This window comes from Streptomyces sp. NPDC058145 (genome assembly GCF_042884245.1).
Classification (GTDB): domain Bacteria; phylum Actinomycetota; class Actinomycetes; order Streptomycetales; family Streptomycetaceae; genus Streptomyces.
The window spans coordinates 90,797-204,768 of record NZ_JBHVUH010000004.1; the positions used below are offsets into that span (position 1 = coordinate 90,797).

Genomic DNA, 113,972 nt, shown 5'->3' on the forward strand with positions numbered 1-113,972 from the left:
GGGGGGGGGGGGGGGCCCCCAGGGCCCGGGGGGGTTTGCGGCCGGGGGCCCAACCCCCCCCCTGCCCCCGGGGGGGCCCGGCCCCGCGGGGCGCCGCACCGCCCCCCACCGCTGTGTCGCCGTCCACTCGGAGAGATGAACGTGCGGATGCGAGGGCACCCCGCCGCGCACGGCCGCCAACCGGTTAGGTCCGATCGCGGGCTGGAGTCCTCCTCTACCAGGCGGGTTAAATCTGCTCTTGCCGCAGTAGACTTTTGCGTGTACCTTGGGTATGGTTCTTATCGTAGACACGGTCGAAGGAGGCCCGCCAGACACGAACTGGCGGGTGGTTGAAGACGAAAGACGCAGGTCAGTGCGGCTCTCGAGCCTCGAAGCCAAAGCGTTCCCAGAACGGTGACGGGACTGGGAGCCGCGCTGGGCGGCTCGCAGTCGAGGAGCTGCCGAACAGCGGTACCGGTTCATCCAGCGGTTGACCCGAGAGGAACGGAGGAGGAGCAGACGCCATCAGGATCACCCGGCCCGAGAGGCACTCGGCCCGGGTGCCGCAAGACCCCGGATTGGATGGTGGTCCCCGGTTACGCAGCTGCGATCCCCGCTCCGCCCTGTCGGGCCGGGTAGCGGAAACAGAAGGTCGGCACAGCAGTAGGGCCGACAGATGGTGTTGAATTTCCTTCGGGGCCCTGGTGCCGTACGGCACCAGGGCCCCTCGACGCGTTTGCACAGCGAGGTGACATGACATCGGACAACCCACTGAACGATCGTCTGGACGACGACGACTACCCCGCGTACACGATGGGCCGGGCAGCCGAGATGATCGGCGCCACCCCGGCCTTCCTCCGAGCCATCGGCGAGGCTCGCCTGATCACTCCGCTCCGTTCGGAGGGAGGACATCGCCGGTACTCCCGCTACCAACTGCGGATCGCCGCGCGCGCCCGCGAACTGGTCGACAAGGGGACCCCGATCGACGCGGCGTGCCGCATCGTCATCCTCGAGGACCAGCTCGAGGAAGCGCAGCGCATCAACGCCGAGTATCGCCGTGTCGCCGGTGAAAGGGCGGGCAGTCGCGGCTTCGGCGCCGGCTGAACAGGCGGGTGGGCCGGGGGTCTCATCCGCAGCCGCGTCCGGCTGACGGAGGAATCAGAGCCGTCAGCGGCCCGGTTACGGCGCCGTCGACGCGTCCGGGCGCGGAAAACTGTCATGACGAGGGCACATCTCCATGCCTGTCACCGCCAGGGTTGCTGTGCGAGGCAGAGGAGTGCCGGGTCCGCGGCGCGGGTGCCGCGCACGCCCGGGTTTCCCGCCGCACCCCCGAGACGAAGGTGCCATGCCCGCCGATGAAGCCCCCGCCGCCGGCAACCTCGACGACGACGACCATCCCGCCTGCACCACGGGGCGGGCCGCCGACGCCCTCGGGACAACGCCCGCCGGCGAAGCCGGGCTCATCACCCCCCTGCGCTCGGGAGGGGGCCACCGCCGTTACTCCCGCCGCCAGTCGCGCGTCGCCGCCCGGGCCCGCGAACTGGTCGGTCAGGGCACTCCCGTCGAGACCGCCTGCCGCATCGTCTCCCTCGAGGACCAGCTCGACGACGCCCTCCGCCCGACCCGGTACATGCGCCGAAAGCTGGACTGGCGCGGCATGATTATCTGATCCCGCTGACACAGAATTATGAGACGCGGCCGGACGAGAAGTGCCCGACGCTCCGGAAAATGCTCAGGTGCTGTGACCGGGACCTGTGTTAGCTTGGCTACCGGTTGCAGTTTTGGTTGCCAGAGATTTTTTCTTTGCACAGCTTTCCGGATCTTTCCGGAGGGGTGATCATCGCGGCCACTCGGGTCCGTAAGGTGCGGATCCGGCACTGCCCCTCAAGGGAGATCAATATGGCATCTGGCACCGTGAAGTGGTTCAACGCGGAAAAGGGCTTCGGCTTCATCGAGCAGGACGGCGGCGGCGCTGACGTGTTCGCCCACTACTCGAACATCGCCACCACCGGCTTCCGCGAGCTTCAGGAAGGCCAGAAGGTGACCTTCGACGTCACGCAGGGCCAGAAGGGCCCGCAGGCGGAGAACATCGTTCCCGCCTGACGCTGACGCGAATCGTCGCGAGCCGATGGCTCGCGCACCATGTGGCCGGGGCCCGCACCCTTGAGGTGCGGGCCCCGGCTCATTTGCGTGTCAGCAGTTCAGGGCGTCGTCCATGGTCGACTGCCAGTACGAGACCCGGATCGAGTCGTCGACGTACACGCCCTTCGCGGGCAGCGACGGGTGGGCGGCGACGTTCGCGCCCGCGTCGAAGTAGACCTCGAGGGACTTGGCCGTGTAGCCGTTCGAGCCGCTGCCGTCCCCGGCCGAGAGACGGACGCTCGCATAGCCCGACTCGCCAGGGGCCAGCGTGACCACCGCCTGCGGCTTGGAGTCCTCGTAGGCCGCCGGGACGGACTGGGCCTCGCCGAACCGGACCGCCGGGTAGTAGAGAAGGTCGCAGTTCTTCGAGCCGGTGTTGGTGACGGTGAGGAGAAGGTGGTTCAGGGGGCGGGAGACCTCCGTGGCGGTCGTCCGGGTGGAGGTGACGGAGCAGCGGGTGGAGGTGGCCCCCGAGTCCTTCGAGCCCGAGGAACCCCTGGACCCGGACGAACCCTTGGACCCGGACGACCCGTTGGCACCCTTCCAGCCCGTGGACCCGGACGAACCCTTGGAGCCCGACGAGCCCGCGGAACCCGTGGTCTCGCTCGAACCGGCCGCACCGCCGGCCGAGCCGCCGGAGGTCCCCCCGCTCGCCTTGGACGAGGGCGTGGTGGCGGCCGTGGGCGCCGACGTGGACGCGGATCCCGCCGACGCCCCCTCGTCGCGGACGTCCTGTCCGTCGTCGCATGCGGTCAGCGTCAGCGCGGCGGCGGCGAGCGCGGAGGCGAACAGCAGACGGGTGCGGCGGGTGCGAGTGGACATGGGATCCCCCTTGTGCGGTACGGGTGTTGACGTGGGCCGCTCGTCCGGGATCCGGGGAGCGGCGTGCTTGGATGGCCCAAGCTTGTGCGGTGATCCGTCCCGGTCGCCAGGACTGCCGGGACATCCGGGACGCTGGAACGCTTGCAGTAGCTCTGACCTGCTGAAATGACCTCCCCCTGGAATGGGGGTACGGGACGCCTGGAGGGGACGGAACGGTGACGGGGGACGATTTCCCGGAGCTGTTGGGCCGGTTGAAGGAACGGTCCGGGCTCAGTTACGGGGTGCTCGGGAAGCGGCTGCACACGAGTGCGTCCACGCTTCACCGGTACGTCAACGGGGACGCCGTACCGACGGACTACGCGCCCGTGGAACGGTTCGCCCGGTTGTGCAGGGCAACGCCCGAGGAGCTGGTGGAACTCCATCGGCGGTGGGTTCTCGCGGACGCCCGTCGCAAGCAGAGGGCGAGTGGGGCAGCGGAGGCCGGGACCGGGGCGGCGGTGGCCGGAGCGCCGTCCGCGTCCGGGGCGGCGGGCTCGGAAGCGCCGTCCGCGGCCGGGACGACGGAGGCCGAGGCACCGGACACAGCCGGGACGACGGAGGCCGAGGAGGCTGCGGCGGCCGGGACGACGGAGGCCGAGGAGGCCGGGGCCCGGGCGGAGGGCGAGCCGCGGCGTTCGGTGGAGACTCCCGTGGTCCGGCGGCGTGCCGTCCTACTCGCCGGGGTCGGCGTGGCCGCCGCCGTGGTGTCGGCCACGCTCGTGGCGAACCTCCTGTCCGGCGGGGGCGAGGCCCACTGGGCCGGCGATCCGTCCACGGGAACGGTGGCCTCACAGCCCCTCCCCGAGAGCGCCGGCGCCTCGCAGCCGGCCGGCGCGAAGGGCGGTTCGCCCTCGCCGTCCGCCTCGCGCGGCGCAAGTCCCCCGGCTTCCGCCTCCGACTCCGCCCCCCGTGGCGGTGCGGCCGGCGCGGCGCGGGGCGGCGGTATCGAGGACGGGGCCACCGCGCCCGCCGTCGCCGTCAATCCGTACAAGTGGGAGGACCCGTGCAGCCAGCACTACCTGGTCGACCGGCAGCCCGAGCAGGTGCCTCCGCCGCCGGGTGAGCCGGACGCGCGCGGGTGGGTCACCGCGCTGGGCGGGGTCGCCGGCGGACAGCAGATGCTCGCGCTGACCGTGCAGGGGACCGGCAGGGCCACCGTCGTCCTGGAGGACCTGCATGTGCGGGTGGTGGAGAAGAGCGCGCCGCTCGCCTGGAACGACTTCGAGATGGGCGTCGGGTGCGGTGGTGGCGTAGGGACGGCGGCATTCGGGGCGGACCTCGATGCCGGGCGGCCCACGCTCACCCCGAAGGCCGGTCAGCGTGACTTCCCGTACAAGGTGAGCGAGTCCGACCCCGAGGTCTTCTACGTCTTCGCGGACGCGCGGGCGCACAACGTGAGCTGGTACCTGGAGCTGGACTGGTCCAGCGGCGACCGGCACGGCACCGTACGCGTCGACGACAACGGCAGGCCCTTCCGCACCAGCGGAAACGTGGGACGCCCGGCGTACAGCCATCCGCTCGGCTCCTCCGAATGGGGGCCCTCTCAGCCGGGGTGACGGCGGGCCGACGACGAGTCGTCGGATCGCCCTTTCGGGGTATGCGCGCTCTTTCGCCGTCGGGACCAATCCGCCGCCTCTCCGGGACCGGATTACGTCCGGAGATGTCGCAACCGCGGAGGCCCCTTGTGAGAGAAGCCGTGTACATCGGCGCGAATCCCTCGTCGGAACCTGATCTGCAGGAGCTGATGGGCCGCGTCGCCCTCGGTGACGAGGACGCGTTCGCCTCCGTCTACGACACCGTGGCCGGTCCCGTCCTCGGGGTCGTGCAGGCCGTGCTGCGTGATCAGGCTCAGTCGGAGGAAGTGGCGCAGGAGGTGCTGGTGGAGGTGTGGCGGACCGCACCCCGCTACCGGCCCGAGATCGGGACGGCCCGGAACTGGGTCCTCACGCTCGCGCACCGCCGCGCGGTGGACCGGGTGCGCTCGGCGGAGGCCGCGGCGGTCAGGGACCACAAGGCCGCCCTGCTGGCGCGGACGCCCGAGTTCGACGAGGTGACCGAACAGGTCGAGGCCAGGCTGGAGCGGGAACAGGTGCGACGGTGCCTGCGCACACTGACCGAGATCCAGCGGCAGGCCGTCACCCTCGCCTACTACCGCGGGCTGACCTACCGCCAGGTCGCGGAGGCGCTCACCCTTCCCCTCGGCACGGCCAAGACCCGGCTGCGGGACGGCCTCATCCGGCTGCGTGACTGCCTGGGGGTGACCGCGTGACCACGACGGCCGACCTGCACCGGATGACCGGCGCCTACGCCCTGCATGCCCTGTCCGACGAGGAACGCGCCGCGTTCGAGCGTCACCTGGCGGACTGCGAGTCGTGTGCGCAGGAGACCGCCGAGCTGTCCGCCACCGCGGCCCGTCTGGGACTCGCCGCCACCGTGACGCCTTCGACGGCCCTGCGCGGGCAGGTCCTGCGTCGGATCTCCTCCGTCCGGCAGGTGCCGCCCGGCACATGGACCGGGGTCCGCGCGGGCCGGGCCGGAAAGCGGGCGCGGCTGTTGTCCCGATGGGCGCTGACCGCCTGTCTCGCGGCGGCCGCCACACTCGGTGGTACGACGGTGTGGCAGCACCAGCGGGCCGAGGACGCCCTGCGCCAGGCGCACAGCGCCCGGCAGGGCACCGCCGAGATCGCCGCCGTGCTGGCGGCACCGGACGCGCGGACCCGGACCGCCCCCCTGGGCGACGGCGCCACCGGCAGCGTCGTCGTCTCCCGGGAACGGGACAAGGCCGTGTTCGTCGCCTCCGGGATGGCCCGGCCTGCGGGAGGCAAGGTCTACCAGCTGTGGTTCGACGACGACGGCACGATGCGGTCGGCCGGCCTCATGGATCCCGGCCGCACCGATCAGGCCGTGCTGCTGCGCGGCGGTGTGGACGGCGCCTCGGGCATGGGGGTCACCGTGGAGCCGGCGGGCGGCTCCACGGCGCCGACCTCCGCGCCGGTCGCCCTGCTGGGCCTTCCCGCCTGAGGGCTGATCCGGGCCGGTGCGAGGGCGGGCGCTCGGGCATCGAGGTGCCGAGTCCCGCCCCGGTCGGACCAGGCCCGTCACCGTCACGGTCACCCGTGCCGCCGGGCGGCCCGGCGACGGCGCGGTCAGGTGCGCCTGTACGGCGGTGCGGACGGCGCGGGCCACGTCCACCGCTCGGTTCCGGCGGGATGCCACCGCCTGGACGTCGACGTGCCGGCCGCCGGGGCCGGGCGTCAGACGGACTCCGCCGGCCGACGGGCGGTGCAGGGTCCGGGTCCGGGACTGAACCACGCCGAGCGGAGCCGGGCGGTCAGGCCCGGCTTTGAGGAAGGCCACACCCGGCACGCCCTCCACGACCCGGTCGACGTCCTCGACGAGTGTGTCGTGCGCGCTGTGCGCGGTCATGCGGTTCGCCCTTCCTGGTCGTCGACCGGGCGTCGACGAGGCGACCGGCAGGGCCCACGGAGGACCGGGCACTCGATTTCTTTTCTTTGTCCGTAGCGGAGTGGCATGCGGATTGGTGCGAAAAAAGATTCACTCGATCGAGATGACGGCCAATCCGGAACCCCTGCGGGACCGGATTCCCCACGTGACCGACGACGAGAAGAAACCGCGCGGGCCCTCGGGGCCGCTCCGCGTGACGGCGGGCGCGCTCGCCGGTGCCGTGGCGGGCTTCGCCTCGCTCGCCCTGGCCGAGCTGGTGTCTGCGGCGGTCCGTCCGCAGGCGGGGCCCGTCGTCGTGGTGGGAGGAGCGGCGATCGACCGCACACCCGCCGCCGTGAAGGACTGGGCCGTCCGGAATTTCGGAACCGACGACAAGCTGGTTCTGCGACTCGGGATTCTGGCGGTGCTGACGCTTTTCGCCTTCGCCCTTGGCATTGCCGCGCTGCGCTTCCGGCGGGCCGGCGCGGCGGGAGTCGTGCTGTTCGGCGTGGTCGGCGCGCTGGCGGCGATCGGCCGGCCCGACTCGCGCGGCCTGTCCGACACCCTGCCGTCGCTCGTGGGCGCGGGCGCCGGAGCGGCTGTCCTCCTCTTCCTCGCGGGCCGGCTCGCGTGGCGGGAGCCGGGTGCCGCCGAGGAGCCGGGTTCCGGCAAGGACCCGGGTTCCGGCAAAGATCCGGGTTCCGGCAAAGATCCGGGTTCCGGCAAGGACCCGGGTTCCGGCGAGGGATCCGGTCCGGGTTCCGGCGACGACTGGGACCGGCGTGGGTTCGTGATCGCCGCCACGGCCGCCGCCGTCGCCTCCGCCGGGGCCGGAGCGCTGGGCCGGTCGCTGAACGGTGCGAGCGGCAGGGACGCGGTCGTTTCCCGCGACCGGCTGGTGCTGCCGGCGCCCGGCTCGCCCGCGGACGCCGTTCCACGGGGTGCCGGTCTGCGGATCCCCGGCGTGAGCCCCTTCATCACCCCCAGCGCTTCCTTCTACCGGGTCGACACCGCGCTGGTGGTCCCGAAGGTGGACGCCACGACCTGGCGGCTGCGCGTCCACGGCAAGGGCGTGTCCCGGCCGGTCGTGCTCTCCTTCGACGATCTCCTCCGCCGCGACCTGGTCGAACGCGACATCACCCTCACCTGTGTGTCCAACGAGGTCGGCGGCCCCTACGTGGGCACCGCGCGCTGGACCGGCGCCCGGCTGGCCGACCTGCTGGCCGAGTGCGGGGTGAGGCCGCCGTCGCGCGGCGGCCCGGCCGACCAGCTGGTGGCCCGCTCGGTGGACGGCATGACCATCGGCAGCCCGGTCGAGGACGTCATGGACGGCCGGGACGCGCTGCTCGCCGTCGGCATGAACGGGGAACCGCTGCCGTTCGACCACGGCTTCCCCGTACGGATGGTCGTGCCGGGGCTCTACGGGTTCGTCTCCGCCTGCAAGTGGATCACGGACATCGAGCTGACCACCTTCGACGCCTACGACCCCTACTGGGTGAAGCGCGGCTGGGCCCGCAAGGCACCCGTCAAGACGCAGTCCCGGATCGACACCCCCAAGCCCTTCGCACGGCCCGGGGCCGGCCCGGTCATGGTCGCCGGGGTCGCCTGGGCGCAGCACCGCGGCATCGACAAGGTCGAGGTCCGGGTCGACGACGGCCCCTGGCAGGAGGCCCGGCTGGCCGCCGAGGACAGCCGTGACACCTGGCGCCAGTGGTCCTTCCCCTGGCGGGCCACCAAGGGCGGCCACACGCTCACCGTGCGCGCCACCGACCGCTCCGGCCGGGTGCAGACCGAGAGACGCACCCGGACCGTCCCCGACGGTGCCAGTGGATGGCACTCCGTCGTGGTCACCGTCGAGTGACCCTCCGAGCCACCTCTTTTCCCTCGAGACAGGCAGCTCGGGCTGCCGCTACCACCAGGAGAAATCTGATGAACACCCGTATCCGCCGTACCGTCGTGACCCTGGCCGCCGCGGCCGTCCTGCCGCTCGCGCTCAGCGCCTGTTCCGACGGCGGCAGCGACTCCTCCAAGTCCGACTCCGCCCCGAAGGCTTCGGCGCCGGCCGGCGCCTCGGACGACGGTATGGGCAGCAGCTCCGCCTCGGCCATGGACGAGCCGTTCGGGCCCGCCTGCTCGGCGGTGCCCGAGAACGGTGCCGGCTCCTTCGACGGCATGGCCAAGGACCCGGTGGCCACCGCCGCCTCCAACAACCCGGCCCTGTCCACCCTGGTCTCCGCCGTGAAGAAGGCCGGTCTGGTCGACACGCTCAACAACGCCCAGAACATCACCGTGTTCGCGCCGACCAACGACGCCTTCAAGAAGATCCCCAAGGCCACCCTGGACAAGGTCCTGGCCGACAAGGCCCAGCTGACGAAGATCCTGACCTACCACGTCGTCGGCCAGAAGCTCGCGCCCAAGGACCTGGAGAACGGCTCCTTCCCCACCTTGGAGAAGTCGAAGCTCACCACGTCCGGCTCCGGTGAGTCCTACACCGTCAACGACTCCTCCAAGGTCGTCTGCGGCAACGTCAAGACCGCCAACGCCAACGTGTACATCGTCGACACGGTGCTGATGCCGTCCTCCTGACGGTGCGCCCGACGGGGGCCGGGACCACACGGGCCCGGCCCCCGTCCGCGTTCCGCCGGATCCTTCCGGGAGTCCGCGCCACAAAGGCGGCTGGGGCGGGTCCGGAGACATACAGGCACCAGCAGGCCGGAGGACGGATGGGCCGCGGTCGGTTCACCGCCCGGGCCGGGGGCCGCCTACGCCCGGGCGGTGAACCGACGGCGCACCAGGATGAGAGCGATCCAGCCGGTCAGCATCACGGCGCCGCCCAGCGGGGGCCACTGGCCGCCCGCCAGGACGCCGAAGGCCGCCAGACCGGCGCCGGACAGGACGACGGCGGCCACCGCCGACTCGGCGCGGAGCCGACGGACCGGGCCCGTGCTCGCCGAGGGTCTGAAGAGTTGGCGGCCGAGGAAGGCCTGCGCGGCGTTGATCACGGCCAGGAGGGCCGCCAGGGCACCGAGGGAACCGAAGGCTATGGACACGGCGTGAAGCTACACCGGCCGGGTGGCGCGCCAGGCCAGAAGGGTGCCCGCAAGGACGGCCGGCTGCTGTGCATCGCCCCCGGCCACGAGGACGAGGTCCTGCCCTACTTCGCCGAGCAGGCGCACGCCGCCACCGACGGCGGCCGGGTCGCCGTCGGCCGCCCGCGGCCCGGCCCCGGCGGGGTGCTCCAGTCGTACGAAGAGGCTCTGAACGCCCTGGAGATGGCCGAGCGTCTCGGTCTCGACGCCCCCGTGCTGTACGCGGCCGACCTGCTCGTCTATCCGGTCCTCGCCCGTGACCGCCAGGCCCTGACCGACCTGGTCCTGGGCGCGCTCGGACCACTCACGGCCGCCCGCGGCGGTGCCCAGCCCCTCCTGGACACCCTCACGGCCTACTTCGACTCCGGCTGCGTCGCCGCCGAGGCGGCCCGCCGGCTGTCGCTGAGCGTGCGGGCCATGACCTACCGCCTGGACCGCATCCGCAGGCTCACCGGCGCCGACCTCTCGGACCCGGCCCACCGCTACATGCTGCAGACCGCCACGATCGGCGCCCGCCTGCTGGACTGGCCGGCGAACGAGCTGTGACGAACGGCGGCCGGCGGCAGGCCCGGGCGCCCTCACCGTGAGGACGCCCGGGCCGCGGTGCGGTCAGACGACCGCCTCGACCGCCTCGACCGGCTGGTCCGGCTGGGCCGCCTGCCGTACGACGCGGCGGCGCCGGCTCGGGACGCCGAGCGTCGGGTTGGCGACGCCCCAGGCCGCGCCCTTGCAGACCAGTTCCTTGTAGAAGGCCGCGAGCCGTCCGGTCAGGGCCGCCCGGACGGCCCGGTCGTCGGCGGTGACGTACTGGATCAGACCCTCCCCGCGGCCCAGTGAGACACACTGGTTGAAGTAGCGCAGCGGCACGTTCGGCAGTTTGCCGCCGGTCAGACGGGCCGCGATGGCGTCGGCGGCCTGCCAGGCGGCGGGCACGCCCGAGGCGCAGGACATCCGCAGCGGCTTGTCGCCGGAGCCCGTCGCCATGGCCGCGTCGCCGATGGCGTACACGTCCGGGTGGGACACCGAGCGCATGGTGCCGTCGACCACGATCCGGCCGGTGTCGGTGACCTCCAGGGTGGTGGCCCGCGCGATCGGGTGGACGGCGAAGCCGGTGGTCCACACGGTGACCGCGGCCGGGATGGACCCACCGTCGGCGGTCACGACCCGGTCGGCCTCGACGGCGGTGACGGCGGCGTGCTCGTGCGCGGTGATGCCGAGCCGGCCGAAGACCTTCCGCAGGTGCCCGCGGCCCTTGGGCGAGAGCCAGTCGCCGAGGCCACCGCGGGCGGCGAGGGCGACGTCGAGGTCGGGGCGGGCCTCGGCGATCTCGGTCGCGGCCTCCACACCGGTGAGGCCGCCCCCGACCACGACCACGGCCTGGCCGGCGTCCAGCCGGGCCAGCCGCTCGCGCAGCCGGAGCGCGCCGGCCCGGCCGGCGATCTCGTGGGCGTGCTCGGTGGTCCCGGGGACGCCCTGGTCGTTCCAGCCGCTGCCGAGGGCGTACACGAGGGTGTCGTACGCCAGTTCCTCGGCGCCGTCCGCGGTTTCGACGGCCACCGTCCCGCGGTCGGCGTCGACGCCGGTGACCTTCGCGAGGCGCAGTTCCACGCCGGTGCCCGCGAACATCGCGCCGAGGGGCCGGGGCCGCAGGTCCTGGCCGGCCGCGAGCTGGTGCATCCGGACGCGCTCGACGAAGTCGGGCTCGGCGTTGACGAGGGTGATGGCGACGTCTTCGGGGCGCAGCCGCCTGGCGAGGCGTCCGGCGGCGATGGCCCCGGCGTATCCGGCTCCGAGGACGACGATGCGGTGCTGCATGTCCCTGCTCCTGTCTTCAGCGGATTCGCCCCTTGAACCGGGCGGCCCGCCGTTTCCTGACAGGTCTCCGGTGTGAAGCAGGTCACATCGGATTCAGAAGATGTTGAACAGGGGTTTTCCGTGGTCGGTGGCCGCCCAGCGCTCGGTCGCGCGTTCGAGCTTGTCGGGGTTGGCCTGGCTGCGGAACGCGGCGATGCCGTCGGCGGTGACCTCAAGGCACAGGACGCCGATGACCCGGCCGTCGAGGACCACCACGACGGCGGGGCCGCCGTTGGCCGTCGCGGCGTGGATCTCGGGCGAGCCGCCGACCAGGTCCCGCTTGGCCTTGCCGGGCTTGAACAGACCGCGCATGAACTTCGCGACCGCGAGGGCGCCCTCGAACGCCTTGGTGCGGGCCGGGACCTTACCGCCGCCGTCGCCGATCGCGACGGCGTCCTGGGTGAGCAGCCGCACCAGGGGCTCGGTCCGGCCGCTGGTGGCGGCCGCGAGGAACTCCTCCACGATCCGCCGGGCGGCGGACTCGTCGATCTCGGTGCGGGCCCTGCCCTCCGCGACGTGCTTCCTGGCGCGGTGGTGGATCTGCTGGCTGGCGGCCTCGGTGAGATCGAGGATCTCGGCGATCTCCCGATGCGGGTAGGCGAACGCCTCCCGCAGCACGTACACCGCGCGCTCGTTGGGGGACAGCCGCTCCAGCAGTGTGAGGACCGCGTACGAGACCGACTCGCGCTGCTCGGCGGTGTCGGCGGGGCCGAGCATCGGGTCCCCGGCGAGCAGCGGCTCGGGGAGCCACTGGCCCACGTACGTCTCGCGCCGCGCGCGGGCCGAGGCGAGCTGGTTGAGGCACAGGTTGGTGAGCACCTTCGTCAGCCAGGCCTCGGGCACCTCGATACGGCCGACGTCGGCGGCCTGCCAGCGCAGGAACGTCTCCTGCACGGCGTCCTCCGCCTCACCCGCCGAACCGAGCAGGCGGTAGGCGATGGCCTCGAGGCGGGGCCTGGACGCCTCGAACCGGTCCACGTCGTGCACGGTCAGCGCCATGGTCCCGGATCCTAGCCCGCGCGGGGCGGGAGCGCCGATGGCGATCCGATCCTGTACGGGTCCGACGGGGCCCGCGACACGCCTACGGCACCGCGGCCCTCGCCGTGCGGCGGCACAACCTCGCCGCGGGGGACGCGGCCTGGGTCAGGACGGCACCCCGCTGGACGCTGTCCCCGTGACGGACGGCGGGTGAGGCGGGGTCAGGTGCCCGTCGGCGGCGGCAGGCGCCGGGGGACCGCCCAACGGGTGATTCCGGCCGCGCGGCGCGGGACGGCCGGGGCCGCGACGGGAAGCCCCTTGGGCGTAACCGATCACCGAAGTGCAGGGAGCGTCATGCCGAAGTTCCTCATCCAGGCCACCTACACCGCCGAGGGCACGAAGGGTCTGCTCGACGAGGGCGGGAGCGGTCGCCGCGCCGCCGTCGAGCAGGTCGTCACCGGCCTCGGCGGAAGCGTCGAGGCCATGTACTTCGCCTTCGGGGCGGACGACATCGTGCTCGTCGTCGACTTCCCCGACCCGGTGTCCATGGCCGCCGTCAGCCTCACCGTCAAGGCCAGCGGCGCCCTGTACACCCGGGCCACCCCGCTGCTCACCCTCGAGGAGATCGACGAGGCCGCCCGCCGGCAGGTGACCTTCCGCGCTCCCGGCAGATGAGCCGGACCGGCCCTCAGTGCCCTACGCCGCCGGTTTGATCTCCACCAGCTTCTGACCGGCGATCAGGTCCGGGACGGTCTTGTCCGTCACGTACTGCCGCCCGAGTCCCGGCTGGCCGAACCAGGGCCTGATGGGGCCGGCCTGGACCGTGAAGTCCTCGAGGACCCGGTAGAGGTGGTAGTTGAACGGCGGGCCGGCCGTGTCGTACTCGTCCAGGTTGGTCGGCGGGATGGCCCGCTTGGCGTACGGCGTGCCGGCCGGCGCCAGGAAGTTGCCGCGTCCACTGCCGAAGAGGTCGACGAGCTGCCCCTTCCGGAGCGTCTCCGTCCGCTGCACCGGACGGCCGTCGCGCAGCACGAACCCGTTGTTGTCCGGGTACCACCAGCCGGAAACGTTCTGCTGGTTGGTCTGCCAGTAGCAGCCAAGGAACCAGTACGAGGACGTGCTGTCCTGCGGTTTCCAGCCCTTGAGCATCTTCGCGACGGGGCCGGTGCTGGGGAGGTGACTGGGGCCCAGCCGCCAGTCGTCGCGGTAGTAGTTCTCCAGCCCCGTGGGCGGCGCCTTGGTCAGGTTCGCCGTCCGGTGGGTGACCGGGCAGGCGCGGCTGTCGTGGCGTAGGTGTGCTTCGGCGGCCTGGGCGGGGGCCGGCGCGGCCCCGAACAGCAGGAGCGTCGAGGCGAGCGCGCTCCACAGGAAACGGCGCAGTACGCGCATCCGAGTCCCTTCTCCTCCGGTGCCCGCGGGGGCACCGGGTACGCGGGCATGGTCGTGGACGCGCGAAGGGACGGCACGGAGCGGATGCCCCTCGCGCGGCACGGTGCATTCAATGCGCGGCGCGGGGGCGGAGCGCTGAACTGCGGCGGGAGGGGCACCGGAACGGCGTAACAGAACACCCCGGGCAGCCGAGAGCCGGTCCGCCCGGCGGTGGAGGTCTCAGCCCTGGCGCGGGTTCGGCCGCAGGACGGCGAACACGGACTGGTCGGGGGCGCTCAGCCAGGCGATGGTGCCGACCTCCGGGACGTCCACCGCGGGCATGAGCACCGTCGCGCCGTTGTCCCGCCCCGCGGCGACGACGGCCTCCGGGTCGGACACGGCGAAGTACGGAACCCAGCGCGGGTCCCCCTGGCCGCCCTGCAGCGGGGCCACACCGCCGAAGGCGCCCTCCTGCTGGTCGCCGGCCGCGATGCTGAGCACCTGGTACGTCATGCCGGGTGCCGTCATCTCCGCCGAGCGCCAGCCGAACACCCCGGCGTAGAACCGGATCGCCGACGCCGGGTCGGTGGTGTGCAGTTCGACCCACACCAGCGCGTTGTCCTCGGACGTCCGCTGCAGCCCCATGGGGGACTGCAGCACCGCGAACCGGGCGCCCTGGGGGTCGGTGAACTGGGCCATCGACCCCTCGCCCACGCTCATCGGCTCGACACGCACCGTCCCCCCGCCCGCGACCACGTCACGAGCGGTGGCCTGGATGTCGTCGCTGTGGAAGTACGTCGTCCAGGCCGGGGCGGCGCCCGGTTCGGTGAGGTGTCCGAGGGCGGCGACGGTCTTGCCGTCCTTCAGGAAGAACCCGTAGCCGCCCGCCTCCGGGCCGGCGGAGGCGAACTGCCAGCCGAATACGGCTCCGTAGAAGGCGGCGGTCGCGTCGGTGTCCGGGCTTCCGAGGTCGAGCCAGACGGGCGATCCGGTGCGGAAGTCGGTGCCGAGCATGCGTTTCCTCCTGGGTCCGGTGCCAAGCCGCCCGCCACTATGCCGTAAACCGGGTGAAGAATTGACAGACCGATATGAAAGTGGTGATAGGAAAATAAGCGGTGATTCATCGCTTTACTGACATAGTGCGGCCATGAAATTCACGAGGGCCGGCAGCCGTGCCCACACCGCACGCCCGCGCGGCCGCCGTACGGCCCTCGTGCTCGCCGGCACCGCCCTCCTGGCCGGCGCCCTCTCCTGCCAGGGCGGCCACAGCGCCCCCCACCCGGGCCGCCTGGCCCCCGGCTCCGGTGCGGGCGCCTCCGGCGCGGCCCCCTCCCCCGGCGCCCGGGGCATCGGCGACCCACTGCTGCCGCTCGACGGCAACGGCGGCTACACGGTGCGCCGTTACGACCTCGACTTCGACTGGCGGGCGCCGGGCACGCCGTTCGAGGCCGGCGCCACCATCACGGCCACCGCCACCCAGGCCCTGTCCCGCTTCGACCTGGACTTCGCGGGCAACACGCTGCGCACGGTCACCGTCGACGGCCGGACCGCGCGGGCGGAGCGCGACGGCGACGAACTCGTCGTCACCCCGGCGCGGCCGGTGCCGGACGGCGCCGCCTTCACCGTGCGGGTCACCTACACCGCCGACCCCGCCCAGCGCCGCCACCGCCGCGACGCGATCGGCGAGTACGGCTGGGTGCCCACCCCCGACGGCACCGTGCTGTACCCGCAGCCCGACGGCGCCAAGATGATCTTCCCGGCCGACGACCACCCCAGTCTGCGGGCTCCGTTCACCTTCCGCATCACCACCCCGGCGGACCGCCAGGCGGTGGCCAACGGCCGGCTCGTCGAGCGGGCGCGGCAACCCGGCGGACGCGTCCGGTGGACGTACCACTCCGAGGAGCCGATCGCGGCCCAGCTGGTCCAGGTGGCGATCGGAAGGTTCGAGTTCGCCGACGGCACCGGACCGCACGGGCTGCCGGTGCGGGACGTGGTGCCGGCGGACCTCGTCGCGGACACCGGGGAGTACCGCTCCCTCACCCCGGAGCACCTGGCCTGGCTGGAAGAGCGGCTCGGCCCCTACCCGTTCCGCCGCTACGGCGTGCTGGTCGCCGACACCGACCTGCCGGTCGCGCTGGAGACCCAGTCGCTGTCCGTCCTGCCGAGGGACAGCCTGCTGGGCGACCGGGTGCACGCCGAGCGCGACCTGGTGCACGAGCTGACCCATCAGTGGACGGGCGACAGCGTCGCCCTACGGCGGTGGTCGGACCTGTGGCTGAGCGAGGGTCACGCCCGTTTCTACGAACGCCTCTACTCCGATTCGCACGGCGGGGTGTCCCTCGAGGACGCGATGCGGGACGCGTACGAACAGCACGACCAGTGGCGGCACGACGACGGGGCGCCCGCCGAACCCACCGAGCCGGCCCTCTTCCGGAACATCCGCTACGACGGCTCCGCGCTGGTGCTCTACGCGCTGCGGGAGGAGGTCGGTGAGGAGGCCTTCGAGCGGATCGAGCGGTCGTGGGTGACCCGGTACCGGGGCCGGGCCGCCGGCACCGCGGACTTCGTCACGCTCGCCTCCGAGGTCGCGGGCCGGGACCTGAAACCGTTCCTGACGCCGTGGCTGTACGGGCCGCACACCCCGCCGATGCCCGGGCACCCCGACTGGCAGGTGGACCCGGTCGCGGACTGAGCGATTACGCCGCCGACCGGGTGGCCCGGGCGGGGTCACTGGTCCACGCCAGTGACCCTTGGCGCGACGTGGCGCGGTGGGCACGGCAGCGTACAAGGGGTGGCGGTGGAGCACTCGCTCCCCCTGGGCAGCACGAGCGCGGTCGGAGGCCCTTGCGTATGTGGAGTCGTGTCATGTCCCGTGTCCCCGGCGCCGTACGCGGACGCAACGGGCTGATCTGCGCCACCGCCTCGGCGGCGCTCCTGCTGCCGCTGCTGGCGTGGCCGCCGTCCGACGACGGCGAGGTGGAGGACCGGCAGCTCCAGGACGACTTCGCGACCGCCGCGCAGGCCTACCACGTACCGGTGAGCGTCCTGATGGGCGTGTCCTATCTGCAGTCGCGCTGGGACTCCCATCCGGGCGTCCCGAGCACCGGCGGCGGCTACGGGCCGATGCACCTGGTGGACGCCGGCGTCACGGGGGCGGCGGGTCCCTCGCCCCGGCCCGCGGCCCGGCCCGCGCGCGGCCGTCCGGAACAGCAGGCGGCGGACCTGCGCCGGGCCGCCCGCCTGACCGGAGAGGCGACGGACCGGCTGCGGCTGGACGCCGCCGCCAACGTGCGCGGCGGCGCCGCCCTCCTGGCGGCGACCCAGAAGGCACTCGGCAAGCCGCTGAGCACGAACCCGGCGGACTGGTGGGACGCGGTGACCCGCTTCTCCGGCTCCAGCGACAAGGCGGAGGCGGCGACGTACGCGCACGACGTCTTCGAGGTGATCCGGCAGGGCGCGCACCGCACCACCGACGTGGGTCAGCGGGTCAGCCTGACCGCCCGCCCCGAGGTGCGCTGGAACCCCGCCGGCCGGTCGGGCCCGCAGCGGGCGCAGGACCCCGAGTGCCCGCCGGAGCTGTCCTGTTCCTGGCTGAGCGCGTCCTACGACGTGACCGACGACAACGGCGGATACGGCAACCACGACCTGGCCGACCGGCCCCGGGACCAGAAGATCGACTACATCGTCATCCACGACACCGAGGCGATCCTGCCGAACATGTTCAAGACCGTGCAGGACCCGACGGAGGCCTCCTGGCACTACTCGATCAGCTCCCGTGACGGGCATGTCACCCAGCACATCAAGACCAAGGACGAGGCCTGGCACTCGGGCAGCCAGTTCGTCAACGCCCGCTCGATCGGCATCGAGCACGAGGGCTTCCTCACCCAGCCCGACGCCTGGTTCTCCGAGACGATGTACCGGACCTCGGCCCGCCTGGTGCGCTACCTGGCGCGGAAGTACGGCGTCCCGCTGGACCGGCAGCACATCTTCGGCCACGACAACGTGCCCGCCCCGACCGCCGGCTCCATCCCCGACATGCACGACGACCCCGGCCCGTTCTGGGACTGGCGGCACTACTTCGACCTGCTCGGCGCCCCGCTGAAGGCGACGGCCGGAGCGGACAGTCCGATGGTGACCGTGCTGCCCGACTACGCCACCCACAAGCCGCGGTTCACCGGGTGCACGGGGAAGGGCGACCCGTGCGCGCCGCACGGCTCCAGCGCCGTCCGCCTGCACACCGAGCCGTCCGACGACGCGCCGCTGATCCAGGACATGGGCCGGCACCCGGACGGCGACGACTCCACTGAGGACGTCAATGACCTCGGCTCGCGGGTCTCGGCCGGCCAGACGTTCGCGGTCGCCGGGCGCAGCGGCGACTGGACGGCGATCTGGTTCCAGGGCAACAAGGCCTGGTTCGAGAACCCGAAGAAGCACCCCGTGGCCGTCGGCGCGGCCGGCCGGATGGTGACGCCCAAGGAGGGCCTGAGCGAGATCCCGGTGTACGGGCGCGCGCTGCCGGACGAGGACGCCTACCCGGACGGTGTGGAGGAACAGCCCGAGTCGCCGCTGCCGTACGACCTCCGCGCGGGCCAGCGGTACGTGACCCGGTCCAGCGTCCTCGGTTCCTGGGCCGGCAAGTCCTTCGGCGACGTCCCCAACCCGGTGGTGAAGGGCCGGGAGCGCTACTACGAGATCCAGTTCGGGCACCGGCTCGCCTATGTCCGGGAGCAGGACGTGGACCTGGTGAAGGCGCCGTCCACGAAGACCCCGAAACCCGCGGCGGCCGGTCCCCGGAACTGACGCACCCCTCCCCGGCGGGCCCGCCGGGGCACTAGGGTCCGCGCATGGCCAGCGTGGGGAAGCGGACGTGGATCACCTGCGCGGCGATCGGGGCGGTGTGCTGCGCGCTCGCCGTGTCCACCGCGCTCGCGGCGGCCCGGCAGCGGCAGGACGCCCGGCGGATCGACGCCGCGCCCCGGCGGGTCACCGGTGTCGTCGAGCACGCGGTGCCCGAGCCCAAGGGCGGCGTGCGGATGGAGATCGCCTACACGGTGGGCGCCCGCCGCTACTCCACCGACCGGGAACTGAACGATCTGCCCTACGGCACGAAGCCCGGGGCGGGCGTCCGGGTGTGCCTGGAGGTGGCCGGCTCCAGGCCCGCCACCAACCGCCTGTGCGGCCAGCGCTATCCGGCGGGCGACGACTGGGTATCGGCCTACGGCCTCATGACGGTCGCGGGCACGATCGGCGTGCTCTGCTGTGCCGGCACCGTCCTCGTCGCCCGCCGGGCACGTCCCGCCCCGGCCGCTGGTGACGAGGTCCTTACGGACCCGTGACGCGCCGTCCGCCGGACGCGGCCCGGGGCCGGACCCGGGCCTAGCGTGGGCGTATGCGCGTACTGGTCACCGGCGGTGCCGGGTTCATCGGGTCCCATGTCGTCGACGCCCTGCGGGCGCGCGGGCACGAGCCGGTGGTGTACGACGTCCGGACCGATCCCGGAGCCGACGTGCGCGACCCGGCGGCGGTCGCCCGCGCGCTCGCCGGGGTGGACGCGGTCTGCCACCAGGCGGCCATGGTGGGCCTCGGCGACGGCGTCGCGGACGCGGCGGAGTACGTCTCCCACAACGACCTGGGCACCGCCGTCCTGCTTGCCGCGATGGCCGGGGCGGGCGTGCGGCGGCTGGTGCTGGCGGGCTCGATGGTGGTGTACGGGGAGGGCCGCTACACGTGCCCGGCGCACGGCGTCGTACGGCCCGGCCCGCGCGCCGAAGCCGGACTGGCGGCCGGCCGCTTCGAACCGGACTGCCCCTCCTGCGGCGCCGAGCTGGCCCCGGGACTGGTCGCCGAGGACGCCCCGGCCGACCCGCGCAACGTCTACGCCACCACCAAGCTCGCCCAGGAGCACCTGTCCGCCGCCTGGGCGCGCTGCACCGGCGGTACGGCCGTCTCGCTGCGCTACCACAACGTGTACGGCCCCCGGATGCCCCGCGACACCCCGTACGCCGGCGTCGCCTCCTTCTTCCGCTCGGCCCTCGAACACGGCGAGCCGCCGCGGGTGTTCGAGGACGGTCGGCAGCGCCGGGACTTCGTCCACGTGCGTGACGTGGCCGCCGCCAACGTGACCGCACTGGAGGCCGGGGGGCGCCCCGGAACGCTCACCGCGTACAACACCGGCAGCGGTGAGCCGCACACGGTCGGCGACCTGGCCCGCGCCCTGGCCGCCGCCCACGGCGGCCCCGAGCCGCTGGTCACCGGCGAGTACCGGCTGGGCGACGTCCGCCACATCACGGCCGACTCCTCCCGCCTGCGCGCGGAACTCGGCTGGAAGCCGGAGACCGGCTTCGCCGAGGGGATGCGGGAGTTCGCGCGGACACGCTGAGCCGTCGCGGAAGCTGCCTGCGCGAACTCCCGCCGCGGTCACAGGAATTGTTCCGGTTCCCATACAACCCTTGTCTCTCGCGGGCGGTCTCCTCATCGCGCCCAAGGGGCGCCCGGCATCCGCCTCGACTCCGGGAGACACCATCCGTAAGCGCCTCTGCCTGCTGTCCGCCGGGCTCCTGGCCTCCGTCCTGACCCCGCCGGTCCTGGCCACGCCGGCGACCGCGGCCGTCGCGAAGTACGTGGACGACTTCAACGGCGACGGCCACCGCGACCTCGCGTTCGGCGACCGCACCGCGACCGTGTCCGGGAAGAAGCAGGCGGGGGCAGTCGTGGTCGTATGGGGCTCGGCCCACGGCCCCGACCCCGCCAAGCGCTCGCTGATCACACAGAACAGCCCGGGCATCGCGGGCGGGGCGGAGACGAACGACTTCTTCGGCGCCAAGGTCACCGCCGCGGACATGAACAAGGACGGTTACGGCGACCTGGTCGTCACCGCTCCCGGCGAGGACGTCGGCGCCTACCACGGCACCTTCACCATCCTGTGGGGCTCCCGCGCGGGCCTGACCGAGGGGACGTCGTTCAAGAGCCCGGCCTGCAAGGACTGCGGCTTCGCCAAGGACGTGGCGGTGGGCGACTTCACCGCGGACGGCAGGCAGGACGTGGTCTCGATCACCGACGACTACGTCTACGTCGTGCGTGGGCCGTTCACCAGGTCCGGTTCCCGCGGCACGGCCACCAACCTCGACCCGGTCGACGGCGAGGACATCAAGCCGGACCTCGTGGTCTCCGGCAAGGTGACCAAGGACGGAACCGCCGACTTCGCCGTCCTCGGTTACGACTCGGACACCTGGACCAACCGCGCCTGGTTCTACCGCGGCGGTTCCGGGGGCCCCGCCAAGCCGGCCCGCAAGGTCCGGGTGCCGGGCGACTCGGGCCTGGTCGGCGCGAGCGCCACGATCGCCGACTTCGACAAGGACGGCTACGGCGACCTCGTGGTGGGCACGGCCCGGGCCGGCAAGGGCGGTTCCGTGAGCGTGTTCAAGGGCACCTCCCAGGGCCCCGCCACCTCGGCCACCACGTTCACCCAGGCCACCGCCGGAGTACCCGGCACCCCGGAGTCGGTCGACTACTTCGGCTACGACGTGTCCGCCGCCGACACCAACGGCGACGGCTACCCCGACCTCGCGGTCGGCATCCCCGGCGAGGTGATCGGCGGCAACCTCTTCCGCGCCGGCGCGGTCACCGTCCTGCGCGGCGGCCGGGGCGGACTCACCGGCACCGGCTCCCGCCAGTACGACACCGGCACGCCGGGAGTCGCGGGCGACCCCGCCGAGGAGGACGACGCCTGGCTCGGCTCCTCGGTCCTGCTGCGCGACTTCGACCACGACGGCCGCGCCGAACTGGTCGCCACCGCGAACGAGATCGGCCGGCTGCACCTCCTGCCGGGAACCTCCTCCGGCCCCACCGGCGCCGGCTCCGTCCTGCTCACCACCGAATCCCTGGGCCTGGGCTCCCGCTCGTACTTCGGCGCGGCCCTGACCGACTGACCCTGTTCCTCCTCGGCGCGCCGGGTGAGACCTTCGGGGACGAGTCCCACTACCTTTCCTCCGCCGGGGCGATCACCCTGCTCCGCGGCTCGGCCTCCGGCCTCTCCGCCGCTCGCCCGGTCCTGCTCACCCAGGACAGTCCCGGCGTGCCGGGCAGCCTGGAGCCGGGCGACGGATTCGGCTCGTCCCTCCTCGCCTCAGACGTGAACCGCGACGGCCACGCCGACCTCACGGCCGTCGCCGACAACGAGAACGACCCCGAGGGCGCGGTCTGGTTCCTGCCGGGCGCCTCGTCCACCCTCTACTCGACCAGTGCGTCGACGAGCTTCGGCCCGACGAGGGTGGGGCTTCCGGCCGGGGAGTACTCCGCTTTCGGGGCCGACCTGGCGGGCCAGTAGTGCTTGGTCAGGTTCTTTCGCCGGTGGCGTGACCGGGAGGGTTCACCGGCTCGGCGGACCCTCCCGGGCACAGGTCGGACGCGCCCACAGACCCGGCCTATGCCCGGGCTATGCCCCGGCCGCCGGGAGGGTCACCTCGAAGCGGCAGCCGCCCGGGATGTTGCGTACCGAGGTCTGACCCTGATGCGCCTCCACGATCCCCCGTACGATCGCCAGGCCCAGCCCCGCCCCCGCCGGGGGCGTCCGGGCGTCCGTGCCGCGCCAGCCGGTGTCGAAGACGCGGGGCAGGTCCTCCTCGGGGATGCCGCCGCAGCCGTCCGTCACCGACAGCACCACGCCCCCGGGCGCGCGCTCGGCGGCGACGGCGACCGTGCCGTCGGCGGGGGTGCGGCGGATGGCGTTCACCAGCAGGTTGGCCAGCACCCGGCTCATCTCCTTGCCGTCGACCTCCACCGGCACCGGTTCCACCCCGTCCCCGACCAGCCGTACACCGTGCTCGCGGGCGAGCGGTCCGACGCCCGCGAGGGCGTCGCCGACCAGGTCGTACAGGGAGACGCGGGCCGGGCTGAGGGGGAGCGTGCCGGCGTGGATGCGGGAGAGCTCGAAGAGGTCGCCGACCATCTCGTTGAGGCGTTCCACCTCGGTGCGGATCTGCTTGAGGTAGCGGTCCGGATCGGTGGCCACCCCGTCCTCCAGCGCCTCCGACATGGCACGCAGCCCGGCGAGCGGGGTGCGCAGATCGTGCGAGATCCAGGCGACCAGCTCGCGCCGGGAGGTCTCCAGCGCCCGTTCGCGGTCCCGGGAGGCGGTCAGCCGGGCGCTGGTGGCGGCCAACTCGCGGCTCAGCGCGTCCAGTTCGGCCGTGCCCGGGACGGTGGGCGCGGCGAAGGCGCCGCCGTCGCCGAAGTGCCGTGTGGCGTCGGTGAGTTCCCGGCTGCGGGCGACGACCCAGCGGCCCAGCAGCAGCGCGGTGGCCAGGGAGACGACGGCCGCCATCGCGACGACGGCGGTGACGACCCGCAGATCGTGGGCGGACAGGAACATCGCCCGGGCCACGGCCATGGTCCCGGCGAGCATGGCCACCACCCCGACGGCGGCCACCACGGCGAGCGAGGCGGTGAGGGAGCGTCTGCGGATCAGGCGCAGCACGGCCGCCCCCGCGAGGCCGGTGGCGGCGGCGCCGAGGAAGGCGTAGAGGGCGATGAGGAGGTTGTCGCGCACGTCAGACCGCCTCCTTCCCCGTGGCGTCGAAGCGGTAGCCGACGCCCCACACGGTCTGGATGAGGCGGGGCCGGGCCGGGTCGTCCTCGACCTTGCCGCGCAGCCGCCGGACGTGGACGGTGACGGTCGACAGGTCGCCGAAGTCCCAGCCCCACACCTCCCGCATCAGCTCCTCCCGGCCGAACGCCCGGCCCGGGTGCCGCAGGAAGAAGGCGAGCAGGTCGAACTCCCGCAGGGTGAGCAGCAGTTCTTCGCCGTTCTTGGTGGCGCGGCGGGCCTGCGGGTCCACGGTCAGACCGGCCGCGCCGAGCCGGCCGCGCGGTACGGCGGGCCGGGCGCGGCGCAGCACCGACTCCACCCGCAGCACCAGTTCGCGCGGGCTGAACGGCTTGGTGACGTAGTCGTCGGCGCCGACCTCCAGGCCGAGGATGCGGTCGTCCTCGTCGCCGCGCGCGGTGAGCATGACGACCGGCACCGAGCCCCGCTCGCGCAGCCGGCGGCACACCTCGAGGCCGTCCATGCCGGGCAGCATCAGATCGAGCACCACCAGGTCCGGCCGGTGCTCGGCGGCCCGCTCGAGGGCGGCCGGACCGTCGCCGGCACGGTCCACGGCGAACCCGGCACGGTCCAGATAGCCCGCGACGACCTCGGCGACGGTCGGGTCGTCGTCCACGACGAGGATCCGGCCCCGGGTGTCCGTCCGCCGTCCGGTGTCCGGTGATGCGTATGGCTGCTGCATGCCTCCCACCCTGGCACCACGCCGCCGCCGCGGCCCGGTCCCGGCTCCGACGTCCGGGTTTCGTAAGGAGCGGGTGTCCGGTTCGTCACGGTTCGGCTTCGTAGGGTGAACGCCGTGACCACCTCACCGTTCCCCGCCGGCGTGGACGTCGTCCTGCCCTGTCTGAACGAGGCCGAGGCCCTGCCCTGGGTGCTGGAGCGCATTCCGCCCGGCTGGCGCGCCCTCGTCGTCGACAACGGGTCGACCGACGGCTCCGCCGGTCTCGCCCGCGCCCTCGGCGCCACCGTCGTCCCCGAGGAGCGGCGGGGCTTCGGCGCCGCCTGCCACGCGGGGCTGCTGGCCGCCACCGCCGACGTGGTGTGCTTCTGCGACTGCGACGCCTCCCTCGACCCCGCGCACCTGGTCCCGTTCGTCCGCGAGATCCGGGACGGCGGAGCCGATCTGGTCCTCGGCCGGCGCCGCCCGCAGGCCCGGGGCGCCTGGCCGGCCCACGCCCGGGCCGGCAACCTGGCGCTGGCCCGGCTGCTGCGCCGCCGCACCGGGCTGCGCCTGCACGACCTCGGCCCACTGCGCGCCGCCCGCCGGGAGGCCCTGCTCTCCCTCGGCCTCACCGACCGGCGCAGCGGCTATCCCCTGCAGATGGTGGTGCGCGGCGCCGACGCCGGCTGGCGCATCACCGAGCACGACGTCCCCTACCTCCCGCGCACCGGCACCTCCAAGGTCACCGGCACCTGGCGCGGCACGTGGCACGCCGTGCGGGACATGAGCACGGTCCTGAAAGAGCCACCCGTTGTCCGTCCCCGGCCGCGGGCCGACGGTGGCTGATCGCGCGGTTCCCCGCGCCCGTCAGGAGTCGCACCATCCCGCGCCGCACAAGGAGTCCGAACCATGATCACCCTCCTGGTCATCGCCAAAGAGCCCCGCCCCGGCAGGGTCAAGACCCGCCTCACCCCACCCTTCACCCCCGCCCAGGCCGCCACCCTCGCCGAAGCCTCCCTCACCGACACCCTGCGCGCCGTGGCCGAAACCCCCGCCACCCGCAGACTCCTCGTCCTGGACGGCCGGCCCGGCCCCTGGCTCCCACCCGGCTTCGACGTCGTCCCCCAGTGCGCCGGCGGCCTCGACGACCGCCTCGCCGACGCCTTCGCCCACTGCCCCGGCCCCGCCCTGCTGATCGGCATGGACACCCCGCAGGTCACCCCCGCCCTGCTCACCGTGGACTTCGCGGACTGCGACGCGTACTTCGGCCCGGCCGAGGACGGCGGCTTCTGGGCGCTGGGCCTGGCCCGCCCCGAGCCCGCGCTGCTGCGCGGTGTGCCCATGTCGACGCCGGTGACCGGGGCCGTGCAGCGGGAGCGGCTGGTGGCCGCCGGGCTGCGGGTGCGGGACCTGCCCGGTCTGCGGGACGTCGACACCGCCGCCGACGCCCGCGCCGTCGCCGCCCTGGCCCCGCACGGCGCCTTCGCCGCGCGGCTCGCCGACTGCACGGCCGGCCGATGAGCACGGCCGGCGCCCCGCCCGCCTGGGCGGCCTGCGATCCGTACGCCGCGGCCCTGCGCAGCGGCCGGGGTCCGCTGTTCCTGCGCCATACCGACGGCCGGCTGCTCCCCTTGGAGGTGGAGCGCTGGTGCGCAGGCGCGGACGCCGTGGACCGGGCGGTGCTGGCCCGCTGCGAGGGCGCCGTCCTGGACGTCGGCTGCGGACCCGGCCGGCTGGTCGCGGAACTCGCCGGCCAGGGCCGCACCGTGCTCGGTGTCGACGTCTCCGAGGCCGCCGTCACCCGCACCATCACCGTGGGCGGCCAGGCGCTGCGCCGCTCCGTCTTCGGCCCGCTGCCCGGCGAGGGCCGCTGGGGGACCGTCCTGCTCATGGACGGCAACATCGGCATCGGTGGCGACCCGGGCGCCCTGCTGCATCGGATGGGCCGACTGCTGTGCCCAGGCGGCTTGCTGATGACCGAGACCGACCCGGCGGACCTCGACGAGCGCGCCGAGGTGCGGGTCGTGCGCCACGGCCGGGAAACCGTCGGCGAACCGTTCCCGTGGGCCCGGATCGGCACCCCGGCCCTGCTCCGGATCGCGGACCGGGCCGGGTGGCGGACGGCCGCTCAGTGGACGGCCGGTGCGCGCCGCTTCGTCGCCCTGCGCACGCCGAGCCCCCGCAGCACCAGCAGCAGCGCCGAGCCGCCGAAGAGCACGGCCGTGATCAGCAGCCAGCGGCCGAGGTAGACATCGGCGGACATGCCGGTGGCCGCGCGGTAGCGCCGGTCCACCAGGTTGAGGATCAGCGGGAACCACACGAGCAGCAGCAGTCCCGACAGCACGGCCGGCACCCGCACGTACAGCGTCCACTCACGGTGTCCGGCCGCGCCGAGCCCGCGGACGACCGCCCGGTCCGCCGCCGCGTACAACGGCAGCAGCACCAGGTCGTGCAGCAGGGCGGCCCCCACGATCCACAGCGCGATCCCGCGCCAGTCACCGGCGAGCAGCCGTACCCCCGCGTACCCGGCGAGCGCGAACGAGCACGCCAACAACAGCAGTTGGAACGGACTTCCGACCGGAAAGCGACGCCGCATCACAGGTCTCCGAAGGTCAGCCGGGCCACCCACTTGGTGTTGAGCACACCGGGCGCTGCGGGCACGATGATCCGCGCCGGGTGGCCGTGGTCCATGGACAGGTCCTCGCCGTTGACGGACAGGGCGAGCAGGGAGCGGCCGTCGGCCACCTGGTTGGCGCGCAGGGCCGCGCGGCGGAAGGCTCCGTGCCGCTGCAGGGACTCCACGAACACGTCCGGCGCCTCGCCGTCGTGCCCGACGAGCGCCGCGAGATCGCGCAGCCGCACCCCGCGCCACCACTGGTCGGCGGTCGACCAGCCCTCCACGCAGGCGATGGGCAGCGACGAGCTGTGCTGGGGCAGTCGCAGCAGCTCGGCGCGGCTGAGACGCACCGTGCCGGTCCGTCCGGTGACGACGAGCCGCCACGCCTCCGCGCCGGTCTCCGCCGCGTCGATCCCGGCGTACGCGGCCGTCTTGTTGATCTGGAAGCCGTTCGGGCCGCCGCCCGGGTCGGCCCCGCCGTGCGGCGCGAGCAGCGCGGTGCGGCGGAACGGGCCGCCCAGGCTCTGCCCCACCGTGGTCAGGAACAGCAGCAGCGAGCCGCCGCCGACCAGCCACAGCGCCCCGCGCCGGGAGACGGTGGGCGGGTCGGGGCTCGGGGCGACCAGGTCGCTCTCCGGTTCCGCGCGCAGCCGCCGCCGTACGGTGCGCACGGCCGCCGGCGCCTTCAGCACGGCGTGCGCCACGAACGCGGCGAAGAACACCCAGGCGCCGTAGAAGTGCAGCGGGTAGAAGGAGCCCGGGAAGACGTAGGCGAGCTGGACGTTGAGCACCCCGGTGGTGAACTCGAACAGCCCGCCGCCGACGAGCAGCAGCAGGGAGAGCCGCTCCAGCGCGTGCGCGAGGGAACGGGCCGGCGGCAGGGTGAACAGCCGGGGCACCACCGACCACAGCTTGGCCAGCAGGACCGGGACGAGGGTGATGCCGAGGGTGACGTGGACGCCCTGGGTGAGCCGGTACAGCCACACCGGGCCGACCGGCCAGGCGAAGAGGTAGAAACCGAGGACGCCCTTGTCCGGGGTGGTGTCGTTCACCGGGGACAGGTCCGGGTTGTAGGCGGCGTACGACACCAGGCCGGTCACGAACAGCACGGTGATGCCGGCGAGCAGCACGAGGCCGAGCACCGAGGTGAACCAGGGCCCGCGCAGGGGGCTGCGCCAGAAACCGGGGGCGGTGGGAAGCCGGGGATGGTCGCGCATGTGCAGACGGTAGGCCGCGGGGCGCCCGGAAAAGGGCCCACGACCGATGACGAAACGCTGACGTCCGCCTCGTGTGACGGCTCCGGCGCGGCCGTGCGGCCTAACGTGCCGACGTGACCCCCTCCCTCCGCCGTGACACCGGCCGCGACCCCCGCCGTGCCGGCCGTGACGCCCGTCGCGACCTCCGCCGTGACCTGTACGCCGCCGGGGCCGCCGCCCTGCTGGTGACGGCCGCCGTGCTGACCGGACGCCACATCCAGTCCACCCGCCACACCCTGTTCGTGCACTGGCCGCCCCTGCTGGCCGAGTGGGACCCGCATCCGGGCCCCGGGACCCCGGCCGCCGTGCTCCTCGCCGCGGCCGGGGTGGCGTACGGGCCGCCGCTCGCCGCCCGCCTGCCCTGGCGGGCCCTGCTCGCGGCGGCCTGGGCGACGGCGACGGCCTGGATCCTCTCCCTGGCCCTGGTCGACGGCTGGCACCGGGGCGTCGCGGGCCGTCTCACCACCCGCGAGGAGTACCTCCGGGTCATCGGCCGCTTCCACGACATCCCGGCCGCCCTGCGCGACTTCACCCATCACATCGTGGCCGGCACCCCCGACCCCTGGCCGGCCCATGTCGCCGGCCACCCGCCCGGCGCCACGCTCACCTTCGTCCTCCTCGACCGGGCCGGGCTGCGCGGGGGCGGCTGGGCCGGGCTGTGGTGCGTGCTCACCGGCGCCACGGCCTGCGTGGCCGTCCTGGTCGCCGTACGCGCCCTGGCCGGCGAGACGCTCGCCCGCCGCGCCGCGCCCTTCCTGGTGCTGGCCCCGGCCGCGGTCTGGACCGGCACCTCGGCCGACGGCTGGTTCGCGGCGGTCGCGGCCTGGGCGGTGGCCCTGCTGGCCCTCGCGGTCACCCGGCGCTCCCTGCCGTGGGCGGCCGCCTCCGGCCTGCTGTTCGGCCTGACCTGCTACCTGTCGTACGGTCTCACGCTCATCGCCCTGCCCGGCGCGGCGGCGGTGTGGGTGGCCCGGGACGGGGTCCGCCGGCGTCCCGTCCTGCTCGTGGCCCTGCTCGCCGGACTGGCCGTCGTACCCCTGGCGTTCACGCTCGCCGGGTTCGACTGGTGGACGGCGTACCGCCTGCTGGTGACCCGTTACCACCAGGGCGTCGGCGGCACCCGGCCCTACGGCTACTGGGTGTGGGCCAACCTGGCCTGCACCGTGCTGATCACCGGTCTGGCGACGGCGGCGGGCCTGCGCCGGACCGCCACGGCCCTCACCCACCGCGCTTCCCCCGCCGCCGTCCGCCTGGCGGTCCTCGTCTGCGCAGCCCTCCTCGCCCTGCTCGTCGCCGACCTGTCCGGCATGAGCAAGGCCGAGACCGAGCGGATCTGGCTGCCGTTCGCGATGTGGCTGCTCCCGGCGTGCGCGTACCTTCCGTGCCCCCGGGCCTGGCTCACGGCCCAGACGGCGCTGGCCCTGCTCCTGAACCACCTGTTGCTGACCGGGTGGTGAGGGGCGGGATCGGTCCACAGCCTGTGGACGGCCGTCGATGCTAGTAGTCCTCCTCCTCCACGGGGCGCGTTCGGCCCGGCTCGGGCAGTTCGCCCAGCTGGGAACGGACCACCAGCACATCGCCGATGAACAGGTCGTAGACCAGGATGCCGATCACGGCGCCGATCAGCGGCCCGATGATCGGGATCCACCAGTACGCGCTGAACGAGCCGGCCACACTGCCCGGGAAGGCCAGGCTGTCCCAGCCCGCCGCCCAGGTGAACAGCCGCGGCCCGAAGTCGCGGGCCGGGTTGATGGCGTAGCCCGCGTTCGCGCCGTAGGACATGCCGATCGCGGCGACGACGAAGCCCACGATCAGCGGTGCGAGGTTGGCCTTCACGGCCTGGTTGCGCAGGTCGAGGATGGCGGCGATCAGCATCAGCAGGAAGGCCGTGCCGACGATCTGGTCGATCAACGGCCCCCAGATCCCGCCGTGGAAGTACGGAGCCGGGAAGGTCGCGAAGATCGAGAACGTGGCATTGGTATGCCCGTTCACCTTCGGTCCCGGCACAGCCGCGTCGAAGGCGTTGATCGCCTGGTGGTAGACGAGGTAGACCAGCGCCGCTCCCGTGAACGCGCCCACGATCTGCGCGAACCAGTACGGCACCACCTTGACCCAGGGGAACCCGCGGCGCACGGCCATGGCCAGGGTCACCGCCGGGTTGATGTGGGCGCCGCTGACGCCGCCGGCGACGTAGACGCCGAAGACGACGGCAAAGGCCCAGCCCCAGGTGATCAGCAGCCAGTCACCGGCTGCCAGGAAGATCGTCGTGGGGGTGGCGGCACGGCCCGATCCGGGCAGTGCGGCGACCGCCGTCGCGACCACACCGCAACCGAAGGAGATGAGGACGAAGGTCCCCAGGAACTCCGCCAGACACTCGCCCAGCAGCCCTCCCCGGCTTCTGAGCCGGGACGGCTTGATGAGCGAAGGGATTTCCACAGCCATTGAGGCCCCCTCGAAGAGAGCTATGCGGCCAACATCACCATATTCGCTCACAAATGCTCTTCACGCAGGGCAGCACCCGGGACCCCGGCCCGCCCGCGGTCTCAGCCGTCGAGGTCGTCGGCGTAGTGCCGAAATCCGCGCCGGTCGCGGTGCATGGCCCACAGGGTGTCCGCCAGCACGGCCGGGTCCTTGCGCCCGTGCCCGGGTGTGATCGACCCCGGGATGATCAGCTGGGCGACGTGGATGCCCTCGTCGGCCAGCCGGTCGTGCAGCAGATGCCCGTACGCGCTCTCCGCGGCGAACGCGATCGAGGTACCGGCCCGCTCGGGATGGGGCACGGCGGCCGTACCGCCGTTGACGAAGAGGATGGTCCCTCGGCCCAGCTCCCGCATGCCCGGCAGCACCTGCTGCACCGCCGCGACCGGCCCGTAAACCGAGAACTCGATCGGCCCGAGCAGATCCCGGTGCCGGGTCTCCAGCACCGGCCGCATGAAGTCCCGGTGCGGCACCGGGCTGTACTGCAGCACCTCCACGGTCCCGAGGGCGCTGCCCGCGTCCTTCAGCGCGGCCGCCAGCTCCTCCGGCCGGCGCACGTCGGCGGCGAAACCGCGCGCGGTGACTTTGTCGGCGGCCAGCTCACGGACCAGGTCGTCCAGCCGCCGCGGGTCCCGCGCGATGAGGGCGACGTCGTAGCCCTCCCGCCCGAACCGGCGAGCGACGGCGGCCCCGAGCCCGGGACCGGCCCCCACGATGGCGATGACACTCACGGAAGAAATCCTCCCCGTCCCACGACCACCTCACCACCCGCACGGCGACGAGGCCGCCGCACGGGCCGCACGCGGGTTCCCCGTCACCCGCCGACGACGCCCACGGACTCCTCCGCCACGCCCCGCCCCTGAACCTGCCGGATCCGCTCCACCTGCGCGGCGGTGACCGCCCGCACGGCGAACGCCCCGGCCACGGCCGCCCCGACCACGGCGGCGTCTGCCATGAGCAGCGGCCACACCTCCTCGTAGGCCCGCGCGATGATCTCGTCCGTCGAGTCGCGCGACACCAGCCCGACCCCACCGAACATGCCGATCAGCCAGAGCACCCACCACACGTTGACGGAGACGGGCAGCTTCCGCTCCGGGGCGGTGGCCCGGAAGGCGTCCGCGACGATCCCGCGCGGGAACCAGAGGTTCACGACGGGCACGACCCACCCGAGGTACACCCAGATCCCGAGGTACTTCGGCGTCCGCCCCGACAGCACCCGCGCGTTGTCCCGCACCCGCCACAGCCAGGCCAGGAACAGCAGCGCGCACACGAACGCGACGCCACCGCCCAGCGAGGTCACGACGTGGTACGAGTCCTCGAGCCCGTTGAGCGGACGGTGCACGCCGTCCCCCTGGTCCGGCGGCCCCGAAGCGGGCTCCCCCGCCACGGCCAGCCTGATCTCCCAGACCCCCCGCACCAGCCAGGCGGCCCCGGCCACCAGCAACGCCCCTCCGGCCAACCACCCGGCCGTCCGAACGGACCGCATCCCGAGCCGCCCGCGAGCGGCTCCCTCCCCCATGAGTTCATCCACGAGCCCATCCTGACGCACGCCACCCCCGAACCCGACAGGGGCACACCAAAACAGAGCCGGCCCGGACACCGTCGTGCGGTGTCCGGGCCGGGTACGGCTCAGGGGCTGGTCAGGTTCTGACGGTGAGGTGGAGCCAGGAGCTCCAGGTGGTCAGGTTGGTGGTGTCCGTCCTGCTGTGCTCGTACTCGGAGCGGACGCGGAAGCGGTGGCCCGTGGCGTTGGTGAGGGCCAGCTTCGTCACCGCGGTGCTGTTCGCGTCGAGGGTGAAGCAGCCCGATGTGGTGAGCGTGTGCCAGGCGCCGCTGTAGTACTCCTGGGCCTGGAAGCGCTGGCACTGGCCGGGCTTGGCGGGCGTCACGGTCGCGGTCACCTGCGGCTTCACCGTGTGGTGGTAGACGCGGTAGGTGGTGCCGCCGTATGTCGTGCTCGTGTAGTAGCCGCTGAGTTTCTGGGCGACCTTCGCGTAGGCGGAGACGGCGCGGGTGATCGTCGCCGGGGCGCAGCGGTAGTCGCCGGCGTAGGACGCCGTGAAGGTGGTGCCGCGGGTGAGCCTGTACGTGGCCGACAGGTTGCCCTTGCTGTCCACCGTGCCGGTCTTCAGCAGGGTCTTGGTGCCGCCGCCGGGCTGGGCGTACAGCGAGACCGTGCGGCCGTTGTACGTGGTGCCGAGGTGGGCGGTGACGGTGGCCGTCGCCCCGTACGCGTACGTGGACGCGTTGGTGGTGACGGCGAGGGCCGTCTTCGACCGGGAGACCTGGACGATCGCGGAGGCGGTGGCCGCCTCGTGGGAGGCGTCGCCTGGGTAGCCGACCGTGTAGGTGTTGGCGCCGCCGACGTCCGGCTTGTCCGTGACGGTGATCGTGCCGTCGGTGCCCACGGGCGCGGTCCAGGTCACGGGTGCCGTCGTGTGCGCGGCGTCCGTGCGGGAGACGGTGACCTTCTCGCCGGCGGCGTAGGGGGCGTCGCCGAGCGAGCCGGTGAAGGACAGCGCCGAGGCGCGGGCGGCGGTGCCGGGAGCCTTCAGCGTCAGGGCCGGGACGTACGGCGAGACGTGCACGGTCGCGTCGGAGGACGTCGGCTCGTGCGTGACGTCGCCCGCGTACGACAGGCGGTAGGTGAACCTGCCGGTGGCGTCCGGGGCGTCCTCGACCGTGAACTCGGTGGTGGCGGGGTCCACCGGCACCGACGGGAGCTGCTTGGTCTCCTGGGTGTCCTCGTTCGTCCTGGACACCTGGACGGTGGTGTCCCCCGGCAGGCTGCCGAGACCGAGCCGGCTCATGAGCGAGCCGGTGAAGGTCACCGCGTGCGGCGTCGCCGAGCTGATCTCCGGGGAGCCGATGGTCGTGGACAGCCGCGCCACGTGCACCGTGAGCGAGGCCGACGCGGCCCGGTGCGTGGCGTCACCGGCGTACCTCACCTCGTACGTGTACGCGCCCTCGGCCGGCCGGGTGTCGCTGACGGTGAACGATCCGTCGGTGCCGACCTCGGCGTCGTCGGGCAGTGCCGTGCCGTCACGGGTGACGTGGACCGAGGCACCGGCGGGGACGGCGCCCTGGGTGCTCAGCGACCCGGTGAGGGTGTACTGCTGGGTGGGGACCGCGTACCGCGGGTGGGTCAGGGAGAGCTGGGTGTCGGTGAGCTTGGCCCCGCCCAGCACGTTGAGGGCGTACGCGCCCGAGGAGTCGCGGGTGACGGCGTAGAGCGTCACGCCGTCGGCTCCCCACTCCAGCCCGTCCGGGGCCAGGGTGCCGGACGGGAACGTGAGGTGGTTCTCGGCGACGGTGTTCGAGCCGGCGTAGACGTGGACGCCCGCGCCCGAGCCGGCCGAGCTGCCGACGGCGATCGTCCCGTCGGTGTCGGCCGCCAGGGAGTTCGGGGCGGAGTTCGCGCCGCCGGTGTAGTACACGGCGGGGTTCGCGGCGCCCAGGTTCGAGGCGTCGTAGACGCGCAGGGCCGACTGCTGGACAGCGGCGAGCAGCACCCGCTCGCCGTCGCCGGTGACCTCGAGACCGGTCGCCGTGCCGCCGCACACCGCGGTGTCCGCCTCGACGGAAGCGGTCCCGGAGGAGACGTCGAAGGTGGCCACGTGGCTGAGGCTGCCCTGGGGCTCCTCGGCCGCGAGCACTCCGCCGCCGGTGGCGAGCAGCGGCGCGGCCGTCCACTGCGACATCGACGGCTGCGGGGTCGCCACCGGGTCGGCGGCGGACGGGTCCACGGAGCCGATGGCGCCCTTGCCGTCGGCGGTGTGCCCGTACCAGACCCGGCCGCCCGCCACGGCGACGGAGACCGGGGCACTGCCGGCGCCGGTCGGCCAGCGGGCGGACTCGGTGAGGGTCGCCGTGTCGATGGCGGCGACCGCGTCACCGTCGGCCAGGGCCGTGTAGAGCGTCCCGCCGTCGGGCGACAGGGCCAGGCCGGTGGCGCCCTGCTCGCCGGTGACGGTGGTGACGGGGGTGCCGCTCAGGTCGGTCACCACGATGCCGTCGGAACCGGCGCCCTGGCTCAGGAAGATGTGCCGGTGGGCGGTGTCCACCAGCATGTGGGAGTAGTGGGCCAGCGGCAGCGCCGCGGAGCTGTCGGCCTGGGCGGCGGCTCCGCCGAGGCCGACGGTGGCAGTCAGCCCGGCGACGACCGATATCGCCGTCGTGAGCGAGACCCGCTTGAGGCGCATGGCGCTCCTCGGGAGAAGTGGAAGATCAACCCGGACGATAGCGCCCGCCACCGACAGCCCCGACGCCAGCGCCCCCACCGGAAGTCAGCGCTCACCTGCAGTCCGGCCGCACCGCCCGCCGTCGACGGCTCAGCGCCGCAGCCCCCGCAGCTTGTCCGGGTTCACCTGCAGGCGGAGGTTCTCGATGCGGTCGTCCACCAGGTCGTAGGTCACGGCGCCCACCGGCTCCCCGCCGAGGGTGAGCAGGATGCCCAGTTCACCGTTGACCGGCACCAGTTGGACGGCCACTCCCTCCATCCGGGGCTTTCGCAGGACGCCCAGGACGAACCGGCCCACGTGGTCCGCCCCGTGCAGCGGCCGCCGGGCCGCGGAGACCTTGCCGCCGCCGTCGGACCAGCAGGTGACGTCCGGTGCGAGGAGTTCCAGCACCGCGTTCAGATCACCGCCCGCGCACGCCTCGATGAACCGGGCGGTGACCGTGGCCCGCCGCTCGGGGTCGGTGTCGTAGCGGGCGCGGCGGGACCGGACGTGGTCGCGGGCACGGCGGGCGATCTGGCGGACCGTGGGTTCGGAGCGGTCCAGGAAACCGGCGATCTCCGCGTGCGCGTAGCCGAAGACCTCGCGCAGGACGAACACCGCCCGCTCCACCGGGGTCAGCGTCTCCAGGACCACCAGCATGGCCGTCGAGACACTGTCCGCGAGTTCCGCCTCCTCCTGGACGTCGGGGGAGGTCAGGAGGGGCTCGGGCAGCCAGGGGCCGACGTACCGCTCCCGCCGTGCCCGGGCGGAGGTGAGGCGGTTCAGCGAGTGGTTGGTGACGGTGCGGACCAGGTAGGCGCGGGGGTCCCGGACCGCCGAGCGGTCCGCGGAGTGCCAGCTCAGCCAGGTGTCCTGCAGGACGTCCTCCGCGTCCGCCACGCTGCCCAGCATCCGGTACGCCGTCGCGAACAGCGTCCGCCGGTACTCGAGGTAGGGGTCGGGGTCGGGGTCGTGGCCGGTGTCCGTCTCCGAGTGCGCCATGGGGCCAACGCTGCCAGAGCGCCCAGGTCCCGTCACCGCCGGGTGTCCGTCGCCGTCGCCCGCCGGGTGTCCGTCCTCATCACCGCGGGCGTCCGCTCCCGCCGGCCGCCGGAGGGCCGGCCAAGCCCCCGCCCGATCGCCAACGGATCGCGATCGGGGGCTCCGACACCTCGTTGGCGGCCCGGCGAGAGTTTTTACCCGCGGCACAGAGACGATCGGCCTTCGCATCCGTACTGCTGTGCGTACGAACTGCCCGCGTGTTGTCGGGGGCGGGATCCACGACCGGGCAGGAGGCACGGTGCGCTTTTCGCGGAACGCGACGGGAACTCTCTTCGTGGGCGGTGCGATGGCCCTGACACTCGGCGCGCTCGCCTACCCGAGCATGCTCGGGCTGAACACCGTCTCCACCTCGCAGACACAGATCATCGCCCAGACGCAGTGGGGGCCGCTCACCGAGGGCGACCGGGACTTCGTGGTCAAGGTGCGGGCAGCCGGTCTCTGGGAGTACCCGCTCGGTCAGATCGGCTTGCAGAAGGGCTCCTCCAAGGGCGTCCTGGAGGCCAGCAAGCACCTGGTCGACGGGCACGCCGCGCTGGACGCGAGCTGCCGCAAGATCGCGCCCATGCTCAACATCACGCTGCCCAACATCGCGAGCCCCCAGCAGGAGGGCTTCGTCACCCAGCTCAAGGCGGAGAGTGGCAAGTCGTTCGACACCGACTTCGCCAACATCCTGCGGATGACGCACGGCTCGATCTTCAACACGATCGCCAAGATCCGCTCCACCACCAAGAACTCGCTGGTGCGCGCCCTGGCCGACCAGGCCAACAACACCGTGCTGGACCACATCACGGTGATGGAGAAGACCGGTCTGGTCGACTTCGACCAGACCATCTTCCAGCAGACCACCCCGCCGAAGCTGCCCTCCGACAACCTCACCCCGCCCGCGCCGCCCGCGGGCCAGCCGGAGGTGGTGCTCACCCCGCCGCCGAACGCCACGTCCACCCCGCTGAACCTCGGCGGCCTCACCGGCGACGGCAGCGGCTCCGGCGGCAACGCCCCGGCCCCCACGCCCAGTCCGACCGTGGGCTAGCCGAGCCACACCGTGGTGTCCGGCGGGAGCGATCCGGCTTCCGGGAGCGGGGTGCTGGCGAGCAGCACCTCGCCCGGCGGCAGCGGTACGGGCCGCTCGGTGAGGTTGGTGACGCAGCGCCAGGTCTCGGTGCGGGCGAAGTCGAGGACACCGGCCGGGGCGTCGGGCGTCCAGGTCAGCGTCTCGCCCTCCAGCAGCTTCCGGCGCAGCCGCAGGGCGGCGCGGTAGAGCTCCAGGGTGGAGCCCTCGGCACCGGCCTGCGCCGCGACGGCGTGGGAGGCGAAGGACTCCGGCTGCGGCAGCCAGGCGGCCCCCGGTCCGAAACCGTACGAAGGCCCGTCCGGCGTCCACGGCAGCGGCACCCGGCAGCCGTCGCGGCCCTTGCGGACGTGACCGGTCTGCTCCCAGATCGGGTCCTGCAGCACCGCGGTGGGCAGGTCGGCGACCTCGGGCAGGCCGAGTTCCTCGCCCTGGTAGACGTACGCGGAGCCGGGCAGCGCCAGCATCAGCAGGGTCGCGGCCCGGGCCCGGCGCAGACCGGCGTCGGGGTCGACGGCCGGGGCCCTGCCGCCGGACAGCAGCCAGGCGTTCTCGTCGGTGCCGGGCGGCAGCAGCAGGCGGGAGGCGTGCCGTACGACGTCGTGGTTGGAGAGCACCCAGGTGGCCGAGGCGCCGACGGTGCGGGCGGTGGCGAGCGAGCCGGTGATGACCTCGAGCAGCTCATCGGCGTTCCAGGACGCCTGCAAATACTCGAAGTTGAAGGCCTGGCCCAGTTCGTCCGGGCGGGCGTACAGGGCGCGGCGGGCGTCCGGGACCCAGGCCTCGGCGACCGCGGTGCGGGGCGGGGTGTAGGCGTCGAGGATCTTGCGCCAGTCGCGGTAGATCTCGTGCACCTCGTCGCGGTCCCAGTACGGGTGGCTGCCGGGCGCGACGCGCTGCAGGGCCTCCTCGCCGGTGGCGCCGATGTTGCCGATGTTGCCGATGTCCCGCAGCGGTTCGGCGAGGTCCTTGGCGAGGCCGTGCGCGACGTCCACGCGGAAGCCGTCGACGCCGCGGTCGGACCAGAAGCGCAGGGTGGTGCGGAAGTCGGCGCGGACCTCCTCGTTCCCCCAGTTCAGGTCGGGCTGTTCGGGCGCGAAGAGGTGCAGGTACCACTCGCCGTCCGCGGTCCGCCGCCACGCGCTGCCGCCGAACACCGACTGCCAGTCGCTGGGCGGCAGTTCGCCGTGCGCCCCGCGGCCGGGGCGGAAGACGTAGCGGTCCCGGGCGGCGGAGCCGGGGCCGGCCCGCAGGGCCTCCTGGAACCAGGGGTGCTGGTGCGAGGTGTGGTTGGGGACGACGTCGACGACGACCTTCAGGCCGAGCCGGTGGGCCTCGGCCACCACGGCGTCGAAGTCGTCCAGGGTGCCGAGGCGGGCGTCGACGTCCCGGGGGTCGGCGACGTCGTAGCCGCCGTCGGCCAGTTCCGAGGGGTAGAAGGGGCTCAGCCACAGGGCGTCGACGCCGAGCCAGGCGAGGTGGTTCAGGCGCTGGGTGACTCCCCTGAGGTCGCCGAGCCCGTCGCCGTCGGCGTCGGCGAAGCTGCGCGGATACACCTGGTAGACGACGGCCTGGCGCCACCAGTCGGGGTTCCGGGACGAGAGGTCTGCCATACGGGCTCCCTTCGGGAAGGACGACAGTACAGAGACTGTCCACATTGCCCGGAAAGGGAACCTTCAGGCGATGGGGAGTGGATCATTCCCCGTGTGATGAAGTTGTGACGGCTCCATGAACGAGCCCTGCATTCACGCAGGTTGACAGGTTTCAACAGGGCCGATCACCATGGCCTCACACTGTGGCGCATGTGACCAATGGGCCGCGTGTCTCTCTGACTTCTTCCGCTCACTCGAGCTTCTGCGATGGGATATCCATGTCCATAGCCAGACGTGTCACCGCGCGCCGCCTGCTGGGGACGGGCGCCGCGTCACTCGCCCTCTGCGCCGCCTCGATCGCCGCCGCCTCCGGCGCCTGGGCCCACGGCGCGCACGGCGGTGACGGCTGGAAGGCCGGCGGCCACTACGCGCCCGGCACCGGCGCGGGCACCGAGACCGGCACCGACCGCTGCCAGTTCTCGCTGGACGGCGTGAACTTCTTCGACTCGGTCAAGGTGGACGACCAGAACCTCAAGCCGACCGAGGACGGCAAGGTCCACGTCAAGGTCCGCGCCGCCGGGGACGCCGCCGGCTGCACCGCCTCACTCGCCTCCTACCTCGCCCACGGCGCGAGCTTCGCCACCTCCGGCGAGCAGGTCTTCGTCGACTTCGACACGGTGGCCGTCAAGCCGGGCGAGACCGACTCCCTCGATATCGCGGTACCGGACGCGGGCTGCTTCGCGCAGATCGACCTGTACCGGGGCGCGGTCAGGTTCGACGGCAAGTCCGACGCGAACGACGGCTTCGAGCACGGGGACCTGCCCAAGGGCCCGGACCACCCGGTCATCAAGGACAAGCTGATCGCGGCCTGGAACGGCGGCGCGAAGGACTGCACCAGCACCCCTGAGGAGCCGCAGTCCCCGTCGCCGAGCGCTCCCGCGCAGGACTCGCCCGCGCCGAGCGCCTCGGAGTCGTCCGCGGCACCGTCCCCGGCCTCCTCGGAGTCCGTGCCGGCCCCGTCCGCCTCCGCATCGCGGGCCGGCTCCGCACCCACGCCGGACGGTGGCGGTGACGACGGGGGCGACCTCGCGGAGACCGGTGGCGGCGGCGACTCGGGGCTGATCGCGGGCGGGGCCGCCGTGCTGGTCGCCGGCGGCGCCGCGTTCGTGCTCCTCGCGCGCCGCAAGCGGGGCGCCCAGGGCTGACCGTTCCCGCGGCGCACGCGCTCAGGGCTTGAGCGCCCACGACCCCCGCCGCTCGCGGCAGCCGCAAGGCCTGCGAGACGGCGGGGGTCGTTCCTCATGTGATCTTGGGTACCTGCGCCGGTGCGCGGCTATGCGGACGACCGCTCACCTGCCTACGGTGGGCGGGCCGTGGTGCTCGGGAAGTCGGTGACGGCCCCTCAGGGGTCCATGCCGACGCGGCCCTCGCCACTGTGATCGGGGAGTTCCCGTCCCGTCCGGCATCCGCCGGGCCACTGGCCGTTCGTACGGCTGGGAAGGCAGGGACGGCGAACGCACCACCCCGTAAGCCAGGAGACCGGCCACGGCAGCTCACGAGATGATCCACGAGGTGCTGGAGCGTGAATCCGATGGCCGATGCCGCTGCCTTCCGATGGCGACGCGAGGACACGATCAGGACGGCGGGGCTGCTGGCGGTGATCGCCGCCCTGCACGTCGTCGCCTTCGGGGTGCTGTTCCTGCTCGTCTCCCCCGGGCACTACAAGGTCGGCCAGGACGTCTTCGGCGTCGGCCTCGGCGTCACCGCCTACACCCTCGGCATGCGGCACGCCTTCGACGCCGACCACATCGCCGCGATCGACAACACCACCCGCAAGCTGATGGCCGACGGCAGACGGCCGGTGTCGGTGGGCTTCTGGTTCGCGCTGGGGCACTCCAGCGTGGTGGTGCTGCTGGCCCTGCTGATCGCGGGCGGCACCCGGCTCGCCGGCCGGGTCATGGACGAGCACTCGCGCACCCACCAGGTACTCGGCTTCATGGGCACGACGATCTCCGGCACGTTCCTCTACCTCATCGCCGCGCTCAACCTGGTCGCGCTGGCCGGCATCCTGAGGGTGTTCCGGGCGATGCGGTCCGGCACGTACGACGAGCGGGCGCTTGAACAGCACCTGGACTCGCGGGGGTTCATGAACCGGGTCCTGGGGCGGCTGACCAGGTCGGTCTCCCGGCCGGGCCAGATGTTCCCGCTGGGCTTCCTGTTCGGGCTCGGCTTCGACACGGCCACCGAGGTCACGCTGATGGTGATGGCCGGGTCGGGCGCGGCGGCCGGACTGCCCTGGTACGCGGTCCTGTGCCTGCCGCTGCTCTTCGCCGCCGGGATGAGCCTGTTCGACACCCTCGACGGCACGTTCATGAACTTCGCCTACCAGTGGGCGTTCTCCAACCCGGTCCGCAAGGTGTTCTACAACCTCACGATCACCGGGCTGTCCATCGCCGTCGCCTTCTTCATCGGCACCATCGAGCTGGTCGGCGTCCTGCACGAGAAGTTCGCCCTGGGCGACGCCGTGACCGGCTGGATCGCCCGGCTCGACCTGGACAGCGTCGGCTACGTCATCGTCGGGCTGTTCGTGGTGGTGTGGGCGGCGGCGCTGGCGTACTGGCGGCTGGCGCGGGTGGAGGAACGCTGGGCGTCACGGGTCCCGGCGACGTCCGACTGACCCCGGGCCCGCGACCCGTCCCCGCGGCTCACCCCGCCGGACCCCGAAACCCTTCGACGGTCTCCAGGTACAGCTTCACGAACCGGTCCACGTCCACCTCCAACGCCACGTCCACCAGGGCCTGTTCGCGGGCGCCCTCGTGGATCTCGGACTCGCCGGGGCGGGGGCGGCGGTCGACGAGCGTCTGGCCGCGGGCCGGACCGGGGGCCAGGGAGACCTCGACCGGCAGACGCCGGGTGGTGATGCCCCCCGGATCGGCGACCGCGCACACCGCGCCCGCGTCACCGAGTCCGCCCGCCTCCTCGGCCTCCGGCGCGCCGCCCTGCGCGGCGGGCCGGTGGGCGAGGAGTTCCCCGGCCAGCCGGGTGCCCGGATCGGCGCTGCCGCGCAGCCGGTGCACATCGGTGCCGGGCACGACGACCCGCATGAAGACGTCCAGCCCGTACATCGTGATCGGCACCCCGGCGGTGAGCAGTACGGCCGCCGCCTCGGGGTCGTGCCAGACGTTGAACTCGGCGACCGGCGTGGCGTTTCCGGTGGCGACCGCGCCGCCCATGAACACGATCCGCTCGATGTTGCGGGTCACCTCCGGGTGGGTGCGCAACAGCAGGGCGATGTTGGTGAGCGGGGCCGTGGGCACGAGGGTGATCGGGCGAGGGGAGGCCAGGATCTCCCGGCGGAGCAGGCTCACGGCGTCCACGTCGGCCGGGGTGCGGGTGGGCGCAGGCAGGCCCAGGTCGCCCATGCCGTCCGAGCCGTGCACATGCCGGGCCGAGCGGGCCGGCTCGATCAGCGGCCGCTCGGCGCCCCGCGCCACCGGGATGTCGGGGGCACCGGCCCGCTCCAGCACGGTCAGGGTGTTGCGGACCACCCCGTCCACGTCCGTGTTCCCGGCCACGCAGGTGACGGCCCGCAGATCCAGTCCCGGGTGACGTACGGCGAACAGCAGGGCCAGGGCGTCGTCGACGCCGGTGTCACAGTCGATGATCACAGGAATACCGGACTGCCCGGTCACGACGGTCTCCTTCCGCCACCCCGACCCGAGGACTCGCCACGAAGGCCCCCTCAGCCTACGGCCGCCCGCCGTCCCCAGCCGTGCGACGACCGCCCCGGCCGGAGGTGGACACCCGGGGCAGCCGGCTGTCCGGACGGCCGGGAACGGACGCCTCGGGGGCGTCCCGAGAGCCCCGGGGCGTTCACACAGCGCTCCGGACCGAGCCGGTACCGAGGCGGCCGGACACCCCGGACAGCCGAAGAGCCGGACCCTCGCCAGAGCACCGGCCCAGGCCCGGCCCCCTCGCCCGGACGGCCGGCAGCGGGCCCGGAGCCGAACGCCCCAGGCGGCCGGACCACAGCAGGACGCTCGCCCGATGCTCCGGTCCCGCCGGCCCCGGCCCCTCACCCGGACGGCCCGGAGCGCTGGTGAGCTGGTGTGGGCGGTGGTGGCGTGAGAGGTGGCACCACCACCGGCCCGCACAGGAGGCCCACCGATGACCGCCGCGATACGCCCCCGTGCCCTCCCGCTCGCCGCTCTCGCGGCCGGCCTCCTCGCCCTCACCGGCTGCGCGGCCCTCGGCCTGGAGCACCCGCCGACCGCCGAGCAGCCGCTGCCCACCATCGACGCGGCCTCACCCACGCCGAAGGCGTCCGGCCGGGGCGACGGCACCCTGCTCACCGACGATCAGGCCCGCGCCGCGCTCCTCACGCAGAACGACCTCGGCGCCCCCTGGTCGGCGACGCGCGGGGCGGCCACCTGGCGCGACGGCCTGCTGAAGGCGACCACCCGGACCGCGGAGTGCCAGCGCCTGCTCGACGCGCTCTACGCCGACGAACTCCTCGGCGCCCCCGGCCGGGCCGCCGTCGGCCTGGACGACGCCGACACCGACGCCCAGCTCCGCTACCAGATCGGCGCGCGCCGCCCGGCGGACGTCGACGCCGCCCTGGCCTGGCTGCGGACGATGCCGGCGCGGTGCGCCCGGTTCACCGCGACCACGGAGAACGGACTGGTGGAGGACGTCCAGGTGCAGGAGGCTCCGCTGCCGGAGGTCGGGGACGCGCGTCAGGGCCTGCGGCTCACGCTCTACACCACGACGTCCGGTGGCCAGGACGTCGTCCTCACGATGGACGTGGCCGCCGTCCGCGTCGGGGAGGACTCCTTCGCGCTCACCAACGGGGGCCTGGGCGACGTACCGAACGAGGCGACCCAGGCGGCCGTCCAGATCGGCGCACTGCGCCTGGCGGACGTCCGAAAGCAGGGCCACGCCGAGGTCTGAGAAGCCCGGCGCGGCGCATCAGGGGCCGACCGGGAGGTGGCCGCGGCGGAGCTGGCCGAACCCACCCGGAAGGCGGCCAGACGGCGGTCGCAGCCGGTGCCACTCCGAGTCCTGCCGGGGGCGGTCACCTGGCGGGGCCGAGCCGAGGCCGGGTCGGAAGGCGGCCGCGACCGGCACCGCACCGAGCCGCCGACGTCCAGGAACACAGGGCGGCTCACCGGGCCAAGCCGCGAGGCCATCACAACCGGTGCCGCACCGAACCCGGCCCGGAGACGGCCACGAGGAGGACTCCGCCGAACCCAGCCCGAAGCCGACCGCGACCGGCACCGCACCGAGCCAGGCCCGGAAGCCGTCACAGCGGGGGCTGGGCCGGGGCCGGGCCGAGTGTGGTGGTGCCAGGGGCGGTGCGGTGGCCCAGGCCGGTGCGGTAGGCGTCGAGGGCCGCTTCCACCCGGCCGGTGCGGCGCAGCAGGTCGCCCAGCAGGCGGCACAGGTCGGCGAGGTCACCCGCCGCCCCGGCCCGTTCCAGCAGGCTGAGGGCGCGGACGTAGTGCTCCTCGGCCGCCTCGGTGTCGCGGGCGTCCTCGGCGATGATGCCGAGGAGGCGGTGCGCGGCGGCCGCGTGGACGGCCCCGCGCTCGGAGGAGAAGTCCCCGAGGACCCCGTTCAGCAGCTCGGCCGCCTCGGCGGAGCTGCCGCGCCGGTGCAGGACGTCGGCCAGCTCGACGGCGGCCTGGCTGCGGTAGAGGGCCGCCCGGGTCTGGGAGAGCATGGTGAGGGCCTGCCGCAGCTCGGCCTCGGCGCGGTCCAGTTCGCCGTTCTGGGCGCAGACGTAGCCGCGCATCCAGTGGCAGTTGGCGAGTTCGGTGCGGAGCTGGAGCTGCCGGTTCAGCTCGGCGGCCTTGGCAAGGGAGGCGTCGGCCTCGGCGAGGCGGCCCTCGGCGAGCAGGGTGCGGGCGACCGTGCGGTGCATCCGGGCGATCAGCGCCGGGTCGGCGATCCGCGGGGCGAGCGCGAGGGCGAACTCGGCGGCCTGGGCGGCGCGGGCGTGGGCGCCCATGTCCATGTACGGGCCGATGACGCCGGCGTATAGGAGCAGCAGGGCGTCGGGGTCGTGCAGGCCGCCGCGGTTCAGCTCGTCGAGGGCGGACTCCAGGAGGTAGACGGCGTAGCGGAGTTCACCGGCGAGGTAGTGGGAGACCGCCCGGCCGCGGACGGCCGGCACCCGGGCGGGCAGCGACTCCCCGGCCAGGCGCTCCTCGGCCCGCTCGAAGTGCTCGCGGGCCCGGCCCAGTTCGCCCGACTGCAGTGCGGTCTCGCCCAGCCCGAGCAGCGCGGTGGCCTGCTCGGCGAGCAGCCCGTGGGTCTCCGCCTCGGCGAGCAGCCCGGCGTACTGAGCGGCCGCCTCCTCGCAGTCGCCGTCGGCCAGGGCGCGCTGGGCCTCGGCGAGCCGCAGCCGGAGGTCGGTGGCCAGGTGGGCGGGCCGGCCGACGGCCAGCTCCTCGAAGGCGACCCCGAGCCGGCCGGCGATGTGCCGCAGCGCCTCGTCGGAGGCGCGGACCCGGCCCGCCTCCAGGGTGGAGATGTAGGCGGGTGTGTAGGCCGGCTCGGCCAACTGCCTTTGCGTCAGACCTCGTTCGGTGCGCAGTTGCTGTACGCGCCGCCCCACGACCTGCGGATCGTCCCGTTCCGGCATCTCCCCGTCACCCCCAACTCCCTTGGTGGGCCTTGCCGTTCGCGTCCGTCAGCCTCTAGGTTAAATGGCGGATCAAGCATGTTTAACAGGCCGCTGTTGTTGCGAGGTCACCGTGCCCGGACGTACATCCGAACCCTACGGACGCCCCGGCGCACCGGCCCCCGTCCGGCCCCGCCCGGGCGGCCGGGCGCCCACCGCCAGAGGAGTGGCCGCGGCCGTGCTCGCCGTAGCGGCGCTGGTCACGGCGGCCAACGCGGGACCCGCCCGGGCGGCGGACACCGCACCGGCCCCGCCGGCCGTGGGTCGGACCCAGCCCTGACGCCTCCTCCCCACCCGAACTACTGGTGAGTGTGAGTCAGGCCGAGTTCGTCAACCCTTTCGAAGGTTGTACGGGAGTGGCATATCTCACCACTCACCCCTTCTCATCGCGTCACGCCGCTAATGTGTGCGATCCGGTGCAGCCGGAGACGCGGCAGGCGCCGTCGTCGGGGTGGGAAGGCAGAGAATGACGCTGGACGCACAGGCGCGGCCGGCCGGCCGCGGCCGGCACGACGACGGCCGCGAGGACGACGACACATCCGGCAGACCGCGCCGCGGGCGCCGGATACTGCGCTGGTCGGCCTTCACCCTGGCGGCCCTCATGTTCGGCGGCGCGGTCGCCGGATACGGCTACTACGAGCACCTGAACGCGAACATCACCAAGGCACGGCTCAACCTCGGCGACTCCACTGCGCCCAAGGCGACCCCGAACGCCGAGGGCCAGACGCCGCTGAACATCCTGCTGCTCGGCTCGGACAGCCGGAACACCGCGGCGGACCTGAAGCTCGGCGGCTCCAAGGCCGACGTGGGCCGCCCGCCGCTCGCGGACGTGCAGATGCTGCTGCACGTCTCGGCCGACCGCGGCAACATGTCCGTGGTCAGCCTGCCGCGCGACACGATGATCCCGATCCCCAGGTGCACCGACCCCGACGGCGGCAAGGTGTACGGCGCGCTCAACCTGGCCATGGCCAACGAGTCGCTGGGCCGCGGCGGCCCGGGCTGCACCGTCGCCACCTGGGAGAAGCTCACCGGCATCCACATCGACCACTTCTTGATGGTCGACTTCTCCGGCGTGGTCTCGATGGCGGACGCCATCGGCGGTGTCCCGGTCTGCGTCAAGGAGAACGTCTGGTCGCACACCTCCGAGGGCCACGGCTCGGGCCTCAAGCTGAAGGCGGGCACCACGTACGTCAAGGGGAAGCAGGCCCTGCAGTGGCTGCGCACCCGCTACGGCTTCGAGGACGGCACCGACATCGGCCGCACCCACGCCCAGCACATGTACATGAACGCGATGGTCCGCCAGCTCCGCGAGAACGCGACCCTGGGCAACCCCACCGAGATGCGCCGGCTCGCGGAGACCGCGACGAAGGCGCTCACGGTCGACGAGGGCCTCGGCACGGTCAAGAAGCTGTACGACCTGTCCTCGGAACTGCAGAAGGTCCCCACCGAGCGGATCACGATGACGACGCTGCCCACCGTGCAGTGGTCCCAGGACCACAACCGGCTGGTGCCCGCCACCGAGGACGCCGACCAGCTCGTCTCCATGGTCCGCACGGACACCCCGCTGGACGGCAAGGGCGCGCAACAGCTCACCGAGCAGGTGTCGGACGACCCCGCCGCCCCCGCCGGCACCCTCGCCGTGCGGGTGCGCAACGGCACCGGCACCACCACCAGGACCCCCGTGCTCCACCGGGCCGACGCGGTCGTCCGGGCGCTGCGGCACAAGGGGTTCGCCAAGGCCGCCGTGGACACCACGGCCGCGGCGGGGACCACCACGGTCCTCCTGTACCCGAGCCACCACCTGGAGGGTGACGCCCAGGCCGTGGCCAAGGCCCTCGGCATCCCGCTGACCCAGGTACGCGCGTCCACCGACGTCACGGGCGTCACGCTGACCGTGGGCGCCGACTGGCGCGCCGGCGGCACCTACCCGAAGTCCGCGGCCCCGGCCAAGGCGCCCGAGTCCGCGGCCGTGCTGAACGGCGGCAAGACCGACGCCTGCATGCCGGTCCAGCCGGGTTTCACCTGGTAGAGCGGATTTCCCCGCCGAGCGGGGTCATCGCGCCTGGAGCTGCCGCAGCTGCCGCTGGACGTTCTCCAGCGCGCCCCGCCGGCGTCCCGGCACCCGCAGCCTCAGCTCCGCGAGCGCGGGCCCGAGTTCACGGGCCCGCGCCGCGTCCTCGATGTTCCCCCACTGGTGATGGGCCCGGTCCACGGCCGCCTCCACGGCGGGCGTGCCCGGCGCCTGTCCCGCGGCCAGCCGCACCCCGGCCACCGTCAGCCAGGCCCGGCAGCTGCGCGCCGCGTCCCCCGCGAACATGGCGAGGTCCGCCCGGACCTCGGCCCAGTGCAGGGCCTCTCCGGAGGCGGGACCGAGGGCGCGCACGGCGGCCTCCTCCTGCCGCGCGGCGAGCGCGTCGGCCTCGGCGTGCCGGCCGGCCCGGACGGCGTCGCTGATGGCCGCGTGCGGATCGCCCTGCGACGGCGGCGCGGTGGGCGGGGCGTCCGGCATGTACGGGCGGGGCACCACCGGCAGGGGGGTGGGCCGGTGGGCGTAGCCCCCGGGACCGGCCAGCACCAGGTCCCGTCCCGCGCCCGGCTCGGTGACCCGCGCCAGGGCGTGCTCGTGCAGCTCGGCGAGCGGCGGCCGGTGCCCGCTGCGCAACAGGGTCGCCACCGCCTTCATGTACGTCGGCTCGGCCGGACCCCGTCCCCTGGCCGGCGGCGCGATACGGCCGTAGACCTCCGTCGTGCGTCCGGAGTCCAGCGGGCGCTCGGCCAGTTGCCGCCAGGTTTCCGCGTCCGCGTGCAGATCGACCACGAGCGCGGTGTCGGCGGCGGAGCGCAGCCGCAGCTCCTCCCGGATCCACGCCCAGGGCAGGGCCGTGTAGCGGACGGTCGCCGGGGTGGTGCGGGCCAGCGCGAGATGGGGCCGGCGCTGACGCCGGTCCAGGTGCAGCTGGCCGGTGAGGTACACGGTGAGCGGTCCGGGCGCGGCCGCGGCTGCGCGCAGCCGGGTGAGGACGGCCTGCGGCTCGAGCGGGTCGGCGAGTTCGACCACGTTCGCGGTGTCGGCGCCGGACAGCACCGCGGGGGCGACCGCGGCGAGGACGGGCAGCACACCGGCCGCGTCCACCAGACGCCCCCGGCCCAGCGGCGAGGCCGCGAGCAGCAGCACGGTTCCGGGCATCGTCCCTCCCCTGTCGATCGCCCTACAGCCAGCACCGTAGCCGCTGCCGCTGCGAAGGGTCGGCTCAGGACCGCAAACGTCCCTGTACGGGGTCTTCGCGCATCCGCCGAATGGCGAACACCGTGGTGTCGTCGTCCAGGTGACCGGCGGTGTGCCGGAGCACACCGTCGCGGACCCGGCGCACCAGCCGGTGCGGCTCGGCGCGGCGCGGGTCGGCCGTGACCGCCCGGGCCACCTCCGGGACCAGCGGGTAGAACTCACCGGCCTTGTCCCGCGCCTCGGTCACCCCGTCGGTCACCAGCAGCAGGGTCTCCTCGCGGCCCAGCGGCACCCGGTGCAGCGGCGGGCAGCCGGCCACCAGGTCGGCGAGCCCGAGCGGCAGGCCGTCACCGGCCGGCAGGGCGCGCACTCCGTGCGGGCCGACGGCGAGCGGCGGCTCGTGGCCGAAGTTGATCAGCTCGACCGTGTCCGGGTCGTCCTCGGGGAAGCCGAGCAGCACGGCGGTGGAGAAGCGGTCGCCGTCGTCCCGGCCGAGCGCGATGCGGTGCAGGCGGTGCCGGGTCATACGGGTCTCCAGCCGCTCGGCGACGACCGTCAGCTCCGTCTCGTGATAGGCGGCCTCCCGGAAGGTGCCGAGCAGCGCGGCCGCCGTCTCCACCGCGCCCAGCCCCTTGCCCTGGACGTCCCCGACGAGGACCCGGGTGCCGTGCGGGCCGGGCTGGATGTCGTAGTAGTCGCCGCCGACCCGGGCGTCCACGTCGGCGGCGATATACGCGCCCGCGTGCTCCAGCCCTCCCCAGTACGCCGGCAGCTTGCGCAGCACGGTGCGGCGGGTGGTGTCGGCGATGTCCCGCATGTGCAGCATCTGCCGCTCCCTGCGCACCCGCGCGGCGGAGGCCAGCGTGGCGAGGGCGCCGCCGAGGGCGACCAGCAGGAAGTCGGCGAGACCGGCCCGGTGCTCGTCGGGCCAGACGCGGTCCACGGCGACGTACGTGATCAGCGACAGCACCGCGTACCCGGCGGTCGTCCACACCCCGCAGACCGCGGCGGCCGTGCCGGGGACCAGGACGATCCAGGAGACGATCCGGAACCATTCACCGGTCCTGAGGTCCAGCAGCGTGATGCCGGCGAGCAGCAGCAGGGGCAGCGCCTGCACCGCGATCCGCCCGCGCGTCCGAAGCGGCTGCCGCCGGTGCCGGGACTCCACTTGTGTCACGGCGGGCAGCGCTCCATGCCCCTCAGCGAAACACGGCATCGAAACGGCCGCATCCGGGCACGGCCCGTCCGACCGACTTGCCAGGCCGTCCCCCCAGGTGTGCCCTGGAGACCGGGGGCGAGGAGCGAGAGGAGTGCTCTCATGGCTCAAGCGGCACCCGCGCCCGGTGGAATGCCCCGGCGCACGACAGCGCCCGCACTCGGCGGCCGGGACGCGACCGCCCGCCACCGGCCGCCCGATGTCTTCGGCGAGCGGACCCACGCGCTCGCGCGGTGGGTGCTGCCCATCGTGCTCGGCCTGATCTACGGCTACTGGGCCGCCGCCAACACCCGCTACGGCGGCCCCATCACCGGCTGGAACGTACTGTTCGGCGTGGTGACGGGCATCGTCTTCTTCGCCGTCTTCCGGGCCCTGGAGTTCTTCGCCGCGCGCTGCCGGCGCGAGGTGCACGCGGTGCTGTGGTCGGCCTTCACGGGCATCGCGGTCGGCTTCCTGTACAGCCTGAGCGGCCGCGGCCACGGCGTGTGGGAGTCCGCGGTCCTGGCCCTGGCGATCGCCGTGCCCACGTTCGTGGTGCTGTTCTACCGCTACTACACGCACGAGGACGCGGCCGGCCACCGCATCCGCTGAGCACGCCGGACCGCATCCGCCGAGCACACGGTCCCGCCCGCGCCGAGCACGCGGAACCGTTCGCGCGGAGCACGCGGAACCGTTCGCGCGGAGCACGCGGCACCGTGTCCGCCCAGTACGCGGCACGCGCGTGGGCCCCGGCCGGACATCCCGGCCGGGGCCCACGCACTCCCCTGTGCTTCCCTTCCTCACCGGTCGCCGGGCCCGCTTCCCGCGGCCCGGCGGCGTCCGGGACACCGTCCCGGCGTCTCCCCAGCACCAGGAAACACCCGTTCGGGTGAACCCTCCACCGGAGGCCGGATTCCCCGATTCCGGTCGGCGGAGGTGGGCGGAGGAGACCCGGATGGGCCGTTCGGCCGCGCCCCGTCCCCCGAATGCAGGCGCCCCGCTCGCGCACCCGGGCGCGCGGCTCTTGCCTTGAAGGGTGCCCCCACGCCTCAGGAGCGCCCTGTCGGCCGCCCTGATCGCCGTGTCCTGCCTCCTCGTGCCGTTCGGCGCGCTGGCGGCCTGGGCGGCGTACGGACTCGCCGACACGGGCCGGTACGTCACCGCGATGGCCCCGCTCGCCGCCGACCCCGACGTGCGGGAAGCCGTCGCGGAGACCGTCGGGGACGGCATCCTGCGTGAGGTGGACCAGCGGATGCACGTCCGCCCGTTGCAGGGCTCGGTCGCCCCGTTCGTGCACGAGGCGGTGCGCTCCTTCACCCAGACCCGGGCCTTCCGGATGGCCTGGGACACCGGCAACCGGGTCACCCACGACGCCGTCCTGCGCGCCCTGCGCCAGGACGCCACCGCCGGCGACGCGGGCGAGGGCCCGGTCACCGTCGACCTCGCCCCCGTCACCGCCCAGGTCAAGCAGCAGCTCACCGACGACCACATCGCGCTCGCCGCGCGCATCCCGGTGGAGCACACCGCGGTGCCCGTGCTCGAGGCGCGCGAGGTGGCCCCGCTGCGGAAGGGATTCCACGTGCTCGAAGTAGCCGGTTTCTGGTGCCCGGTCGCGGCCGTCGTCTTCGCGGTCGCCGGCATCGCCCTGGCCGTCCACCGCCGGCGCGCGATCGTGGTGACCGCGCTCGGCACCGCCCTGGGCGGCGGCCTGCTCAACCTCGCCCTCGTCATCGGCCGCGGCCTCACCCTCGACGGCCTGGCCGAGGGTGTGTCCCACCCGGCCGCGGGAGCGGTCTACGACGCCCTGACCGGCACCCTGCGCACGGCCTCCTGGCTGCTGATCGGCCTCGGTCTCACGGTGGCCCTCACCGCCCTGCTCAGCCGCCGGCTGCGGCCGTCCCGTCCCGCGCGACGCCGGCGAGGGTCCGCAGCGCCCGCGCAAGCTCCGGCTCCGGAGCCGACCCGAGCCCGAGTCTGACCGCGTCCGGCGTACGGCTCGGATCCACCCGGAAGGCCGTGCCCGGGGTCACCGCGATCCCGTGCGCCCGCGCGGCCGCGGTGAAGGTGTCCGCACGCCAGGGCGCGGGCAGCCGCCACCAGGCGAAGTAGGCGGCCGGGTCGGACCGTACGTCGAAACCCGCCAGTTCGTCGGCGACCAGCCGCTGCCGGCGCGCGGCGTCCCGCCGCTTGGCGGCGACCAGCCGCGCCACGGTCCCGTCGCCGATCCACCGGACGGCCGCCTCCAGCGCGAAGGAGCCCGCGCTCCAGCCGCCGGACCTGATGGCGCGCGCCACCGCCTCGGCCCGCTCGGCCGGTACGGAGGTGAACCCCACGGTGAGCCCCGGCGCGACCCGCTTGGACAGCCCGTCGACCAGGTGCACGAGCCCCGGCGCGAGGGCGGCCAGCGGCGGCGGGCCGGCCGGCTGAAGGAAGGACCAGATCCGGTCCTCCACCACCGGTATCCCCAGGCTGTGGACGACATCGGCCAGCCGGGACCGGCGCTCGGCGTCCATGGTCAGCGAGGTCGGGTTGTGCAGGGTCGGCTGGAGATAGAGGGCGGACAGCGGGGCGGCGCGGTGGGCCGCGGCGACCGACTCGGCGAGCGGCCCGCGGTCGTCGGCCGCGAGCGGGACGAGGACGCAGCCGAGCCGGGCCGCGATCTCCTTGACCGGCGGATAGGTCAGCGGCTCCACACCGACCCGGCCGCCCGGCCGGACCAGGGAGGCGAGGGTGGCGGCGATGGCCCGGCGGGCGTTGCCGGTGAAGAGCAGCCCCGCCGGGTCGGGCCGCCAACCGTCCGTGTCCAGCAGTCCGCCGATCGCCTCCCGCGCCGCGCCCGTGCCGGTGGCCGCGGCGGGCCGCAGCGCCTCGGTCAGCGCGTCCGGCCGCAGCAGCGGCGCGAGCGCGGGGGCCAGCAGCTCCGACTGGCCGGACGCGGACGGGTAGTTCAGCTCCAGGTTCACCGGCGTGGTGGCGGCCGCCTCGGTCAGCGCCCGCCCCGGCTGCCCGTCCGACTCGGTGGCCCGCACGAACGTGCCGCGCCCGACCTCGCCCACCACCAGCCCCCGGCGCACGAGTTCGGCGTACACCCGGCCCGCCGTGGAGGCGGCGATCCCGTGCCGCCGGGCGAACGCCCGCTGCGGCGGCAGCCGTTGCCCCGGCCGGAGCCGCCCGGAACCGATGTCACCGGCGATCCGGTCGGCGATACGCCGGTAGTCCTCCACAAGTCCCCCTGTCGCGGCATGCCTTGGATTGCACCGAGGGCAAAGATTTTATTGCACCGAGAAGACGCGTAACCCTAGGGTCGATCACATGCCCCCCTTCCTCGCATACGATGACAAAAACCCCGGAACCTCCGCCCGCACCCCGCTCGTCCTCGTCCACGGCCACCCCTTCGACCGCACGATGTGGGCCCCGCAGCTCGCGGCGTTCTCCGCCGGGCGCCGGGTGATCGCCCCCGACCTGCGCGGCTACGGCGCCTCCCCGGTGACCCCGGGCACCGTCCCGCTCTCCCGCCACGCCCGTGACATCGAGGAGCTGCTGGACTTCCTGGAGGTCGACACCTTCGTCCTGGCCGGGCTGTCGATGGGCGGCCAGATCGCCATGGAGTGCTACGACCGCCTCGGCGACCGCGTCCGCGGCCTGGTCCTCGCGGACACCTTCCCCGACCCCGAGACACCCGAGGGCAGACGGGGCCGGACCGCCCTGGCCGCCCGGCTGCTCGCCGAGGGCATGCGCGGCTACGCCGACGAGGTCCTGGAGAGGATGGTCGCCCCCTACGCCGATCCCGGGGTCAAGGCCCATGTGCACCTCATGATGACCGCCACCTCCCCCGAGGGCGCCGCGGCCGCCCTGCGCGGCCGCGCCGAACGCCCCGACTACCGCCCGCTGCTGACCCGGGTCACGGTGCCGGCGCTGGTCGTGGTGGGCGCCGACGACACCTTCACACCGGTCGCCGACGCGGAGGCCATGCACGCCCTGCTGCCCGACTCAGCCCTGCACGTCTCCGAGGGCGCGGCCCACATGCCGAACCTGGAGCGGCCGGAGGAGTTCAACGAGGTGCTGGGGAGGTTCCTGGCCCGGGTGGACGCCACGCCCGTAGGCTCGGCCGGGTGACCGATCGACCCGGACGCGGACCGGGCCCCTGGTGCGCGGGGCTGCTCCTCACCGGGGTCAGCGTGATCCTCGGCTGCCGGATGGCCGGCACCGACGGCGTCACGCCCGCACCGCAGCTGCTCGCCTTCCTGCCCTGGCTGCTCGCACCGGCCGGACTCGGCCTGCTGTGCGCCCTGCTCGCCCGCTGGTGGCCGGGGCTGGTCTGGTCGGTGGCCGTACTCGGTCTGCTCGGCTGGTACCTGGACCCCTACGGCAAGGTCCACGAGCCCGCCGGGGCGCCGCTCGCCTCCCTGCGCGTCCTGACCGCGAACGTCGAGTTCGGGCGCGGCACCCCCGCCCTTGTCCCACAGCTCCGCCGCCACCACCCCGACCTCGTCTTCGTCGAGGAGTGCGAGCGCACCTGCCGGGCCGCCCTGGACGAGGAACTCGCCGGCGCCTATCCCCACCGCCGGGCCGTGGCGGCGGACGGCTCCCGTGGCTCCCTGATCCTGAGCCGCTTCCCGCTGAGGGCCGCGGCGGGCGTACCCGGCACGATGGGCATGCCCGGCGCCGTGGCCGACGTACGCGGCCACGCCGTACGGGTCCAGCTCGCCCACCCCGTGCCACCGCTCCCCGGCCAGGTCGGCCCGTGGAAACGCGAACTCGGGCGGCTCCGCGCCTACGCCGCCGAGGACACCCGTACCCCGACCATCCTCGCGGGCGACTTCAACGCCACACAGGACCACGAGGCCTTCCGCCGCGTCCTCGACACCGGCCTGACCGACGCGGCCCGCCTCGCGGGCCACTACCGCACCCCGAGCTGGCCCTCCCGCACGGCCTCCGTCATCGGCGCGCAGATCGACCACGTCCTGCTCTCCCCGGACTTCTCCGCCGAAGACGCCCGTTTCCTGCGCCTGACGGGCACCGACCACCGCGCGCTCGTTACCGACGTCACTCTCCACGGCTCCGCAACGGACCGAAAAGCAACCCAGGGCCGCTAACCTTACGTGTCCGTCCTGGCCAGGGATTAACGGGTACCAACTCACGCAAAGGGTTGCGCACATGGGCATTCTCACTCTCCTGCGGAACGCATTCGGCCGGGGGCGCAAGCCACGCACCGCCGAAGCAGAGGGTGCGGACCGACGTCCGTCGCAGGAACCGGAGCCGACGACCACCACCGACCCGGCCCCGACCGCCCAGGTCCCCGAGCCCCGCACCTCGTCCTCCGACGAGCACGATCTGGTCTCGGCCGCCTTCGACAAGATCACAGTCCCCAGGCAGCCCACCGACTCCCCAGAACCCGAACTGGTCCTGGACCTGACCCCGGAGCCCGAGCCCGAGCCCGAGCCGACGCCGCAGGCGGAGGACACAGCGACGGCGAAGGCCGAGGCGGAGCCGAGCGAAGCCAAGGCTGAGGCGGAGCCGAAGGTGGAGGCCGAGCCGGCGCCGCAGGCCGAGGCGAAGCCCGAGCCGACGCCGCAGGCCGAGGCGAAGCCCGAGCCGGCGCCGCAGGCCGAGGCGAAGCCCGAGCCGGCGCCGCAGGCCGAGGCGAAGCCCGAGCCGACGCCGAAGGCCGAGGCCGAGACTGAGGCGGAGCCGAGCGAAGCCAAGCCGGACCCGACCGCTGAGCCGGAGCCGAAGGCAGAGGCCGAGGCGAAGCTTGAGGCAACCGAGACGGCGACTGCGACTGCGACGGAGCCTCAGCCCGAATCGACGCCGACGCCGACCAAGGCCGAGACCGAGGCGGAGCCGACGGCGCAGGACGGCCCCGAGCCGACGCCGAAGGCTGAGGCGGAGGCCGAGGCGGAGTCGAGCGAAGCCAAGCCGGACCCGAGCACTGAGCCGGAGCCGAAGGCAGAGGCCGAGGCGAAGCCCGAGCCGGAGGCAGAGCCGGAGGCCGAGGCCAAGCCCGAGCCGACGCCGGAGCCGGTCAAGACGGCGACCGCGACGGAGCCGCAGCCCCAATCGACGCCGACGCCGACGCCGACCAAGGCCGAGGCGGAGCCGAAGGTTCAGGACGAGCCCGAGCCCGAGCCGGCGCCGAAGCCGACCTCGGAGAAGGCGGAGGCCGAGGCGGAGCCGCAGGCCTCCACCCCCGAGCCGCAGGCCGCCGACGGCGAGGACACCCCACAGGGGCCACCCGCACCCGACACCGAAAGCCGCACGGCTGGTGCGGGTGGGAACAATCCCGCCGAAGGCGAAGCCGAGGCCCCCGAGCCCCCCGCCCCGTCCGCCACACCCGCAACCCCCCTCACCAAGATCAAGTCCCACGCCCCCAACCTCACCACCGCCTACAAGGCAGCCACCACCACCCTCGATAAGAACAACCTCACCGGCGCCCGAGCGAAGCTCTACCTCGTCCTCGACCGCTCCGCGAGCATGCGTCCGTACTACAAGGACGGCTCCACCCAGGCCCTCGCCGACCAGACCCTCGCCCTAGCCGCCCACCTCGACCCCGAGGCCACGGTCCACGTCGTCCTCTTCTCCACGGAGATCGACGGCACCACCGACCTGACCCTCGCCGAGGACCACGAGACGAAGATCGACGACGTCCACGCGAGCCTCGGCCGCATGGGCCGTACCAGCTACCACGCCGCCGTGGAGGCCGTACTCGCCCACCACGAGAAGAACAACGAACCCGGCACCCCCGTCCTGGTGGTCTTCCAGACGGACGGCGCCCCCGACGCCAAGACCCCCGCGACCCAGTCCCTCACCGAGGCCGCGAAGAACCACCCCGGCGTCTTCTTCTCCTTCGTCGCGTTCGGCGAGCACGACAACAAGGCCTTCGACTACCTGCGCAAACTGAAGACCGACAACACGTCCTTCTTCCACGCCGGCCCCACCCCCCGAGAGCTCACGGACACCGAGCTCTACGAGGGCCTGCTGGCAGCCTGGCGCCCGTAGCACCCCGTAACGGCGCGCAACGCACCGGCACAACTAATGCCGCCCGCTTCTCACCCCGTAAAACGGGAGGCGGGCGGCATACACATGTCGGCTACGATTTCAAGGTTCGCAAAACAACCCGACCTGGGAGCAGCCCCCGATGGCTCGACACCTCATCACCAGCGCCCTTCCGTACATCAACGGGATCAAGCACCTGGGCAACATGGTGGGGTCCATGCTCCCGGCGGACGTGTACTCCCGGTACCTCCGCCAGCGCGGCCACGACGTCCTGTACATCTGCGCCACGGACGAGCACGGCACGCCCGCCGAGCTGGCCGCGAAGGAGCAGGGCCTCGCGGTGGCCGAGTTCTGCGCCCAGGCCCACGACGCCCAGAAGGCGGTCTACGACGGCTTCGCGCTGGCCTTCGACTACTTCGGCCGCAGCTCCTCCGCGGAGAACCGGGACATCACGCAGCACTTCGCCCGCAAGCTCAACGAGAACGGCTTCATCGAAGAGCGGGCCATCCGTCAGGTGTACAGCCCCACCGACGGCCGCTTCCTCCCGGACCGATACGTCGAGGGCACCTGCCCCCACTGCGGCTACGACAAGGCCCGCGGCGACCAGTGCGAGAACTGCACCCGCGTGCTGGACCCGACCGACCTGATCAATCCGCGCTCGGCGATCTCGGGCTCCACGGACCTGGAGGTCCGCGAGACCAAGCACCTCTTCCTGCTGCAGTCGAAGCTGCAGCACGAGGTCGAGCAGTGGGTGGCCCGGCACGAGGACGACTGGCCTCAGCTCGCCTCCTCCATCGCCCGCAAGTGGTTGAACGAGGGCCTGCACGACCGCGCGATCACCCGCGACCTGGACTGGGGCGTCCCCGTGCCCGCGGACACCTGGCCGGAGCTCGCGGCCGAGGGCAAGGTCTTCTACGTCTGGTTCGACGCCCCGATCGAGTACATCGGCGCGACGAAGGAGTGGGCGGACCAGGACCCGGAGAACCGCGACTGGAATTCGTGGTGGTACGACGTGGACACCGAGGTGCGCTACACGGAGTTCATGGCCAAGGACAACGTCCCCTTCCACACCGTGATGTTCCCGGCCACCGAGCTGGGCGTGCGCGAGCCGTGGAAGAAGGTCGACTATGTCAAGGCCTTCAACTGGCTGACGTACTACGGCGGCAAGTTCTCCACTTCGCAGAAGCGAGGCGTCTTCACCGACCAGGCGCTGGACATCCTGCCCGCCGACTACTGGCGCTACTTCCTGATCGCCAACGCCCCCGAGTCGGACGACTCGTCCTTCACCTGGGAGCACTTCACCGCCACGGTCAACAAGGACCTCGCCGACACTCTCGGCAACTTCGTCAACCGGGTGCTGTCCTTCTCCCGCAAGCGCTTCGGCGACGACGTGCCCACCGGCGGCGAGCCGGGCGAGGCCGAGGCGAAGCTCGGCGAGGAGATCGCACGCCTCCTGGCCGAGTACGAAGTGCAGATGGAGGCGCTCCAGTTCCGCAAGGCGGCCGCCGCCCTGCGGGCCCTGTGGTCGGCCGGCAACTCCTACCTGGAGGAGAAGGCCCCCTGGCTGGAGATCAAGACGGACAAGGACGGCGCGGCCCTCACCCTGCGCACGGCGATGAACCTGATCCACCTGTACGCGGTGGTCTCCGAGCCCTTCATCCCGGCGACGGCGAAGACGATGCGCGAGGCGTTCTCCCTCAAGGACGACACGGCGACGTGGGCCACGGAGGCCGAGGCGAAGTCCCTCTCCTCCGTCCCCGCCGGCACCCCCTTCACGGTCCCGCCGGTCCTCTTCGCCAAGCTCACGGACGAGGACCTGGAGAACTACAAGGAGCGCTTCGGCGGCGACGAGGGATGAAGGTGACGGTCGCCGAGAGTGCTTTCCGCTCAGCGCCGACTGAGAAGCCGACCGCGTAACGCATCTCCGTACCGACAGAGGCCCGGAAACACCACGTTTCCGGGCCTCGGCGTTTTCGCAAGCACCGAACGGGGAGGCGTGAACGTTTCCTCCTTACCCGAACGAGTGAACCATTTTCATCGCGCAACATCCGGGCCCCTTGATCCACCTACGTTGACCGCATGGTCACATCCACCCACGAGGCGTCTCACCGGATATTCCAGGACAGGCCGGAACTCCTCACCCCCGTCTTCGACCTCCTCGGAGTCCCGATGTCCGCCAAGGCGTCGGTGTTGGTACTCAGCGCCGACGTGACGGAGATCCAGCCTCTGGAGAGACGCGTGGACACCGTCCTGCGCGTCGAACCGTCCGACGGGGATGCCTTCCTGCTCGCCATCGAGACGCAGGGCCGGCGCGACAACCGCAAGGCGACGAGCTGGTCGTACTACGTGGCGTACCTGCACGAGAAGTTCCGCCTTCCGGTGCTGCTCCTCGTCACCTGCACCGACCGGAGTACGGCGCGGTGGGCGACCGGACCGTTCATCTGCGAGGTGCGAGGCTGGACCACTCACAGCACCCATCCCCTGGTCCTGAGCCCGGACAACGTACCGATGATCACCGACCGGCGTACGGCCGCCCGGAACCTGGCGATGGCGACATTCTCCGCCATCACGCATAGCAGGAATCCGAAGGCCACAGCCATACTGGAGGCCCTGTTCGGCGCCCTGCAGGAGACAGACCCGCAGACCGCCATGTACTTCAGTGGCCTACTGGAGATCGGCCTGGGGGAAACTCCGGCCCGACAGACATGGAGAAAGCTGATGAGTTTCACCAACTTCTTCCCCGGCCGGGGCACCCTGCTGGAGGAGACCTACCTGGAAGGCCAGGCCGAGGGGGAAGCCAAGGGCGAGGCCAGGGGAGAGGCCAGGGGCGAGGCCAAGGCCATTCTTCGCTTCCTCGAAGCACGGGGCATCTCCGTACCCAAGAAGGCCCGGGACCGCATCGCCGACTGCACCGATCTCGGTCTCCTCAATCGCTGGCTGGACCGGACGCCCCACGTGGACAGCGTCGACGACCTCTTCGCCGAGGACCCGGCGGCCACCGCGGACCAGGGCGAAGCCTGGCCCACGGCGCCATCATGATCGACGACCTCGACGCATCACCTGAGCTACTCGACCTGCTCCGGTTCAACTTGCTGTCCGTAGGCCTGGGCGTACCACCGGAACGCGTGCTGGGCGACTTCCGTGCCGGACTGGAGGAGCTGAGACAACAAGGCTCCCTCTCCCTCCGGGACATGGCCCGCATCCGGGCCGGGCTGGACAAGCGGTCAGCGGAGGAGCACGAAGACGAGGACTGGGTCAGGGGATACACCGCCGGATACACCGCGGCGTGGTCCGCAGCGGTCCTGCGGGTTCTGGAGGTGCGTGACATCGACGTACCCAAGGAGATCTACCGCCCGCTCTCGCTGTGTCCGGACCCAGACGCCCTCACTCGCTATCTGGACCGCGCCATCACGGCGGACACGCCGGAGGAACTGTTCACCCCCGACCTGACGAGCGATGCGTAGGGCTGCTTCGTGTGTGTCGAACGGCCCGGGAGGAGCTGTCCCCGGGCCGTTCAGCTTCCCGAGGCGTGCGCCACGAAGTCGGCCCACGCCTCCGGGGCCAACGCAAGCTGAGGGCCTCCTATGTTCTTGGAGTCGCGGACATGCACGGTGCCGGGGGTGATGGCCAGCTCAACGCATGAGTTGCCGTCGTTGCCGCTGCTGTAGCTGCTCTTGAACCACGCCAGCTCGAAGGTGTCCCCGGCAGTGGTCTTGCGGATCATGTCTCTCCCAGCAGTTGCTCGATGAAGGCCAGCGACTCCCGTGGTGAGAGCGCCTGGGCCCGGATGGTGCCATACCGCAGCTCAAGGATGCGCAGGTGTTTGGGATCAGAGATCGGCCGACCGCTGAACGCACCATCGGAGCGGCCCACCGCTGAACCATCCGCGAACTTCAGCAGCTCGATCTTGCCGTCCATGCCAGAGTGGGTCTCGCAGTTCAACGGCATCACCTGAAGAACGACGTTGTGCAGCCTGCCCACTTCCAACAGACGTTCGAGCTGCTGGCGCCACACCATTGTGCCCCCGATCGGACGGCGCAGAGCCGCCTCTTCCAGGACGAAGCTGAGCGCAGGGGCGGGCCTACGCTCGTAAATCGACGCACGAGCCACGCGCGCGGCCACCATGCGCTCCACCTCGTCCGGCGAATACGGAGGTTGCATGGCCTCGAACAGTGCTCTCGCATGGTCGGCGACCTGCAAGAGGCCGTTGATGCCGTTACTTTCGTAGACGCCGACCTCTACGGCCTGCGCCTCCAACTTGGCCAGTTCCCGGACCTTCTTCGGATACCGGACCTTCTTCACGTCCTCCCAGGCCGCCGCGATGAGCCCGCCCGCGTCCAACACCTCGTCGGCTCTGTCCAGGTACTCCTGCCGAGGGATCCGCTTCCCGCCCTCGACCTTGTAGACCAGGTCCTCTCCGTACCCGACCGCGGTCGCGAACTCGGCGGCCCGCAGCCCCACCGCCTCCCGCCGCAGCCTCAACTGCCGCCCCACCGTGGTGATGACGGCCACTCCCCACTCGTCCTCCGGGTCCACCTCCCACCCTGGCTCGTCCGCCTCGTCCGTGAGCTGCCGCACCTCGCCGTCCACCGACATCCCGCACCCTCCGTCGTGCCGCTGTGCCACCGTGCCGCAACGCCGCTACCCATGGGTCCAGTTCAGACAGCCCGGACAACAGCCGACAAGCCCCGGACAGTCACCCTGCGTACCGCCACTGTCACTCAAACCGTACAGGCGGAACTCGACCCACCGCGAGCCTGACCTGCGGAAACGGCACACGCACCGGAATACGGGCGCGTGTGTTCCGGTGCCGTCGGCGATCTTCCCCAAGGAACACGAGAGGGAAAGAAACCGCACCAAGCCCCACCCCTCCCGCCCACGGCGCACGATCACTCCCGCGAGTGAACATCACCAACTGAGCTGGATTCGGCACCGGTTGTCTGCCTTACGCTCAGCGCAACACCAAGCGGCACGGCACAACCTCAGACATGCAAACGGCCCCCGCCGGGACGGCAATCCCAGTGCGAGGGCCTGACCACCAAGGAAGTCAACCCTTCCCGATGGACACCCAAAACAGTAGCGCGCACCCGCGCGCCCAGTCCCGTAACGGCGGCGAAAACCACCCGCGCCGGAGCCCTCACCGCACGCGCGCGAGCGCGCACCCCGGCGGCGTCACCCACGACAACACCCGCCACACCACCCGCTTCACGGTGATCGGCAACCACCTCGCCCAGCACCGTGAGTTGTCAGGGCTGGCCATCGGGCTGGCAGTGCACATCCAGTCGCTGCCCACCGGCGCCCCGGTCGACATCAAGACCCTCGCCGCCCGCTTCCCCGAAGGCACGACCCGGATCGCCGCCGCCCTGCGCGAGCTGGAGACCCACGGCTACCTGCACCGCACCCGCGAGCGCACCGAGACCGGCCGGATCGTCACCCGTACCGTCTCCTGCAACCAGCCGGGCCGACAGCGCGACCGCGACGCGTCCGAAGCGGCACCGCCCAAGCCCCCGGCCCGCCGCGCCGCCGCCACCCCGCAGCAGGAACCTGCACGCCGCCGCGCCCTCCCCGCCGTACCCAAGCCCGCGTACGCCTCCCTCACCCTCCTCCAAACAGCCACCGAGGTCCTCGCCGGCCTCCGCCGAGCGGACCCCCGCCTGCTCCTCTCCGCCACCGACGCGGAACACCTCGCCCCCGGCGTCGCCGCCTGGCTGGAGCGGGACCTCACCCCCACCGCCGTACGCCACGCCCTGACCAGCGACCTGCCACCGCAGCCCCTGCGACGCCCGGCCGCCCTCCTGGCCCACCGCCTCACCGCCCAGCTCCCACCCCTGCCACCGTTCCGCACCCCCGAACCGGCCCCACCCGTCCGGCATCCACTCCGCAACTGCGACACCTGCGACCGCGGCTACCGGGGCCCCGACCCGCGCAACTGCCAGGGGTGCGCATCCACGGAACACACCTACGGAACCGTCGGCGCCCCCGAAGCCGCCCCGGCAGGATGAGCACTACCGCGCCGCCCCGATCGCTGTGACGACGTTCTCCGACACCCGACAGGACCTCGCGTGCTACCCACTTTCGCGTCCAACGGATTTCTTCCGCTCGGTCGGCACTCCGTCTCCCTCAACGAGGCTGAGGCCATGCTGGTCAGTGTCACGGAGTTCGAGGAGTCATCGACACGCAGGGAACTGTGGGACCTGGAGGTGCGACTGTGACCGGCGACAGCTGGCGCGAGCGCAGGCGCGCGCTCCTTCAAGACGACCCTGGCGAGGCCGAGCGCGCCGCACATGTCCTCGATCGGTTGGGCACTGAAGCCCGGGACGACGAGGAGATCGAGGCAGAACACCGCGCGAGCCGACTGGCGGCGGCACAGGAGTACGCTCCGGACGCCCGGCTCGAGGAAGAACTGCGGCTCCGGCTGACCGGACCGGACGCCGACGGCGGTGCGCTCCGCTTCCAGTGGGGCGACGCGCTGCTGCAACCCGTCGAGCACATGGTCTCGGTCGCCGCAGGCACTCCGGTACAGCTGGAACTCACCGGGATCTCGACAGGCAGCACCGTGGTGCACGCCCGTCCGGTCGCTGTCGCCGCCGACGCGCCCGAATCCAACGCTCTCGACGCCCCTGCCACATCCGCCGCTTCCACGGGCCTTGGCACCCTCACCACGCTGCTCGACGCCCTGGAGTCGGAGCATGACGTCCGCGAATGGGCCCGGCTCTTCGATGCGGTCGAAGCCGTGTCCCGGGCGTTGAGCCGGTACGAGCTGGACCTGGGCGTGACCTGGTACGACGCCGACGGCTACGTGCGTCGCGCACGACTGACCGAGCGGGGCCGCAGCTACGTGCGACGGCTCCGGGAGACCAGGGCCCGCGATCAGGAGATCATCATCTCCGGTCGCATCACGGAGCTGCGGGAAAGCGGCTTCGTGAAGGTGAAGACGGGCACAGCCAAGAACGCGCCCGCCTACGACGTCCGTTTCGAGGACCCCGAGGAACTGGTGCGCATGCGTCCCGGTCTCGGTGACAACGTCCATTTCCGGGTCCGCTTCCGACAGCAGCTCGACTCCATGGGCATCGCGCGGTCCACGGAGCACACGTACCTCGGGCCGGCCGCCGAACAGACGTCACTGCCGCTCGAACCCTAGACCGCTCGGCCCCGTGGCCGCGGACAAGTGGAGGAGGGTCAGGGTGAGGCGCGGGGCGTGTCCAAGGAAGCGTCGACGACCTCTTCGACGAGGACGACGCGGACCTGCCCCACTGCGAGACCCTGATCGACCACCTGAACCGGAGTCTCCCGGGCGGGGCGCGCCCGTGCCCCGCCCGCCTTCTGGCAAAGTACGGATGCCGTGACCCCTTCCGACCCTCAGAGGCGACTTCTCGCGGACGTTCTCGGCGCAGGCAGCCCGTACGCGCTGGTGCTCGCCGGCGGTTATGCCCTGCAGGCGCACGGCCTGGTGTCCCGTCCGCACGCCAATGTCGACTTCGCCACCGAGAGCCCCAAGGTCATGGAGCGGATCGTGGCCGCCGTCGACTCGGCCCTGGAGGCGCACGGCCGCCGGGTGCGGGTCGGGGCCGTCACCCCGCTCACCGCGCAGCTGACCGTCACCGATCCGCCGAGCGGGGAGCCCATCGCACTCGCGCTGCACAAGGAAGCCTTCTGGCAGCCGCCCGAGCTGACCGAGTACGGGCCCGCCCTGTCCCTGGAGGACGCGGTCGGTACGAAGATCCGCGCGCTGTACGACCGGGGAGCGGCCGTCGACCTCGTCGACGCGCGGGGCGCCGCCGCCCGGTTCTCCCTGCCCCGCCTGGAGGAACTGGGCCGCCGCCACGCCCACGACCCCTTCGACCTGCCCACCTTCCAGTCCCGGCTCACCGGCACGGACTTCTACGCCGACGCGGACTTCCTCCGGTACGGCCTGGACGAACCCCAGGTCCTCGCGCTGCGCGCCTGGGCCCAGCACTGGTCCGACGACATCGCCGAGCGGCTGATGGAGGACGGCGCGTCCCCGGACACCGAGCCGGATACGGACACGGACACGGATACGGATACGGACACGTAGCCCGGTCCGGGCACAGGCGAGTGACCGGGTACCCTCCGCGTCAACAACTGTAAAAGTGCTGGTAAAGTCCGCTCACTTGGCGAGGGCGGGGGCCCTCGCGGGGAGGGAACCTCACGTGGGCAGACACGCCCCGAGACGGCGCGGCATGGCCGCGGCCGTCTCCTCGTTCGCGGTCGCCGTGGCGGCCGTGTCCGCCGCCGTACTGCCGGAGAACGGCGCCTCCGCCGACCCGGCCGGCACGGCGGAAGGCACCACCGAGATCACACTGAGCCACCCCGGCTCCTCCGCCTACCCGCGCACCGACCGGCCGCTCGTCGCCGGGCAGAGCGGGTTCCTGCACCGGGCGAGCGGGGTCCCCGGACTGCTGTGGACGGACTACGCCGACGGCACGACCGCGGTCGTGGGCACCGAGGACGGCGTCTACACGCCGGTCGGCTCGTGCGCGAACCTGGGCTCGACGACCTGCCCGACGGCCTGGTACGGCTCGGACGCCGACCTGGTCGCGCTGCCGTCGACCGTGTCGGACAAGATCGTCACCCTCTGGGACCCGAAGACGCGGACGACGTCGTCCTTCACGGCCGCCGCGGCGTACCGGGGTCTCGCCGGGAAGACCGTCGTCACCGAGCACGCGCTGGTCGACCGCGTGGACGGCGAGTGGCGCTCCCGCGCCATCCAGCCGTCCTGGCTGCGCGTCAACTCCGGCGCGATCACCACGGCGGACGAACACGGCGCGCTGGTCAAGGTGGACTCGAACCTGTACTACCTCGACCTCGACACGGCCGTGGCCACCGAGGCCTTCACCGGCGTGAGCGCCCGCCCGGTCACCGTCCAGAGCGAGGACCGCACCGGCTGGTACGACTCCGCCTCCGGCGACCTGCACCTGAAGCCGCGCACCGATCCCGGCGGCGCCGAGCAGGTGCTCGACCTGCCGTCACCCGGCGCCACCCTGGACGGGGCCCCGGTTCTCACCGGCGACTGGCTGCTGCTGCCCCTGCACACCGGCACCGGAACCAGCGAACTGACCGCCGTGTCCCTCGCGGACGGCTCATCGCACCCCCTGCTGGCCAAGGCCGGCGAGTACGCGGTCCACGCTTCGGGCGGCGGCGCCCTCGTCACCGGCGGCACCGGCCCGACCGACTGGTGGGTGCGGCGCGTCGGCCTGGACCAGGACGGCTCGCCGAGCCTGGAGAAGGTGGCCCAGGTCCCGGCCGTGGAGAACGCCAAGACCGGCCTCGCGCTCAGCCGCGGCAGCCTGCGCGTCGCCGAGGACAAGCCCGGCAGCACCTCGGACACCACCACGGTGCGCACGCTGACCACCGACGGCGGCACCGCACTGACCGCGTCCGAGCCGACGACCGGTGACTCGGTCACCTCCGCATGCCCGTACCAGGACGCCGGCTGCTCGATGCTGTGGGGCAACAGCGGCACCGACCCCGAGGACGTCTTCCTCGGCACCTACTACGACGGCGACGAGGGCGGCAGCGGTCTGGAGAACGCGGACCGGCTGGTCGCCATCGGTGACGAATGGTCCAGCGGCTACCTGGAGTTCCACACCGCGGGCGGCACGATCGTCGACGTCTCCGACGGCTACGCGGTGTACAACTCCGGCGGCGCCTCCCCGGCGCAGTACGTCGGTGACTTCGGACAGGGCCAGAAGCTGAAGCGCTCGGTGCGCGCCGCCGCGCTGAACGGCTCCACCCTGTGGAGCGCCACCACCACCGCCGGCAAGCTCACCTCGTACAGCCTCACCGAGGACCGCACCCTCGCCACGGTCACCGTGCCGGGCCTCGGCTGCGTGCCGAACGAGCTGCAGGCGGCGGGCCGCTGGGTGTACTGGTCGTGCGGCGACGGTTCCGCCGGCGTCCACGACACCAGGACGGCCACCTCCCGGGCGGTGACCGGCGGCGACGTTCTGCTCGGTGACGGCTTCACGGTCCGTCACGACCACGCCGCCGACACCCTGGTACTGACCGGGGCGGCCACCGGCGCCACCCGGGTGGTCGCCACCGGCGTCCAGGAGTCGGGCCTCGCCGTGGACCGCCGGTTCCGGTGGACCGTGGACGAGTACACGGGGCTGGTCGCCTGGACCGACCTCTACCAGCGCACGCACATCGCCACCACCGGTGTCACCCCCTCGGCCGTGACGTCCATCGGCACGGAGACCGAGAGCTACGTGGAGCCCGGCTCGACGCCCCACTGGACCCAGGTGAGGCTGTCCCGCCCGGTCACCTCCTGGTCCCTGACCTTCACCTCGGTGCAGAGCGGCGCGACCGCCCGGGGCAGCCGCACCTTCACCGGCGGGGCGACCCCGTCCCAGGTGTCGGTGAGCTGGGACGGGAAGACGCCGGGCGGCACCCCGTTCCCCAACGGTGAGTTCCGCTGGGCCCTGAAGGCGACCGGCCTCGGCACCGGCACGGCGGACACCGTCGCCTCCGGCGAGGGCTTCCTGACCCGCGGATCTGCCGTGCGGCACGACTTCGGCAGCGTGGACGGCCCGGACGGCCGGGGCGACCTGCTCACCCTGAACTCCTCCGGCGGCCTGACCTTCCAGTACGGCACCGGAACCGGCAAGTTCGGCTCCAAGACCACCGGTACGGGCTGGGCCACCACCGTCAGGGCCGTCCCGTTCGGCGACCTGAGCGGCGACCGCTGCAACGACGTCCTCGTGCGCTACAGCAGCGGGGCCCTGCGGCTGTACAAGCCGGGCTGCAACGCGGCCGTCAAGCCGTCGACGTCGTACACCACCCTCGCGAGCAGCGGCTGGACCCAGTACGACGTCCTGACCTCGCCCGGTGACGTCAGCGGCGACGGGCGCCCAGACCTGATCACCCGCAACGCCTCCACCGGCGCCGTCTACCTCTACAAGGGCACCAGCACCGGCAAGCTGTCGTCCCGCGTGAAGCTGTACGACGACTGGAAGGGCTACAAGAAGATCATCGGCGCCGGCGATCTCGACGGCGACGGCATCGGCGACCTGCTCGCACAGGACAAGGCCAACACCCTCTACCGCTACAACGGCAAGGGCAACGGCACCTTCGCGGCCCGCGCCAAGGTGTTCGGCGACTGGGGCTCCTCCTACAACGCCGTGGTCGGCGCCGGCGACCTCACCGACGACGGCAAGGTGGACCTCGTCTCCCGCGACAGCGGCGGCAACGTCTGGCGCAACAGCGGCGACGGCAAGGGCTCCTTCGGGTCCCGCACGAAGATCGCCACCGGATGGAGCGGCTACAAGTCCCTGTCCTGACGGAACAGTTCTTGATGGCTTCTTCACAGGTCCTTCATCACCCCGGATCTACATTCGTCGCCGCACGGCCGGAACAGGCCGGGCGGCGACGGCGTGAAGGGGGCACGGTGATGAGTGCGCGGCGGCGGTTCGGAGCGCGGACCTGGCTGGTCGGGGTGGCGGTGGCGGCCGTGGTGGGCGTCGCCGGGTGCGGTGGCGACAACGACAGCGGCGGTGAGGTCGCCTCGGCCGGCGGCGGCAAGGCGGGCGCCGGCGCCTCCAAGAACGCGTCGAGCGAGCTGACCGAGTACGTCGACGCCCAGCGCAAGTGGGTCAAGTGCCTGCGCGACGCCGGGCTCGACGCGCCCGACCCCGACGCCGAGGGCAAGGTGGAGCTCGGCGACCAGTCCAAGTGGAAGCGCGATCCCAAGGCCCTCAAGGCGCAGGAGAAGTGCGCGGACCTCAGCGTCCCCGTCCCGGACAGCGTCGAGAAGGCCCAGCAGCCCGAGCTGTCCAAGGCGGAGATCCGCAAGAACCAGAAGTACGCCAAGTGCATGCAGGAGCACGGTGCCGCCGACTTCCCGGACACCGACTCCGGTGGCCACTTCCGTGACGTCACCTGGGACTCCACGTCCGCGGGCGCCAAGCGGGCCACGCGCGAGTGCGCCTCCATCATCGGCGTGCCCACCGACGCGCCCTCGGCCCAGGGCTGACGGGCCGGTGCCGTGGACGTCATGAAGGACGGAGACCGCGAGCCGGTGGCGGGAGCAGGCCCTGAGGACCCGGGGGACACGGGCCGGGTCACAGGGCCGGCGCGGGCCGCCGCACGCCGGCGGAACAGGCTCGCTCTCGTCGTGGCCGGCTTCCTCGTCGTGAGTGGGGTCAGCGTCGTCGGTGCCCTGGGCCTCGGCGGGGGCGGCGGCTCGGACCACGACGATCCGGCACCGGGCCGCAGCAGCCAGGTCGTGCACGTCACCCGGGTGACCCTCACCGACCAGACCGAGGTCGACGGACAGCTCGGCCACGGCCCGCAGGTCCCCTTCCCGGTCAAGGCGAAGGGCACGGTGACCTGGCTGCCGGCCACCGGCACCACCCTGCGGCGCGGTCAGGCGGTGATGCGGGCCGACGACCGTCCCGTGGTCCTGCTGTACGGCAGTCTGCCGATGTACCGGGACCTGGGGGTCGTCGAGCCCGAGCCCCCGGATGCCGCGGGGGCGGGCGCCGGCACGGACGCGGGCGACGGCGGTTCGGCGGGCGGCAAGTCCCCGGCCGGCGCCACCCCGTCCGCCTCGGTCACCCGCCCGGCCGCCAGCGCTGCGGCGCCCCTGCACGGCATGGACGTCAAGCAGTTCGAGAGCAACCTCAGCGCCCTCGGCTACTCGGGCTTCACCGTCGACGAGTCGTACACCGAGCTGACCGCGAACGCCGTCAAGCGCTGGCAGAAGGACCTCGGACTGCCGCAGACCGGCAGGGTCGGAGCCGGCGACGTCGTGTACGCGCCCGGGCCGGTCCGGGTCTCGGGCACCAGCGCCCGCGTCGGGGACGAGGCCGCCGGCGGTCAGGTCAGCTACACCAGCACCTCCCGCATGGTGACGGTCAGCGCTCCGGCCGCCGACACGGACTGGGCGCGGCGCGGCGGCGAGGTCACCGTGGACCTGCCCGACGGCCGCTCGGTCAAGGGGACCGTCGCCAGCCTGGGCTCGGACGCCTCGTCGGCGTCCGGCGGGGGCGGTGACGGCGCGGGTGCGGGTGACGGCGGAGGCGGTGGAGGAGCGGACGGCGGTTCAGGCGGTGGTTCGGGGGGCAAGTCCGCGACGGTCTCCGTCGTGATCACCTTCGACGACCAGAACTCCCTGGGCCGGCTGCAGAGCGGACCGGTCACCGTCCGCTACACGCAGAAGCAGCGCAAGGACGTCCTCACCGTGCCGGTCGCCGCGCTGACCGCGCTCGCCGAGGGCGGCTACGGCCTGGAGCTCGCCGACGACGGCGCCCAGAGCGGCGGCAAGGGCGGGGACGCCGGTGGTCCGGGTCGCTTCGTCCCCGTGCGGACGGGGCTGTTCGCCGGGGGCAAGGTGGAGGTCAGCGGTCCCGGCGTACGCGAGGGCATGAAGGTGAGGATCCCCAAGTGACCCCGGAGGACGTCGAATACACCGCCGACGCCACCGGCACACCGGGCGTCCGCCTCACCCCCGTGGTCGAGTTCGCGGGCGTCTCCAAGACGTATGCCGGGGGCGTCAGGGCCGTGGCGGACGTCGACCTGTCCATTCGGCACGGCGAACTCGCCTGCGTCGTCGGGCCGTCCGGCTCGGGCAAGTCGACCATGCTGCATCTGATGGGCACCCTCGACAGGCCGTCCGCCGGGCGCATCGTCATCGACGGGTACGAGGTCGCCGGCCTCTCCGACCGGGAGCTGTCCGCGCTGCGCGCGCAGCGCGTCGGGTTCGTGTTCCAGCAGTTCCATCTCGCGGTCGGAGTGCCCGTGCTCGACACGGTCGCCGACGGCCTGCTGTACACCGGGGTGCCACTGCGGGAACGCCGGCGCCGGGCCGCGCGGGCGCTGGCCCGCGTCGGGCTCGACCACCGGCTCGGCCACCTCCCGCACCAGCTCTCCGGCGGCGAACGGCAGCGGGCCGCGGTGGCCCGCGCGGTGATCGGCGAACCGGCGCTGCTGCTGGCCGACGAGCCGACCGGCAACCTCGACTCGGCCTCCGGGGCCGCGGTGCTGGCCCTGCTGCGGGAGCTGCACACGGCCGGGACCACGGTCGTCGTCATCACGCACGACCGCGAGATGGCGGAGGTGTTCGACCGCAGGGTGGAGATGAGGGACGGGCACGTCGTGGCCGACAGCGGCAGCGGCCCGCGCACGGCCACCGCGGGTACGGGGGACCGGCGATGAGGCCGGGCACCACTGGCGGGGGAACGCTCCGGCCGGCCCGGCTGCGGCCCGCCGACTTCCTGCGGCTCGGCGGCACCGGCCTGCGCACCCGGCCGCTGCGCGTCTTCCTCTCCGCGCTGGGGATCGCGATCGGGGTGGCCGCGATGGTCGCCGTGGTCGGCATCTCGTCCTCCAGCCGGGCGGAGGTGGACCGCCGGCTGGACGCGCTGGGCACCAACATGCTGCGGGTCGCCCCCGGGCGGACGCCGGACGGCACGGCGACCCGGCTGCCGCAGGAGGCGGTGCCGATGATCCGGCGGATCGGGCCGGTGGACCAGGTCGCCGCGACCGGCGAGGTCAAGGACGCGGCGGTCTACCGCAACGAGCACATCCCGGTGGGGCGCACCGGCAGTGTGGAGGTGGCGGCGGCCGGGGCGGAACTGCTGCCCGCGGTCGGCGGCGAGGTGCGGGTCGGGCGGTGGCTGACCGAGGCGACCCAGGAGTACCCGGCGGTGGTGCTGGGCGCACAGGCCGCCCGTCGGCTCGACGTCTACACGCCGGGCACCCGGCTCTGGCTCGGCGGCAAGTGGTTCTCCCTGGTCGGTGTCCTGGAGCCGGTGCCGCTCGCACCGGAGCTCGACGGCTCGGCGCTGGTCGGCTGGCAGGCGGCCCGGACGTACCTGGGCTTCGACGGCCATCCGTCGACGGTGTACGTACGGGCCCACGACGACCGGGTGGCCCAGGTGCGGGCGGTGCTCGCGGCGACGGCCAACCCGGAGAAGCCGAACGCCGTGCTGGTCTCCCGGCCGTCCGACGCGCTGGCCGCCCGGGAGGCCACCGAGTCGACACTGACCGGGCTGCTGCTCGGCCTCGGTTCGGTGGCCCTGCTGGTGGGCGGGGTCGGGGTGGGCAACACCATGGTGATCTCGGTCCTGGAACGCCGCCCGGAGATCGGGTTGCGCCGCGCGCTGGGCGCCACGAGCGGGCAGATCCGGGGCCAGTTCGTCTCGGAGTCACTGCTGCTGTCGGCGCTGGGCGGCCTGGGCGGCACGGTGCTGGGCACGGCGATCACCGCGGTCTTCGCGTCCGTACGGGGCTGGCCGACCCAGGTCCCGGTCTGGGCGACGGCGGCGGGCGTCGCCGTCACCCTCCTCATCGGAGCCCTGGCGGGCCTGTACCCGGCGGTCCGAGCGGGCCGCCTGACCCCGACGGAGGCGTTGGCGGGGCCGTGAGCAACGGCCGGCGGCCGGTCCTTCGACGCCCGGCCGCCGGTCCCTCGCCACCGGGTGGCCGGCCGGCCCACTCGACGGCCGGCCGCCATCCCCATACCGCCAGGCGACCGGTCAGCCCCTTCGACGGCCGGCCACCGTCCCCATACCGCCAGGCGACCAGCCGACCCCCTTCACGACCGGCCACCATCCCCATACCGCCAGGCGACCGACCAGCCCCTTCGACAGCCGGCCACCGTCCCCATACCGCCAGGCGACCAGCCGACCCCCTCCACGGCCGGCCGCCGTCCCCATACCGCCGGGTGGCCGCCGGGCCCTTTACACCGGGGGCCGTCGACGACTTCCGGGCGGGCACGGTCGTCCGCCGTCACCGGGAGCGTCGACACCGCCACCGCGCCATCGCGCCCGTCACGCACCAATCTCCGGCTGCAGCACGGCCGTTCATCCACCGCTGTCGACGTCGCCATCCCCGGCGCCCAACCCCCACGGCCTCACTGCGCCCGGCACCCCGCCACCGGCGTCACCGCCCGCGGCAACCGACCGGCACCGGCCGCACCGCGTCCCTCATCCCACCGCCCCCAGCGTCACCGTGAACGTGGTTCCCGTGCCCACCCGGCTCGTCGCCTCGATCGTGCCGTCGTGGTCGGTGACGATCTGGCGGACGATGGCGAGGCCGAGGCCGCTGCCTCCTGTGGTGCGGCCCCGTGCGGGGTCCGCTCGCCAGAAGCGGTCGAAGAGGTGGGGCAGTTGCTCCGCGGGGATGCCCTTGCCCGTGTCCCGTACCCGGAGCAGCGCCGCGTCGCCCCGGCGCTCCACGGAGAGGATCACCGTCCCGCCGGGCGCGGTGGCCCGCAGCGCGTTGCCGACCAGGTTGCCGACCACCTGCCGCAGCCGGTCGGCGTCGGCGTGGACCCGTACCGGATGGGGTGCCTCGGTCCGCAGCGTCACGCCGGCGGCCTCCGCCTGGGCCAGATGGGCGGTGCGGCTGGTCTCCAGCAGGTCACCGAGGTCCACGACGGCCCGGTGGTAGGTGAGCGCTCCCGCCTCGGCCAGCGCCAGGTCCTGGAGGTCGTCGACGATCCGCTGCTGCAGCATCGCCTCCTCGTGCAGGGAGTCCAGCAGTTCGGGCGTCGGTTCGACCACGCCGTCCCGCAGCGCCTCCAGGTAGCCGCGCACATTGGCGAGCGGGGTGCGCAGTTCGTGGGCGATGTCGGCGGTGAGCCGGCGCTGGCGTTCCTCGGCGGCCTGCAGCGAGTGGGCCATGCGGTTGAACGCCCGGCCCAGCTCGGCCATCTCGTCACGCCCGGAGACCGGCACCCGCCGTTCCAGTTCGCCCTCGCCGAGGTCCCGGGCGGCCGAGGTCAGGGCCCGTACCGGCCGCAGCACCGCCCGGCTGAGCAGCAGCGCGCCGAGCACCGCGACCAGGGCGACACCGGAGGCGACCGCCACGGTGGGCGCGGCGGCCAGGCCGGCCGGCGCCTCGCCCCGGAAACCGAGCCCCACCTGAAGGCGCGGCGGGGCGAGGGTGGCGGTCCGTTCGTTGAAGACCCGCTGCAGACAGGCGGTGAGGCGCTGTTCGCCGGAGCAGGAGGAGACGGCGGCGTGGTCCTCTCCCGCGCGGGGGTCGGCCCCGGGGTCGGGCTGGACACACTGGGCCTGGTCCCGGTCGGCGCTGATCCGGGGGATGCCGGTCCGGCCGGTCCGGGCGGTGACCCGCGCGCCGGCCCGGGTGAGGCAGGTGGCGTAGGTGACGGCGGACCGGTAGTCGGCGATCGCGGTCACCGTCCGCTTCACCGAGGCGAGCGGCACGGAGGTCTCCGGCAGCCGCAGCCGGGGCCGGGGGTCGACGAGGACGGGTGGCTGTCCGCCGACCGGGCGCGGGGTGCGGCCGGCCAGGGCGTCGGAGTCGGCGAGCAGGACGTCCGCCTCGGTGCTGACCCGGATCCGCTGACCGGTGTCCGCCGCCAGTTTCCGCACGGTCGGGGCCACGCCGTCCCAGGTGCCGTGCCGGAAGCCGTACGACTGGAGGGCGTCGGTGATACGCGCCACGTCCTGGCGCCCGGCCGTCACCGAGTCCCGTGCCTGACTGGCCGCCTGACGTAACGTCAGCCAGGCGGTGGCTCCCGTGGCGGTCAGGGCGATGAGGGCCAGCAGGGCCAGCACCCGCAGCCGGAAGCTCACCGCGTCCCGCCGTCCGGCGCCGGCGTCCCGGGCGGCCGCGTCGCCAGGCGGTAGCCCCGCCCGTACACGGTCTCGACGTACCGGGTTTCGCGGCCCCGTTCCAGCTTCCTCCGCAGGTTCATCACATGCGCGTCCACGGTGCGCTCCAGCACGTTCTGGTCGAACCCGAAGACCCGGTCGATGATCTGCGCCCGGGTGAAGGCCCGCCCCGGCTCACCCGCGAGCACGGCCAGGATCGCGAACTCCTTGCCCGTGAGCGGCACCGGCCCACCGGCCACCCGCACCTCGAAGCGCGCGGTGTCGATCTCCAGGTCGCCGACCGTGAGCAGGGCAGGCCGTTCGCCCTCGGCGGCCCGCGCCCGGCGCAGCAGCGCCCGCACCCGGGCGGTCAGTTCCCGGGGGCTGTACGGCTTGGTCATGTAGTCGTCGGCCCCGAGATCGAGGCCGAGCAGCAGGTCCTCCTCCGTGCTGCGGGCGGTCAGCAGCAGGATCGGCACCCGGGAGTCCACGCGCAGGATGCGGCAGACGTCGAGCCCGTCGACGTTCGGCATCATCACATCGAGGACGATCAAGTCCGGCCGGGAGGCGCGGGCGCGGTCGATCGCGGAGCGCCCGTCGGCCACGATCTGGACGTCGTGGCCCTCCCGTTCCAGGTAGATACGGATGAGTTGCGCCTGTTTCACGTCGTCCTCGGCCACCAGTATGCGAGCGGGCAACGCGACTCCTTCGCCTGGGATTCCACACCGTACCGGATTGCACCCGCGCTGATCAGAGGCGGAAACGGAGCATTCTCATCCACCGCCGGCCGGAAATGGGAATTCCGGAATCCGTGGATCCATGGGCCGGCGGCCGAACGTTTCGAGCCGAACGGCCACCCCGCCCAGGGTTGTACGCATGTCACACAACAGCACAGGAATGGCCTATTCCCCCATCATTCCTTTTCGGTCGCACATCGAACAGAAACGGACATCCCTTATCGGAAGCATTTCTTCAGTCCGCCCGGCACCGAATCGTACTAGTGCCACTCGGGACCCGGACGATCCCGGGTGACGCGAAAGGAAAAGCAACAACGGCAAGAACAACGACGATGGGGGTTCAATGAAGCGTCGATTCGCAGTCGTTCTGCCCACGCTCGTGGCGGTGGCCGCGAGCCTGCCGATCGCCCTGGCGACCACGCCGGCCTCGGCGGCCGCGTCCTGCGGCAAGACCGTGGCGGACAAGGACGGAAGCGCCTGGAACAAGACGGCGGACGGAGCCAACGAGCGCAGCGGCTCCAGCACCAGCTGTGCGATCAACGGGATCGCCTACTCCACCCAGCGGCTGGACTACCACTGCTACACCGTCGCGGGCGACTACACCTGGACGTACGTCCGCAACGACAGCACGGGGGTGTACGGCTGGATCCGCGACGATCTGCTGAGCGACTACGGCAGCTCGGTGTACTGCGGATTCTGACAGCGCGAAACGGAATCCGCACAGGAATCCGAGCACGGCAGAAAAAAGGGCGGCCCCCCTGTGGGGGCCGCCCCTCTCGGCCGTCGTGGAAACGGCGCGCGAATTACTTCGGCTGCGGCTTCCGGACGGAAAGGTGCAGCTCGCGCAGGCGCGACTCGTCCAGCTCGGTCGGCGCGCCCATCATCAGGTCCTGGGCGTTGCCGTTGAGCGGGAAGGAGATCGTCTCGCGAATGTTGGGCTCGTCCGCGAGGAGCATGACGATCCGGTCCACGCCGGGCGCGATTCCGCCGTGCGGCGGGGCGCCGAAGCGGAAGGCACGGAGCATGCCCGCGAACTTCTCCTCGACCGTCTCGCGGTCGTAACCCGCGATCTCGAAGGCCTTGAGCATGATCTCCGGCTCGTGGTTCCGGATGGCGCCGGAGGACAGCTCGACACCGTTGCAGACGATGTCGTACTGCCAGCCGAGGATGTCCAGCGGGTCCTGGGTCTGCAGGGCCTCCAGACCGCCCTGCGGCATCGAGAACGGGTTGTGCGAGAAGTCGATCGCGCCGGTGTCCTCGTCCTTCTCGTACATCGGGAAGTCGACGATCCAGCAGAAGCGGAAGACGTTCTCCTCGAAGTGCCCGGCGCGCCTGGCGGCCTCGACCCGCACCGCGCCCATGATCTTCGAGACCTCGTCGAACTCGCCGGCGCCGAAGAAGATGGCGTGGCCGGGCGCCAGCGACAGGCGCTTGGTCAGCTCGGCGACGTTCTCCTCGGTCAGGAACTTGGCGATCGGGCCGGACAGCGTCCCCTCCTCGCCGACGCGCACCCACGCCAGGCCCTTCGCGCCCAGCGAGACGGCGAAGTCACCGAGCTGGTCGAAGAACTTGCGCGGCTGGTCCTGGACCGCCGGCACCGGCAGCGCACGCACGTGCTTGCCGGCGAACGCCTTGAACTCCGAACCCTCGAACACGTCGGTGATGTCGACGAGCTCCAGCTTGGCGCGCAGGTCCGGCTTGTCCGAGCCGTACTTCAGCATCGCCTCGCGGAACGGGATGCGCGGGAAGGGGGAGGTGACGTGGCGGCCGCCGCCGAACTCCTCGAACAGCTCCGTCATGAGCTTCTCGATCGGCTGGAAGACGTCCTCCTGCTCGACGAAGCTCATCTCGACGTCGAGCTGGTAGAACTCGCCCGGCGAGCGGTCGGCGCGGGCGTCCTCGTCGCGGAAGCAGGGGGCGATCTGGAAGTAGCGGTCGAAGCCGGAGATCATCAGCAGCTGCTTGAACTGCTGCGGGGCCTGCGGCAGCGCGTAGAACTTGCCGGGGTGCACCCGGGAGGGCACGACGTAGTCGCGGGCGCCCTCGGGGGAGGTGGCGGACAGGATCGGCGTCGCCATCTCGTTGAAGTTCATCGCCGCCATCTTGTGCCGGATCGCGGAGATCACGGCCGTGCGCAGCATGATGTTGCGGTGCATGCGCTCGCGGCGCAGGTCCAGGAAGCGGTACTCCAGGCGCCGCTCCTCGTTGACCCCGTCCTCGGCGTTGATGGTGAAGGGCAGCGGGGCGGCCGCGCCGAGCAGCTCGACCTCGGAGACCTCGACCTCGATCTCACCGGTGGGCAGGTCGGCGTTCACGTTCTCGGTTCCACGTGAAACAACGCGGCCGTCGACGCGGACCGTGGACTCCTTGGAGAGCTTGTCCAGGGCCTCGTACGAGGGCGTGCCGGGACGGGCCACGAGCTGCGTGATGCCGTAGTGGTCGCGCAGATCGATGAAGAGGATGCCGCCCAGGTCGCGCCTATTGTGCAGCCAGCCACTCAGCCGGACGTCGGTGCCGACGTCAGAGGCGCGGAGCTGGCCGCAGGTGTGGGACCTGTACCGATGCATCGTCGTTCATCGTCCTTCGTGGTGGGGTGATGAGCGCCGGGACTGCCGCCCCGACGGGAGTCGGGCACGGGGCCCGGACCCGTCAAGGGTACCGGGCACGCCAAGATCGGCTCCCCACCATTTACGGCGTCCGCCAAGGGTGGCAGTTATCGATCGCATCTCCTTAAATGGGGGCAATGCGTACAGGCGAGCCCCTACCTTCCGTCGGTGACGTCCTCACCGCCCTCGCGACCGGGCTGTGGTACTGGGACACCGCCGCCGGCCTGGTCACCGTGGACGCGGAGGCGGCGCGGCTGCTCGGGCTGCCCCCGGAGCCGGTCACCCTCACCGAGAACCAGACCCGGGCACGGCTGCACCCCGAGGACTGGAACGAGATCACCGGGGTGGTGCCGCTGGCGGTCGACGAGGGCACGCTCGCCGAGGTGCGGATCCGGATCATGGACGAGGACGGCCAGGTCGTACGGATCGTACGCAGCCGTTCCAAGCCGTCCTTCGATCCGGACCGGCGGGCGTACGAGCTGATCGGCACGCTCCAGGAGGTCACCGAGCCCACCCCGGGCACCGCGGCGGCCCGCAACGCGGTCACCGGCGACTGGCGTCGCTCGCGGGAGGCGTTCCTGCTGGACGCCGGCCGGGCGCTGGCGGAGGCGCGTTCCACGGCGGAGGTGCTGCGGGTCGCGGCCGGGCTGTCCATGCCCGGCTTCTCCCCGGACGGGCTCGCGGTGTTCGGTGTGGAGGGCGACCGGCTGACGTTGATCGGCCACCACGGGCAGCGGCCCGGTGAGGACGGCCCCTTCCTCCACATGCAGCTCAGCACGGACTACCCGGCCGCCGAGGTGGTCCGCACCGGCCGGGCCGTCTATCTCTCCTCCCCCGAGCAGTACCGGACGCGCTACCCCGTCACCTGGCCGCTCGCCCAGCCCTTCGAGCGCCGCTCCTGGGCCTTCCTGCCGCTGACGGCGGCCGGACGCACCATGGGCGCCTGGATGGCGGCCTTCGCCTACCCGGTTGCCTTCACCCCGGACGAGCGCGCGGTCCTGACGACGGTCGCCCGGATGCTCGCCCAGGCCCTGAACCGGGCCGGCGCCGCCGACACCCAGCGGGAACTGACCGAGGGCCTGCAGCGCTCCATGCTGCCGTCGCTCGGCCCGGAGATCCCCGGGATGACGGTGGCCGCCCGCTACATCCCCACCGGGGGCGGGCTGCAGGTCGGCGGCGACTGGTACGACATGATCCCGCTGCCTGGGGGCACCTCCCTGACGAAGTCCGGGGGAGGCAGGTTCGCGCTGGCCATCGGCGACGTCCAGGGCCATGACGTGCGCGCGGCGGGCCTGATGGGACAGCTGCGGATCGCGCTGCGCGCCTACGCCTCCGAGGGCCACCGCCCGGACGCCGTGCTCTCGCGCGCCGCCCGCTTCCTGCACGGCATCACGCACGACGAGCACATGACCGATGTGCGCTTCGCGACCTGCCTCTACGTCGAGGCCGATCCGGCGACCGGCATGCTGGAGATCGCCCGCGCCGGGCATCCGGACCCGGCGATCCGGATGGCCGACGGCACGGTGATGATGCGGCCGACGGCGGGCGGGGTGCCGCTGGGCGTCGACCCGGACGCCGACTACCCGACCACCCGGTTCACGCTGGAGCCCGGCGAGACCCTGATGCTGTGCACCGACGGCCTGATCGAGACCGGCGGCCACGACATGGAGAGCGGCTGGCGGCGCATACGCACGATCCTCGAGGACCACACGGGCGATCTGGAGTCGATGGCCGACGCGTTGGTGCAGGGCGTGCACAGACCGTCCTCGCACCACACCACCGGCCCGCTCGCCGACCGCCGCGAGGACGACATCGCGCTGCTGCTGCTGTGCCGGCAGGGCGCGGGCTGCGGCCGCGACGACACCCTGACCCTGCGGCCCCGGCTGCGGCGCACCCTGCTGCCGGTGGCGCAGGACGAGCCCGAGCGGATCGCCGAGGCCCGCCAGCACCTGCGCGAGCTGCTGCACGACTGGGTGTCGGCCGAGCAGGTGGACTCCGCGGTGCTGTTGGTCTCCGAGATGGTCACCAACGTCCTCGTGCACACCGACGCGGACGCGCTGCTGCTCGCCGAGGTCGCCGGGGAGCCGGGCGGGCGCCGGCTGCGGGTGGAGGTCACGGACTCCGGCGACGACCTTCCGCACCGGCGCCGGCCCGGGGAGCTGGCCTCCTCCGGCCGCGGTCTGATGCTGATCGAGCTGCTCGCGGACCTGTGGGGCGTGAACCCGCGCGGCAAGGGCAAGAGCATCTGGTTCGAGCTCTACGAGTCCGACGGCCCGGCCGCCGGGTGACGCGCGCGAAGCTCCTGCACGACCCCGAAGGCGGCCGCGGTCAGCGGCACCGAGAACAGCATCCCGAGGATGCCCGCCAAGGACGCCCCGGCGGTGATCGCCAGCAGCACCATCGCGGGGTGCATCTGCACGGTCCGGCTCTGGATGGCCGGCTGGAGCACGTGCCCCTCCAGCACCTGCACCGCGAGCACCACCCCCAGCGCCCACAGCGCGATGACGAGACCGCGGTCGGCGAGGGCGACCAGCACGGCCACCGCGCCCGAGATGAAGGCGCCCAGGTAGGGGATGTAGGCGCCGACGAAGACGAGCGCGCCGAGCCCGATCGCGCCGGGCACCCGCAGGATCAGCAGGCCGACGGTGATGCAGACGGCGTCGATGAGCGCGATGAGCGTGGTGCCGCGCATGAACCCCTGCACCGCCTCGAAGGCGCGCCGCGCCATCGCCTCCAGGGCGTCGCCCCGGGCTCCCGGGGCGACGGACCTGAGGGCCCCGGCCGCCCGGTGGGAGTCGCGCAGGAAGAAGAAGACGAGCAGCAGCGCGAGCAGGACCATGGCCAGGTACTCGCCCACCACGCCGACCCCGCTGATGACGTTGGAGGCCGCGGTCCCGCCGAACTTGCCCAGCAGTTGCTTGGCGTTGGCGGCCAGGTCGTCGAGCCCGGTGCCGGCGGCCCCGAAGTGCCTCGTCAGGGCTCTGACGGCCTGCCGTACCGAGGCGATGATCTGGTCACCGGTGTCGACGAGCGCGGCGACCACGATGTACACGGCACCGCCGACGACGGCCACCACGGCGACGCAGGTCAGCCCGGCGGCGAGCGACCGCTGCACCTTGGCCTTCACCAGCCGCCGGTACAGCGGCCCGAGCAGCGCCGCGCCGAGCAGCGCGAGCAGGACCGGCACGACGGCGGTACGCAGCGCCGCGAGCAGCCGGATCGCGACCCACCCGACCCCGGCGACCAGCAGCACGACGGCACACCAGGCGGCGAGACGGCGCACGGACTCGGGCAACAGCGACACACCCCCAGCGGATCACGCCCCCGACCCGTCTGTCCTGCCGCAGGGGCCCGGCCGGGTGAGGGTTCCGGCCCCGCACACGCCCGTCGCCCGGACCGCTGGACGGGGCGGGCCGGGCGACGGGGGTGGGACGGGTCAGGCCTGGGGGCCGTTCGGGGTCATGCCGTGGACGGCCGGGACCGTGCCGAGGCGGCCCTTCTGGAAGTCCTCGAAGGCCTGCATCAGCTCTTCCTTGGTGTTCATGACGAACGGACCGTAGTGCGCCATGGGCTCACGGATGGGCTGTCCGCCGAGGAGGACGACCTCCAGGTCCGGGGTGTGCGAGTCCTGCCGCTCGTCCGCGCGGACCGTCAGGGAACCGCCCGCGCCGAAGACGGCGGTCTGGCCCAGGTGGACCGGACGGCGCTCGGCACCGACGCTGCCGCGGCCCGCCATGACGTAGGCGAGGCCGTTGAAGTCCTCGCGCCAGGGCAGGGTGATCTCGGCGCCCGGGGCGAGGGTCGCGTGGACCATCGTGATCGGCGTGTGCGTGATGCCGGGGCCCGCGTGGCCGTCCAGCTCGCCGGCGATGACGCGCAGCAGCGCGCCGCCGTCCGGGCTCGTCAGCAGCTGGACGCTGCCGCCGCGGATGTCCTGGTAGCGCGGCGCCATCATCTTGTCCTTGGCCGGAAGGTTCACCCACAGCTGCAGGCCGTGGAAGAGACCGCCGGACATGACCAGCTGCTCCGGCGGGGCCTCGATGTGCAGCAGGCCCGAGCCCGCGGTCATCCACTGGGTGTCGCCGTTGGTGATGGTGCCGCCACCGCCGTTGGAGTCCTGGTGGTCGAAGATCCCGTCGATGATGTAGGTGACGGTCTCGAAGCCGCGGTGCGGATGCCAGGGGGTGCCCTTGGGCTCGCCCGGCGCGTACTCCACCTCACCCATCTGGTCCATCATGATGAACGGGTCGAGGTGCCGGTAGTTGATCCCGGCGAACGCCCGGCGCACCGGGAAGCCCTCACCCTCGAAACCGCCCGGGGCGGTCGTGACGGCGAGCACGGGCCGTGCCACCGCGTCGGTGGGAGCGGTCACGCGGGGCAGGGTCAGCGGGTTCTCGACGGTCACTGCAGGCATGGTCGGTACCTCCTTGTACGCTCAGTTTAGTTGAGCGTTGAACTTTCTACCACCCCACAACAGAACGAGCCCGGAGGGCATTCCCTCCGGGCTCGCAGCGGGGTGCGGGTCAGCCGCCGTACATGCGGCGCATGGCGAAGTCGACCATCTGCTCGACCGCCTTGGCGTCGAACACCATCCGGTGCTCACCCTCCATGTCCAGGACGAATCCGTAGCCGCTCGGCAGCAGGTCGATCACCTCGGAGCCGGTGATCACGAAGTACTTGGACTCCTTGCCCGCGTACCGGCGCAGCTCCTTGAGCGAGGTGAACATCGGGATCACCGGCTGCTGGGTGTTGTGCAGGGCGAGGAAGCCCGGGGTGTCGCCGCGCGGGCAGTACACCTTCGACGTGGCGAAGATCTGCTGGAAGTCCTCGGCGGGCATCTGTCCGGTGGTGAAGGCGCGCACCGCGTCCGCGAGCGAGGGTGGGGACGGCTCCGGATAGAGCGGCGGCTGCTGGCCGTACCCGCCGACACCGCCCTGCTGCGGGGGGACGTAACTCTGCTGAGCGGCGCCACCGTCCATGGGCTGGCCGTATCCGTACATGCGCAGAAGAGTACTCAGTCACAGATGACGGAATCGGGCTTGCGTCTTATTACCGACGGGTAGCATCATCATAGCTACTTGTTGGTACGTGAACCAGATGCGAGGAGTCAGTGCCTCGCCGAGTCCGATACGGAGCCGTCACCATGGGGCACTACAAGCCGAACCTCCGCGACATCGAGTTCAACCTCTTCGAGGTGCTCGGGCGCGACAAGCTGTACGGCACCGGCCCGTTCGGCGAGATGGACACGGACACCGCCAAGAGCGTCCTCGAGGAGCTGACGCGCCTCGCGGAGAACGAGCTGGCCGAGTCCTTCACGGACGCGGACCGCAACCCGCCGGTCTTCGACCCGGAGACGAACACCGCGCCCGTCCCGGCGTCCTTCAAGAAGAGCTACAAGGCCTTCATGGAGTCCGAGTACTGGCGTCTGGGCCTGCCGGAGGAGATCGGCGGCACGACGGCTCCGCCGTCCCTGATCTGGGCCTACGCCGAGCTCGTCCTCGGCTCGAACCCGGCCGTGTGGATGTACTCCTCCGGCCCGGCGTTCGCCGGCATCCTCTTCGACGAGGGCAACGAGGTCCAGAAGAAGATCGCGCAGATCGCCGTGGAGCGGACCTGGGGCTCCACCATGGTGCTCACCGAGCCCGACGCGGGCTCCGACGTCGGCGCCGGCCGCACCAAGGCGATCCAGCAGGAGGACGGCTCCTGGCACATCGAGGGCGTGAAGCGCTTCATCACCTCGGGTGAGCACGACATGGAGGAGAACATCCTCCACTACGTGCTCGCGCGTCCCGAGGGTGCCGGCCCCGGCACCAAGGGCCTGTCCCTCTTCCTCGTCCCGAAGTACCTCTTCGACTTCGAGACCGGCGAGCTGGGCGAGCGCAACGGCGTCTACGCCACCAACGTCGAGCACAAGATGGGTCTGAAGGCCTCCAACACCTGCGAGATGACCTTCGGCGACCGGCACCCCGCCAAGGGCTGGCTGATCGGTGACAAGCACGACGGCATCCGCCAGATGTTCCGCATCATCGAGTTCGCCCGCATGATGGTCGGCACGAAGGCGATCTCCACCCTCTCCACGGGCTACCTCAACGCCCTGGAGTACGCCAAGGAGCGCGTCCAGGGCCCGGACCTGGCGAACTTCATGGACAAGACCGCGCCCAAGGTCACCATCACCCACCACCCCGACGTACGCCGCTCGCTGATGACGCAGAAGGCGTACGCCGAGGGCATGCGCGCCCTCGTCCTCTACACGGCCTCGATCCAGGACGCCATCGCGGTCAAGGAGGCGAACGGCGAGGACGCCAAGACCGAGCACGCGCTCAACGACCTGCTCCTGCCCATCGTCAAGGGCTACGGCTCCGAGAAGGGCTACGAGCAGCTCGCCCAGTCGCTGCAGACCTTCGGCGGCTCCGGCTTCCTGCAGGAGTACCCGATCGAGCAGTACATCCGCGACGCCAAGATCGACACCCTGTACGAGGGCACGACCGCCATCCAGGGCCAGGACTTCTTCTTCCGGAAGATCGTCCGAAACCAGGGCGCCGCGCTGAACTCGCTCGCCGAGGACATCAAGAAGTTCCTGGCGCTCGGCACCGGCGGCGAGGAGCTGGCGGGCGCCCGCGAGCACCTCGCGAAGGCGGCGGTCGAGCTGGAGGCCATCGTCGGTCTGATGCTGACCGACCTCGCGGCCACCGAGCAGGACGTCAAGAACATCTACAAGGTGGGCCTGAACACCAGCCGCCTGCTGCTCGCCTCCGGGGACGTCGTGGTCGGCTACCTGCTGCTGAAGGGCGCCGCCATCGCCGCCGAGAAGCTGCAGACGGCCTCCGCCAAGGACAAGGCGTTCTACACCGGCAAGATCGCGGCGGCGAAGTTCTTCGCGGCCAACGTCCTGCCGGGCGTCACCCTGTCCCGCAAGATCTCGGAGAACGTGGAGCTCGACCTGATGGAGCTGGACGAGGCCGCCTTCTAGGACGGCCCCGGTCCGGCCGCGCGCCGGACGACCGGTTCCGCATCCACTGCTCGCAGACGTGGGCCCGCTCCCGTACCGGGGGCGGGCCCACGCACGTCGTTAAGGTAAGCCCATGAGCGCACCAGCCCGCTTCGACCGCGGCCACACCGACGACCTGATGTCCTTCCTGGCGGCGAGCCCGTCGCCGTACCACGCCGTGGCGAACACCGCCGAGCGGCTGGAGAAGGCGGGCTTCCGGCAGGTCGCCGAGACGGACGCCTGGGACGGAACGAGCGGCGGCAAGTACGTGCTGCGCGGTGGGGCGATCGTCGCCTGGTACGTCCCCGAGGGCGCCGCACCGCACACCCCCTTCCGCATCATCGGCGCGCACACCGACTCGCCGAACCTGCGGGTCAAGCCGCTGCCCGACACCGGCGCCCACGGCTGGCGGCAGGTCGCGGTGGAGATCTACGGCGGCCCGCTGCTGAACTCCTGGCTCGACCGCGACCTGGGCCTGGCCGGCCGGCTCACCCTGCGCGACGGCAGCACGGTCCTCGTCGACGTGAACCGCCCGCTGCTGCGCGTGCCGCAGCTCGCCATCCACCTGGACCGCGCGGTCAACAGCGAGGGCCTCAAGCTCGACAAGCAGCGTCATCTGCAGCCCGTGTGGGGACTCGGCGACGACCTGCGCGACGGCGACCTGATCGCGTTCCTGGAGGAAGAGACCGACCTGGCGGCGGGCTCGGTGGCCGGCTGGGACCTCATGGTGCACCCGGTGGAGGCGCCGGCCTACCTCGGCCGGAACCGCGAACTGGTCGCCGGCCCCCGGATGGACAACCTGCTGTCCGTGCACGCCGGCGCGGCCGCCCTGTCCGCCGCCGCGTCCTCCGGCGCCGCGCTCGGCCACATCCCCGTGCTGGCGGCCTTCGACCACGAGGAGAACGGCTCCCAGTCGGACACCGGCGCGGACGGCCCGCTGCTCGGCTCGGTCCTGGAGCGCTCGGTGTTCGCCCGCGGCGGCTCGTACGAGGACCGGGCCCGCGCCTTCGCCGGCACCGTCTGCCTGTCCTCCGACACCGGCCACGCCGTCCACCCCAACTACGCCGAGCGGCACGACCCGACGCACCACCCGCGGGTCAACGGCGGGCCGATCCTGAAGGTCAACGTCAACAACCGCTACGCCACGGACGGTTCGGGCCGCGCGGTGTTCACCGCCGCCTGCGAGCGGGCGAGCGTCCCGTTCCAGAGCTTCGTGTCCAACAACTCCATGCCGTGCGGCACCACCATCGGCCCGATCACCGCGGCCCGGCACGGCATCCGGACCGTCGACATCGGCGTGGCGATCCTGTCGATGCACAGCGCGCGTGAACTGTGCGGCGCCGACGACCCGTTCCTGCTGGCGAACGCGCTGGTGGCGTTCCTGGAGGACTGAGTCCGGCCGCCCCGGCACGGTCGTTGAACACCCGTCACGAGCCGTCCCACACATGTTCGGGATGGCTCCGGGTACCCGGACGGCACCGGAGATTCCGGAACCGGAAGGGGAGGCGACGACAATGGGCCTCGGCGGTTGCATCATCCTCATCGCCCTGGGTGCCATCCTGACGTTCGCGACGGACTGGCACATGCAGGGAGTCAACCTCGACCTCGTCGGGATCATCTTCATGGCCGTCGGGCTCATCGGCATCGCCACGTTCAGCGGCATCGCACGGCGCCGTCGGGTCGTGGTGCCGCCGACGCCGGTGGTCGAGGAGGAACCCCACCACCACCATCACGCCCGCGACGGCTACACCGACGGCTACGGCGTGTGAAGGTTCCCCTGCTCAGGGGCGGCTTTGTGACGACTGCCCGGTGCCGGGGAACGGTTAGCGCATGAGATTCCTCGTACGCGACCGGCTCCTCGGCATCGGTGACGACTACTGGATCGAGGACGAGCACGGCCAGAAGGTGTTCCTCGTCGACGGCAAGGCCATGCGGCTGCGGGACACCTTCGAGCTGAAGGACACCCAGGGACGCGTCCTCATCGACATCCACCAGAAGATGTTCGCCCTGCGCGACACCATGGTGATCGAACGGGACGGCGAAGGCCTGGCCACGATCCGCCGCAAACGGCTGTCCCTGCTGCGCAACCACTACCGGGTGTCCCTGGCCGACGGCACCGAGCTGGACGTCAGCGGCAAGATCCTCGACCGTGAGTTCGCCGTCGAGTACGACGACGAACTCCTCGCCGTGATCTCCCGGCGCCGGCTGCACGTCCGGGAGACGTACGGCGTCGACGTCGTACGGGAGGACGCGGACCCGGCGCTGCTGATCGCGGTGGCGGTGTGCGTGATCCACCTGGCTGAGAAGGAGCGCGAGGACTGAGGCGGGGCCACGGCCGGGTGGGGACCCCGGCCGTGGCCCCATTTCCAACGGCTCGACGGCCCAGGTGGCGCACCCGCCTCCTGATTCAGCCGCCCGCTGGCGCACCGGTTCAGTGGCGTGGCGGTTCCAGCCCCATTACGCGGTCCTTGAGGGCCGGGAACTGCTCGCGGGTCGCCCCCACCTTGCCGGGGTCGAACTCCACCGTGAGGACCTCCTCGCCGGCGCCCGCCTCGGCGAGCACCTCGCCCCACGGATCGACCACGATCGAGTGACCCGCCTGCGGAACTCCGGCGTGCGTCCCGGCCGTTCCACAGGCGAGCACGAACGCCTGGTTCTCCACCGCCCGCGCCTGCGCCAGCAGCGTCCAGTGCGCACGCCGCCGCTCGGGCCAGCCGGCCGGGATCACCAGCGTCTCGGCGCCCGCGTCGACCAGGGAGCGGAACAGTTCGGGGAAACGGAGGTCGTAGCAGGTGGCGACGCCGAGGGTGGTACCGGGCAGACGGACCGTCACCACGTCCCGTCCCGCGCTCATCAGCACGGCCTCGCCCTTGTCGAAGCCGAAGCGGTGGATCTTGCGATAGGCCGCGGCCAGCTCACCGGAGGGGGAGAAGACGAGAGAGGTGTTGTAGAGGGGGCCGTCCGGATCGCGTTCCGGGATCGAGCCGGCGTGCAGCCACACGCCCGCGTCGCCCGCCGCCTTGGCCATCACCTCGTACGTCGGTCCCTCCAGCGGCTCGGCCTCCGCGCCGAACTCCTCGTAGGCGAAGGCGCCGGTGGTCCACAGCTCCGGCAGGACCACGAGGTCGGAACCGGCCTGCTCCCGGATCAGAGCGGCCGTCCGCCGCCGTCGGGAGGCCACTGATTCGCCCTCGTCCACGGCGATCTGGATCAGCGAGGCGCGCACACTACCACCGTCCTGGCATTCGAGTCGTCCATACAGGCCTACGATCGTCACACGAAAGCACTGCCGGGGTGCCTCGGAGCAGCGTAACTTGGGGGTCCCCCGCTCGAGCGAAGTCGAGAGCCGGGGGAGTGCCACGACACCCGCCGAGTGCAGCCACCGTCCGCCGGCAACGCCGCCACAACCTGCCCGTGTACCGACCGCCGAGGGGTCCCGTTCCGTGAGTCTGCATCCCACCCTCCAGCCCTACGCCGACGCCTGGACCCACTCCATCGAAGCGATATCCGAGCTGGTGCAGCCGCTCCCGGAGGCCGAGTGGAACCGGCGGACCCCGTGCCCGGGCTGGTCCGTCCGCGACGTGGTCTCGCACGTCATCGGCCTGGACTGCGAGATGCTCGGCGACCCGCGGCCCATCCACACCCTGCCCCGCGACCTCTTCCACGTCACCAACGAGCACCAGCGCTACATGGAGATGCAGGTCGACGTCCGCCGTCACCACACGGCGCCGGAGATGACGGCGGAGCTGGAGTACACCGTCATCCGCAGGAACCGCCAGCTGCGCAACGAGTCCCGCGACCCCGGCACCAAGGTGCGCGGCCCGATGGGCACCGAGGTCACCCTCGAGCGGGCGATGCGTACCAGGGCGTTCGACGTGTGGGTGCACGAGCAGGACCTGCGCGCGGCCCTCGCCCGCCCCGGCAACCTCGACTCGCCGGGCGCCCACATCGCCCGCGACATGCTGCTGGAGGCGCTGCCCAGGGTCGTCGCGAAGGACGCGAGCGCGCCGCGCAGTTCCGCGATCGTCTTCGACGTGCACGGGCCCGTCGAGTTCCTGCGCACGATCCGGGTCGACATCCAGGGCCGCGGCACGCTGGAGACCGCGCCCGCCCTCGGCCCGGCGGCCACCCTCACCCTCGACTGGGAGACCTACGTCCGCCTGTCCTGCGGCCGGGTGACCCCGGAGGCGGTGGCGGACCGGGTGAAGACGGAGGGCGACCCCGAGCTGACGGCGGCCATACTGCGGAACCTCAAGGTGACGCCGTAGCGGAACGCGGGCTGCTCGCGGAGCGGAGGGCTGCTCGCTGAACGCGAGGGGCACCGCACGGGGGAGCTCGCTGAACGCGGAACGCATGCGGCTCGCGGAGCCGGGGCGTACGGCGGCATCGGGGGCGCGATATTCCGGTGACCGGCGCCGCCCGACTCACTAACGTGCCCCGCATGACCGACCACGACGGCCCGCCCCGGCTCACCCGCCTCACCTTCCACGGACCCCTCTCCGACGCCCGGGCGACGGCGATGGTCCACCGGCTGGCCGCCACGCGGCCCCGGACCGTCCTGGACATCGGCTGCGGCTGGGGCGAGCTGCTGCTCCGCCTGCTGGAGGCCGTACCCGGGGCGCAGGGGGTCGGCGTCGACGTCGACGGCGAGGACCTGGCCCGCGGGCGGCGGAACGCCGGGGCTCGCGGGCTCACGGACCGCGTGGAGTTCGCCGAGGAGTCCGCGCTGGGCACGGGACGCGGACCCGCCGATCTGGTGCTGTGCCTGGGCGCGAGCCAGGCGCTGAGCACGGCCGCCTCCCCGACCGCCGAGGCGCTGCGCGAGCTGCGGCGGCTGGTGGCCGAGGACGGGCGGGTGGTGCTCGGCGAGGGCTTCTGGGAGCGCCCTCCGGCCCCGCACGAGCTGGCTCGGATGTGGCCGGAGGCGTCCGCCGGCGATCACTGCGACCTGGGCACCCTGCTCGACCTCGCCGTCGAGGCCGGCTTCCGGCCCGAGTGGACGCAGACCGCGAGCCGGGAGGAGTGGGAGGAGTTCGAGTCCGCGTACCGGGCGGACACCGAGGTGTGGCTCGCCGGGCACCCGGAACACCCCTCCGCCGCCGCGGTCCGCGACCGCCTCGACCGGCACCGGGCACAGTGGATGGCCTACCGGGGCGTACTCGGCCTCGCCTACCTCACACTGATACCCGTGGCCCGCTGACGCGCTTCCGGGAGTCGTCCACGGGCCCACGCCGGACGCGCCCGGCGGGCCGCACCGGGCGCTCGCCGGACACACGGTTCACGCGGGCACGTGGACCGTTTCCACCCGGCTCGCCACCAGGCGCTCACGCTCCCGGCGGGCGGCCCGGCCGCGCAGGCGGAGGATCTGGCTGACGCCGAGGGCCTGCAGGACGAACACCGCGGAGAAGGCCACCGTGTAGTCGTCGCCGGTCGCGTCCAGGAGCACACCGACCGCGAACAGCGTCGTCATCGAGGCGATGAAGCCGCCCATGTTGGTGATGCCGGAGGCGGTGCCCTGTCGCTCCGGCGGGTTGGCGGGGCGGGCGAAGTCGAAGCCGAGCATCGAGGCGGGGCCACAGGCACCGAGCACCGCGCACAGCACCGCCAGCAGCCACATCGGCGCGTGCTCGGCCGGGTAGGCGAGCGTCACCGCCCACACCAGCGCGGTCGCGGCCACCGTGCCCAGCGCCAGCGGCAGCCGGGCCGCGTGGTGCCGGGCCACGATCTGGCCGTAGACCAGGCCGATCACCATGTTGGACAGCACGACCAGGGTGAGCAGCTCGCCGGCCGTGGCGCGGCTGAGGCCCTGCGCCTGGACCAGGAACGGCAGGCCCCACAGCAGCAGGAAGACCATCGCCGGGAACTGGGTGGTGAAGTGCACCCACATGCCCAGCCGGGTGCCGGGCTCCCGCCAGGCCGCCGCGATCTGCCGGCGGACGTAGACCGCGCCCTGGTGGGCGGACGGTGCGGGCTCGTGCCCCTCGGGGTGGTCCTTCAGGAACACCAGCGTCAGGACGAGCACGACCACACCGGCCAGCGCGCTGCCCGCGAACGCGGCGGTCCAGCCGATGCCGTGCAGCAGCCTGGCGATGAGCAGGGTGGAGACCAGGTTGCCGGCCATGCCCACCAGGCCGGCGAGCTGCGCGACCAGCGGTCCGCGCCGGGCGGGGAACCAGCGGGTGCCGAGGCGCAGCACGCTGATGAAGGTCAGCGCGTCACCGCAGCCGAGCAGCGCACGCGAGGCCAGCGCCATGCCGTAGGAGGGCGAGAAGGCGAAGCCGAGCTGGCCCAGCGTGAACAGCACAGCGCCAAGGCTCAGCACCTTCTTGGTGCCGAGCCGGTCGACCAGCAGGCCGACGGGTATCTGCATGCCGGCGTAGACCAGCAGCTGGAGGATCGAGAAGGTCGACAGCGCCGAGGCGCCCACGTGGAAGCGGTCGACCGCGTCCAGGCCGGCCACGCCCAGGGAGGTGCGGAAGATGACGGCGACGAAGTAGACCGAGACGCCGATCGACCACACCGCGACGGCGCGACGGCCGCCCGGGGGGTCACCCGGCAGGGTGGCGCTGCTCATCGCACCTCACCCCGCGCGAGGTGCGAGAACCAGCTCACGTGCCGGTGCACGACCCCGACGGCCGCCTCCGCGTCACCGGAGCTCAGGGCCTGGAGGATCTCCTCGTGCTCGGCGAGCGTCTTGGCGATCCGGTCCGGGTGCGAGTGCATGACGGCGACCCCCATCCGCAGCTGGCGGTCGCGCAGCTGGTCGTACAGCCGCGAGAGGATCTCGTTGCCGCCACTGCGCACGATCTCGGCGTGGAAGCACCGGTCGGTCACCGCGGCGGCGGCGAAGTCACCGGCGGCGGCCTGCGTCTTCTGCTTCTCCAGCAGCTCCGCGAGCCGTTCCAGCAGACTTGGCGGCGCGGGGACGGACTTGCGCGCCGCGTGCTCCTCCACCAGCAGCCGGGTCTCGACGACGTCGGCGATCTCCTGCGCCGACACCGGCAGGACCAGCGCGCCCTTCTTCGGGTAGAGCCTGATGAGGCCCTCCGTCTCCAGCCGCAGCAGCGCCTCCCGGACGGGTGTGCGCGAGACGCCCACGGCCTCGGCCAGCTCGCCCTCGGTGAGCAGCGTCCCGCCCTCGTAACGGCGGTCGAGTACGCCCTGTTTGACGTGGGCGTAGACGCGGTCGGCGGCGGGTGGTTGCTTCACGGGCGTGGCCATGCCCACAGGATAGATACAACACGTACGCAAGAAGGGTCGCGTCCACCATGCGGACGTGACGGAAATCGCCCCCAGCGGCCGCACAACCTTCTGTGCTACTTACGTGTCACACTCGTGCGGCCCCACTCGCTCGCCATTTCAACTCGGCCGCATATCAGGGGCATTCCAGACAATCGGGGTATATCGCTTTGATTACCGGCATTAAGGGCACCCGCGTCCGCAGAGCTGCCGCCGTCGCCGTCACGACTGGTGCACTGCTCGCCACCGGCGCCCTCACCGCTGCGCCCGCGCAGGCCCTCACGACGCCCACCATCACCGCCAAGAGCGGGTACGTGATGAACAGCGCGACCGGCACCACCCTTTACAAGAAGTCCGAGAGCACCCACCGGCTCACCGCCTCCACCACAAAGATCATGACCGCGAAGGTCGTGCTCTCGCAGTCGAACCTGAACCTGGACACCAAGGTCACGATCAAGAAGGCGATCAGTGACTACATGGTCCGCAAGGGCTACCCTTCGTCGGCCCACCTGATCGTCGGTGACAAGGTGACCGTCCGTCAGCTGCTGTACGGGATGATGCTGCCGTCCGGCTGCGACGCCGCCATGGCCCTCGCCGACAAGTTCGGCTCTGGTACGACGGTCAACGCGCGCGTGAAGTCGTTCATCTCGAAGATGAACACGACGGCCAAGAACCTCAACATGACGAACACGCACTTCGACTCGTTCGACGGCATCAGCAACGGCACCAACTACTCGTCGGTGAAGGACCTGACGCTGCTCGCCCGCAGTGCGATGAAGAGCTCCACGTTCAAGTCCGTCGTGAAGACCAAGTCGTACACGGCGAAGACGATCGCGAGCTCCGGCGCCACGCGCACGATGGGGACCTGGACCAACACCAACACCCTGCTCGGCTGGAACGGTGTGCTCGGCGTCAAGACCGGCTCCGGCACCGAGGCCAAGTACTGCCTCGTCTTCGCCGCCACGCTGAACGGCAAGTCGATCACGGGCGCCGTGATGACCGCACCCTCGGCAACCGACCGCACGTCGGACGTCAAGAAGCTCGTCAACTACGCCTACGCCAGGATCAGCTGACACTCGCACAGCGGAGAGGGGCCCGTCGCGCACACCCGCGGCGGGCCCCTTTCGCGTGCGGGCCGACGCCGGGACGGACGCCCCTACATGAGCTGGTCGTAGGTCTTGAAGGTGTACGAGGCGTCGTAGGACATCAGGTTCCCGGTGGCCGCCGGGAGGCCCAGGCGTCTGCCGAGGGGGCCTGTCAGCGGTCCGCAGTGTTCGGGCGCGGGCGCCGTGAAGGTGTCGTCGTACGCCGAGAACTCGATCACCGGCGGATCCTGGGAGACCCACTTCGAGGGCCCCGAACGCTTCACCCGGAAATCGACCGGCTCGCTCGCGCCGATGGCGCAACCGCGTGGCAGCAGAGGGCTCAGCAGCCGGAAGCGCAGGCTGAGCCCCCGGTGTAGAAGTCCGACCGCCCGCCGTACTCCGGCCGTATCGCCAGGCCCAGGCCCGGGGCGTGCTCACCCGCCGGGGTGCCGGTCAGGCCGCCCGGCACGGCGGTCGGCACGCTGTGCATCGCGCCCCACACCTGCCCGTTGGTGCCGTCCGGCAGGGGTCCCTCGGCGTGCGTCATGGTGATCGGGGCGAGCGGCAGCGAGACCTCGCCCATGGTCAGCTTCGGTGCGGCCGTGTGCACTTCGCATCTCCAGCGTGCCGGGTCCACGCCCTCGGGAAGCGCCGGGCAGTCACCGAACCCGGTGGCGGACCGGGTGCCGGCGGCGGGTGCGGAGTAGGCGACACCCGATGCCCAGACGCCGGCCACGCCCGCCAGGAGAGCGGCGGCGGCGACGGGGGCGGCAAGGCGGCGGACGAGAGAGAGACCGCGGCGAGCGGCAGTGGTTTCCGACATGCCACCAGCGTGCCGCCCGCGCCCCACCGGCCACATCGGTGACTCCCCCACCTCAACCCGGAGGCGTCCCTGACGCGTCGTCAGGGTAGGTGCTCAGCGGTCGTGACGACCCTGCCCCGTACCCGAAAACCCTTTGTGGCGGCGCAGGCCCGCCACCTACTGTCGGCCCATCGACGTGTAGCTCAGCAGCAGAGCACCGGGCTCTTCACCCGGAGGGCGCGGGGGCGGAACCCGCCATGTCGGCTATGAACGACGACGCTGAGCAGCAGCACCTTGCCCAGGCGAACCCCGGATACGCGGCCGGTCAGCTGGCCGCCGCGTTCCGTACGGCCGCCGTCCACCCGGACCCGGAGACCCGCCGGCGCGGCGCGGAACGCGGCCGCAGGTGGCGTGCCGTGCTGGACGGCATGGCGAACGGCCTGCTGACGATCGGTTCCCGCACGCCCGTCGCCGGCCTCCCCGCCTGGGTCACACCCGAGGTGGTCCGGGGCGGCTTCGCCACCGGCGAGCCGAGCGCGGGCGGCCCGCTGCTCGACCACGAGATCGCCACCGCGCGTCACGCCGGTGTGCCCGAGACCCGGCGGGCGCTGTTCGCGCACTTCCTGTCCGAGGACGGGCTCGCGCATCTCCTCGGCCTTCTCGACAGCGGCCGTTACGAGGTGACCGTTCCCGAGGAGGCCGCGCTGCTCACCGTCGCCTGGCTGGTCCGGGCCGGGGAGCCGGCGGCCGCGCTCGACCTGGTGGAGGAGCTCGCGCCGTTCGCGGACCGGCTCCGTTTCGGCCCGCGGCCGTCCGACCGGCCCGCGCCCCGGCCCGACGCCGTGCACCGCTCCACCGTCGCCGACGCCCGCGCGGCGCTCGCCGCCCGCCGGCCCAGCACAGCGGTGGAGACGCAGCGCGAGGCCCTGGCCGTCTGGCACCCCTTCGGCGACGAACTGCTGCTGCACTGGCTGGAGGTGACCGACGAGCAGGGACACATACGCGTCCCCGGCCCCGCCGACCCGTGGCACGCCCGCTCCACCGCGCTGCTTCGCCGCTACCGCGACCTCGCCCGGCGCCACACGCACTGCACCAAGCATCTGAGGTCCAGGGAGAACCTGGCCATCCTGCGCGGCGCGCTGGAGGACGCCGTCGCCGCACGGAAGCTCGCGCCGCGGCGACTCGGGCTGCTGCGGCACGCCGTCGCCTCCATGGTCCGGCGGCGCGGGCGGCCCGGCTCCGCCGAGCACACCGCCCTGCGCCTGCGGCAGGCCGCCCACGCCGCGCTGCCCTCCCACCACGCGCTGGCCGGCGTCGTACTGGGCCGCCTGTCCGGCCTGCCGCAGGACGGAGGGATCGGCGAGGTGGAGCCCATCGTGGCCCCGGTGACCGAACGGGAGGCGGACGAGACGGGTGTGCCCGCGGGCGCGGTCGTCCCGGCCGCCGTGCGCCGGCCCGTCGAGGCCGCGCTCAGCGCGCCCGTCGACACGCTCGTGGAGCGCGGCGTCGTACCGTCGGCGGAGGTCCTGGCCGAGCTGGTCCCCCAGCTCGTCGCCGCCACCACCGCCGAGGCCTACCGCGACCCGGCCCTGCGGTCGCTCGCCGCCGCCCACTACCGCGCGTTCCGCAACCGGCGCTCCCTGCTGCTGTTCGACCTCCAGCGGCAGGTACGGGTGGAGGAACTGCCGTGGGTGCGGGCCGTCGCCGCCCAGCGGGCCGGCTCCGGGACGGACGAGGCCGCGGCCGGGGCGCTGCGGCAGCTGGGCGGGCTCGCGGTGCGCGCCTTCCCCGGCACGATCCTGCCCAACCCGCTGATCCGGGAGCTGTCCGTGCTGGCCCGCCGGGCCGAGCTGGGCGCGCCCTTCGTGGAGGAGCTGGCGGCCGACATCTTCATGGGCACGTTCACCCCGAAGTTCCTCACCGCCGCACGTGTCGCTGCCGAACTCCTCGGCGGAGGCTCGCTGTACGAGCGGTACTACGCCATCGACTACGCGGCGGTGCGCAACCTCGCCGTCATCGAGGCGGCCGACTCCGCCCGCCGGTCCCAGGGGGCCCGTACGTCTCCCGGGTTCGCCGCGCTGTGCCGGCAGCGGGCGGCGGAGTTCGCACCGGGCACGGGGCGGTCCGGCTCCTGGGTCGCGGGGAACGGCACGGTGATCGAGCAGGCGCAGATCCTCACCACCCACAACCTGGCCACCCTGGTCCACCGGGTCGGCATCGATCCCGGCGCCGGCTGGGACGAGTCGGCTCTGCGCTGCTTCGGCACGGTGTGCCGGCTGACCGGGCGCGTCCACCACAACCCGCGGCCGCTCGGCACCATCAAGGACGTCGCCTACGCCTGGCGGCAGATGGTGTTCCACCTGTCCCTGTGCCCGCCGGACCAGCAGTGGCACACGCTGGACCGCGTCACCGAGGACTGCGCACAGCAGCCCCGGCACATCGCCGGACGGCTCGCCCCCGCCCTCACCGGACTGCGTCAGGTCCTGTCCGGCGGACCGGGGCGCCGGCCGCCGTCTGCTGGGCTGGAGCACGGGCGGCCACTGGTTCCGTGAGGATCCGGCATCCGGTCCGCACCCGCGTTAGTGCTGCGACCGGAGGGGTGCACCGGCTCGGCAACCTTTCCGGCCACAGCACTGGACGGCACCGACTTCGTGCCCGCGGCGGCCGCAGTCGGGGCCGAACGGGAGAGGGGGTGGTCGCGAGACGAAGTCGCGACCACCCCCCTCAGCGCTCGGGAACCACCCGGGCGACAGCCGTCACACCCAGGTCATCAGCCGCTTCGGCTGCTCCAGGATCGCAGCCACGTCCGCCAGCACCTTGGAGCCCAGCTCGCCGTCGACCAGGCGGTGGTCGAAGCTCAGCGCGAGCGTCGTCACCTGGCGCGGCTTCACCTTGCCCTTGTGGACCCACGGCTGGAGCTTGATCGCGCCGACCGCGAGGATCGCGGACTCGCCGGGGTTGAGGATCGGCGTGCCGGTGTCGACGCCGAAGACGCCCACGTTGGTGATGGTGACCGTGCCGCCCTGCATGGCGGCCGGCGAGGTCTTGCCGTCACGTGCCGTGGACACCAGCTCGCCCAGCGACTCCGCGAGCTGCGGCAGCGTCTTGGCGTGGGCGTCCTTGATGTTCGGCACGATCAGACCGCGCGGGGTGGCGGCCGCGATGCCCAGGTTGACGTAGTGCTTGAGCACGATCTCCTGGTTCGCCTCGTCCCAGGACGCGTTGACGTCCGGGTTGCGCCTGATGGCGACCAGCAGCGCCTTGGCGATCAGCAGCAGCGGGTTCACCCGCAGGCCCTGGAACTCCTTGTCCTGCTTGAGTTCCTCGACCAGCTTCATCGTGCGCGTCACGTCCACCGTCACGAACTCCGTGACGTGGGGTGCGGTGAAGGCGGAGCCGACCATCGCCGCCGCCGTCGCCTTGCGGACGCCCTTGACCGGGATCCGGGTCTCGCGTGTGCCGTCGTGGGTCACGGCGGTGGGCGCGGCGACCGGAGCCGGGGCGGCGGGGGTCGCCGTGACCGGCGCGGCGGTCTCGGCGGCCTGCGGCGCCGCGGCCGCGTGGACGTCCTCGCGGGTGATGACGCCGTCCGGGCCGGACGGCGTGATCGTGGCGAGGTCGACACCGAGGTCCTTCGCGAGCTTGCGCACCGGCGGCTTGGCCAGCGGGCGGGTCCGGGCGGGGACCGCCGGGGCGCTGTGGCCGTTCAGCTCGGCCTGGACCGCCTGGGCGGCGGCCGGGACGGTGACCTCCGGGCCCTTGCGCGGACGGCGCTTGGTGGAGGTGGTGGCCACGCCGTAGCCGACCAGGACCGGCTGGCGGCCCGTCGGCTCGGGCTCCGACACCTCCGGGGCCTCCGGTGCGGCGGCGGCCGTCTCCGGCTGCCCGGCGGGGGCCTGCGGTGCCGCACCGCCCGACACGTCCACCGTGATGATGGCCGTGCCCACGTCGACCGTGGTGCCTTCGGGGAAGCGCAGTTCGCGGACCACACCGTCGTAGGGGATGGGGAGTTCGACGGCCGCCTTGGCGGTCTCGACCTCGCACACCACCTGGCCGTCGGTGACCGTGTCACCCGGCTGGACGTACCACTTGAGGATCTCGGCCTCAGTGAGTCCCTCGCCCACGTCGGGCATCTTGAACTCGCGTACGGATGCTTCCGTCATCGTCGTCACGAACCCTCTCCTCAGTACGCCAGGGCACGGTCGACGGCGTCGAGCACCCGGTCCAGACCCGGCAGGTACTCCTCCTCCAAGCGGGCCGGCGGGTACGGGGCGTGGTAGCCGCCGACCCGGAGCACCGGGGCCTCCAGGTGGTAGAAGCACCGCTCGGTGATCCGGGCGGCGATCTCCGCGCCGGAGCCGAAGAACACCGGCGCCTCGTGGACCACGACCAGGCGGCGGGTCTTCTCCACCGAGGTCTGGACGGAGTCGAAGTCCAGGGGGCTGACCGAGCGCAGGTCCAGCACCTCCAGGGACTTGCCCTCCTCGGCGGCCGCGTTCGCGACCTCCTGGCACAGCTTCACCATCGGACCGTAGGCGGCCAGGGTCAGGTCCGTGCCCTCCCGCACCACCTGCGCCTTGTGCAGCGGGCCGGGGATCGCCTCCGGGTCCACCTCGCCCTTGTCCCAGTAGCGGCGCTTGGGCTCGAAGTAGATCACCGGGTCGTCGCTCTGGATGGCCTGCTGCATCATCCAGTAGGCGTCCGACGCGTTCGACGGGGAGACGACCTTCAGGCCGGCCACATGCGCGAACAGGGTCTCGGGGGACTCCGAGTGGTGCTCGACCGCGCCGATGCCACCGCCGTAGGGGATGCGGATGACGACGGGCATCTTGACCTTGCCCAGCGACCTGGCGTGCATCTTCGCGAGCTGGGTGACGATCTGGTCGTAGGCCGGGAAGACGAAGCCGTCGAACTGGATCTCCACCACCGGGCGGTAGCCGCGCAGTGCGAGACCGATCGCGGTGCCGACGATGCCCGACTCGGCGAGCGGGGTGTCGATGACCCGGCTCTCGCCGAAGTCCTTCTGCAGGCCGTCGGTCACCCGGAAGACACCGCCGAGCTTGCCGACGTCCTCACCCATGACGACGACCTTGGGGTCCGTCTCCAGAGCGCGCCGCAGCGACTCGTTGATCGCCTTGGCAAGAGCCATCTTCTCGGCCATCTCAGTGACCCCCCTCTGCGTCCGCGAACGACGCCTGGTAGGCGGCGAACTGGGCTCGCTCCTCGTCGACGAGCGCATGCCCGTCCGCGTACACGTTCTCGAAGATGGCGAAGTGGTCCGGGTCCGGCATGGCACGGACCGCTTCGCGCACTCGCCTGCCCAACGCCTCGGACTCGGCCTCGAGTTCCGCGAAGAATCCCTCGTCCGCGTGGTTTGAGGCCTCCAGGAACCGGCGAAGGCGCAGGATCGGGTCCTTCGCCTCCCAGGCCTGCCGCTCCTCGTCGCCCCGGTAACGGCTGGGGTCGTCGGAGGTGGTGTGGGCGCCCATGCGGTAGGTGTACGCCTCGACCAGGGTGGGGCCCTCGCCGTCGCGGGCGCGCTCCAGCGCCCACTTGGTCACCGCGAGACAGGCCAGCACGTCGTTGCCGTCCACGCGCACGCCCGGGAAGCCGAAGCCCTGGGCACGCTGGTAGAGCGGCACGCGGCTCTGCTTCTCGGTGGGCTCGGAGATCGCCCACTGGTTGTTCTGGCAGAAGAACACCACCGGCGCGTTGTAGACCGCGGAGAAGGTGAACGATTCGGCCACGTCGCCCTGGCTGGAGGCGCCGTCGCCGAAGTAGGCGATGACGGCCGAGTCGGCGCCGTCCTTGGCCACGCCCATCGCGTATCCCGTGGCGTGCAGCGTCTGGGAGCCGATGACGATCGTGTACAGGTGGAAGTTGTTGCCGTTCGGGTCCCAGCCGCCGTTGTTCACGCCGCGGAACATCCCGAGCAGGTTGGTGGGGTCGACCCCACGGCACCAGGCGACGCCGTGCTCGCGGTAGGTCGGGAAGACGTAGTCGTCGTCGCGCAGGGCCCGGCCGGAGCCGATCTGTGCGGCCTCCTGGCCGAGCAGCGAGGCCCACAGGCCCAGCTCGCCCTGGCGCTGCAGCGCTGTGGCCTCGGCGTCGAAGCGTCGGGTGAGCACCATGTCGCGGTACAGGCCGCGCAGCTCGTCGGGGGTGATCCCGTCGACGTAGCCGTCGTACTCGGCGTTCTTGACCCGCTTGCCCTCGGGCGTCAGGAGCTGCACCAGCTCCGGGTCGGTGCTCTTCTGGGTGGTGCGGGTGGTGCGCTTGGTGCCGGTGGTGCCGGCCTTGCCTGCGGCGCTGCGTCGCGGCTTGCGCGCGGCACTGCTGTCCACGGTCACGTGTGCTCCTCCGTCGTTCCGGCCCCCAGGGTTGCCGGTAGGCCAGTGCGGCTCACCTGTTCTCGACCACCGGGCACGGGGTGGGTGCCACTCGGCCGGGAACAGGCGTGACAGGTGCCCCGGCGAGCGCCCTGCGGCTTTTACGTTACCCAGTGCTCCACATATCTGTGAAACCCCTCCTGACCTGCGTTTTTGCTTGGATTTCCAAGTAAATCCGCAGGCGGCGGAAGGTCGCTGGTCACAGCCTTGCAGGAGGCCGGAGCAACGGCACGTTATCCCGGCGACCCCGGACACGGGAAGAGTCGACTTGTGACTCGCCCCTCGCGGGCGAAAGGTGAGAATTCCGGATATGACCGTTGGGCGGTCTCATCATCCGAGACGAAAACCTGGACACCCGGGGCGCGGTTCACCCCTGTGCACCCTGTGACCAAAAGCGATCGTCGATGACTGGCTGTGACAAGCCGCAGCTCACGGGGTCTTTCCGTGCCCTAACATCTGGCGCGTGCCGCGCTTTTGTGTACCACCCCCTGTACCGCACGCGCCCCCTTTGGGCGCCCTGCTGCGCCTGTACGCCGCCGGTACCGCCGTCGCCTGCGAACCCGTCGACCAAGGCCTGCTGAACCGCGGCTACCGGGTACGCACCACCCGCGGCCGCTATTTCCTCAAGCACCACTTCGATCCGGACACCGCCGACCCGGCCGCCATCGAACGTCGCCACCGGGCCACCCAGCGCCTGGCCGACCTCGGCGTCCCCGTCGCCCAGCCGCTCGCGCACCGCGGCGGCCGCACGGTCGCCGTCGTGGGCGGCCACGCCTACGCCCTGCACCCCTGGATCGACGGGCGGCACCGCCACGGCGGCCAGCTCACCCGCTCCGAGAGCGCACGCCTGGGGGCGCTCCTGGGCGCCGTACACGCCTGTCTGGAGCGGGTGATGCCGCCCAAGGGGCGCACCCGCCCGGCGACCGGACCGCATCCGGTCGAGAGCGCCGACCCGGCCGACACCTTCGCCCTGATCGACGAGCTGCTCGGCCACGTACGCCGCCACCGCCCCGCCGACGCGTTCGACGAGCTCGCCCGCCACCGGCTCCTGGAGCGCCGCGCCCTGCTGGAGCAGCACGCCGGCCGGCGGCCGCCGCGCGGCGGCCCGGTCGGCTGGGTGCACGGCGATTTCCACCCCTTCAACCTGCTGTACAGGGACGACGGCCCGGCCGCCATCGTCGACTGGGACCGGCTGGGCGTGCAGCCCCGGGCCGAGGAGGCCGTACGCGCCGCCGCGATCTTCTTCGTACGGCCCGCGGGCGCGCTCGATCTGCCGAAGGTGCGGGCGTACGCGCGCGCGTACCGGCGCGCGGCCCGCGCCACGCCCTCCGAGCTGGCGGCGGCCGTGCACCGGGTGTGGTGGGAGCGGCTGAACGACTTCTGGATGCTGCGCTGGCACTACGAGCGCGGGGACACCCGCGCGGACTGTCAGTTCCCGGCCGCCTCGGCGCTCGCGGTGTGGTGGACGCGCGAGTACGAGGCGGTGTGCGACGCGTTCGCGGGGTGAGGGCCCCAGGGGCGCGGAAACGCCACGCGCGCGGGTGAGCCGTGGCTCGCCCGCGCGCGTGGGAGTGGTTTCAGCCGGGGTGTCTCAGGGCGACACCGGGGCGGAGGGTGTGACGCCCCCGTCCGAGCCCGCCGTGGCACCGCCGTCGGTGCCGTCCGTGGTCCCCGCGTCCGTGCCGCCGTCCGTCGGGTCCGACGGCTCCGACGGGGTGGGCTCCGGGTCCGACGGCTCGTCGCTCGGGTCGGCGGTGGTCGGCTGGGACGGAGTGTACGAGGGGGTGTACGACGGAGTCCCCCAGTTCGAACCGCTGCCGTTGTCCGTCCCGTTGTCGGTGGTCGAGTCCGTGGGCTGGTCGGTGTTGTCGTCGGACGGCGACTCGGAGGCCGTCTCGTCCTTCGTGGCCTTGGAGTGGGTCGGCGTCGGCGTGGTCCCGCCGCCACCGCCGTCGTTGTTGTGGTTGAGCGCCAGCGCGACACCGGCCGCGATCGCGATCACGGCGAGCACGGCGAGGATCCACAGCTTGCCGCGGCCGCTGCCCCGGTTGCCGTGTCCCTCGAAGCCGCCCTCGTCGCCGCCCCCGTAGCCGCCGGGCAGGATCGGCTGCGGGATCTGCGCGGTGCCGGCGCCGAAGTCGCCGGGGTGCTGCATCACGGCCGTCCCCGCGAAGCCGGCCGCCGGGGCGTGCCGGCCGTCATGCGTGTTCACCGGTCCGGTGTTCCAGGTGCCGGTGTGGCCGCCCTGCTCGTACAGCATCTGCAGGCTGTACTGGATCAGGCCGCGCATCTCCTCGGCGGTCTGGAACCGGTCGTCGGGCTCCTTGGCGAGCGAGCGCATGACGAGGCCGTCCAGCTCTGGCGGGCAGGCGTCGGAGGCCTCCGAGGGCGGGGTGGGGATGTCCTGGACGTGCTGGTAGACCACCGACAACGGGGTCTCACCGGTGAACGGGGGACGCAGGGAGAGGAGTTCGTACAGCAGGCAGCCGGTCGCGTACAGGTCGGAGCGGTGGTCGACGGCCTTGCCGAGCGCCTGCTCGGGGGAGAGGTACTGCGGGGTGCCCATCACCATGCCGGTCTGCGTCATCGTCGTCGACGCGCCGTGCAACGCGCGGGCGATGCCGAAGTCCATCACCTTCACGGCGCCGTTGTCGGTGATGATGACGTTGGCCGGCTTGATGTCGCGGTGCACGATGCCGTGCTGGTGCGAGTAGGCGAGCGCCTCCAGCACGCCGGACACGATGATCAGGGCCTGCTCGGGGCCCGGCGCCTCGGCGTTGAGCAGCAGGTCGCGGATGGTGCGGCCCTCGACCAGCTCCATCACGATGTACGGCACCGACTGGCCGCCCACGACGTCCTCGCCGGAGTCGTACACGGCGACGATCGCGTGGTGGTTGAGTCCGGCCACCGACTGGGCCTCGCGCGTGAAGCGGGCCTTGGAGACCGGGTCCTCGGCCAGGTCGGCACGGAGCAGCTTGACCGCGACCGTGCGGCCCAGACGGACGTCCTCGGCCGCGAACACCTCGGCCATGCCACCCCGGCCCAGCCGGTGGGTCAGCCGGTACCGGCCGTCGCCGACAAGCCCGCCGTTGCCCCACATCTCGGGCGTCTCTGACATGCCGCCGCCAGTCGCCTCGGGGTCGGACGGGCCCTGGGCGCTGTGCGTCTGTGCCATCGGTCCTCGCCGTCGTTTCTGCCCGCGGTGCGCGCGGTGTTGTTACGGTCTCCGTCGGCCACGCTACAGCCTCCGCGTCCGCCTCCGGTCCGGAACCGGAACCGGAACCGGCCTGAGACGGACCGGTCATGAAACCCCTAGCACGCGCTCTCGTGCAAATTCTGTGCACTGCTCGTACGTCCGCTGTAACGCTTACGCGACGCTTCTTTCGCGTACGGTCACGGATCGGGCACCGAGCTTGACGTGCCAGTGCCCTCGGGCAGACTTGGCCGGGAATGACACATTCGATCAAGGCATGTTCGCCCAGCGACGGCGCCGGACGGCCAGTGGGGGACGCGGAGAGATGAGCCAGGACGGCGCACAGGAGCGGTATGCGGGGCGGACGCTGGCCGGCGGTCGCTACCAGCTGCGCGACCTGCTCGGTCAGGGCGGCATGGCCTCGGTTCACCTGGCCTACGACACCGTGCTCGACCGCCAGGTCGCGATCAAGACCCTGCACTCCGAGCTGGGCCGGGAACAGGCCTTCCGTGAGCGGTTCCGGCGCGAGGCCCAGTCCGTGGCCAAGCTCACGCACACCAACATCGTCTCCGTCTTCGACACCGGCGAGGACGCGCTGGACGGCACGACGATGCCGTACATCGTCATGGAGTACGTGGAGGGCCGGCCGCTGGGCTCGGTCCTCGACGAGGACGTCCGGCAGTCCGGCGCGATGCCCGCCGACAAGGCGATGAAGATCACCGCGGACGTGCTGGCGGCCCTGGAGATCAGTCACGAGATGGGCCTGGTGCACCGCGACATCAAGCCGGGCAACGTGATGATGACCAAGCGCGGCGTGGTCAAGGTCATGGACTTCGGCATCGCCCGCGCCATGCAGTCCGGCGTCACCTCGATGACCCAGACCGGCATGGTCGTCGGCACCCCCCAGTACCTCTCGCCCGAGCAGGCCCTCGGCCGGGGCGTGGACGCCCGCTCCGACCTGTACTCGGTCGGCATCATGCTGTTCCAGCTCGTGACCGGGCGGCTGCCGTTCGACGCGGACTCCCCGTTGGCGATCGCCTACGCGCATGTGCAGGAGGTGCCGGTCGCGCCCTCCTCGATCAACCGCGCGCTGCCGCCCGCGGTGGACGCGCTGATCTCCCGCGCGCTGAAGAAGAACCCCAACGAGCGCTTCCCGACCGCCGAGTCCATGCGCGACGAGTGCCTTCGGGTCGCCGCCTCGCTGCAGGCGGCCCCGCCCAGCATCGTGCCGGGTGCCGGGCCGACGCAGAGCGGCGCGGGCGTGGGCGCCACGGTGTTCCCGCCCATCGACCAGGCGGCCCCGGCGCCGACCGGCCCGGTGCAGACGCCCTACCAGCCGAACCCGTACGGCACCCCGGCGCCCGCCCCGGCATACGGCTATCCCCAGCAGGGCGGCTACCAGACGCCGGCGGCGTACGGGCAGCAGTCCCCCTCCACCCCGCCGCCGTACAACATCACGCCCCAGACGGCCGTGCAGTCCTCGGGCGGGGGCGGCGGCAAGAGCAACAAGCCGGTGATCATCGGCTCGATCGTGGTGTCCCTCGTCGCGGTCGTCGGCCTGATCGTCGCGCTGACCCTGAACAGCGGCGGCACGCACGACAAGGGCGGCAACGACCCCAGCCCCTCGGCGTCGACCCACGCGGCGGGTTACCGGGGACCGGACACGTCGAAGACGGTCAAGGAGACCGACTGCACGGAGCCCGAGGAGTCGTACAACGACCCGAAGAAGATCGAGCTGCCGGACTTCCGGTTCAAGTACGTCAAGTCCGTCAAGGAGTGCGCGGCGGCCGCGGGCTGGCGCGTCTCGACCAAGGACGTCGACGAGAACACCTTCGGCCAGGGCGCGATCATCGACCAGTTCCCGAAGGCCGGCACGGACGTCGACCCGAAGAACGTCGAGATCCAGCTCAACGTCTCGACGGGCAACCCCTGACAGCACCCGGCCGCACTCGCGCGGCCATGAACGAAGGGCCCGGCGGAACACCGCCGGGCCCTCTGTCTTCTCGGACGGTTCGGACCGCCCGGCCGGACTACAGGTACGGGCCGCCCGAACGGCCGCCCGCACGCGGGTCGTCACCGCCCTCGTGGCCCACACCCGGCGGCAGCGCCCGGCGCATCTGCTCCAGCTGGGCACGCGCGGCCATCTGCTGGGCGAACAGCGTCGTCTGGATGCCGTGGAACAGGCCCTCCAGCCAGCCCACCAACTGGGCCTGCGCGATACGCAGTTCCGCGTCGCTCGGGGTCGTGTCGTCGGTGAACGGCAGCGACAGCCGTTCCAGCTCCTCGACCAGCTCCGGCGCCAGGCCGTCCTCGAGCTCCTTCACCGAGCTGCGGTGGATGTCCTTGAGCCGGGCCCGGCTGGCCTCGTCGAGGGGAGCCACCCGGACCTCTTCGAGCAGCTGCTTGATCATGCTGCCGATCCGCATCACCTTGGCCGGCTGTTCGACCTGGTCCGTCACCGGCGTCTCACGGGAGTCCTCGTCCCCGCCGCCGATCGCCATGCCGTCCTGACCCACGACCAGGATCTGGGGATTCTCCGGCGACCGTTCGTTCCTCGGCATCTCCATGCCGTCATTGTCTCGCACGCCCTCACCTCATCACCCTGCTGCCCCCTCATGGGGCAGATCCACCCTTTAGCTCCGACGGCCCAATCCGGAATGCCCGGTGTACCCCATGATGTGAGGCTGGCTTGCGTCGATGTTCGACGACTGGGCTCCGGGAGGTCACCGCCGTGACTCCATGGCTGCGACTAACACTCCGCCTCGTACCACTGCTGCTCGCCCTCGTGGCGGCGGTGCCGGTGTACGGCGCGGCCCGCGCGTACGGCACGCAGGCCGCGCCACCGGACCCGTCCGCGCCCGCGGCCCGGCCCACCACGCCGGCCACCCCGGCCGCCCTGGTCTCCGCCTCCCCGGCCGCTTCGCACTCCGCGTCCCGCCCCCACGCCCACTCCGATCCGGCCGCCGAGCCGTCGCGGGCCGGGAGCAGGGCCGGTGAGGGCCGGATGCGCCCCGGCCGCCCGGACGGGCCGGCCTCCGAGGAGGAGGGCGACGACGGTTCCGGGACGGTCACCAGGGGTCCCGACCCCTTCGATCCGCAGGAGCCGGAGACCGCCGACATCCCTGCCGGGACCCCGACGGCGTCCATGCCGCCCGAGGAGGCGGGACTGGATCCCGCCCGGCCCCCGCGGCAGACCGCGGCACAGAACGACGTCCGGCGGGACGCCGCCCCCGCCGAGCCGACGCTGGAGATCCTGCCGCTGGGGACCGGGCTGGTCCTCGTCGGTCTCGGACTGGGCCTGGCGTTCCTGGGCCTGCGGATCCGCCGCAGCTGACCGGCTCGACCGGTTCGGACACCGCCGTACGGGCCAGGGCCCCGGCTGTGGCCGTACGGGTTACGGCGCGACCAGCAGCACCTTGCCGATGTGGCCGCTCTCCTCCACCACCCGGTGCGCCTCCGCCGCCTCCGGCATCGGCAGCTCACGGTCGACGACCGGACGGACGTGCCCTGCGGTCAGCAGCGGCCACACATGCTCGCGTACGGCGGCCACGATCGCGGTCTTCTCGCTCAGCGGACGGGCCCGCAGCGAGGTCGCGCTGATCGCGGCCCGCTTGCTCAGCAACGTACCGATGTTCAGCTCGCCCTTGACCCCGCCCTGCATGCCGATGATCGCGAGCCGGCCGTTGACGGCGAGGGCCTGGACATTGCGGTTCAGGTACTTGGCGCCCATGTTGTCGAGGATGACATCGGCGCCGGCGCCGCCCGTGGCCTGCTTGATCTCGGCGACGAAGTCCTGGTCGCGGTAGTTGATCAGGATGTCCGCGCCCAGCTGGGCGCAGTAGTCCAGTTTCTCCTTCGTCCCGGCGGTCACCGCGACCCTGGCTCCGACGGCCTTGGCCAGCTGGACGGCCATGGTGCCGATACCGCTGGAACCGCCGTGCACCAGCAGGGTCTCGGCCGGACGCAGATGGGCGACCATGAAGACGTTGGACCAGACGGTGCAGACCACCTCGGGCAGCGCGGCCGCCTGCCTCAGTTCGACGCCCTCGGGCACGGGCAGCAACTGCCCGGCCGGCACGGCGACCTTCTGGGCGTAGCCGCCGCCCGCGAGCAGCGCGCAGACCTCGTCGCCCACGGCCCAGCCGGAGACCCCGGGGCCCAGTGCGGCGATCCTTCCGGAGCACTCCAGGCCGGGGTACGGGGATGCGCCCGGCGGCGGGTCGTAGAAGCCCTGCCGCTGCATGATGTCGGCACGGTTGACGGCGCTGGCCACCACCTCGACCAGAACTTCGCCTTCGCCGGGCACGGGGTCGGGGACCTCGTCCCACACCAGCGCCTCGGGCCCACCAGGTTCGGGAATCGTGATCGCATGCATGCCCGTGACGCTACTCCTCGCCGGCGCGCTCCCCGGGACAGGCCCGCTCAGTCGCTCGGCAGCGGACGGTGATGCGGGGTGACCCGGGCGCCCGGGCTCACGCGGACGATGGTGATCAGGCGGTCCGTCAGCTGCAGGGAGCCGATGGACGGATCGTCGTAGCCGAGCACCCGGTGCCCGCGTACCACGCTGACCACGAGGTCGTCCGTATCGCGGGGGCTCTTGCCCACCTCGGCCCGCACCACGGGCCGTTCCATGATGTCGAGACCGCTGCCCTGCTGGATCAGGTCCTCCATCACCATGCCGGCGGCCGGGCTGAGTACGGAGAGGCCGAGCAGCCGGCCGGCCGCGCCGGAGCTGGTGATGACTGCGTCGGCACCCGACTGCTTGAGCAGCGGGGCGTTCTCCTCCTCACGGACCGCGGCCACGATCTTCGCGCTCCGGTTGAGCTGTCTGGCGGTCAGGGTGACCAGCACGGCGGTGTCGTCGCGCTGCGGGGCGATGATGATCTGCCGCGCCTTGTGCACCTCGGCCCGCCTGAGCACATCACTGCGGGTGGCGTCGCCTATGACGCCCGCGTAGCCCTCGGCCGTCGCGGCGTCGACCGCCTTGGAGCTGGGGTCGACCACGACGACCTGCTCTGCCTTCAGGCCTGTGACACAGACGGTCTGGATCGCCGACCGCCCCTTGGTGCCGTAGCCGATGACGACGGTGTGGTCGCGCAAGGTGGACCTCCAGCGGTTCAGGCGCCATTCCTCCCGGGTGCGTTCGGTGAGGACCTCCAGCGTGGTGCCGACCAGGATGATCAGGAACAGCACCCGCAGGGGCGTGATGACGAAGATGTTGGTGAGCCGGGCGCCGTCGCTGACCGGGGTGATGTCGCCGTACCCGGTGGTCGAGAGGGTGACGGTCGCGTAGTAGAACGCGTCCAGCAGGTCCACGGAGCCGTCGGAGTTGTCGTGGTAGCCGTCGCGATCGGCGTAGACGACGAACGCGGTGGCGACCAGCACCAGCAGGGCCATGAGCAGGCGTTTGACCACCTGGCGGATCGGCCGCTCCACCACCGCCCTCGGGAGCTGCACCCGCTGGGCCACCAGATGCTCGTCCGCACGGCGGGCGATGGCGTCATGACCCGGAAGTTTCACGTGAAACACACCCCGATCCCGGCTGCCGCCCACGGCAGGTCCAGCAGCTCCGTCTCCTCCCCCTGCTGTGCCCCGCCCGGCGGCACGACCGCCATCGCGTCGGCGGCGGCGATCCCGCGCAGCATGGCCGGGCCGTTGTAGTGCAACGGCACGGCACGGTCTCCGCGCAGCACCACGGGGACGAGCCGGGTGTCGTACGGATGCCCGTGCACCGCCTCGCTGAGCGCCAGCGTGTACGGCTCCGGGGCCGGACGGGCGGCGAGGGTGCGCAGCAGCGGCTCGGCGAGCGTGAGCAGGCCTGAGACGGCCGCGAGGGGGTTGCCGGGCAGGCCGACGAGGTGCTGGTTCTCCTTGGTGCGAGCCAGCAGCATGGGGTGGCCGGGGCGCACCTTGACTCCGTCGACGAGGAGTTCGGCGCCCATGCGCTCCAGGGTGGGGTGGACGTGGTCGACGGGGCCGGCGGCGGTTCCGCCGGTGGTGACGACGAGATCGGCCCGCGAGCCGGTGAGCGCCTTGTGCAGGGCCTTCGCGTCGTCCCCCAGCCGGCGTACGCCGATGACATCGGCGCCCATCGCGCGCAGCCAGGGCGGCAGCATGGGGCCGAGCGCGTCCCGGATCAGTCCGTCGTGCGGGCGCCCCTCGGTGAGCAACTCATCCCCCAGGACGAGGACTTCGACGCGGGGCCGGGCAACGGCGGTGAGGGTGTCGTATCCGGCGGCCGCCGCCAGGCCCAGCACGGCGGGGGTGACGAGGGTGCCGACCGGGAGCAGTTGGTCGCCGCTGCGGCACTCCTGGCCGCGGGGGCGGATGTCCTGGCCGTGGTGCATCTCGCGGGTGGCGTGCAGCCGCCCCTGGGCGTCCGTGCGGCCGTGTTCGGTGCGCAGTACGGCGGTGGTGTCGACCGGGATACGGGCGCCGGTGGCGATGCGGACCGCCTCGCCGTCGGTGAGCGGCTCGGGCAGCGCGTGGCCGGCGAGCGCCCCCTGTTCTCGCACCGTCCAGGGGCCGGGTCCGGCGACCGCCCAGCCGTCCATCGCGGAGGTGTCGAAGGAGGGCAGGTCGGTGAGCGCGTCAAGAGGGGCGGCGAGGACCAGGCCGAGGACCTCGGCGAGGGAGACGGAGACGGGGGTGCGGCGGCTGCCCGAGCGGGCGGCGCGGGCGGCGATCTCCCGGGCCCGGGGCCAGGGGGTGGCCTGGTGCCGCTCGTGCCGCCGCTCGTCGGGGGTAGCGGCGGGGGCGGCATCGTCCTTGGGTTCCCTCACGAGGGCCAGGGCCTCCTCGACATCGAGGTCGTCGCTGTCCTCGGCGGGCGCTCCGGCCCGGGTGCCGGGGGTCATCGCGGGTCCGGGGCGGGCGCGCCCCCGGCGCTGCCCTGATCGCCCCTGCTGCTCTCTTCCTCCCAGCGCAGCGCCAGCGCGGCGGCCTTGCGGGCAGCCTCGGCGACGGCTTCGGGGCCGCCCTCGGCCCGGGCGGCGGCGTAGCCGACGAGGAAGGTGGTCAGCGGCGCGGCCGGCCGGGCCACGCCGTGTGCGGCGTCGCGGGCCAGGTCGAGCAGAAGACCGGTGTCGACGTCCAGGTCGATGCCCAGCTCGTCCTTGACTGCGGAGATCCATTCATCCAACACGTGCCCATGCTCCCTGATGCGTGCCCTGGCGTCGGCGATGTCGTCCCAGGTGTCGCAGTCGAAGGACGCGAGCGGGTCCGGGACGCGGGTGAGCTCGAGGGCGCCGGTCAGCCGGCGCAGGGGCAGCCCGGTGAGGCCGCCGTGCCCGGCGGCGAGGGCGGCCAGTTCGCGGCGCAGCGCGGCGGTGCGGTAGGCGGCCACGAGCGGCTGGTCCCGGCCCTCGGCGTCGGTGAGCAGCGCGCCGTCGGCGCCGGTGTCCCGCAGGGCCGCCAACAGCCGCTCCAGCGTGGCCGCTTCGAGGAACGGCAGATCGGCGGAGAGCACCGCGGTGTATTCGGCTGTGGTCAGCCGCAGCCCGGCCTCCAGCGCGGCGACGGGGCCGCCGCCGGACGGTTCCTCACGCGCCCAGCGCACCGGGCGGGCGGTGGGGCGGGTGCCGGCGACGACGACGGTCGTGGCCGCGCCGGCGCAGGCCGTGAGCACCCGGTCGAGCAGCGCCCGGCCGCCGACCCGCACCGCGGGCTTGTCGGCACCGCCGAGCCGCCGGGCGGCACCGCCGGCCAGCACGACGGCGTCGTACGGCGCGGCGGTCCCGGGTGCGGCGGGGGCGTTCTCGGTCACCCCCCGAGTATGTCCTCTCGGGTCGTCCTTATGGACCCGGCGTAGGTCACAGGGTGCGCAGCAGCACCGCCGGCTGTTCCACGCAGTCCGCCACGTACCGAAGGAAGCCGCCCGCCGTGCCGCCGTCGCACACCCGGTGGTCGAAGGTCAGGGAGAGCTGCACGACCTGGCGCACGGCCAGTTCGCCCTCGTGCACCCACGGCTTGGGGACGATCCGTCCCACGCCGAGCATGGCCGCCTCGGGGTGGTTGATGATCGGGGTGGAGCCGTCGACACCGAAGACGCCGTAGTTGTTCAACGTGAAGGTGCCGCCGGTGAGCTCCCCGGGGGTGAGCGTGCCGGTACGGGCGGCCTCGGTGAGCCGGGCGAACTCCGCGGTCAGCGACTCGGCGTCGCGCGTGTGGGCGTCCCGCACGACCGGGACGACCAGTCCGCGTTCGGTCTGCGCGGCGAACCCGACGTGCACCTGCTCGAGTTGGACGACCTCACGGGCCTCGGTGTCGACGTAGGAGTTCAGCTCGGGGTGACGGGCGAGGGCGGCGGTGCAGATGCGGGCGAGGAGCGCCAGGAGGGAGATCTTCGGTCCTCCGGCGGCGTTCATCGCGGCCCGCGCGCGCATCAGTTCCGTCGCGTCGGCGTCGACCCAGCAGGTGGCGTCCGGGATCTCCCGGCGGCTGCGGGAGAGCTTGTCCGCGACGGCACCGCGGATGCCCTTGAGGGGGGTGCGGAGTCCGTCACGGGCCGGCGCGGCCGGGGAGACCCGGGCGGCGGGCTCCGCCGTGACGGGAGCGGGAGCGCCCTTGGCGCGCAGGGCGTTCTCGACGTCGGCGCGCAGGATCAGCCCTTCGGGCCCCGAACCGGACAGCTCCCGCAGGTCGAGGCCGCCGTCCCGGGCGAGCCGGCGCACCAGCGGGGAGATCACGGGTACCGGGCCCTCGACGGGCACGGGACCGGAGGCAGGCGCCATCCCGGAAGCGGGCGCGGGCGCGGGCGCGGGCGGTGCCTGAACGGCCTGCTTCACGTGTCCGTTCGCGCCGGTCGCGCGCACCCTGCGCCTCCGGGCCGGGGCCTCGGAGGTGCCGTAGCCGACCAGGACGTTGCCCGAGCCGGCGTCCTCGCCGGCCGTCGCGGGGCCCACCGCGACCGTCAGCAGCGGTGCGCCGACGGGCAGTTCGGTCCCCTCCTCGCCGAAGCGGGCGGTGACCACGCCGCCGTAGGGGCAGGGGACCTCGACCATCGCCTTGGCCGTCTCGACCTCCACGACCGGCTGGTCGATGGCGACGACGTCACCGACCCGCACCAGCCAGCGGACGATCTCCGCCTCGGTGAGCCCCTCACCGAGGTCGGGCAGCTTGAACTCCAGCACCTGTGCCATCAGCCCTCGGCCTCCCACTGCAGGCGGGCCACGGCGTCCAGAATGCGGTCGACGCCGGGCAGGTGGTGCCGCTCCAGCATGGGCGGCGGATAGGGAAGGTCGAAGCCGGCCACCCGAAGCACCGGGGCCTCCAGGTGGTGGAAGCAGCGCTCGGTGACGCGGGCCGCGATCTCGCCGCCCGGACCGCCGAACCCGGTCGACTCGTGCACGACGACGGCACGTCCGGTGCGCCGCACGGCCGCGCAGACCGTCTCGTCGTCGAACGGCACCAGGGAGCGCAGGTCGAGGACCTCGAGGTCCCAGCCCTCCGCCCGGGCGGCCTCGGCGGCCTCCAGGCAGACCGGCACGGACGGGCCGTAGGTGATGAGCGTCGCGCTGGTACCGGGGCGCCGGACCACCGCGCGCCCGATGGGCTCCACGTCCGTGGGCTGCTCGGGGTTCCAGGAGTCCTTCGACCAGTACAGCCGCTTGGGCTCCAGGAACACGACCGGGTCGTCGGAGGCGATGGCCCGGCGCAGCAGCCCGTAGGCGTCGGCGACCGTCGCCGGGGTGACGACGTGCAGACCCGGAGTGGCCATGTAGTAGGCCTCGGAGGAGTCACTGTGGTGCTCGACGCCGCCGATGCCGCCGCCGTAGGGCACGCGGACGGTGATCGGCAGGGGCATCCTGCCGCGCGTGCGGTTGCGCATCCGGGAGACATGGCTGATCAGCTGCTCGAACGCCGGGTAGGCGAAGGCGTCGAACTGCATCTCCACCACCGGGCGCAGGCCGTACATGGCCATGCCGACGGCGGTGCCGAGGATGCCCGCCTCGGCGAGCGGGGTGTCGGTGCAGCGATCCTCGCCGAACTCCTTGGCGAGCCCGTCGGTGACCCGGAAGACCCCGCCGAGGGTGCCGACGTCCTCGCCCAGGACGTGCACGCTGGAGTCGGCGGCCATCGCGTCGCGCATCGCGCGCGTGAGGGCCTGTGCCATGGTGGCGGGCTTGACGGCGACGGTGGTCATCGAAGGTCGCCTTCCTGGTCGTCCTGCTCGGCCTCGAGCTCGGCGCGCAGTTGGGCGCGCTGTTCGCGCAGCTGCGAGGTGGTCTCGGCGTAGACGTGGTCGAAGAGGTCCATGGGGTTGAGCTCGGGGTCCTGGTTCATGCGTTCCCGCAGGTCGGCGGCCATCTCCTCGGCGTCCTGCCGGGCGGCCTCGAGGCCGGCGTCGTCGAGCAGGCCGCGCGCGGTGAGTTCCCGCTCCAGCAGCTGGACCGGGTCGTGCGCCCGCCAGGCCTCGACCTCGGAGTCGCCGCGGTAACGGGTGGCGTCGTCGGCGTTGGTGTGCGCGTCGATGCGGTACGTCACCGCCTCCACCAGGGTCGGTCCGCCGCCCGCCCGCGCCTGCCGTACGGCGTCGCTGAGGACCGCGTGCACGGCGGCCGCGTCGTTGCCGTCGACCAGCCTGCCCGGCATGCCGTAGCCGACGGCCTTGTGGGCCAGCGAGGGCGCCGCGGTCTGCTTGGCGAGCGGGACGGAGATGGCGAAGCCGTTGTTCTGCACCAGGAAGACCACCGGCGCCTGCCAGACGGCGGCGAAGTTCAGGGCCTCGTGGAAGTCGCCCTCGCTGGTGCCGCCGTCGCCGACCATGGCCAGCGCGACCACGTCGTCGCCCTTGAGGCGGGCGGCGTGCGCGAGACCGACGGCGTGCGGGAGCTGGGTGGCCAGCGGGGTGCTGAGAGGGGCCACCCGGTGGGCCTGGGGGTCGTAGCCGTTGTGCCAGTCGCCGCGCAGCAGCGTGAGCACCTCGACCGGGTCCACGCCCCGGGCGACGACGGCGAGGGTGTCGCGGTAACTG

Annotated in this window: 98 protein-coding genes, 1 tRNA gene, 1 pseudogene and 1 riboswitch (1 of these 101 cut by a window edge); of the genes and pseudogenes, 55 read left to right on the plus strand and 45 right to left on the minus strand. The window is 72.6% G+C overall.

Going from position 1 to position 113,972, the window contains the following annotated elements; genetic code table 11:
* Positions 1-732: 732 nt before the first annotated feature.
* The 3 genes from ACFVVO_RS10400 to ACFVVO_RS10410 all read left to right on the plus strand — a co-directional run bounded on the left by ACFVVO_RS10400 (position 733) and on the right by ACFVVO_RS10410 (position 2,082).
* The gene (locus ACFVVO_RS10400) at positions 733-1,083 is read left to right on the plus strand and encodes a MerR family transcriptional regulator (protein ID WP_390053540.1); all 351 of its coding nucleotides are present in this window, start codon (positions 733-735) and stop codon (positions 1,081-1,083) included.
* Between the two features lie 241 nt (positions 1,084-1,324).
* On the plus strand, positions 1,325-1,648 hold the full coding sequence (locus ACFVVO_RS10405) for a MerR family transcriptional regulator (protein ID WP_390053541.1): 324 nt from the start codon (positions 1,325-1,327) through the stop codon (positions 1,646-1,648).
* A gap of 230 nt (positions 1,649-1,878) precedes the next feature.
* The gene (locus ACFVVO_RS10410) at positions 1,879-2,082 is read left to right on the plus strand and encodes a cold-shock protein (protein ID WP_030736617.1); all 204 of its coding nucleotides are present in this window, start codon (positions 1,879-1,881) and stop codon (positions 2,080-2,082) included.
* 90 nt (positions 2,083-2,172) lie between these two features.
* On the opposite strand, the gene ACFVVO_RS10415 is transcribed toward ACFVVO_RS10410, so the two are convergent.
* Positions 2,173-2,943, minus strand: a complete 771-nt coding sequence (locus ACFVVO_RS10415) for a DUF4232 domain-containing protein (protein ID WP_390053543.1) — start codon at positions 2,941-2,943, stop codon at positions 2,173-2,175.
* A 215-nt stretch (positions 2,944-3,158) separates the two neighbouring features.
* Between ACFVVO_RS10415 and ACFVVO_RS10420 the strand changes: the two genes are divergently transcribed.
* The 5 genes from ACFVVO_RS10420 (at position 3,159) to ACFVVO_RS10440 (ending at position 9,012) form a co-directional block, all read left to right on the plus strand.
* Positions 3,159-4,538 (plus strand): helix-turn-helix domain-containing protein, encoded by a 1,380-nt coding sequence (locus ACFVVO_RS10420; RefSeq protein ID WP_390053544.1) that lies wholly within the window; start codon positions 3,159-3,161, stop codon positions 4,536-4,538.
* A gap of 128 nt (positions 4,539-4,666) precedes the next feature.
* Complete coding sequence (locus tag ACFVVO_RS10425; protein WP_390053546.1) at positions 4,667-5,251, plus strand: sigma-70 family RNA polymerase sigma factor; 585 nt, start codon at positions 4,667-4,669, stop codon at positions 5,249-5,251.
* 23 nt (positions 5,252-5,274) lie between these two features.
* Positions 5,275-6,003 carry an anti-sigma factor domain-containing protein gene (locus tag ACFVVO_RS10430; RefSeq protein WP_390054112.1) on the plus strand — a complete coding sequence of 243 codons (729 nt, stop codon included), beginning with the start codon at positions 5,275-5,277 and terminating at the stop codon, positions 6,001-6,003.
* 589 nt (positions 6,004-6,592) lie between these two features.
* The gene (locus ACFVVO_RS10435; protein WP_390054114.1) at positions 6,593-8,287 is read left to right on the plus strand and encodes a sulfite oxidase; all 1,695 of its coding nucleotides are present in this window, start codon (positions 6,593-6,595) and stop codon (positions 8,285-8,287) included.
* Positions 8,288-8,355: 68 nt separating this feature from the next.
* The gene (locus ACFVVO_RS10440) at positions 8,356-9,012 is read left to right on the plus strand and encodes a fasciclin domain-containing protein (protein ID WP_390053547.1); all 657 of its coding nucleotides are present in this window, start codon (positions 8,356-8,358) and stop codon (positions 9,010-9,012) included.
* Positions 9,013-9,188: 176 nt separating this feature from the next.
* Here ACFVVO_RS10440 and ACFVVO_RS10445 read toward each other — a convergent pair whose 3' ends face one another.
* Positions 9,189-9,476, minus strand: a complete 288-nt coding sequence (locus ACFVVO_RS10445; protein ID WP_390053549.1) for a hypothetical protein — start codon at positions 9,474-9,476, stop codon at positions 9,189-9,191.
* Positions 9,477-9,527: 51 nt separating this feature from the next.
* Here ACFVVO_RS10445 and ACFVVO_RS10450 point away from each other — a divergent pair.
* Positions 9,528-10,061: pseudogene (locus ACFVVO_RS10450) on the plus strand (PucR family transcriptional regulator); the annotation flags it as partial.
* Between the two features lie 63 nt (positions 10,062-10,124).
* On the opposite strand, the gene ACFVVO_RS10455 reads toward ACFVVO_RS10450, so the two are convergent.
* On the minus strand, positions 10,125-11,330 hold the full coding sequence (locus ACFVVO_RS10455) for an NAD(P)/FAD-dependent oxidoreductase (RefSeq protein WP_390053551.1): 1,206 nt from the start codon (positions 11,328-11,330) through the stop codon (positions 10,125-10,127).
* A 93-nt stretch (positions 11,331-11,423) separates the two neighbouring features.
* The gene (locus ACFVVO_RS10460) at positions 11,424-12,368 is read right to left on the minus strand and encodes an RNA polymerase sigma-70 factor (RefSeq protein ID WP_390053553.1); all 945 of its coding nucleotides are present in this window, start codon (positions 12,366-12,368) and stop codon (positions 11,424-11,426) included.
* Positions 12,369-12,701: 333 nt separating this feature from the next.
* On the opposite strand from ACFVVO_RS10460, the gene ACFVVO_RS10465 reads away from it, so the two are divergent.
* On the plus strand, positions 12,702-13,022 hold the full coding sequence (locus tag ACFVVO_RS10465; protein WP_390053555.1) for a GYD domain-containing protein: 321 nt from the start codon (positions 12,702-12,704) through the stop codon (positions 13,020-13,022).
* Between the two features lie 21 nt (positions 13,023-13,043).
* Here ACFVVO_RS10465 and ACFVVO_RS10470 read toward each other — a convergent pair whose 3' ends face one another.
* Both ACFVVO_RS10470 and ACFVVO_RS10475 read right to left on the minus strand, forming a co-directional pair.
* A complete protein-coding gene (locus ACFVVO_RS10470; protein WP_390053556.1) occupies positions 13,044-13,736 on the minus strand; it encodes a TNT domain-containing protein in 693 nt (230 codons plus the stop codon).
* Between the two features lie 219 nt (positions 13,737-13,955).
* Complete coding sequence (locus ACFVVO_RS10475; protein WP_390053558.1) at positions 13,956-14,729, minus strand: VOC family protein; 774 nt, start codon at positions 14,727-14,729, stop codon at positions 13,956-13,958.
* Positions 14,730-14,862: 133 nt separating this feature from the next.
* Here ACFVVO_RS10475 and ACFVVO_RS10480 point away from each other — a divergent pair, with 133 nt between their 5' ends.
* From ACFVVO_RS10480 to ACFVVO_RS10505, 6 genes are all read left to right on the plus strand, one after another.
* Positions 14,863-16,407, plus strand: a complete 1,545-nt coding sequence (locus ACFVVO_RS10480) for a M1 family metallopeptidase (RefSeq protein WP_390053559.1) — start codon at positions 14,863-14,865, stop codon at positions 16,405-16,407.
* Positions 16,408-16,580: 173 nt separating this feature from the next.
* Positions 16,581-18,515: an N-acetylmuramoyl-L-alanine amidase gene (locus ACFVVO_RS10485; protein WP_390053561.1), complete on the plus strand. Its 1,935-nt coding sequence runs from the start codon at positions 16,581-16,583 to the stop codon at positions 18,513-18,515.
* A 44-nt stretch (positions 18,516-18,559) separates the two neighbouring features.
* On the plus strand, positions 18,560-19,051 hold the full coding sequence (locus ACFVVO_RS10490; protein ID WP_390053563.1) for a hypothetical protein: 492 nt from the start codon (positions 18,560-18,562) through the stop codon (positions 19,049-19,051).
* Positions 19,052-19,104: 53 nt separating this feature from the next.
* Positions 19,105-20,094: an NAD-dependent epimerase/dehydratase family protein gene (locus ACFVVO_RS10495; protein ID WP_390053565.1), complete on the plus strand. Its 990-nt coding sequence runs from the start codon at positions 19,105-19,107 to the stop codon at positions 20,092-20,094.
* 70 nt (positions 20,095-20,164) lie between these two features.
* Positions 20,165-21,643 (plus strand): integrin-like protein, encoded by a 1,479-nt coding sequence (locus ACFVVO_RS10500; RefSeq protein WP_390053566.1) that lies wholly within the window; start codon positions 20,165-20,167, stop codon positions 21,641-21,643.
* Positions 21,644-21,789: 146 nt separating this feature from the next.
* A complete protein-coding gene (locus tag ACFVVO_RS10505; RefSeq protein ID WP_390053568.1) occupies positions 21,790-22,041 on the plus strand; it encodes an FG-GAP repeat protein in 252 nt (83 codons plus the stop codon).
* Between the two features lie 108 nt (positions 22,042-22,149).
* On the opposite strand, the gene ACFVVO_RS10510 is transcribed toward ACFVVO_RS10505, so the two are convergent.
* Together ACFVVO_RS10510 and ACFVVO_RS10515 are read right to left on the minus strand one after the other, a co-directional pair.
* Positions 22,150-23,262 carry a sensor histidine kinase gene (locus ACFVVO_RS10510; RefSeq protein WP_390053569.1) on the minus strand — a complete coding sequence of 371 codons (1,113 nt, stop codon included), beginning with the start codon at positions 23,260-23,262 and terminating at the stop codon, positions 22,150-22,152.
* A 1-nt stretch (position 23,263) separates the two neighbouring features.
* On the minus strand, positions 23,264-24,001 hold the full coding sequence (locus ACFVVO_RS10515) for a response regulator transcription factor (RefSeq protein WP_390053571.1): 738 nt from the start codon (positions 23,999-24,001) through the stop codon (positions 23,264-23,266).
* Between the two features lie 105 nt (positions 24,002-24,106).
* On the opposite strand from ACFVVO_RS10515, the gene ACFVVO_RS10520 reads away from it, so the two are divergent.
* The 3 genes from ACFVVO_RS10520 to ACFVVO_RS10530 all read left to right on the plus strand — a co-directional run bounded on the left by ACFVVO_RS10520 (position 24,107) and on the right by ACFVVO_RS10530 (position 26,229).
* Positions 24,107-24,826: a glycosyltransferase family 2 protein gene (locus ACFVVO_RS10520; RefSeq protein ID WP_390053573.1), complete on the plus strand. Its 720-nt coding sequence runs from the start codon at positions 24,107-24,109 to the stop codon at positions 24,824-24,826.
* Between the two features lie 63 nt (positions 24,827-24,889).
* On the plus strand, positions 24,890-25,501 hold the full coding sequence (locus tag ACFVVO_RS10525) for a DUF2064 domain-containing protein (RefSeq protein WP_390053575.1): 612 nt from the start codon (positions 24,890-24,892) through the stop codon (positions 25,499-25,501).
* Positions 25,498-26,229 (plus strand): class I SAM-dependent methyltransferase, encoded by a 732-nt coding sequence (locus tag ACFVVO_RS10530; RefSeq protein WP_390053577.1) that lies wholly within the window; start codon positions 25,498-25,500, stop codon positions 26,227-26,229. Before ACFVVO_RS10525 ends, ACFVVO_RS10530 begins: the two co-directional genes overlap by 4 nt.
* A gap of 346 nt (positions 26,230-26,575) precedes the next feature.
* On the opposite strand, the gene ACFVVO_RS10535 is transcribed toward ACFVVO_RS10530, so the two are convergent.
* Positions 26,576-27,814, minus strand: a complete 1,239-nt coding sequence (locus ACFVVO_RS10535; RefSeq protein WP_390053579.1) for a molybdopterin-dependent oxidoreductase — start codon at positions 27,812-27,814, stop codon at positions 26,576-26,578.
* 194 nt (positions 27,815-28,008) lie between these two features.
* Between ACFVVO_RS10535 and ACFVVO_RS10540 the strand changes: the two genes are divergently transcribed.
* A complete protein-coding gene (locus tag ACFVVO_RS10540) occupies positions 28,009-29,310 on the plus strand; it encodes a hypothetical protein (protein ID WP_390054116.1) in 1,302 nt (433 codons plus the stop codon).
* Positions 29,311-29,350: 40 nt separating this feature from the next.
* Here ACFVVO_RS10540 and ACFVVO_RS10545 read toward each other — a convergent pair whose 3' ends face one another.
* The 5 genes from ACFVVO_RS10545 to ACFVVO_RS10565 form a co-directional block, all read right to left on the minus strand.
* On the minus strand, positions 29,351-30,295 hold the full coding sequence (locus tag ACFVVO_RS10545; RefSeq protein WP_390053580.1) for an MIP/aquaporin family protein: 945 nt from the start codon (positions 30,293-30,295) through the stop codon (positions 29,351-29,353).
* A 101-nt stretch (positions 30,296-30,396) separates the two neighbouring features.
* The gene (locus ACFVVO_RS10550; RefSeq protein WP_390053582.1) at positions 30,397-31,062 is read right to left on the minus strand and encodes an SDR family NAD(P)-dependent oxidoreductase; all 666 of its coding nucleotides are present in this window, start codon (positions 31,060-31,062) and stop codon (positions 30,397-30,399) included.
* Between the two features lie 83 nt (positions 31,063-31,145).
* Entirely contained in the window at positions 31,146-31,769 is a 624-nt protein-coding gene (locus ACFVVO_RS10555) for a DUF4328 domain-containing protein (RefSeq protein ID WP_390053583.1), read from the minus strand.
* 202 nt (positions 31,770-31,971) lie between these two features.
* Positions 31,972-34,533 (minus strand): hypothetical protein, encoded by a 2,562-nt coding sequence (locus ACFVVO_RS10560; protein ID WP_390053585.1) that lies wholly within the window; start codon positions 34,531-34,533, stop codon positions 31,972-31,974.
* Between the two features lie 129 nt (positions 34,534-34,662).
* Positions 34,663-35,553, minus strand: coding sequence for an RNA polymerase sigma-70 factor (locus tag ACFVVO_RS10565; RefSeq protein WP_390053586.1), 891 nt, complete (start codon positions 35,551-35,553; stop codon positions 34,663-34,665).
* A 346-nt stretch (positions 35,554-35,899) separates the two neighbouring features.
* Here ACFVVO_RS10565 and ACFVVO_RS10570 point away from each other — a divergent pair, with 346 nt between their 5' ends.
* On the plus strand, positions 35,900-36,643 hold the full coding sequence (locus ACFVVO_RS10570; protein ID WP_390053588.1) for a DUF4142 domain-containing protein: 744 nt from the start codon (positions 35,900-35,902) through the stop codon (positions 36,641-36,643).
* Here the strand turns inward: ACFVVO_RS10570 and ACFVVO_RS10575 are convergent.
* Complete coding sequence (locus ACFVVO_RS10575) at positions 36,640-38,295, minus strand: glycoside hydrolase family 13 protein (protein WP_390053589.1); 1,656 nt, start codon at positions 38,293-38,295, stop codon at positions 36,640-36,642. The genes ACFVVO_RS10570 and ACFVVO_RS10575 overlap by 4 nt on opposite strands.
* 257 nt (positions 38,296-38,552) lie before the next feature.
* Here ACFVVO_RS10575 and ACFVVO_RS10580 point away from each other — a divergent pair, with 257 nt between their 5' ends.
* Positions 38,553-39,479, plus strand: coding sequence for an LAETG motif-containing sortase-dependent surface protein (locus ACFVVO_RS10580; RefSeq protein ID WP_390053591.1), 927 nt, complete (start codon positions 38,553-38,555; stop codon positions 39,477-39,479).
* Positions 39,480-39,631: 152 nt separating this feature from the next.
* Positions 39,632-39,837: riboswitch (cobalamin riboswitch) on the plus strand.
* Between the two features lie 28 nt (positions 39,838-39,865).
* On the plus strand, positions 39,866-40,951 hold the full coding sequence (locus ACFVVO_RS10585; protein WP_390053593.1) for a HoxN/HupN/NixA family nickel/cobalt transporter: 1,086 nt from the start codon (positions 39,866-39,868) through the stop codon (positions 40,949-40,951).
* Between the two features lie 28 nt (positions 40,952-40,979).
* On the opposite strand, the gene ACFVVO_RS10590 is transcribed toward ACFVVO_RS10585, so the two are convergent.
* A complete protein-coding gene (locus ACFVVO_RS10590) occupies positions 40,980-41,966 on the minus strand; it encodes a nucleoside hydrolase (protein ID WP_390053594.1) in 987 nt (328 codons plus the stop codon).
* 475 nt (positions 41,967-42,441) lie between these two features.
* Between ACFVVO_RS10590 and ACFVVO_RS10595 the strand changes: the two genes are divergently transcribed.
* Entirely contained in the window at positions 42,442-43,224 is a 783-nt protein-coding gene (locus ACFVVO_RS10595; RefSeq protein ID WP_390053595.1) for a hypothetical protein, read from the plus strand.
* Between the two features lie 352 nt (positions 43,225-43,576).
* Here the strand turns inward: ACFVVO_RS10595 and ACFVVO_RS10600 are convergent, their stop codons facing one another.
* On the minus strand, positions 43,577-44,920 hold the full coding sequence (locus ACFVVO_RS10600) for a tetratricopeptide repeat protein (RefSeq protein WP_390053596.1): 1,344 nt from the start codon (positions 44,918-44,920) through the stop codon (positions 43,577-43,579).
* 505 nt (positions 44,921-45,425) lie between these two features.
* Between ACFVVO_RS10600 and ACFVVO_RS10605 the strand changes: the two genes are divergently transcribed.
* Positions 45,426-46,988 (plus strand): LCP family protein, encoded by a 1,563-nt coding sequence (locus tag ACFVVO_RS10605; RefSeq protein ID WP_390053598.1) that lies wholly within the window; start codon positions 45,426-45,428, stop codon positions 46,986-46,988.
* Between the two features lie 24 nt (positions 46,989-47,012).
* Here ACFVVO_RS10605 and ACFVVO_RS10610 read toward each other — a convergent pair whose 3' ends face one another.
* Both ACFVVO_RS10610 and ACFVVO_RS10615 read right to left on the minus strand, forming a co-directional pair.
* Complete coding sequence (locus ACFVVO_RS10610) at positions 47,013-48,146, minus strand: hypothetical protein (protein WP_390053600.1); 1,134 nt, start codon at positions 48,144-48,146, stop codon at positions 47,013-47,015.
* A gap of 64 nt (positions 48,147-48,210) precedes the next feature.
* On the minus strand, positions 48,211-49,401 hold the full coding sequence (locus tag ACFVVO_RS10615) for a PP2C family protein-serine/threonine phosphatase (protein ID WP_390053602.1): 1,191 nt from the start codon (positions 49,399-49,401) through the stop codon (positions 48,211-48,213).
* A gap of 102 nt (positions 49,402-49,503) precedes the next feature.
* Between ACFVVO_RS10615 and ACFVVO_RS10620 the strand changes: the two genes are divergently transcribed.
* Together ACFVVO_RS10620 and ACFVVO_RS10625 are read left to right on the plus strand one after the other, a co-directional pair.
* Complete coding sequence (locus tag ACFVVO_RS10620; RefSeq protein WP_390053604.1) at positions 49,504-49,992, plus strand: hypothetical protein; 489 nt, start codon at positions 49,504-49,506, stop codon at positions 49,990-49,992.
* A 424-nt stretch (positions 49,993-50,416) separates the two neighbouring features.
* A complete protein-coding gene (locus ACFVVO_RS10625; protein ID WP_390053606.1) occupies positions 50,417-51,358 on the plus strand; it encodes a hypothetical protein in 942 nt (313 codons plus the stop codon).
* Here ACFVVO_RS10625 and ACFVVO_RS10630 read toward each other — a convergent pair.
* Complete coding sequence (locus ACFVVO_RS10630) at positions 51,258-52,604, minus strand: PLP-dependent aminotransferase family protein (protein ID WP_390053608.1); 1,347 nt, start codon at positions 52,602-52,604, stop codon at positions 51,258-51,260. The genes ACFVVO_RS10625 and ACFVVO_RS10630 overlap by 101 nt on opposite strands.
* Positions 52,605-52,692: 88 nt before the next feature.
* Here ACFVVO_RS10630 and ACFVVO_RS10635 point away from each other — a divergent pair, with 88 nt between their 5' ends.
* The 6 genes from ACFVVO_RS10635 (at position 52,693) to ACFVVO_RS10660 (ending at position 59,840) form a co-directional block, all read left to right on the plus strand.
* A complete protein-coding gene (locus tag ACFVVO_RS10635) occupies positions 52,693-53,496 on the plus strand; it encodes an alpha/beta fold hydrolase (protein ID WP_390053610.1) in 804 nt (267 codons plus the stop codon).
* Positions 53,493-54,476, plus strand: coding sequence for an endonuclease/exonuclease/phosphatase family protein (locus tag ACFVVO_RS10640; RefSeq protein ID WP_390053611.1), 984 nt, complete (start codon positions 53,493-53,495; stop codon positions 54,474-54,476). The genes ACFVVO_RS10635 and ACFVVO_RS10640 overlap by 4 nt, the downstream gene beginning before the upstream one ends.
* Positions 54,477-54,537: 61 nt before the next feature.
* Positions 54,538-56,379: a VWA domain-containing protein gene (locus tag ACFVVO_RS10645; RefSeq protein WP_390053613.1), complete on the plus strand. Its 1,842-nt coding sequence runs from the start codon at positions 54,538-54,540 to the stop codon at positions 56,377-56,379.
* 139 nt (positions 56,380-56,518) lie between these two features.
* Entirely contained in the window at positions 56,519-58,234 is a 1,716-nt protein-coding gene (metG, locus tag ACFVVO_RS10650; protein ID WP_390053615.1) for a methionine--tRNA ligase, read from the plus strand.
* A 221-nt stretch (positions 58,235-58,455) separates the two neighbouring features.
* Positions 58,456-59,415, plus strand: coding sequence for a hypothetical protein (locus ACFVVO_RS10655; protein WP_390053617.1), 960 nt, complete (start codon positions 58,456-58,458; stop codon positions 59,413-59,415).
* Complete coding sequence (locus ACFVVO_RS10660) at positions 59,412-59,840, plus strand: hypothetical protein (protein WP_390053619.1); 429 nt, start codon at positions 59,412-59,414, stop codon at positions 59,838-59,840. Before ACFVVO_RS10655 ends, ACFVVO_RS10660 begins: the two co-directional genes overlap by 4 nt.
* Before the next feature lie 50 nt (positions 59,841-59,890).
* Here the strand turns inward: ACFVVO_RS10660 and ACFVVO_RS10665 are convergent, their stop codons facing one another.
* Both ACFVVO_RS10665 and ACFVVO_RS10670 read right to left on the minus strand, forming a co-directional pair.
* The gene (locus tag ACFVVO_RS10665) at positions 59,891-60,100 is read right to left on the minus strand and encodes a DUF397 domain-containing protein (RefSeq protein ID WP_390053621.1); all 210 of its coding nucleotides are present in this window, start codon (positions 60,098-60,100) and stop codon (positions 59,891-59,893) included.
* Positions 60,097-60,972: a helix-turn-helix domain-containing protein gene (locus tag ACFVVO_RS10670; protein ID WP_390053623.1), complete on the minus strand. Its 876-nt coding sequence runs from the start codon at positions 60,970-60,972 to the stop codon at positions 60,097-60,099. The genes ACFVVO_RS10665 and ACFVVO_RS10670 overlap by 4 nt, the downstream gene beginning before the upstream one ends.
* A 464-nt stretch (positions 60,973-61,436) precedes the next feature.
* Here ACFVVO_RS10670 and ACFVVO_RS10675 point away from each other — a divergent pair, with 464 nt between their 5' ends.
* The 8 genes from ACFVVO_RS10675 (at position 61,437) to ACFVVO_RS10710 (ending at position 71,762) form a co-directional block, all read left to right on the plus strand.
* Positions 61,437-62,378 carry a helix-turn-helix domain-containing protein gene (locus ACFVVO_RS10675; RefSeq protein WP_390053624.1) on the plus strand — a complete coding sequence of 314 codons (942 nt, stop codon included), beginning with the start codon at positions 61,437-61,439 and terminating at the stop codon, positions 62,376-62,378.
* Between the two features lie 296 nt (positions 62,379-62,674).
* Positions 62,675-63,517 carry a hypothetical protein gene (locus tag ACFVVO_RS10680; protein WP_390053626.1) on the plus strand — a complete coding sequence of 281 codons (843 nt, stop codon included), beginning with the start codon at positions 62,675-62,677 and terminating at the stop codon, positions 63,515-63,517.
* A 201-nt stretch (positions 63,518-63,718) separates the two neighbouring features.
* Positions 63,719-64,432, plus strand: coding sequence for a nucleotidyl transferase AbiEii/AbiGii toxin family protein (locus ACFVVO_RS10685; protein WP_390053628.1), 714 nt, complete (start codon positions 63,719-63,721; stop codon positions 64,430-64,432).
* Between the two features lie 115 nt (positions 64,433-64,547).
* Positions 64,548-67,676 carry an FG-GAP repeat domain-containing protein gene (locus ACFVVO_RS10690; RefSeq protein WP_390053629.1) on the plus strand — a complete coding sequence of 1,043 codons (3,129 nt, stop codon included), beginning with the start codon at positions 64,548-64,550 and terminating at the stop codon, positions 67,674-67,676.
* 110 nt (positions 67,677-67,786) lie between these two features.
* Positions 67,787-68,368 carry a hypothetical protein gene (locus ACFVVO_RS10695; RefSeq protein ID WP_390053631.1) on the plus strand — a complete coding sequence of 194 codons (582 nt, stop codon included), beginning with the start codon at positions 67,787-67,789 and terminating at the stop codon, positions 68,366-68,368.
* A 21-nt stretch (positions 68,369-68,389) separates the two neighbouring features.
* Positions 68,390-69,784 carry a peptidoglycan-binding protein gene (locus ACFVVO_RS10700; RefSeq protein WP_390053633.1) on the plus strand — a complete coding sequence of 465 codons (1,395 nt, stop codon included), beginning with the start codon at positions 68,390-68,392 and terminating at the stop codon, positions 69,782-69,784.
* Positions 69,781-70,551 carry an ABC transporter ATP-binding protein gene (locus ACFVVO_RS10705; protein ID WP_390053635.1) on the plus strand — a complete coding sequence of 257 codons (771 nt, stop codon included), beginning with the start codon at positions 69,781-69,783 and terminating at the stop codon, positions 70,549-70,551. Before ACFVVO_RS10700 ends, ACFVVO_RS10705 begins: the two co-directional genes overlap by 4 nt.
* Positions 70,548-71,762: an ABC transporter permease gene (locus ACFVVO_RS10710; protein ID WP_390053637.1), complete on the plus strand. Its 1,215-nt coding sequence runs from the start codon at positions 70,548-70,550 to the stop codon at positions 71,760-71,762. The genes ACFVVO_RS10705 and ACFVVO_RS10710 overlap by 4 nt, the downstream gene beginning before the upstream one ends.
* A 561-nt stretch (positions 71,763-72,323) precedes the next feature.
* On the opposite strand, the gene ACFVVO_RS10715 is transcribed toward ACFVVO_RS10710, so the two are convergent.
* The gene (locus ACFVVO_RS10715) at positions 72,324-73,940 is read right to left on the minus strand and encodes a sensor histidine kinase (RefSeq protein WP_390053638.1); all 1,617 of its coding nucleotides are present in this window, start codon (positions 73,938-73,940) and stop codon (positions 72,324-72,326) included.
* Complete coding sequence (locus ACFVVO_RS10720; protein WP_390053640.1) at positions 73,937-74,656, minus strand: response regulator transcription factor; 720 nt, start codon at positions 74,654-74,656, stop codon at positions 73,937-73,939. Before ACFVVO_RS10720 ends, ACFVVO_RS10715 begins: the two co-directional genes overlap by 4 nt.
* 382 nt (positions 74,657-75,038) lie before the next feature.
* Here ACFVVO_RS10720 and ACFVVO_RS10725 point away from each other — a divergent pair, with 382 nt between their 5' ends.
* On the plus strand, positions 75,039-75,395 hold the full coding sequence (locus tag ACFVVO_RS10725) for an SH3 domain-containing protein (protein WP_390053642.1): 357 nt from the start codon (positions 75,039-75,041) through the stop codon (positions 75,393-75,395).
* Positions 75,396-75,498: 103 nt separating this feature from the next.
* On the opposite strand, the gene aspS is transcribed toward ACFVVO_RS10725, so the two are convergent.
* A complete protein-coding gene (gene aspS, locus ACFVVO_RS10730; RefSeq protein WP_390053644.1) occupies positions 75,499-77,262 on the minus strand; it encodes an aspartate--tRNA ligase in 1,764 nt (587 codons plus the stop codon).
* Between the two features lie 176 nt (positions 77,263-77,438).
* Here aspS and ACFVVO_RS10735 point away from each other — a divergent pair, with 176 nt between their 5' ends.
* Positions 77,439-79,589 (plus strand): SpoIIE family protein phosphatase, encoded by a 2,151-nt coding sequence (locus ACFVVO_RS10735; protein WP_390053646.1) that lies wholly within the window; start codon positions 77,439-77,441, stop codon positions 79,587-79,589.
* On the opposite strand, the gene ACFVVO_RS10740 is transcribed toward ACFVVO_RS10735, so the two are convergent.
* The 3 genes from ACFVVO_RS10740 to ACFVVO_RS10750 all read right to left on the minus strand — a co-directional run bounded on the left by ACFVVO_RS10740 (position 79,559) and on the right by ACFVVO_RS10750 (position 82,301).
* Positions 79,559-80,605: an AI-2E family transporter gene (locus tag ACFVVO_RS10740; RefSeq protein ID WP_390053647.1), complete on the minus strand. Its 1,047-nt coding sequence runs from the start codon at positions 80,603-80,605 to the stop codon at positions 79,559-79,561. The genes ACFVVO_RS10735 and ACFVVO_RS10740 overlap by 31 nt on opposite strands.
* A 132-nt stretch (positions 80,606-80,737) precedes the next feature.
* Complete coding sequence (locus tag ACFVVO_RS10745; RefSeq protein WP_390053648.1) at positions 80,738-81,715, minus strand: pirin family protein; 978 nt, start codon at positions 81,713-81,715, stop codon at positions 80,738-80,740.
* A 109-nt stretch (positions 81,716-81,824) separates the two neighbouring features.
* The gene (locus ACFVVO_RS10750) at positions 81,825-82,301 is read right to left on the minus strand and encodes an SseB family protein (RefSeq protein ID WP_390053650.1); all 477 of its coding nucleotides are present in this window, start codon (positions 82,299-82,301) and stop codon (positions 81,825-81,827) included.
* A 143-nt stretch (positions 82,302-82,444) separates the two neighbouring features.
* Between ACFVVO_RS10750 and ACFVVO_RS10755 the strand changes: the two genes are divergently transcribed.
* The 4 genes from ACFVVO_RS10755 to ACFVVO_RS10770 all read left to right on the plus strand — a co-directional run bounded on the left by ACFVVO_RS10755 (position 82,445) and on the right by ACFVVO_RS10770 (position 86,611).
* Positions 82,445-84,271 carry an acyl-CoA dehydrogenase gene (locus tag ACFVVO_RS10755; RefSeq protein ID WP_390053651.1) on the plus strand — a complete coding sequence of 609 codons (1,827 nt, stop codon included), beginning with the start codon at positions 82,445-82,447 and terminating at the stop codon, positions 84,269-84,271.
* A gap of 112 nt (positions 84,272-84,383) precedes the next feature.
* On the plus strand, positions 84,384-85,682 hold the full coding sequence (locus ACFVVO_RS10760) for a M18 family aminopeptidase (protein ID WP_390053653.1): 1,299 nt from the start codon (positions 84,384-84,386) through the stop codon (positions 85,680-85,682).
* A gap of 121 nt (positions 85,683-85,803) precedes the next feature.
* Positions 85,804-86,058 (plus strand): DUF6458 family protein, encoded by a 255-nt coding sequence (locus ACFVVO_RS10765; protein ID WP_351662053.1) that lies wholly within the window; start codon positions 85,804-85,806, stop codon positions 86,056-86,058.
* A 61-nt stretch (positions 86,059-86,119) separates the two neighbouring features.
* Complete coding sequence (locus ACFVVO_RS10770; protein WP_390053655.1) at positions 86,120-86,611, plus strand: LURP-one-related/scramblase family protein; 492 nt, start codon at positions 86,120-86,122, stop codon at positions 86,609-86,611.
* Positions 86,612-86,720: 109 nt separating this feature from the next.
* Here ACFVVO_RS10770 and ACFVVO_RS10775 read toward each other — a convergent pair whose 3' ends face one another.
* A complete protein-coding gene (locus tag ACFVVO_RS10775; RefSeq protein WP_390053657.1) occupies positions 86,721-87,515 on the minus strand; it encodes a carbon-nitrogen family hydrolase in 795 nt (264 codons plus the stop codon).
* Between the two features lie 217 nt (positions 87,516-87,732).
* Here ACFVVO_RS10775 and ACFVVO_RS10780 point away from each other — a divergent pair, with 217 nt between their 5' ends.
* Positions 87,733-88,557 carry a maleylpyruvate isomerase family mycothiol-dependent enzyme gene (locus ACFVVO_RS10780; protein WP_390053659.1) on the plus strand — a complete coding sequence of 275 codons (825 nt, stop codon included), beginning with the start codon at positions 87,733-87,735 and terminating at the stop codon, positions 88,555-88,557.
* 173 nt (positions 88,558-88,730) lie between these two features.
* Positions 88,731-89,489, plus strand: coding sequence for an SAM-dependent methyltransferase (locus ACFVVO_RS10785; protein ID WP_390053661.1), 759 nt, complete (start codon positions 88,731-88,733; stop codon positions 89,487-89,489).
* 78 nt (positions 89,490-89,567) lie between these two features.
* Here ACFVVO_RS10785 and ACFVVO_RS10790 read toward each other — a convergent pair whose 3' ends face one another.
* Positions 89,568-90,863, minus strand: a complete 1,296-nt coding sequence (locus ACFVVO_RS10790; RefSeq protein WP_390053663.1) for a nitrate/nitrite transporter — start codon at positions 90,861-90,863, stop codon at positions 89,568-89,570.
* Positions 90,860-91,510 (minus strand): GntR family transcriptional regulator, encoded by a 651-nt coding sequence (locus ACFVVO_RS10795; RefSeq protein WP_390053665.1) that lies wholly within the window; start codon positions 91,508-91,510, stop codon positions 90,860-90,862. Before ACFVVO_RS10795 ends, ACFVVO_RS10790 begins: the two co-directional genes overlap by 4 nt.
* Before the next feature lie 188 nt (positions 91,511-91,698).
* Here ACFVVO_RS10795 and ACFVVO_RS10800 point away from each other — a divergent pair, with 188 nt between their 5' ends.
* Positions 91,699-92,601 (plus strand): D-alanyl-D-alanine carboxypeptidase family protein, encoded by a 903-nt coding sequence (locus ACFVVO_RS10800; protein ID WP_390053666.1) that lies wholly within the window; start codon positions 91,699-91,701, stop codon positions 92,599-92,601.
* A gap of 83 nt (positions 92,602-92,684) precedes the next feature.
* On the opposite strand, the gene ACFVVO_RS10805 is transcribed toward ACFVVO_RS10800, so the two are convergent.
* Both ACFVVO_RS10805 and ACFVVO_RS10810 read right to left on the minus strand, forming a co-directional pair.
* On the minus strand, positions 92,685-92,852 hold the full coding sequence (locus ACFVVO_RS10805; RefSeq protein WP_390053668.1) for a hypothetical protein: 168 nt from the start codon (positions 92,850-92,852) through the stop codon (positions 92,685-92,687).
* A gap of 101 nt (positions 92,853-92,953) precedes the next feature.
* Positions 92,954-93,436 (minus strand): hypothetical protein, encoded by a 483-nt coding sequence (locus ACFVVO_RS10810; RefSeq protein WP_390053670.1) that lies wholly within the window; start codon positions 93,434-93,436, stop codon positions 92,954-92,956.
* A 171-nt stretch (positions 93,437-93,607) separates the two neighbouring features.
* On the opposite strand from ACFVVO_RS10810, the gene ACFVVO_RS10815 reads away from it, so the two are divergent.
* Positions 93,608-93,679 (plus strand) — tRNA-Lys (locus ACFVVO_RS10815).
* A gap of 2 nt (positions 93,680-93,681) precedes the next feature.
* Positions 93,682-95,967 carry a hypothetical protein gene (locus tag ACFVVO_RS10820; protein ID WP_390053671.1) on the plus strand — a complete coding sequence of 762 codons (2,286 nt, stop codon included), beginning with the start codon at positions 93,682-93,684 and terminating at the stop codon, positions 95,965-95,967.
* A 204-nt stretch (positions 95,968-96,171) separates the two neighbouring features.
* Here the strand turns inward: ACFVVO_RS10820 and ACFVVO_RS10825 are convergent, their stop codons facing one another.
* From ACFVVO_RS10825 to pdhA (ACFVVO_RS10835), 3 genes are read right to left on the minus strand one after another with little or no spacing between them, the layout of a single operon-like run.
* A complete protein-coding gene (locus ACFVVO_RS10825) occupies positions 96,172-97,587 on the minus strand; it encodes a dihydrolipoamide acetyltransferase family protein (RefSeq protein WP_390053673.1) in 1,416 nt (471 codons plus the stop codon).
* An 11-nt stretch (positions 97,588-97,598) separates the two neighbouring features.
* Positions 97,599-98,576, minus strand: a complete 978-nt coding sequence (locus ACFVVO_RS10830; RefSeq protein ID WP_390053675.1) for an alpha-ketoacid dehydrogenase subunit beta — start codon at positions 98,574-98,576, stop codon at positions 97,599-97,601.
* Position 98,577: 1 nt separating this feature from the next.
* The gene (pdhA, locus tag ACFVVO_RS10835) at positions 98,578-99,765 is read right to left on the minus strand and encodes a pyruvate dehydrogenase (acetyl-transferring) E1 component subunit alpha (protein WP_390053676.1); all 1,188 of its coding nucleotides are present in this window, start codon (positions 99,763-99,765) and stop codon (positions 98,578-98,580) included.
* Positions 99,766-100,312: 547 nt separating this feature from the next.
* Here pdhA (ACFVVO_RS10835) and ACFVVO_RS10840 point away from each other — a divergent pair.
* Positions 100,313-101,311 (plus strand): phosphotransferase, encoded by a 999-nt coding sequence (locus ACFVVO_RS10840; protein WP_390053680.1) that lies wholly within the window; start codon positions 100,313-100,315, stop codon positions 101,309-101,311.
* 84 nt (positions 101,312-101,395) lie between these two features.
* Here ACFVVO_RS10840 and ACFVVO_RS10845 read toward each other — a convergent pair whose 3' ends face one another.
* On the minus strand, positions 101,396-102,979 hold the full coding sequence (locus ACFVVO_RS10845; protein WP_390053682.1) for a protein kinase: 1,584 nt from the start codon (positions 102,977-102,979) through the stop codon (positions 101,396-101,398).
* A 343-nt stretch (positions 102,980-103,322) separates the two neighbouring features.
* Here ACFVVO_RS10845 and ACFVVO_RS10850 point away from each other — a divergent pair, with 343 nt between their 5' ends.
* Positions 103,323-104,930 (plus strand): protein kinase, encoded by a 1,608-nt coding sequence (locus ACFVVO_RS10850; protein WP_390053683.1) that lies wholly within the window; start codon positions 103,323-103,325, stop codon positions 104,928-104,930.
* A 97-nt stretch (positions 104,931-105,027) separates the two neighbouring features.
* Here ACFVVO_RS10850 and ACFVVO_RS10855 read toward each other — a convergent pair whose 3' ends face one another.
* Complete coding sequence (locus ACFVVO_RS10855) at positions 105,028-105,564, minus strand: bacterial proteasome activator family protein (protein WP_250400059.1); 537 nt, start codon at positions 105,562-105,564, stop codon at positions 105,028-105,030.
* Positions 105,565-105,728: 164 nt separating this feature from the next.
* On the opposite strand from ACFVVO_RS10855, the gene ACFVVO_RS10860 reads away from it, so the two are divergent.
* Positions 105,729-106,331 carry a hypothetical protein gene (locus ACFVVO_RS10860; protein WP_390053684.1) on the plus strand — a complete coding sequence of 201 codons (603 nt, stop codon included), beginning with the start codon at positions 105,729-105,731 and terminating at the stop codon, positions 106,329-106,331.
* A 60-nt stretch (positions 106,332-106,391) separates the two neighbouring features.
* On the opposite strand, the gene ACFVVO_RS10865 is transcribed toward ACFVVO_RS10860, so the two are convergent.
* The 7 genes in view from ACFVVO_RS10865 to pdhA (ACFVVO_RS10895) are tightly spaced (at most 47 nt apart) and all read right to left on the minus strand, a layout consistent with a single transcriptional unit that may run on beyond the window.
* Positions 106,392-107,372, minus strand: coding sequence for an NAD(P)H-quinone oxidoreductase (locus tag ACFVVO_RS10865; RefSeq protein WP_390053685.1), 981 nt, complete (start codon positions 107,370-107,372; stop codon positions 106,392-106,394).
* A 47-nt stretch (positions 107,373-107,419) separates the two neighbouring features.
* Positions 107,420-108,517, minus strand: a complete 1,098-nt coding sequence (locus tag ACFVVO_RS10870; RefSeq protein WP_390053686.1) for a potassium channel family protein — start codon at positions 108,515-108,517, stop codon at positions 107,420-107,422.
* Positions 108,514-109,854 carry a molybdopterin molybdotransferase MoeA gene (locus ACFVVO_RS10875; protein WP_390053688.1) on the minus strand — a complete coding sequence of 447 codons (1,341 nt, stop codon included), beginning with the start codon at positions 109,852-109,854 and terminating at the stop codon, positions 108,514-108,516. The genes ACFVVO_RS10870 and ACFVVO_RS10875 overlap by 4 nt, the downstream gene beginning before the upstream one ends.
* A complete protein-coding gene (locus tag ACFVVO_RS10880) occupies positions 109,851-110,762 on the minus strand; it encodes an NTP transferase domain-containing protein (protein ID WP_390053690.1) in 912 nt (303 codons plus the stop codon). Before ACFVVO_RS10880 ends, ACFVVO_RS10875 begins: the two co-directional genes overlap by 4 nt.
* A 46-nt stretch (positions 110,763-110,808) precedes the next feature.
* Positions 110,809-112,137: a dihydrolipoamide acetyltransferase family protein gene (locus ACFVVO_RS10885; RefSeq protein ID WP_390053692.1), complete on the minus strand. Its 1,329-nt coding sequence runs from the start codon at positions 112,135-112,137 to the stop codon at positions 110,809-110,811.
* The gene (locus tag ACFVVO_RS10890; protein ID WP_390053693.1) at positions 112,137-113,141 is read right to left on the minus strand and encodes an alpha-ketoacid dehydrogenase subunit beta; all 1,005 of its coding nucleotides are present in this window, start codon (positions 113,139-113,141) and stop codon (positions 112,137-112,139) included. The genes ACFVVO_RS10885 and ACFVVO_RS10890 overlap by 1 nt, the downstream gene beginning before the upstream one ends.
* A protein-coding gene (gene pdhA, locus ACFVVO_RS10895) for a pyruvate dehydrogenase (acetyl-transferring) E1 component subunit alpha (protein ID WP_390053695.1) crosses the window boundary here: on the minus strand, positions 113,138-113,972 show its 3' portion. The gene runs 311 nt beyond the window's last position; the window shows 835 of its 1,146 coding nt (coding positions 312-1,146); its start codon lies off the right edge, out of view; the stop codon is at positions 113,138-113,140. Before pdhA (ACFVVO_RS10895) ends, ACFVVO_RS10890 begins: the two co-directional genes overlap by 4 nt.

Bases quoted from the DNA above. Each gene is read 5' to 3' on its own strand.
- ACFVVO_RS10400 (WP_390053540.1), top strand. From the start codon at position 733: ATGACATCGGACAACCCACTGAACGATCGTCTGGACGACGACGACTAC.
- ACFVVO_RS10405 (WP_390053541.1), top strand. From the start codon at position 1,325: ATGCCCGCCGATGAAGCCCCCGCCGCCGGCAACCTCGACGACGACGAC.
- ACFVVO_RS10410 (WP_030736617.1), top strand. From the start codon at position 1,879: ATGGCATCTGGCACCGTGAAGTGGTTCAACGCGGAAAAGGGCTTCGGC.
- ACFVVO_RS10415 (WP_390053543.1), bottom strand. From the start codon at position 2,943: ATGTCCACTCGCACCCGCCGCACCCGTCTGCTGTTCGCCTCCGCGCTC.
- ACFVVO_RS10430 (WP_390054112.1), top strand. From the start codon at position 5,275: ATGACCGGCGCCTACGCCCTGCATGCCCTGTCCGACGAGGAACGCGCC.
- ACFVVO_RS10440 (WP_390053547.1), top strand. From the start codon at position 8,356: ATGAACACCCGTATCCGCCGTACCGTCGTGACCCTGGCCGCCGCGGCC.
- ACFVVO_RS10455 (WP_390053551.1), bottom strand. From the start codon at position 11,330: ATGCAGCACCGCATCGTCGTCCTCGGAGCCGGATACGCCGGGGCCATC.
- ACFVVO_RS10460 (WP_390053553.1), bottom strand. From the start codon at position 12,368: ATGGCGCTGACCGTGCACGACGTGGACCGGTTCGAGGCGTCCAGGCCC.
- ACFVVO_RS10465 (WP_390053555.1), top strand. From the start codon at position 12,702: ATGCCGAAGTTCCTCATCCAGGCCACCTACACCGCCGAGGGCACGAAG.
- ACFVVO_RS10470 (WP_390053556.1), bottom strand. From the start codon at position 13,736: ATGCGCGTACTGCGCCGTTTCCTGTGGAGCGCGCTCGCCTCGACGCTC.
- ACFVVO_RS10475 (WP_390053558.1), bottom strand. From the start codon at position 14,729: ATGCTCGGCACCGACTTCCGCACCGGATCGCCCGTCTGGCTCGACCTC.
- ACFVVO_RS10480 (WP_390053559.1), top strand. From the start codon at position 14,863: ATGAAATTCACGAGGGCCGGCAGCCGTGCCCACACCGCACGCCCGCGC.
- ACFVVO_RS10485 (WP_390053561.1), top strand. From the start codon at position 16,581: ATGTCCCGTGTCCCCGGCGCCGTACGCGGACGCAACGGGCTGATCTGC.
- ACFVVO_RS10490 (WP_390053563.1), top strand. From the start codon at position 18,560: ATGGCCAGCGTGGGGAAGCGGACGTGGATCACCTGCGCGGCGATCGGG.
- ACFVVO_RS10495 (WP_390053565.1), top strand. From the start codon at position 19,105: ATGCGCGTACTGGTCACCGGCGGTGCCGGGTTCATCGGGTCCCATGTC.
- ACFVVO_RS10515 (WP_390053571.1), bottom strand. From the start codon at position 24,001: ATGCAGCAGCCATACGCATCACCGGACACCGGACGGCGGACGGACACC.
- ACFVVO_RS10525 (WP_390053575.1), top strand. From the start codon at position 24,890: ATGATCACCCTCCTGGTCATCGCCAAAGAGCCCCGCCCCGGCAGGGTC.
- ACFVVO_RS10530 (WP_390053577.1), top strand. From the start codon at position 25,498: ATGAGCACGGCCGGCGCCCCGCCCGCCTGGGCGGCCTGCGATCCGTAC.
- ACFVVO_RS10535 (WP_390053579.1), bottom strand. From the start codon at position 27,814: ATGCGCGACCATCCCCGGCTTCCCACCGCCCCCGGTTTCTGGCGCAGC.
- ACFVVO_RS10545 (WP_390053580.1), bottom strand. From the start codon at position 30,295: ATGGCTGTGGAAATCCCTTCGCTCATCAAGCCGTCCCGGCTCAGAAGC.
- ACFVVO_RS10560 (WP_390053585.1), bottom strand. From the start codon at position 34,533: ATGCGCCTCAAGCGGGTCTCGCTCACGACGGCGATATCGGTCGTCGCC.
- ACFVVO_RS10565 (WP_390053586.1), bottom strand. From the start codon at position 35,553: ATGGCGCACTCGGAGACGGACACCGGCCACGACCCCGACCCCGACCCC.
- ACFVVO_RS10570 (WP_390053588.1), top strand. From the start codon at position 35,900: ATGGCCCTGACACTCGGCGCGCTCGCCTACCCGAGCATGCTCGGGCTG.
- ACFVVO_RS10575 (WP_390053589.1), bottom strand. From the start codon at position 38,295: ATGGCAGACCTCTCGTCCCGGAACCCCGACTGGTGGCGCCAGGCCGTC.
- ACFVVO_RS10580 (WP_390053591.1), top strand. From the start codon at position 38,553: ATGTCCATAGCCAGACGTGTCACCGCGCGCCGCCTGCTGGGGACGGGC.
- ACFVVO_RS10585 (WP_390053593.1), top strand. From the start codon at position 39,866: ATGGCCGATGCCGCTGCCTTCCGATGGCGACGCGAGGACACGATCAGG.
- ACFVVO_RS10595 (WP_390053595.1), top strand. From the start codon at position 42,442: ATGACCGCCGCGATACGCCCCCGTGCCCTCCCGCTCGCCGCTCTCGCG.
- ACFVVO_RS10600 (WP_390053596.1), bottom strand. From the start codon at position 44,920: ATGCCGGAACGGGACGATCCGCAGGTCGTGGGGCGGCGCGTACAGCAA.
- ACFVVO_RS10605 (WP_390053598.1), top strand. From the start codon at position 45,426: ATGACGCTGGACGCACAGGCGCGGCCGGCCGGCCGCGGCCGGCACGAC.
- ACFVVO_RS10610 (WP_390053600.1), bottom strand. From the start codon at position 48,146: ATGCCCGGAACCGTGCTGCTGCTCGCGGCCTCGCCGCTGGGCCGGGGG.
- ACFVVO_RS10615 (WP_390053602.1), bottom strand. From the start codon at position 49,401: ATGCCGTGTTTCGCTGAGGGGCATGGAGCGCTGCCCGCCGTGACACAA.
- ACFVVO_RS10620 (WP_390053604.1), top strand. From the start codon at position 49,504: ATGGCTCAAGCGGCACCCGCGCCCGGTGGAATGCCCCGGCGCACGACA.
- ACFVVO_RS10635 (WP_390053610.1), top strand. From the start codon at position 52,693: ATGCCCCCCTTCCTCGCATACGATGACAAAAACCCCGGAACCTCCGCC.
- ACFVVO_RS10645 (WP_390053613.1), top strand. From the start codon at position 54,538: ATGGGCATTCTCACTCTCCTGCGGAACGCATTCGGCCGGGGGCGCAAG.
- metG (WP_390053615.1), top strand. From the start codon at position 56,519: ATGGCTCGACACCTCATCACCAGCGCCCTTCCGTACATCAACGGGATC.
- ACFVVO_RS10655 (WP_390053617.1), top strand. From the start codon at position 58,456: ATGGTCACATCCACCCACGAGGCGTCTCACCGGATATTCCAGGACAGG.
- ACFVVO_RS10660 (WP_390053619.1), top strand. From the start codon at position 59,412: ATGATCGACGACCTCGACGCATCACCTGAGCTACTCGACCTGCTCCGG.
- ACFVVO_RS10665 (WP_390053621.1), bottom strand. From the start codon at position 60,100: ATGATCCGCAAGACCACTGCCGGGGACACCTTCGAGCTGGCGTGGTTC.
- ACFVVO_RS10670 (WP_390053623.1), bottom strand. From the start codon at position 60,972: ATGTCGGTGGACGGCGAGGTGCGGCAGCTCACGGACGAGGCGGACGAG.
- ACFVVO_RS10675 (WP_390053624.1), top strand. From the start codon at position 61,437: ATGGACACCCAAAACAGTAGCGCGCACCCGCGCGCCCAGTCCCGTAAC.
- ACFVVO_RS10695 (WP_390053631.1), top strand. From the start codon at position 67,787: ATGAGTGCGCGGCGGCGGTTCGGAGCGCGGACCTGGCTGGTCGGGGTG.
- ACFVVO_RS10700 (WP_390053633.1), top strand. From the start codon at position 68,390: ATGAAGGACGGAGACCGCGAGCCGGTGGCGGGAGCAGGCCCTGAGGAC.
- ACFVVO_RS10710 (WP_390053637.1), top strand. From the start codon at position 70,548: ATGAGGCCGGGCACCACTGGCGGGGGAACGCTCCGGCCGGCCCGGCTG.
- ACFVVO_RS10725 (WP_390053642.1), top strand. From the start codon at position 75,039: ATGAAGCGTCGATTCGCAGTCGTTCTGCCCACGCTCGTGGCGGTGGCC.
- aspS (WP_390053644.1), bottom strand. From the start codon at position 77,262: ATGCATCGGTACAGGTCCCACACCTGCGGCCAGCTCCGCGCCTCTGAC.
- ACFVVO_RS10735 (WP_390053646.1), top strand. From the start codon at position 77,439: ATGCGTACAGGCGAGCCCCTACCTTCCGTCGGTGACGTCCTCACCGCC.
- ACFVVO_RS10745 (WP_390053648.1), bottom strand. From the start codon at position 81,715: ATGCCTGCAGTGACCGTCGAGAACCCGCTGACCCTGCCCCGCGTGACC.
- ACFVVO_RS10750 (WP_390053650.1), bottom strand. From the start codon at position 82,301: ATGTACGGATACGGCCAGCCCATGGACGGTGGCGCCGCTCAGCAGAGT.
- ACFVVO_RS10755 (WP_390053651.1), top strand. From the start codon at position 82,445: ATGGGGCACTACAAGCCGAACCTCCGCGACATCGAGTTCAACCTCTTC.
- ACFVVO_RS10760 (WP_390053653.1), top strand. From the start codon at position 84,384: ATGAGCGCACCAGCCCGCTTCGACCGCGGCCACACCGACGACCTGATG.
- ACFVVO_RS10765 (WP_351662053.1), top strand. From the start codon at position 85,804: ATGGGCCTCGGCGGTTGCATCATCCTCATCGCCCTGGGTGCCATCCTG.
- ACFVVO_RS10770 (WP_390053655.1), top strand. From the start codon at position 86,120: ATGAGATTCCTCGTACGCGACCGGCTCCTCGGCATCGGTGACGACTAC.
- ACFVVO_RS10785 (WP_390053661.1), top strand. From the start codon at position 88,731: ATGACCGACCACGACGGCCCGCCCCGGCTCACCCGCCTCACCTTCCAC.
- ACFVVO_RS10790 (WP_390053663.1), bottom strand. From the start codon at position 90,863: ATGAGCAGCGCCACCCTGCCGGGTGACCCCCCGGGCGGCCGTCGCGCC.
- ACFVVO_RS10795 (WP_390053665.1), bottom strand. From the start codon at position 91,510: ATGGCCACGCCCGTGAAGCAACCACCCGCCGCCGACCGCGTCTACGCC.
- ACFVVO_RS10810 (WP_390053670.1), bottom strand. From the start codon at position 93,436: ATGTCGGAAACCACTGCCGCTCGCCGCGGTCTCTCTCTCGTCCGCCGC.
- ACFVVO_RS10820 (WP_390053671.1), top strand. From the start codon at position 93,682: ATGAACGACGACGCTGAGCAGCAGCACCTTGCCCAGGCGAACCCCGGA.
- ACFVVO_RS10830 (WP_390053675.1), bottom strand. From the start codon at position 98,576: ATGGCCGAGAAGATGGCTCTTGCCAAGGCGATCAACGAGTCGCTGCGG.
- ACFVVO_RS10845 (WP_390053682.1), bottom strand. From the start codon at position 102,979: ATGGCACAGACGCACAGCGCCCAGGGCCCGTCCGACCCCGAGGCGACT.
- ACFVVO_RS10850 (WP_390053683.1), top strand. From the start codon at position 103,323: ATGAGCCAGGACGGCGCACAGGAGCGGTATGCGGGGCGGACGCTGGCC.
- ACFVVO_RS10855 (WP_250400059.1), bottom strand. From the start codon at position 105,564: ATGGAGATGCCGAGGAACGAACGGTCGCCGGAGAATCCCCAGATCCTG.
- ACFVVO_RS10865 (WP_390053685.1), bottom strand. From the start codon at position 107,372: ATGCATGCGATCACGATTCCCGAACCTGGTGGGCCCGAGGCGCTGGTG.
- ACFVVO_RS10875 (WP_390053688.1), bottom strand. From the start codon at position 109,854: ATGACCCCCGGCACCCGGGCCGGAGCGCCCGCCGAGGACAGCGACGAC.
- ACFVVO_RS10885 (WP_390053692.1), bottom strand. From the start codon at position 112,137: ATGGCACAGGTGCTGGAGTTCAAGCTGCCCGACCTCGGTGAGGGGCTC.
- ACFVVO_RS10890 (WP_390053693.1), bottom strand. From the start codon at position 113,141: ATGACCACCGTCGCCGTCAAGCCCGCCACCATGGCACAGGCCCTCACG.